This is a genomic window from Nonomuraea sp. NPDC054003, assembly GCF_055585125.1.
Map to the genome: position 1 here is coordinate 1 of NZ_JBVJKR010000003.1, position 113961 is coordinate 113961.

Sequence of the window (113961 nt, forward strand, 5' to 3'; positions counted from 1 at the left end):
TCCGAACCCGGAAGTTAAGCTTCTCTGCGCCGATGGTACTGCACTCGGGAGGGTGTGGGAGAGTAGGTCACCGCCGGACAATTTTCATATGGGAAAGGCCCCGACAGGTTCTGTCGGGGCCTTTCCTTTTTTTAGGAGGGTTTCGAGGCTTCGGTCTTGGGGGCTTTTCTTGTGGGTGAGCCCTGAGGCTACGGCCACGAGGCTCGCCCTGTTTCATTGAGGCTTGGGCTATCACGCCGGGGCCCGTGCAAAGACCGGCAACGCCTCTGTCAGCTGTTGTCGACGTACTCGTCGCGCAGCTTGCGGCGCTGGAGCTTGCCCGCCTCCGTCCGCGGGAAGTCCTCGCGGAACTCGAACCTGCGCGGGCGCTTGTACGAGGCGAGCCCTTCGGCACAGTAGGCCCGGAGTTTCTCGGCCAGTCCCTCTCCGGCCTCCACGCCCGGTGACGGCTGGACGATGGCGAGCACGCTCTGCCCCCAGTCGGGGTCGGGTACGCCGATCACGGCGATGTCCTGGACGGACGGATGGGTGATCAGGAACTGCTCGATCTCGGCCGGGTAGATGTTCACACCGCCGGAGATGATCAGGTCGGTCCTGCGGTCGAGGAGGAACAGGTAGCCGTCCTCGTCCAGGTAGCCGAAGTCGCCGACCGTGGACATGCCGTCGAGCCGGGCGGCCGCGGTCTTCCCTGGGTCGTTGTAGTACTCGAATGCCTGGCCGGCGTTGCTGAAATAGATCGTTCCAGGCTCGCCGTCCGGCACCTCTTCGCCGTTCTCGCCGACGATGCGGAGCGTGGTGCCAGGCTGTGGCCGGCCGACCGTGCCGGGCTTGGCCAGCCACTCCTCCGGGGTGACCTGGGACATGCCGCCTTCGGTGGCCGCCAGATACTCGTAGAGTTTGGGGCCGACCCACTCCATCATCTGCTTCTTGACCTCGACGGGGCAGGGCGCCGCGGCGTGGATCAGGCTGTCCAGGCTGGAGACGTCGTAGCGGAGGCGGACCTCCTCGGGCAGGCGGAGCATCCGGTGGAAGTGGGTGGGCACCATGTGGCTGGTGGTCACCTTGTAGCGCTCGATGGCGCGCAGCACCGCCTCGGCGTCGAACTTGAGGTGGCAGACCACGGTGTGGCCCAGGTGCAGCGCGTTGATGGCGAACGCGCCGGGGGCGGCGTGGTACAGCGGCGAGCAGACGAGGTGGACGCCCTGCTTCCGGAAGCCGAGCGTGTAGAAGTGCTTCGAGGCGAGCGGGGCTTCCTGTTCGGGGCTGAGGCCCGACAGCGGCCGGCGCACGCCCTTGGGGCGGCCGGTGGTGCCCGAGGTGTAGTTCATGATGGCGCCCATGACCCGGTCGCCGGGTTGTTCCTCGGGCCGGCCGCTCCACAGCTCGGGGTAGGGCTGCCAGCCCTCGACCTCGTCGCCGATGGCGTAGCGGTGCGCCGGCAGCCCGCCGACCTCGCTGTGCAGGTGTCCGGCCAGGTCGGAGTGGGCGACGAGCACCTTGGCGGTGCTGTCCTTGACGATGTAGGCGACCTCGGGCGGGGCGAGATGGGTGTTGATCGGCACGATGTAGGCGCCGAGTTGGATGGTGGCGAGTGCCAGCTCTATGTACTCCCGGCCGTTGTGCACCAGGATGGCGACCATGTCTTCCTTGCCCACGCCCAGCGCTCGGAGGCCGTGGGAGATGCGGTTGACCTGGGCTCCCAGCTCACCGAAGGTGGTCTCTTCGCCCTGCGGGGCGATGAAGGCAACCCGCTGGGGGTCCTGGAGCGCCAGCGCGTAGAAACCGGGATTCTCGGACGTCGTGTCAGGGTTGGTAGCCGGCATTCGTTCCTCCAGACCTTCCGCCTTGCGGCGATCGCCCAAGGACGCACGACCCTGATTTCAGACACCAATTGTCCGAAATTGGTCAGGGGATTGGTGTGCGACTCCGTACCGTGAAATTCAGACGAAATGCGTCCGCAACACAGAAGCTAAGACCGGGCCCCGTCGGTGTCAAGGGCGGCTTCGGCGGGGCGGTAGCCGATGGAGGAGAGCACGAAATCGACGACCCGCTCGGCGTACTGGGGGGCGTCCTCCAGGAGGGCGGGCATCCTGTCGATCGGCGTGGAGAGCACGTGGTTGACGATGATGCCGTTCACCGCGTCCAGCACCAGGGCCGGCGAGGTGCCCTGGGGGATCTCGCCCCGGTCGATGGCGAGCAGCACGAGTCGCCTGGACAGGGTCCGCCACTGCTTCCCGAGGTCCTCCATGGCCTGGCCGAACAGCTCGGGATAGAACTTGGCCTCGATCTGCGCCCGCAGCCCGACCAGGCCGTCGCGGCTCTGCTGCGCCTTCAGCGTGCGGACGCACATGGCCAGGAGGTCCTCGCGCAGCGAGCCGGTGGTCTCGGCCATGACGGGCATGGTGATCGAGGCCAGGGCCTCGACGATCAGCTTCTCCTTGCTCTCCCAGCGGCGGTAGAGGGCGGCCTTGCCCACGCGTGCCCGGCGCGCGACGGCGTCCATGGTGAACCCGGCCCAGCCGACCTCCGCGTAGATCTGCAGCGTCGCGTCGAGGACTCGGGGCTCGATGCCGGGGTCGGGCGGTCGTCCGGGGCGGGAGGTGGTCGAAGCGGTTTTCATATTTTCTCAGTCTGCCAGGTCTCGGGAGGTTCGCCACCGGTTCCGCGGTATTTACAGACGAACTTTGTCCGGATTATGGTGCTGGCAGGACCCTTACGGAAGGAGCGCTCCCTTGGCGCTGAATCTGGATCTGGTGGGCAAGGAGTGGGAGGGCGGGGGCCGGCGATGGACCTCGGCCGACGCCATCCTCTACGCGCTCGGCGTCGGGGCGGGGGCCGAGGATCCGCTGACGGAGCTGCCGTTCACGACGGAGAACTCGCACGACGTCGCCCAGCAGGTGCTGCCCACCTTCGCGGTCATGATCGGCGGCACGGGAGGGTCGATGCCCCCGCTGGGTGACTTCCACCTCGCCCAGGTGCTGCACGCCGAGCAGTCGATCACGCTGCACGGCGCGCTGCCTCCCGAGGGCTCCACCGTGACCAGGAGCCGCGTGGCCGCCTTCTACGACAAGGGGCCGAACGCCATCGCCGTCCTGGAGTCGACGGTCATGGACGCGGACTCGGGCAAGGTGCTCGCGGAGTCCAGCACCGGCACCTTCATCAGGGGCGAGGGCGGCTTCGGCGGCGAGCGAGGCTCCACCGCGCCGTGGGAACGGCCGGAGCGCGCGCCCGACCACGTGGTGACCTACCGGACGCGGCCCGACCAGGCCCTGCTCTACCGGCTGAGCGGCGACCGCAACCCGCTGCACTCCGACCCGTGGCTCGCCGGGAAGGCCGGGTTCGACCGCCCGATCCTGCACGGCCTGTGCACCTTCGGGTTCACCGGAAGGGCGCTGCTGCACACCGCGTGCGGCTCGGACCCGGAGCTGTTCGGCACCATGTCGGCGCGCTTCGCCTCCCCGGTCTTCCCGGGCCAGGAACTGGCGGTGGCCCTCTGGGACGACGGCGAGACCTGGCGCTTCCAGACCATGGTGGCCGGTCGAGTCGTGCTGGATCGCGGCACGTTCAGCCGGAGGACCGGGTGATCGAGGACTTCATGCCCAAGCCGACGCCCGAGACCGCACCGTACTGGGACGCCGCGAAGGCGGGTGAGCTGCGCGTCCAGCAGTGCGGCGCGTGCGGCCGGCACTACTTCTACCCGCGGCCGTTCTGCCGCTACTGCGCCTCGCCTGACGTCGCCTGGGTGAAGGTGTCCGGCCGCGCGCGGCTCGTCTCGTACGTGATCAACAGACGGCCGATGCCCGGCTTCGAGTCCGTCTCGCCGGTGATCGCGCTGGTGGAGCTCGACGAGGGCCCGCGGCTCATGACGAACGTGGTCGGCGTCGAGCCGGCGCCCGAGAACCTGCCCCTGGACCTGCGGCTCCGGGTGACGTTCGAGGAGCGCGGCGGGACCGTGCTGCCGGTCTTCCAGCCTGAAGAGGAGAGCGCGTGACCAGCATGCACGGCGGCCGGATCGCGATCGTCGGCGCGGCCGAGACCGACGAGATCGGGGTCCTGCCGGGCACCTCGATGCTGCAGTTGCACGCCGAGGCCGGGCTGAACGCCCTGCGGGACGCCGGGCTCACCCCCGCCGACGTGGACGGCGTGGCGACCGCCGGGCCGCTGGCCCTGGACGTGGCGCACCACCTGGGCATCAACCCGCGCTGGGCCGACGGCACCATGGTCGGCGGCTGCAGCTTCCTGCTGCACGTCCGGCACGCGGCGGCGGCCATCGCGGCCGGCGCGGCCGACGTCGTCCTCATCACCCACGGCGAGTCCGGGCGGTCGCGGGTGGGCGCGCCGCGGTGGGGCGGGGCCAACGTGACCCCCGCCGGACAGTTCGAGGCGCCGTACGGTGCCATCACCCCGTACGCCACGTTCACCGTCCCCGCCCTGCGCTTCCTTCACGAGCGCGGCATGGACCGGGAGGACCTGGCCCGGGTGGTCGTCGCCCAGCGGGAGTGGGCGAGCAAGAACCCGCGGGCCCTGCGGCGTGACATCGTCACGGTGGACGAGGTGCTCCAGGCTCCGGAGATCGCCTACCCGTTCACCAGGGACATGTGCTGTGTGGTCACCGACGGCGGCGGCGCCCTGGTGCTGACCAGCGCGGAACGCGCCGCCGACCTGCCCGGGGGGAGCCGGGCCGTCTACCTGCTGGGCTCGGGCGAGGCCACCGAGAGCGCGATGGTGTCCCAGATGGAGGATCCGGGGTCGTTCCAGGCGTTCCGCCGTTCCAGCGCCGAGGCGTTCCGCACGGCCGGGCTCGGGCACGGCGACGTCGGCCATCTGATGATCTACGACGCGTTCGCGCACCTGCCGCTCTACGGGCTGGAGGACCTCGGGTTCGTCGGCAGGGGAGAGTCGGGGGCGTTCATCGCGGACGGTCACACGATTCCGGGCGGCAGCCTGCCGGTGAACACCAACGGCGGCGGGCTCGCGTATACGCACACCGGCATGTACGGGATGTTCGCGATCCTGGAGTCCGTCCGGCAGTTGCGGGGCGAGGCAGCCGCGCAGGTGCCCGACGTGGAGGTCAGCTTCGTGCAGGGGGTGGGCATCTTCTTCGCGGCGTCTGGCAGCCTTGTCCTGTCCAACCGCGGATCTTGATCGAACGGAGCTCGGTGGCGATGCCTCGCACCCCCGGACAGTCGAGCGGCGTCGTCATCGCCGCCCTGGCCTTCAGCGGCATGGTCGTGTCGATGATGTTCACCCTGGTGGTGCCCATCATCCCCGACCTGCCGAGGCTGGTGTCGGCCTCCGCGGAGGACGCGTCCTGGGTGATCACCTCCACGCTGCTGTCGTCGGCGGTGTTCACGCCCGTGAGCGGGCGGCTCGGAGACATGTACGGCAAGCGCCGGATGATCGTGATCAGCCTCTCGCTGATGATCCTCGGATCGGCGATCTGCGTCTTCACCAGCGCGCTGCCCCTCGTGGTGATCGGCCGTACGCTGCAGGGCTGCGCGGTCGGCGTGATCCCGCTCGGCATCAGCATCATGCGCGACCTGCTGCCGCCCGGCCGGCTGGGCTCGGCCATGGCGCTGATGAGCGCCACGCTGGGCGCCGGCGGCGCCATCGGGCTGCCGCTGGGCGCGGTCGTCGCCCAGTACGCCAACTGGCACGTGCTCTTCCTGGTCGCCGCCGCGATGGGGGCGGCGGGCCTGGTCCTGACCATCACGCTCGTGCCGGTCTCGCCGCTGCGGACAGGCGGGCGCTTCGACTTCCTCGGCGTGGCCGGGCTGTCGGCCGGGCTGGTCTGCTTCCTGCTGCCCATCAGCAAGGGCGGCAGCTGGGGCTGGACGAGCCCGCTGACCCTGGGCCTGTTCGCCGCGGCGGTGGTGATCTTCGCGCTCTGGGGATGGGCGGAGCTGCGGATGCACAATCCGCTGGTCGACCTGCGGACCACCACCCGGCGCGAGGTGCTGCTCACCAACCTGGCGTCCATCGCCTTCGGGTTCGCCATGTTCGGCACCCAGCTGGTCTTCCCTCAGGTGTTGCAGGCGCCGGCCGCCTCGGGTTACGGGCTGGGGCTCACGTTGTTCGAGGCCGGGCTGTGCATGGCGGTGGGCGGCGGCATGATGATCGTGCTCTCGCCCGTCTCGGCCCGTGTCACCGGAGCCTACGGCCCCAAGGTGACGCTCATGCTCGGCGCCCTGCTCTCCATCGCGGGCTACGTCACCGCGCTGTTCCTGATGACGGAGGTCTGGCACGTCGCGCTGGCCGCGACGATCGTCTCGGCCGGGGCCGGTCTCGGGTACGCCGCCATGCCCGCCTCGATCATGGGAGCGGTGCCCACCTCGGAGACCGGCGCGGCCAACGGCTTCAACTCGCTGATGCGCTCCATCGGCACGTCGACGGCCAGCGCGGTGATCGGGGCGGTGCTGGCCGCGCAGACCGTCCAGCTGGGAGCCGTGACTCTGCCCTCGCGCGACGGCCTCCAGATCGCGCTGGTCATCTCGGCGGTCGCGGCGGCCGCCGGGATGGTCATCTCGGCTTTCCTGCCCCGGCGCGGGTCGGCCCGCAGGGGCGCCCGCCCCGAGCCGCCTCAGGGACGTCCCGGCACGCGGCTCCCCGGGAAGGCCGGGGAGCCGCTCGTCGACGACGTCGCGGGCGACGCGCGGTCGCGGAGCGCCGACTAGCCGCCGGATCTAGCGGGGGAGGACGAGCAGGGCGTCGCCGACGGCGCGCTCCCCGCCGTCGGACGGCTGGTTGACGACCTTGCCCTTCACGACCATCGCCGTCGACCCGCCGCCGTCCAGGTTGATCGCCTGGGTGGCGCCGAGCCAGCGCATGAACTGGGCCGCCTCGACGAAGTTGGCGCCCACGGTGATGCCCGGCTTGCGGCCGTCGATCGTGGCCACGATCAGGCTGCCGTTACGGGTGGTGCCGACCAGGGTGCGCGGGTGGCGGCGGAGGATCATGTTGACCGAGTCGTGGCCGTCGCGCCTGGCGGTGATAGCGGTGCGCCCGTTGCGGACCAGGCCCACGCCGCCCGACACGACGTGCAGGTCGGGGGTGAGCTGGAGGTTCCTCTTCTTGCGCAGGTCGCGCACCTTGGTGTCGACCTTGACGGTCCAGCCTTCCCAGAGGTGCTCGTTGAGCCACATGGCCGCCTCGCCGCCGCCGTGGAGCACCCGCTTGCCCTTCGGCACCGCGGCGCCGGGGGTGCGGACCGCCTCCACCCGGCCGTCGGCGTCGATGACCACGTCGGTGCCGTCGACGGCGGGGGTCTTGGCGCCGTACTCCTCGGTGTAGAGGACGAGCTCGTCGGCGGCCGCCGCGCGGTTGACGCCGGCGATCGGGTGCTTGGCGCCGTCCTGGGAGACGGCCGTGATCGTGGTCGTCAGCTCGGTGATGCGGGCGGTACGGCCGCGCAGCACGATCGCGGAGCGGCCCGGGACCGCCTCGCTGAGCAGCCTGCCCGCGACCACGGAGGCGCCCACCGGCTCGCCGCGCAACTGCTTGGCGGTGTGGATGTTGAAGAAGCCGCCGTTGACGGCCGCGACCGCGCCGCCCCGCTTGGCCATCGACGAGACTGTCTCGCGCTTGGCCACGCTGGTGCCGAGCGAGGCCGCGTACGAGCCGCGGAAGGTGCGGGCGTCGACCGTGAGCACCTTGACGTGCCACGGGCCGGTGGTCTTGAGTCCGTCGTCGCCCAGGTAGTCGACCTTGACCTTCAGGCCGGCCTTCTTGAGCTTGGCGGCCGCCTTGTCGGCCTTGGCGCGCTGCTTGAACGACCACAGGCCCACGCGCACCATGAAGAGCTCCTGCGCGGGGGCGTCGGCGACCTGCGGGCGCTCCAGTCGCTGGATGCCGGCGACCTCGCCGGCCGCCTCGACCGCGGCCAGCGTGGTCTCGGCGGCCTCGCGGGTGCCGGCGTCGCGGCCGTTCGGCAGGAGCACGGTCACCGTGTAGCCGTCGGTGGACGAGCCCGCCTTCACGTCGTACAGGTCGATGCCCGAGGTCACGCTGGTCATGGTCTTGGTCGGGGCGGACCGCGCGCCGAGCGGGAAGTTGGATGACGGGAACTTCACCGTCGCCTGCTCGGCTGCGGCGCCGGGCACGGTGAGGCCCGTGATCGTCGTGGCCATGGCCAGGCCGACGACGAGAGTGCGTCGAGACATGCGAACTCCAGGAGGGTGGAACGGGACCGCCCCATCCTGACGTGATCAAGCTGATCGGGTCTGGAGAACACGCCAAACGGTTGAAAGAGGTTACGCGATCGACATACGCCCGGACTGGTGAGTTCGACCTTCGCCTAGAATGGGTGCGTGAAGCGCATCGGCATGTGGTGGTGGCCGCGAGACGGCCTCTGACCTTCGCATGCGCAAGGGCCGTCCTCAGGGCGGCCCCGGGCGCAGGGCATCCCTCCGGACGGCGTCGACCGATCGAGGAGGGACCATGCGACACACCGTGCTCACCGGAGACCGCCCCACCGGGCCGCTCCATCTCGGCCATTACTTCGGCTCCCTGGCCAACCGCGTCCGCCTGCAGGACCGGTTCCCGATGTACGTGCTGGTGGCCGACTACCAGGTGATCACCGACCGGGATCTGCCGGGGGAGATCCAGCGCAACATCACCGAGTTGCTGCTCGACTATCTTGCGGTGGGGCTCGACCCGGCCAAGGTGACGATCTTCCAGCACAGCGCCGTGCCCGAGCTCAACCAGCTCATGCTGCCGTTCCTGAGCCTGGTGACGGTGTCGGAGCTGAGCCGCAACCCCACCGTCAAGGACGAGATCGCGCACAGCAGCCAGAAGGCGGTCAGCGGGCTCATGTTCACCTACCCGGTGCACCAGGCGGCCGACATCCTGTTCTGCAAGGGCACGCTGGTGCCGGTGGGCAAGGACCAACTGCCGCATCTCGAGGTGACCCGGACGATCGCGCGGCGCTTCAACGAGCGCTACGGCCGCGTCTTCCCCGTGCCCGAGGCCATGCTCGGCGAGCGGCCGCTGCTCCAGGGGCTCGACGGCGGCAAGATGAGCAAGAGCAGGGGCAACGCGATCGCGCTGTCGGCCACCGAGGACGAGACGGCCGCGCTCATCCGCAAGGCACGCACCGACTCCGAGCGGCTGATCACCTTCGACGAGGAGAACCGCCCCCAGGTGGCCAACCTGCTCATGATCGCGTCGCTCTGCCTCGGCCGGCCGCCCGCGGAGCTCGCCGCCGAGATCGGGTACGGGGGAGCGGCCGCGCTGAAGCGGTTGACCACGGACGCGGTCAACGACTTCCTGCGGCCGATCAGGAAGCGCAGGAACGAGCACGGCGAGGCCGAGGTGCGGGAGATCCTGGCCGAGGGCAACCGGCGGGCCCGCGAGCGGGCCGTGGTCACCCTCGACGAGGTGCGCGCGGCGATGGGTTTCTAGCGCGGGTGGTAGCTGAGCGTCCTGAAGGGCCAGTGCGCGGACAGCCAGGCCGTCACAGCTTCGTACAGGGGCACGTCCAGGTCGGCCCGGTCGGCCCGGACCCAGGAGGACACGTCGGCGTCGTGGGCGTCGCCCGTGGAAGGGTAGATGTAGACGCATCCGATCACGTCGCCGTCCGTGTCCAGGACGGTGTAGGTGAAGCCGCGGCGCCTGGCGAAGTCGTCCGCGTGGCGCCGCAGGTCGGCGAGGTTGGCCTCCAGGGACATGCCGTCCAGGGGAGGCCACTTCCCGTCCGGGAAGCCCGGGGTCGCGCGGATGTGCTCGATGCTGCTGGTCCAGGCGGCGTGGTCGGCGGCGTTGTGCTCGGGGCCCAGGGGTTCCAGACGGAACCGCGGGGTGACCGGGGGCGCGGGGACGACGAAGTCGTCGGGGACGAAGGCGCGGTCGTTCATGGGGCCGAGGCTACGAGGCCGGGCTCCTGGGGCGCATCCGGATTGATCGCGGGCTAGCGCTGGCGGTCGCGGCGGAACGACTCCAGCGCCAGCAGCGCGACGTGCAGCGACAGGCAGGACTCGACGTCGTCGAGATCGGTGTCGAGGATGCGCTCCAGGCGGCGCAGCCGGTCGTAGAAGGCGGGCCTCGACAGGTGGGCCTTCTGCGCGGCGACCGCCTTGTTGCGGCCCGCGTCGAGGTAGATGCGCAGGATGCGGGCCAGGTCGCCGCCCCGCTGGGCGTCGTGCGCGAGCAGCGCGCCCAGCTCGCGCTCGGCGAAGGTCTGCAGCCTGGCGTCGTCGCGCAGCAGGTGGAGCAGCCCGCGCAGGCGCAGGTCGGGCAGCCGGTAGAAGGGCCGGGCGTCGGGCTGCCGGACCGCCACGTCGGCCACCTGCTCGGCCTCCAGGAAGCTGCGCCGTACGTCGCGGATGGACTCGACCACCGAGCCGGCGGCGAGCACGAACGCGGATCCGTGCTTCCACAGCTCGCGCAGGCGCTCGGAGAGCGTCGTCAGCGCGGGCTCGGCCTGCGTGCGCGGCGGGAGCGGCAGCAGGACGCCCACCCGGTCCTGGTCGAGCGCGCCCACCAGGGCGGGCAGGCGGGCGTCGCGGCAGGCGGCGGCCGTCGCCTCGGCCAGCTCGCCCAGCTCGGCCTGCCCGTCGAGCGCCTGGTCGGCCGGGTCTGTCGGGCGGATGACCACGCTGACCAGCCTGCGGCCGGTGAGCGGCACGCCGACCGCGCGGGCGCGGGCCGCGGCCTCGTCGGGGTCGGAGTAGGCGTGGGTGAGGATGCCGGTGATGATCGTGCCGTGGGCCTGGCGCTCCAGCGACTCCTGGTGGCGCTCCAGCAGGCGGCCCAGGGCGAGCGTGGTGGCGGCGCGCTCGGCCAGCACCAGGTCGCGCGGCGACGGCTTGCGGTCGCACAGCAGGATCAGCCGTCCCCAGTCCTGCCCGCGCGCGCCGACGGTGGTGACGAGCCAGCCCGACGCGGAGTCGTACGCGGTGCGGTCGGCGGGGGCGACGGCCCTGGACCTGCTCTCCCAGCCGGCCAGCAGCGCGCCGGTGTCGCGACCGGCCGACTCGCAGGCCAGCACCTGGTGGGCGAGGTTCTCCAGCAGGACCGGGCGGCCCGACAGCCTGGCCACCTGGGCCAGCACCTCCGCGGGGGACGCGCCCTCGACCGACAGCTCGGTGAACACCTCGTGCAGCTGCTCGGAGGCGCGCAGCTCCTCCAGCTGGTTGTCGATGATGCGGGCGTGGACGGCCTCGGTGATCTGCACGAACGGGGTCTCGCGGGCGAGCACGATGACCGGCAGGCCGTGCTCCTCGGCGGACTTGATCACGGCCGGGGGCAGCTCGCGGACGAACCGGCGGCCAAGCTCGACGACCAGGCCGGAGGCGCCGACGGAGGACAGCCCGGCGATGTAGCCGGTGAGCTCGGCGGAGTCGTCGGGCAGCGCCACGCCCGTGGTGAGCACCAGCTCGCCGCCGCGCAGCAGCTGGGCGATGTCGGCGATCTCGCCGACGTGCACCCAGCGCACCTTGGTGTCGAGCCGGTCGGCGCCCGCCACGACCTGTGGGCTGCCGCGGCGGACCGTCTCCAGCTCCAGGATGTCGGCGATGGTGGGCAGCACGACGCCGAGCCTATCCGATCAGCCTGTAATCCTGGGCGGGCCATGGTTGACAGACTGCCAGGAAGATCAGCGGATCAGGTCCTCCTCGCGGAACTCCCGCGCCGGGCTCTGCTCGCGCAGTTCCACCCGGCGGATCTTGCCCGAGATCGTCTTGGGCAGCTCGGCGAACTCCAGCCTGCGCACCCGCTTGAACGGGGCCAGCTCGCGCCGGCAGTGCTCGAAGATCGACCGGGCCGTGTCCTCGTCGGGCTCGGCCCCGGGCGCGAGCGTCACGTACGCCTTGGGGACGGCCAGGCGCACCGGGTCGGGGGCGGGCACCACGGCGGCCTCCGCGACGGCGGGATGCTCCAGCAGCACGCTCTCCAGCTCGAACGGCGAGATGCGGTAGTCGGAGGCCTTGAACACGTCGTCGGTCCTGCCCACGTAGGTGATGTAGCCGTCGGCGTCCCGGGAGGCCATGTCACCCGTGTGATAGTGCCCATCGCGCATCGCTTCACTGGATCCGGCGACATATCCGGACATGAGGCCGAGGGGGCGGTTCTCCAGCGGGATGCAGATCTCCCCGTCGTCCCCCGGTTCCCCGGTCTCCGGATCGAGCAGCACGATCTCGTACCCCGGCAGCGGCCGCCCCATCGAGCCCGGTCTGACCGGCTCGCCCGGGACGTTGCCGATCTGCGCGGTCGTCTCCGTCTGTCCGTAGCCGTCCCTGATCGTGAGGCCCCACGCCTTGGCCACCTGGTCGATGATCTCCGGGTTGAGCGGCTCGCCGGCGGCCACGGCGGTGCGCAGCGGCAGCTGCCACGCCGCCAGGTCCTCCTGGATCAGCATCCGCCACACGGTCGGCGGCGCGCAGAAGGTGTCGACGCCCTCGTCGCGCAGCACCCGCAGCAGCTCGGCCGCCGAGAAGCGCTGGTAGTCGTGGACGAGCACGGTCGCGCCCGCGTTCCACGGCGCGAACACGTTGCTCCAGGCGTGCTTGGCCCAGCCGGGCGAGGACACGTTGAGATGCACGTCGCCGGGCCGGATGCCGATCCAGTACATGGTCGACAGGTGGCCGGCCGGATAGGAGGCGTGGGTGTGCTCGACCAGCTTGGGCTGCGAGGTCGTGCCGGAGGTGAAGTAGAGCAGCAGGGTGTCGCCCGCGTGCGTCGGCCCGTCGGGCGTGAACCTCTCGGCCGCCTGGGAGGACTCGTGGTAGGGCAGCCAGCCGTACGCGTCGCCGACCGCGATCCTGGTGTAGGGGCCGCCGCCGAACTTGCCCGCGTCCTCGGCGTTGGCGATCACGTGGGACACCCCGCCGCGCTCGATCCGCTCGGTCACGTCCTTGCGGGTCAGCAGCGTGGTGGCCGGGATGACGACCGCGCCCAGCTTCATCGCGGCCAGCAGCGACTCCCACAGCTCGGGCTGGTTGCCGAGCATGAGCAGGATCCGGTCGCCGCGCCGCACGCCCTGCTCGTGCAGCCAGTTGGCCACCCGGCTGGAGCGCACGGACAGCTCGGCGAAGGTGTACGAGACCCTGCCGGTGATCTTGAGGGCGATCCGGTCGGGGGTCTCGGCGGCCAGCACGCCGTCGAACCAGTCGAGCGCCCAGTTGAACTCGCCCAGCTCCGGCCACCGGAACTCCCGGCGGGCGGTGGGGTAGTCGGCCTGGAGCAGGAAGTCGCGCGCGGCTCGGAAATCGCTCATGCTCCGGATCCTGCTACGCCGTCAGCCTCGCCTCAAGGCCATCGAGCACCGCCGCGAGTCCGAAGGTGAACATCATCTCGCGCGACTCCCTCAGGTCGGCCGGCTTGCTCTCGCGCATCCGCTCCAGCAGGTCGGGGTGGGCGGCGGCGGCCCGCTCGACGGCCTCGCGCATGCTGTCCTCGTCGAGGGGGTCCCTGGCCATCGCCTCGTTGTAGGCCACTTCGGGGATCGTGGTGCCGAACACGAAGGCGGTCAGCGTGGACGCGGCGTAGTCGATCTCCAGACCCCGGAACCCGGCGCCCTTGAAGGCCCGGGTGAGCCGGCTGGTGACCTCCAGCGCGTTGGGCCCGAGCGCGGGCGTGCGCCCGATGAGCCCGGCGGACCAGGGATGGCGCAGCATCACCCGGCGCATGCTGTGGGCGAAGGCGCCGGCCGTCTGGCGCCACCACTTCGTCTCCTCCGGCGGCGGCACCGTCATCTCGCCCCAGATCTCGTCGTAGACCAGCTCCAGCAGCTCGCGCTTGTTGGCCACGTACCAGTAGAGGCTGGTCGCGCCCGCGTCGAGCTTCGCGCCGAGCTTGCGCATGCTCAGCCCGTCGAGCCCTTCGGCGTCGAGCAGCTCCACCGCGGCGCGCACGATCTCCTCGCGGCTGCGGCCCGGGCTCTTGGCGGGCCGGGGGTCGCGCGTCCACACCGAGGAGAACTGCTTGCCGGTCATGCTTCCAGATTAAATCCTCTCGCACACTGTACGGGTTTCCTCGTACAGTGTGCGAGTGGAATCGAACGCTGTGCGAGACCCCCGTCGCTGGTGGGTGCTCGCCGTCCTCTGTCTCTCGCTGATGGTGCTGTCGGTCGACGGCACGATCCTCAACCTGGCCATCCCCTCGCTGATCGAGGAGCTCGGGGCCACTCCCTCCGACATCCAGTGGATCCTGGACGTCTACGTGCTGGCGTTCGCGGGGCTGCTGCTGACGGCGGGCAGCCTGTCGGACCGGTTCGGCCGCCGCAGGTTCCTGATCATCGGGCTAGCCCTGTTCGGCGGGGCGTCGCTGGCGGCCGTCTTCGCGGCCGAGCCGTGGCAGCTCGTCGCCGCCCGCGCGCTCATGGGCGTCGGCGGGGCCATCCTGATGCCGTCGACGCTGTCCATCCTGATGACCGTCTTCGACGCCGAGGAGCGCCGCACCGCCATGGCCGTCTGGGGCGGGGTTGCCATGGTCAGCGTGATCATCGGCCCCACGCTCGGCGGCTTCCTGCTGCAGAGCTACTGGTGGGGCTCGGTCTTCCTGATGAACATCCCGATCGCCGCGCTGGCCATCGTGGCCGCGCTGGTCCTGATGCGGGAGACGCGGGGGCCGGCGCGCAAGCTCGACCCGGTCGGCGTGGTGCTGTCCAGCGTCGGGCTGACGGCCGCCGTGTACGTCATCATCGAGCGCGAGCTCAACTGGGGGATCATCGCGGTGGCGGTCGCCTCTCTGGTCGCCTTCGTGGTGTGGGAGCGGCGGCGCGAGGAGCCGATGCTGCCGCTGTTCCTGTTCGGCAACCGCAACTTCAGCGGCGCGTCGATGTCCATCCTGCTGATGTCCTTCGGGGCGGGCGCCGTGATGTTCATGCTCACCCAGTACCTGCAGTTCGTGCTCGGGTACGAGGAGGTGGTCGCGGGGCTGGCCATGCTGCCGTACGCGGTGGCGGCGGCCGTCTTCAACGGGATCGGCGCCGGGCTCGGGAAGAAGGTGAGCAACCGGGCGCTGGTGAGCGGCGGGCTCCTGATCATGGCAGGGGGGTTCGCCGTCATGGCGACCACCACCGGCTACCTGCCCCTGCTCGTCGCGCTGCTGGTCATGGGCGTGGGCGGCGGGCTGGCGGGCCCGTCCGCGTACACCTCGCTGATGAACGCGATCCCGCTGGAGCGGGCCGGGGTCGGCTCAGCCATGAACGACACCGTCCAGCAGGTCGGGCTGGCGCTGAGCATCGCCGTGCTGGGCAGCGTGCTGGCCGAGGTCTACACCGGTCAGATGCCCGTCTCCGCGCCCGAGGCGGCCAGGGAGTCCATCGGGGTGGCGATCCAGGCGCCCGCCCTGGTGGACCAGGCCGGTGCGGCCTTCACCACCGCCATGCACGTCGGGTCGTGGGTGGGCGCCGCGTTCTGCGTCGCCGCGGCGGTGGTCGCCGCCGTCCTGCTGCGCCCGCTCGCGCCCACCGAGAGCCCTGAGCCGGTGACCGTCTAGATCGCATCCCCCACAGGGCGGAACCCCGTGCCGGGCCGGCCGGCGCGGGGCTCCGTGAGTGCGCCTGACCTTACGGGCGCTGCGGGCGGTTGGTCATGTGCTCGGCGGTGCCGACATGCTGCTTCTGCTTGCGCATGCCGGCCAGGCCCAGCAGCCCCAGCAGGCCGAGCAGGCCCCACAGGCCGGCGTTGCCGCCGCCCTGGTCCTGCTGCTGAGGTGCGGGCGACGGGTTGACCTGGCTCTGCGCGACGGGAGCGGCGGGAGCCTCCGCCGTCGCGGCCGCGGCCGGGGCGAGCGTCAGAAAGAAGGCCAGCCCCAGGCCCGTGAGAGTCTTGCGCATTGGGTTCCCCCGATCCGGCGGTCCCTCGACCTTCGAAGACCGCCTGTCGCGTCTCCCGGCCTTGTTCCCGGAAGGCTTCCCCCTGATGGGGCGGATCTTCGTATTCCCTGCTAGACGTAGCCATACCATCTCGCTCCATGATGAAACCTCTGCTCCCGGCGGCCGACACCTTGTAAGAGGATTCCGGCGTACGGCGACACCTTGCATTTGGGGACCTGTGGGGATTGCGGCGATACTCAAGACATGTCCGAGCTTCTCGCGCGCCACAGGGCCGTCATCCCCAACTGGGTCGGCCTCTACTACAACGACCCCATCGAGATCGTCAGCGGCAAGGGCAACCGCGTCGTCGACGCCGACGGCAAGAGTTATCTCGACTTCTTCGCCGGAATCCTGACCAACATGATCGGGTACGACGTCCCCGAGGTGCGCGAAGCCGTCGAACGCCAACTCGCCACCGGCGTCGTCCACACCAGCACCGTCTACCTGCTGCGCGGGCAGATCGAGCTGGCCGAGAAGATCGCCCGCCTGTCCGGCATCCCGGACGCCAAGGTCTTCTTCACCAACTCGGGCACCGAGGCCAACGAGACCGCCCTGCTGCTCGCCACGTACGCGCGCAAGAGCGACCAGGTGCTGGCCATGCGGCAGAGCTACCACGGCCGCAGCTTCGGCGCCGTCAGCGTCACCTCCAACAGGTCCTGGAAGAACAACTCCCTGTCGCCGCTCAACGTGCACTTCCTGCACGGCGCCGACCAGCATCTCGCCCAGTTCAGGGGCATGTCCGACGCCGACTACATCGCGGCGTGCGTGGACGACCTGCGGCACGTGCTGTCGACCGCCGTCTCGAACGACGTGGCCGCCCTCATCGCCGAGCCCATCCAGGGCGTCGGCGGCTTCACCATGCCCCCGGACGGGCTGTTCGCCGCCTACAAGGAGGTGCTGGACGAGCAGGGCATCCTGTTCATCTCCGACGAGGTGCAGACCGGCTGGGGCCGCACCGGCAGCGCGTTCTTCGGCATCCAGAACCACGGCGTGACCCCCGACATGATGACCTTCGCCAAGGGCCTGGGCAACGGCTTCGCCGTCGGCGGCGTCGTCGCCCGGGGCGACCTGCTGGACGCGCTGCACGCCGCCGGCGTGGCCACGTTCGGCGGCAACCCCGTCTCCATGGCGGCCGCCAACGCGACCCTCGACTACGTGCTCGACCACGACCTGCAGGCCAACGCCGCGAGGACCGGCAAGATCATCATCGACGGCCTGCGCGCCGCCGCCCAGCGGCTCCCCGTCGTCAAGGACGTGCGCGGCAAGGGCCTGATGTTCGCCGTCGAGCTCGACACCCCGGCCCAGGCCGCGAGGTTCATGGAGGAGACCAAGAAGGCCGGCCTGCTCGCCGGCAAGGGCGGCCTGCGCGGCACCGCCATCCGCATGGCCCCGCCGCTCACGATCTCGGTCGACGAGGCCACCGAGGGGCTCGGCATCATCGTCAACGCACTCGAAGTCATCAACGCGGAGGCAGCGCAGCAGTGAAGGCAGTCAAGCACTGGATCGACGGAGCTCTCACCGACGGCGACCCCCGCACGTCGGAGATCTTCAACCCCGCCACCGGCGAGGTCAGCGGCACCGTCGCGCTGGCGTCCGTGGCGGACGTGGACGCGGCTGTCGCCGCCGCCGCGGCGGCCTTCCCCGGCTGGCGCGACACTTCCCTGGTCAAGCGGGCGCAGGTGCTGTTCAAGTTCCGCGAGCTGATGTACGCGCACCGCGACGAGATGGCGGCGCTGATCTCCGCCGAGCACGGCAAGGTGCACGGCGACGCGCTCGGCGAGGTGGCCCGCGGCCTGGAGGTCGTGGAGTTCGCCTGCGGCATCCCGCACCTGCTCAAGGGCGGCTTCTCCGAGGGCGTCTCGACCCGGGTCGACTCCTACTCGATCCGCCAGCCGCTCGGCGTCGTGGCCGGCATCACGCCGTTCAACTTCCCGGCCATGGTGCCGATGTGGATGTACCCGATCGCGATCGCCTGCGGCAACGCGTTCATCCTCAAGCCGTCGGAGAAGGACCCCTCGGCGTCGCTGCTCATGGCGCGGCTCTGGAAGGAGGCCGGGCTGCCCGACGGCGTGTTCAACGTCGTGCAGGGCGACAAGGTCGCCGTGGACCGGCTGCTGGAGCACCCCGACGTGCGCGGCGTCTCCTTCGTCGGCTCCACCCCGATCGCCAGGTACGTCTACGAGACCGGGACCGCCCACGGCAAGCGGGTGCAGGCGCTCGGCGGCGCCAAGAACCACATGCTCGTGCTCCCCGACGCCGACCTCGACCTGGTGGCCGACTCGGCCGTCTCGGCGGGCTTCGGCTCGGCCGGCGAGCGCTGCATGGCCATCTCGGTCGTGCTGGCCGTCGACCCGGTCGGCGACGAGCTGGTGCAGAAGATCGTCGAGCGGGTCGAGCGGCTCACCGTGGGCCCCGGCGACGACCCCGCCTCGGAGATGGGCCCACTGGTGACCGGGCCGCACCGCGACAAGGTCGCCTCCTACCTCGACCTGGCCGTCGAGGAGGGCGCCAAGGTGGTCGTGGACGGCCGCGAGACCGCGGTCAAGGGCGGCGGCAAGGCGTCCGAGACGCCCGGCTTCTGGCTCGGCCCGACCGTGCTCGACCAGGTGAAGCCCGGGACGCGGGTGCACACCGAGGAGATCTTCGGCCCCGTCCTGTCGATCGTCCGCGTCTCCTCGTACGAGGAAGGCCTGGAGATCATCAACGGCGGCGAGTTCGGCAACGGCACGGCCGTCTTCACCAACGACGGCGGCGCCGCCCGGCGCTTCCAGAACGAGGTGGAGGTCGGCATGATCGGCGTGAACGTGCCGATCCCCGTGCCGATGGCGTTCTACAGCTTCGGCGGCTGGAAGGCCTCGCTCTTCGGCGACACGCACGTGCACGGCACCGAGGGCGTCCACTTCTACACCCGCGGCAAGGTCATCACCTCCCGCTGGCTGGACCCGTCGCACGGCGGGGTGAACCTCGGATTCCCCACCAACAAGTAAGGCGCCGGGGCGGGCGGCGACGATCACCGCCCGCCCCCGGTAGGCTCCAGGGCGTGATCCGCAGCCGTCTGCCCGCGCTGGCCCTCGCCCTGACGGCGCTGGGCTGCACGGGCGCGGCCCAGCCCGCCCAGCTCACCCCCAGCCCGACGGCGAGCCCTGCAACGAGCCCCACGGCGAGCCCCACGCCCGAGGCGAGCCCCACGCAGAGCGACGGCACGCTGCAGATCCTCGCCTACCGCGGCTACGCCGAATACGGCGGCATCAGCCCGCAGGCCAACTGGACCGGCACGTTCGAGAAGGCCACCGGCTGCCGGCTGGCCCGCATCGACACCGTGCAGACTCCCGAGGAGATGTCCGCCAGGCTCCGCACGCGCGCCTACGACCTGGTCGCCGCCGGGCCCGTGGTGGCGGCCGAGATGATCGAGGCGGGGCAGGTCCAGGCCATCGACACCGACCGGGTCGAGGGCTACGACGACATCCCCGAACGGCTGCGCGACCTGCTCACCGTCGGTGACACGGTCTACGGGGTGCCGTTCCTGTGGGGCTACCACGAGTTCCTGTACGACACGCGCCGGACCACGGGCGGCGATCTGGCCGACGTGTTCGGCTCCGACCGGGTCATGCTGCGCGACAGCCCGCTCACGCTCGCCGACGCGGCGCTCGCGGGCGGTGCCGCAGATCCGTTCGAGCTCGACGCCGAGCAGTTGGAAGAGGCGGCCGGGCGCCTGGCGGCCCCGGAGGAGCGCACGCTCTGGGCCAACCAGCTCGACCTGGTCAAGGGCTTCGCCACCGGCTCCGTCGACTACGGCCAGGCCACCCCTCACCTGCGCGAGCTGCTGGTGAAGGCGCGCCTGCCGGTCAAGGCCGTGTCCGCGCGCAAGGTCACCGGCTGGGCCGACTCGTGGCTGCTCGGCGCCGGGGTCACCGCCACCGACTGCGCCTACCGCTGGCTCGGCCGGATGATCGAGCCCGGCACCCAGCGCGACGCCGCCGCGTGGAACGGACTGGCGCCCGCCAATACCAAGGCGTGCAAAGGCCGTGCCAGAAGCGTCTGCGAGGCGTACGGTGCCACCAGGTCCCATCGGCTGGACCGCGTGGTGTTCGCCACGCGCCCTCCGGGGGACTGCCTGCCGCCGAAGGGGGAGTGCACCGACTACGCCGCCTGGTCGCAGCGGTGGCGCGAGCTCATCGAGTAGCGGGGCCGGCTTCCGCCGCCCCGCGTGACCATGCCGCGGGCGCGCCCAACCCCCGCTGGGCGCGACCTGCTGAGACGCCCCGGGCCTTCCCCCCGTCCCGGGGCGTCTCGCCGTCCGCGGGCCTTCAGCGGGTGGGGAAGGCCACCACCGTGGCCAGAGGGGCGGGGACCAGCGCCTCGGCGCAGTCGGCGCACGCCATCGCCGTCGTGTCGTCGGGGAAGCGGCCCACGCGCACCCTCGGGCGCGGCCACCTCTTGTAGCAGACCACGCAGGCCTCGCCGTCGCGCTGGGCGCTCGTCATGCCCTCAGGGTCGAACGTCAGCATGTCCGGTGCCGTTCTGGTGGGACCCCAGTTCATCGCGCTCCCCGCAGAGGTCGCCCGTCCTCGTGTCGGATCCGTTATAACCCCGGCCGGATCCGTGATCGTCTAGTTCCGTGTCAAGTAAGGGTGAATTCTCTACCCAAGACGCCTGCTTTACACCACAAAATCGGGCATCCAGCTACAAGCCGGATGCCCGATTCATGGGTATATCAGAGGGCGGCGACCGCCTTTTCGAGGATCCCCAGGCCCTCCTCCAGCAGGTGCTCGGGGATGACCAGGGGCGGCAGGAAGCGCAGCACGTTGCCGTGCGTGCCCGCGGTCAGCACCAGCAGGCCCTCGGCGTGGCAGCGCTTGACGATCTCCTGGACCGCCGCCGGGTTCGGCTCCTTGGTGCCCGGCACCACCAGCTCGATCGCGATCATGGCGCCGCGCCCCCGCACGTCGCCGATCACGTCGAACCGCTCCTTCATGGCGTGCAGCCGGGGCAGCATGATCTCGCCGATCCTGCGGGCCCTGGCGACCAGGTCCTCCTCGGCGATCGTCTCCAGCACCGCCAGCGCGGCCTCGCACGCGAGCGGGTTGCCGCCGTACGTGCCGCCGAGGCCGCCCACGTGCACCTTGTCCATCAGCTCCGCCCGGCCCGTCACCGCGGCCAGCGGCAGGCCGCCCGCGATGCCCTTGGCGGTGGTGATGATGTCGGGCACGATGCCCTCGTCCTCGCAGGCGAACAGGGTGCCGGTGCGGGCGAAGCCCGTCTGCACCTCGTCGGCCACGAACACGATGCCGTTCTCGCGGCAGAACTCCGCGATCCGCGGCAGGAACCCCTTGGCCGGCTCGATGAAGCCGCCCTCGCCGGCGATCGGCTCGATCACCACGGCCGCCACGTTCTCCGCGCCGACCTGCTTGTTGATCATGTCGATCGCCTCGGCCGCGGCCTCCTCGGCGCAGTTCTCGGGCCCCGTCGGCCAGCGGAACGGGTAGGCCAGCGGCACCCGGTACACCTCGGGGGCGAACGGGCCGAACCGGTGCTTGTACGGCATGTTCTTGGCCGTGAGCGTCATCGTGAGCAGCGTGCGGCCGTGGTAGCCGTGGTCGAACACGACGACCGCCTGGCGGCCGGTCGCGTGCCTGGCGATCTTGACCGCGTTCTCCACCGCCTCGGCGCCGCTGTTCACGAGGAACGTGCGCTTGTCGTGGTCGCCCGGCGTGAGCTCGTTCAGCTTCTCGCAGACGGTCACGTACGACTCGTACGGGGTGACCATGAAACAGGTGTGGGTGAAGTCGGCGACCTGCTTGCTGACCCGCTCCACCACCTTCGGCGCGGCGTTGCCGACGTTCGTCACGGCGATGCCGGCGCCGAAGTCGATCAGCGAGTTCCCGTCGGCGTCCTGCAGCACGCCGCCGCCGGCGCGGGTGACGAAGACCGGCAGGGTGGTGCCGATGCCGGGCGGGACGGCGGCCTGCTTGCGGGCCAGCAGCTCCTGCGATTTCGGGCCGGGGATCGCGGTGACGACGCGCCGCTCCTGGGGAATGCTCATGCCTCCGACGGTACGGTGACCGCCGACCACTCCCGATACGTCGATATGTCACACTGAAGGTGCTTGTCTCGCCTGAATGGATAAAATTTCGGATGGCACCATCGTTGCAGGTCGTGGCCCGTCGGACCGGGCTCCGCCTGCTCGCCGGACCGCCCGACCGCGACGTGCGCTGGGTCGCCGTCAGCGAGTTGGAGGACCCCACGCCGTTCCTGGAGGGCGGCGAGCTGGTGCTCACCACCGGAATGCGGCTGACCCACGACTTCGCCCGATATGTCGGGCGGCTGATGGCGCGCGGGGTGGCCGGGCTGGGCGTCGCGGTCGGGCTCACCCACGACGAGGTGCCGCCGGCTCTGGTCGAGGCGGCCGGCGCGGCGGGGCTGCCGCTGCTGGAGGTGCCCAGGGAGACGCCGTTCATCGCGGTCACCAAGGTCGTCAGCGAACTGCTGGCGGCCGAGCAGTACGAGGAGGTCACCCGCGCCTTCGCCGCCCAGGGCCGGCTGACCCGCGCCGCCCTCCACCCCGACGGCACCCACGCGGTCATCGACCGGCTGGCCAAGGAGCTGGGCGGGTGGGCGGCGCTGTTCGACGACGCCGGCGAGCCGCTGCACGCCACGCGGGGCGCCAAGGTCCGCACGGTGGCGGCCGAGATCAGGCGGCTGCGCGGCGGCCGGGGGCCCGCGGCGGCCCGCAAGGACGGGGAGGCGGAGCGGGCGCCCGCCACGCTGGCGCTGGCGTGGCCCGGCGAGAACGTCGTGGTGCAGCCGGTGGGCGGCGGGCCGCGGCCCCGCGGGTTCTTCGCCGTCGGGACCGCGCGGGCCTTCACCCCTGTCTCCCACACCGTCGTCAACGCCGCCGGGTCGCTGCTCACGCTGGCCCTGGAGCAGGGGCGCGCCCACCTCGAAGGCGAGCGCCGGGTCCGGGACGCGGTGCTGCGGCTGCTGCTGTCCGAGCGGCCGTCGGCCTTGCCGGAAGCCCGCACGGTCCTCGGGCCCCTCGGTCCGGCTCTCCCCGGCGAGCCCTTCGTGGTCCTGGCCGTCGGCGAGGACTCCCTGGAAGCCCTGGAACCCCTCGCCTTCACCGCCCGCCTCCCCAACCCGGACGATCGGCGCGGCACCTCACGGCCGGTTCCGGGTGATGAAGGGCAGGATGCTGCTTCCGGGCCGGATGATCGGCGCGGCACCTCACAGGGTGAGCGGCCGGTTGTGGGGGAGAGCGGTGGACGGGACGTGGCCGCGTCCGGGCGGCGTGATGTGGCCGGGGTGCGGGCGTCCGTGGGGGAGAGGGCCGCAGGGGCCGGTCGGCACTCCGGCTCGGGTGAGGGGCGGCGTGATGTATCAGGGGCGCGTTCTCTCCCGACCGAAGAGAGGCGCGACGCCTCCGTGCGGGGTGGGGGTGAAAGGGCGGCGGTCTCCGGGCGGGGGAGTGGGGGAGGTGTCGTGGTGGTGCTTGTGGAAGAAGGGTCGGAGGGGGAGGTCGTCCGGGCGGCCGGTGGGGGTGTCGGGATCGGGGGGCCGTGTTCGTACCGGGAGGTGCGGGCGGGGGTGGAGCAGGCGCGGCGGGCCTACGAGCACGCCGGGGGGCAGGTGCTCAGGTTCGGCGAGCTGGCCGGGCAGGGGCTGATGGCGCTGGTCGAGCCGGAGGCGGCGGGGGCGTTCGCCGCCGCGCTGCTGGCGCCGCTCGCCGCGTACGGGTCGCGGGCCGATCTGGTGGAGTCGCTGCGCGCGTACCTGGAGAGCAACGGTCACTGGGACGCGGCCGCCCAGCGGCTGGGCGTGCACCGGCACACGCTGCGCTACCGGATGCGGCGCGTCGCCGAGCTGCTCGGGCGCGACCTGGACGACCCGGGGGTGCGGGCCGAGCTCTGGTTCGCGCTGCAGGCGGCCGGCGGCAGGTCCTCGAACGGCGCGGCGCACCCCTGAGGAGCTGTCAGTCCTTGTCGGCCGCGTAGTAGGCGATCGTCGCCTGGGTGACGGCTTCGTAGCTGGTCGCGTCGCGGAGGTGACCCGAGCGCTCCAGGCTGATCGCGCCCTGGGCGGCCGCCCACAGGGCGTCGGCGATCTTGCGTGGCTGGGTGGGGCCGAGGTAGCCGGCGGAGATGCAGTCGGAGATCACCCGGTCGAGGATGTTGAGCGCCGCCCTGGCGAGGGTCCTGGCGCGCTCGCTGGGCTCGAAGCCGGGGATCGCCCGTTCGAACATGAGGCTGTAGTAGCCGGGCTCCGCCAGGCACGCCTGGCGGTAGGCGGGGACGAGCGCGTTCAGGTACTCGAAGGGGTCGCGGCGCTGCGGCACCCGCTCCAGCAGGCGGCGGAAGCGCTCGAATCCTTCGAGGTAGAGCGCCTCGGCCAGGCCTTCACGGTTGCCGAACATCGTGTAGACGACGGTGGTCGTGCAGGCGGCCTCGGTGGCGATCCGGCGGATCGTCAGGCTGTCGGGCCCGTCGGCCACCAGGACGTTGACCGCGACGTCGAGCAGCCTGGAACGGAGCTCGTCATGGTTGGCCCGCTCGCCCTGCAAGTAGGCGCCCTGAAGCCCAAGCGGCGCCGAGGAGGTCATGGGCCCACGCCTTTCTGCCGAGGGCCCGCCGCTCTGGGAGACCCGCATCGATGACTTAGCCATGGCGGAGATCGTTCAAACCGCTTCGCATGCTAAACATCCCGAATTAGGCCTACTTCTGTTACAAGCCGGGTATACCACCAGGTTGTACATGACGGCAGAAGCCGCCCGGCGGTCTTGTGCACCCTGGTGCAATTCCCCCGCGCGGGGCTTGGCATAACGTCGGAGGCATGGACGTGCGTACCTTCTGGCTCGCAGGCCGCCCCGCCACAGGCGACGCCGAGCTCACCGTGACCAATCCCGACGACGGTCGCGAGGTCGGCCGGGTCTCCGTGCCGACAGATGCCCAGGTGGAGGAGGCCGTCGCCGCCGCCAAGGCGGTCGCGCGCGAAGCCGCCGCGCTGCCGATCCACGTGCGCGCGGAGGCGCTCGCCCACGTCTCCCGGCGACTGGCCGAAAGGTCCGACGAGATCGCCCACCTGATCACGGCCGAGAACGGCAAGCCTATTTTCTGGGCGCGCGGCGAGGTGAGCCGCGCCGTCTCCACCTTCCGCTTCGCCGCCGAGGAGACCCGGCGCTGGTCGGGCGAGGTGCAGCGGCTCGACACCGAGCCCGCCGCCGCCGGCCGGATGGCCTACGTGTCCCGCGTCCCGTACGGTCCGGTGCTGGCGATCACGCCGTTCAACTTCCCGCTCAACCTGGTCGCGCACAAGGTCGCCCCGGCCATCGCCGTCGGCGCCCCCGTGGTGGTCAAGCCCGCCCCGGCCACGCCGCTGTCGTCGCTGGTGCTGGGCGAGATCCTGGCCGAGACCGAGCTGCCCGCGGGTATGTTCTCGGTGCTGCCGGTCGCCAACGAGCGGGCCTCCGGCCTGGTGCTGGACCCGAGGCTGCCGGTGGTGTCGTTCACCGGCTCCGCCCCCGTCGGCTACGCCATCGCCGACCAGGTGCCGCGCAAGCACGTCACTCTGGAGCTGGGCGGCAACGCCGCCGCCGTGGTGCTGGCCGACGCCGACCTCGACTGGGCGGCCCGGCGCGTCGCGCTGTTCTCCAACTACCAGGCCGGTCAGAGCTGCATCGCCGTGCAGCGGGTGATCGTCGAGCGGCCGGTGTACGACGACTTCGTGGCGAGGCTGCTCCCCGCCGTCGCCGGGCTCGTCGTCGGCGACCCGGCCGACGAGAAGACCCAGGTGGGGCCGCTGGTCTCCGAGGCCGCCGCGGAGCGGGTCGAGGAGTGGGTGCGCGAGGCCGTCGAGGGCGGCGCCCGCGTGCTGGCGGGCGGCACCCGTGTGGGCGCCACGTTCGCGCCCACGGTGCTCGCCGACGTCCCCGCCGACGCCAAGGTCTGCCGCGAGGAGGTGTTCGGCCCCGTCATGGTGCTGCAGCCGGTCGACTCGGTGGACGAGGCCTTCGCCGCGGTCAACGACTCGGCGTACGGGCTGCAGGCCGGGGTGTTCACCAGGTCGCTCGACACGGCGTTCCGGGCCAACCGCGAGCTTGAGGTCGGCGGCGTGATCATCGGCGACGTGCCGTCCTACCGGGCCGACCAGATGCCGTACGGCGGGGTGAAGGACTCCGGCGTCGGGCGCGAGGGCCTGCGCGCGGCCATGGAGGATCTCACGTACGAGAAGGTCATGGTGCTGACGGGGCTCAGCCTCTGAGAGACGGGCGCGGGCCCGGCCTTCAGGCGCGCTCCGCGGTGTGGAAGAGCTTCCTGGCGGGCTCGCCCAGGATGGGGCCGTACATGGTGCGGCGGTCGTCGCTGTACTTGAAGCTGCTCACGGACGTGATCGTGCCCCTGCCGGTGGACGTGTCGAAGCGCGTCAGCCACGGGCCGCCGCTGGAGCCCGCCGTCATGTCGCAGCCGAGCCCCTGGTCGTGGGTGTCTCCGTAGGGGTCGTCACGCAGGCGGCCGGCGCAGTAGACCAGGTGCCGGCCGTCGTAGGGCGGGTCGGCCGGGTAGCCGAAGCCGATCGCGTGGCCGCCGCGCGGGGCGTTGAAGGCGATGTCCTGGACGCCCACCACGTCGGCCACGTGCCGGCCGCGTGAGGGGGCCAGCGCCACCATGCCCACGTCGTAGCTGTCGTCGGAGCCCCGCGACCAGGGCCCGGCCACGAACATGCGGCGCGCGGTCCACTGCCCGTACGGCTTGGCGCCGTTCGTGCCGTAACCGGGGACGAACGTCCAGTTCTTGGCCCAGGCGCCGGAGCCGTCCTTGACGCAGTGGCCGGCGGTGACCACGACGTCGCGGTTGCGGCTGCGCACGGTGCTGGCCGAGCAGACGAAGTCGACGCCGTTCATGGTGAGGAAGACGCGGCCGGTGGTCCTGGCCACCGCGCCCCCGACCGCCCAGCGGGAGCCGGAGGTCTGGGCCAGCGGGCGGGCCGACTGGTGGCGGGCCTCGGCCCGCGTGCCGCGCCGGGGCGGGACCAGGCGGACGTCGCCGCCGGTGACCCCGGGGGCGACGCCGAGGCCGGTGCCGCCGGTGAGGCCGCTCAGCAGGCCGCCCTCGGTAACCAGACCGGGCAGGTCGATGGGCAGGGCGTTGTCCATGCGGTCGGGGGTCCAGTAGGAGAGCACGCGCAGGTGGTCGGCCGCGCCGCGGGCCGCGATGTGCTCGACGACGTCGGCGGGCGCCGGGGCCTCGGGCAGGCGGGTGGCCGCCGCGGGCGGCGGCGGGACGACGCTCGAGTGTCGCTCGGGAGTCGCCCCGACGAGGGCGGGGCCCAGCAGGCCCGCGACGAGGGGCGCCGCCGCGAGCAAGGGGGTGCTCAGGGTCATGCCCACCGAGTGTGCACCACGAGATGTGTCCTTGCGGCTACTTTCCGTGAAATTCCTCATGGCGGGTCGCGGGTTCTGTGCGCGGGCACGTGCGGTGTCGGGGGACAATGGACGGGTGCGCGCACCGACCCTCCGCTCCGTCACCGTCCTCGGATCCACCGGCTCCGTCGGCACCCAGGCCCTCGACGTGATCGCCGCCAACCCCGACCGGTTCAGGGTCGCCGGCCTCGCCGCCGGGGGCGGCAGGGCCGACCTGCTCGCCCGCCAGGCGGCCGAGTCCGGGGCCGAGGTCGTCGCCGTCGCCGATCCCGCCGCGGTGCCCGCGCTGCGTGAGGCGCTGGCCGCGCTCGGGGCGAGCCCCGAGGTGCTCGCCGGCGCCGACGGGGTCGCCGAGGTGGCCGGCCGGCCGTGCGACACCGTGCTCAACGCCATCACCGGCGCGCTCGGCCTGACCTCCACGCTGGTGGCCCTGGAGGCCGGGCGGATGCTCGCGCTGGCCAACAAGGAGTCCCTGATCGTCGGCGGGCCGCTGGTCAAGCGGCTGGCCAGGCCCGGTCAGCTCGTGCCGGTCGACTCCGAGCACTCGGCGCTGCAGCAGTGCCTGTGGGCGTCGGGGCCGCGGGGCCACGATCCCGGCGCCGTCAAGCGGCTGGTCGTCACCGCCAGCGGCGGCCCGTTCCGCGGCCGCACCCGCGCCGAGATGACCGGCGTGACGCCCGAGATGGCGCTGGCCCACCCCACCTGGTCCATGGGCCCGGTGATCACCATCAACTCGGCCACCCTGGTCAACAAGGGCCTGGAGGTGATCGAGGCCCACCTGCTGTTCGACCTCGGCTTCGACCGGATCGAGGTCGTGGTCCACCCGCAGTCGATCATCCACTCGATGGTGGAGTACGTCGACGGCTCGACCATCGCCCAGGCGAGCCCGCCCGACATGCGGCTGCCCATCGCCCTGGCGCTCGGCCACCCCGAGCGCGTCCCCGCGGCCACCCCGCCGGTCGACTGGACCAGGGCCCACACCTGGACCTTCGAGCCGCTCGACGACGCCGCCTTCCCGGCGGTCGCGCTGGCCCGCCACGTCGGCTCGGCGGGCGGCACCGCCCCGGCCGTCTACAACGCGGCCAACGAGGTGTGCGTGGAGGCGTTCGTCAAGGGCGGGCTGCCGTTCCTCGGCATCGTCGACACGGTCGCCAAGGTCGTCGAAGAACATCAGGTCACCCCGGCCGGCTCCGTCGAGGAGGTGCTCGCCGCCGACGCGTGGGCCCGCGCCCGTGCGGCGGAGCTCACAGCCGGGCAGTCCCGCTAGCTCCCTAGACTGGGAAGCGTCGTCGACACACAAGGGTTGAAATGTCTCCTGTAGCACTCGGCATCCCCACGGTCCGTCCCAAGCCGCTCGCCGAACGCCGACACTCCCGCCAGATCATGGTCGGCGGCGTGCCCGTGGGCGGTGACGCGCCCGTCTCCGTGCAGTCGATGACCACCACCGTCACCGCCGACGTCAACGCCACCCTGCAGCAGATCGCCGAGCTCACCGCGTCCGGCTGCCAGATCGTCCGGGTGGCCGTGCCGTCCCAGGACGACGCGGAGGCGCTGCCGATCATCGCGAAGAAGTCGCAGATCCCGGTCATCGCCGACATCCACTTCCAGCCGAAGTACGTCTTCGCCGCCATCGAGGCGGGCTGCGCGGCGGTGCGCGTCAACCCGGGCAACATCAAGAAGTTCGACGACAAGGTGGGCGAGATCGCCAAGGCCGCCGCCGAGCACGGCGTGCCGATCCGCATCGGGGTCAACGCCGGGTCGCTCGATCCGCGGCTGCTGCAGAAGTACGGCAAGGCCACGCCCGAGGCGCTGGTCGAGTCGGCGCTGTGGGAGTGCTCGCTCTTCGAGGAGCACGGGTTCCGCGACATCAAGATCTCGGTCAAGCACAACGACCCGGTCGTCATGATCAACGCCTACCGGCTGCTCGCGGCCCAGTGCGACTACCCGCTCCACCTCGGCGTCACCGAGGCGGGCCCGGCCTTCCAGGGCACCGTCAAGTCGGCGGTGGCGTTCGGCGCGCTGCTGGCCGAGGGGATCGGCGACACCATCCGGGTGTCGCTGTCGGCGCCTCCGGTGGAGGAGGTCAAGGTCGGCACCGCCATCCTGGAGTCGCTCGGGCTGCGCGAGCGAGGGCTGGAGATCGTGTCCTGCCCGTCGTGCGGGCGCGCCCAGGTCGACGTCTACACGCTGGCCGACCAGGTCCAGGCCGGGCTCGAAGGGCTCAAGGTGCCGCTGCGGGTGGCCGTGATGGGCTGCGTCGTCAACGGCCCAGGCGAGGCGCGTGAGGCCGACCTGGGAGTGGCCTCGGGCAACGGCAAGGGCCAGATCTTCGTCAAGGGCGAGGTCATCAAGACCGTGCCGGAGTCGCAGATCGTCGAGACCCTCATCGAGGAGGCCCTCCGCCTGGCCGAGGAGATGGGCGTGGCGGTCGACCTCGACGACGACGCCTCCGGGCCCGAGGTCGTCGTGCGCTGACCCCGTGCCTCCCGCGACTCTCAGGGGTCCGGGAGGAGCTTGGTGAGGAGGACGCGGAGCTCGTGCTCGGCCTCGGGGCCCAGGAGAGACAGGATCTCCGCCTGCAGGTGTTCGGCGGCTTCGCGGACGGTGGTGAGGCGCTGCCTGCCGAGGGGGGTCAGTTCCAGCGCGTAGCGGCGGCGGTCGGCGGGGTCCTGACCGCGGGCGACCAGCCCGAGCCGCACCAGCTCGTCGACGATCTGCGCGGCGGCCGGCTCGGTGATGTCCAGGCGGCGGGCGAGCTGCTGCTGGGCGCACGGGGTCAGGGTCTCCAGGGCGGCCAGGCTGCCGAAGTGGCGGGTGCGCAGGCCCGAGCCGGCCAGGAGCGCGTCGCCCATGCGGCGCAGCCGGTAGTGCGCCTGCGCCACCAGGTAGGCGGTGGTCCGGAGCGGCTCGGGCTCGGGCAGCAGCAGGCTGAGCAGCTCGTTGAGCCGCTCGCGTTCGCCGGGGGTCAGTGACGCGGTGACGCGGGCGTCCCGCTCGGCGACCGCCTCGCGCATGGCGTCGCGTGCCTTGCGGCCCTCCTCGGTGATCGACAGCACGTAGGAGCGCCGGTTGGCGGGGTTGCGGGTACGGGTGACGTACCCGGCCTGCTGGAGCCTGTCGACCAGCCGTACCATGATCGTCCGGTTGATGCCGAGCCGCTCGGCCAGTTCGAGCTGGGAGTCGGCGTCCTGGTCGGCGAGGGTGTCGAGGACCACGAAGTCGCGCGAGCGCGGGTCGTCGCTCAGCGCCTCCGCGGTGAAGCGGGCGTAGACCCGGCGCAGCAGCCTCCCTGGAGACCTGCTCAGGGTTTCCGCGAGCGTCCTGTCCTGCATGAGGCACACCTCCGGCAAGGCAGCTTACCCATGGAGCTGATGGTTAAGCGCACAAATAGTTGGCATGTTGACGATTGGCCATAGTGACGGTTAGCGTGGTTGACACCTGAACGAGGAGGCAGCCATGACCTACCGGCTGGACATGTCGATGATGCTCGCGATGCACGACGCGCTCCGGCGCGAGCTGGAGCGCGTCGCCCGCGTCGCCGCCAAGACCGGCGACGACCCGCGGCGGATCCTGCGGGCCGCCGTCGGATGGGAGCTGTTCAAGAAGTTCCTGCGGGTGCACCACACGTCCGAGGACGTCGCGCTCTGGCCCGCGATGCGCGACGCCGTGAGCGCCGACGGTCTGGCGCTGCTCGACGCGATGGAGGACGAGCACGCCGCCATCGACCCGCTGCTGGACGGCGTGGACGCCGCTCTCGCCGACCGCGAGAGCGGCGCCGAGCGGCTCGGCGGCCTGGTCGACGCCCTGGTCACCGGTCTGGGCGGGCATCTGCGGCACGAGGAGTCCGAAGGGCTCGCGCTCATCGACGCCACACTCGGCGAGGAGCAGTGGAGCCGGTTCGGCCAGACCCACCGCGAGCGCATCGGGGGCGACGCCCCGACCTATCTGCCCTGGCTGCTCGACGACAAGGACCCCCGGGTGGTGGCGGCCATCCTCGACGGCATGCCCGCCGCCCTCCGGGAGGCGTACCGGGACGAGTGGCGCCCCGCCTATGACCGTCTGAACCTCTACTGACGAGGACCCCGCGCCGGAGACCAGGGCGGCATCACGGAATGGCAAGCAATTCTCCATACCGTCCGTCACCGAGTCGCTACGTACGGCAGTATTCCTCGCCTATGGAATGGGGGAGGAGCCGGATGAAGCGGTTCGTGACACTGGTGGGCGGCATGGTGGGCGGCATGGCCATGCTGGGCGTGTGCGTGGCGCCGGCGAGCGTGGGCGCCGAGGCGAAGCCGGAGACCCCGCCGGCGCGGGTCACGTGGGGCGCCTGCCCGAAGAAGGGCGAGAAGAAGCTCACCACGTTGGCGGAGAGCCTCGGCACCCAGTGCGGCACCGTACGGGTGCCGCTCGACTACCGGGAGCCGTTGGGGCACGCCATCAGGCTGTCCGTCAACCGGATCAAGGCCAAGGAGCCCCGTGACGGCAACCATCTCGGCACCCTGGTGGTCAACCCGGGCGGCCCCGGCGCGTCCGGCCGCGACCTGGCCGTGTACGTGGCCGCGGCGCTGCCGCGCGAGCTGCGCGACCGCTACGACGTCGTCGGCTTCGACCCCCGCGGGGTGGGCGCCAGCCAGCCGGCGATGCGGTGCGTCGACCCCGAGGTCTACCACCGGCCGCCCCGTCCCGACTCGGTGCCGGTCGATCGCGCCGACGAGAACACCTTGCTCAGCCGGGCCGCCGACTACGCCAACCGGTGCGGCAGCGCCTGGTCGTGGCTGCTGCCGCACATGAACACGGAGAACGTCGCCAGGGACCTCGACCGGATCCGCGCCGCGCTCGGCGAGCAGCGCATCAGCTACCTCGGCTACTCCTACGGCACCTACATCGGCGCCGTCTACGCCACCCTGTTCCCGCAGCGGGTCAAGCGGCTGGTGCTCGACAGCGTGGTGGAGCCCGACGGCGAGTGGTACCGGAGCAACCTGACGCAGAACCGCGCCTTCGAGAAGCGTCACCGCGCGCTCATGGCGTGGACGGCCCGCCACAACCGGACCTACCAGCTCGGCCGCACCGCCAGGCAGACCAGGTTCGCCTGGTACGCGATGCGCTCCCGGCTGGCGGAGCAGCCTGCGGGCGGCGTGGTCGGCCCGAGCGAGCTGGACGACACCTTCACGATCGCCGGCTACAGCGAGAGGGTCTGGCCCGAGCTGATCGCCGCCTGGTCCGCCTACGTCCGCGAGGGCGACCCGAAGCCGCTGGTCGCCGCCTGGGAGAAGCACGGCAAGAACGACGCGGACGACGAGAACGGCTACGCCGTCTACCTCGCCGTCCAGTGCCGCGACTCGCGTTGGCCGCGCGACTGGAACACCTGGCGCCGCGACATGACCAGGCTGCACCAGGAGGCGCCGTTCCTCACCTGGCCGAACGCCTGGTTCAACGCGCCGTGCGCGTTCTGGCCGGTGCGCGGCGGGGAGCCGGTCAAGGTGCGCGGCTCGTGGCGGCTCCCGCCGATCCTCATGCTCCAGTCGCGCGACGACGCCGCCACCCCGTACGCGGGAGCGGTCACGATGCGCGGCAGGTTCCCGACCGCGCGCATGGTGGTCGAGACGGGCGGCGACCACGGCATCTCGTTCGCCGGCAACCGGTGCGTGGATCGCCACCTGGTGGGCTACCTGCAGGACGGCACCGTACCCGCCCAGGGGGCGCGGTGCGCGGCCAAGCCGGAGCCGCGACCGAAGGCCCGCATGAAGTCCCGCTCCTCTCTAGGTCACGAAAGGCTCACCGACGTGCTAGCCAGATGAGCTATTCCGTGGTCGTTCGCGTAGTCTGACCATGTGATGCTGCGTACATCGGCGTCGCGCGTCCTCGACGACAGCGACCGGGACGAGGTGCTCGCTCTGCTCGACACCGACCCGGTCGCGAACGTCTTCGTCGCGTCCCGGGTGCGGAGCGTGGGGCTCAACCCGGCCCGGCTCGGCGGGCAGATGTGGGGCTTCGGGCCGCGCGGCGCGCTCGTCTCCCTCTGCTACGCGGGCGCCAACCTGGTGCCGATCAACGCGGGCCCCGAAGCGGTGCACGCCTTCGCCGACCGCGCGCGCAAGCAGGGCCGCCGCTGCTCCTCGATCGTGGGTCCCGCCGACGCGGTGGGGCAGCTGTGGGAGCGGCTGGAGCCGCACTGGGGCCGGGCCCGTGCGATCCGCTGGGCGCAGCCGGTCATGGCGACCTCACGCAGGCCGCCGGTGCCCGCCGACCCGCTGGTGCGGCGGGTGCGGCCGGAGGAGTTCGAGATCCTGCTGCCGGCCTGCGTGGCGATGTTCACCGAGGAGGTGGGCGTCTCGCCCAACCTCGGCGACGGCGGCGCGCTCTACCGCACCCGGGTGTCCGAGCTGATCCGCATCGGCCGGTCTTACGCGCGGATCGAGGGCGGCCGGGTGGTGTTCAAGGCCGAGATCGGCGCGGTGACCCCGCACGCCTGCCAGATCCAGGGCGTGTGGGTCCATCCCGACCTGCGCGGGCGGGGTTACGCGGTGTCGGGCATGGCCGCGATCGTGGAGGCCGCGCTCGACTGCTTCGCGCCCGTGGTGACGCTGTACGTGAACGACTTCAACCACTCGGCCAGGGCGGTCTATCGCCGGGTGGGCTTCCACGAGGTCGACACGTTCATGTCCGTGCTCTTCTGACCCGGTCGGCGGTCTCCTCGGCGAGCTGGGCGAGGATCGACAGTTCGCCCGGCCGCTCGTCGAGCAGCTCGTCCAGGCTGATCCGCCACGTGATGATCTCCAGGGGCGTCGCTCCCGGCTCCTCCGCCAGCCGCAGGCGGGTCTCGGCCAGCTTGAGCTCGTACATGACGCCGAGGTAGTGGCCGACCGCCTCGCTGAGCCACCAGTAGACTTCCGTGGCGGCCGCGGGCACGAAGATCCGGGCAGCCTCCCAGGCGACCCGCCGGGGTTGCCGCACCGCCATGACCGGATTTTACGTCATTTACGTACGTTCGTCCCCTGCAGGAAGGGCCGGGCGGGGGTCAGATCCGGACGAGCTTGTCGAACAGGCGCGTCAGCTCGGCTTCCGGGTCGGCGGTGAGGCCGGCGTGGACCGGGCCGGTCTGCACGATCGTGCTGCGGGGCGCGGTCAGCCAGCGGAACCTGCCGCCCAGCGACTCGGCCGACAGCGGGCCCGCCTCGTCGCCGCAGGCCAGCGCGTAAGCGCCCAGAGCCTCCTCGACCCGCGCCACGTCGGCCTCGGGGTCGAGGGCGCGCAGGCGGGACGCGTCCAGCTCGACCCGCGCGCACAGGTAGGCGCGCGGCTGGCAGTAGAGCAGCACGCCCGCGTTGATCAGCTCGCCGCGCTCCACCCGCGGCACCACCCTGATCGCGGCGTACTCGTAGACGTCCCTGCTCACCCGCGCCCACCTCGCCAGAACTCGCCGACCGACCCCGGGCCCGGCCGCTGCGCCTTCGGCGCCGCGCTGGTCAGCCACCCGCCAGGCCCGTGCGCGCGCCGCAGCAGGTGATCGACGTACGCCTCGCGCACGGCTCCTGGTGAGGCGAAGCCCGGCTCGCCGTCGAGCCACGCGTCGGGCACCAGCGCCGTCACCTCCTGGAGCAGCTCGCGGGTGATCGGCGCGGACAGGGCGGCGGCCGCCTCCTCGACGCTCTCGGCGCCCTCGACGAACGGGGCCAGCACGTGGTCGCCGGCGTCGAACGGGCGCTGCGGGTCGGCCGTCTTCCAGTTGTGGTGGAACCAGAGTGCCGCGCCGTGGTCGATCAGCCAGCTGTCGCCGTGCCAGAGCAACAGGTTGGGGTTGCGCCAGGTGCGATCGAGGTTGTGGATCAGGCCGTCGAACCAGACCAGCCGGGCCGCGAAGGCCGGGTCGGGGGCCCAGGCGAGCGGCTCGAAGCCGAGCGCGCCCGGCAGGAAGTCGACCGCCAGGTTGCGGCCCGCGCTCGCCTTGAGCAGGTCTTGCACCTCCTCGTCGGGCTCGCGGGCGCCGAGCTGCGGGTCGACGTCGATGATCTTCAGCTCGGGGGTGCGGAAACCGAGGCGGCGGGCCAGCTCGCCGGCGATGATCTCGGCGACCAGGACTCTGCGGCCCTGGCCGGCCTCCCGGAACTTGACCACGTAGGTGCCGAGGTCGTCGCCCTCGACCACCCCGGGCAACGACCCGCCCTCGCGCAGCGGCGTCACGTAACGCGTCGCCACAACCTGTTCCAGCACCCGCAAAACCTATCGCGCCGAGCAGCGCGGGCAAAATAGCTGTTGCGACAGTAACTGTTCGAACAGCTATCATCGGCGCATGACCGAAGCCTCGATCGCTCTCGTGCTGGGTGGCGGCTCCCTGCTGGCCCTCGTCGGGCGGGAGCTCAACACCGAGACCGAACGCCTGCTCGCGCCGTACGGCCTGACCGTGCAGCAGGCCGCCCTGCTGGGGAACGCCGCCGCCGGCAACGCCACCCCCAGTGAGCTCAAGCACCACCTGGGCACCGACACCGCGGGCATGACCAGGCTGCTGGACCGGCTGCAAGCCAAAGGGCTGGTGCGGCGGGCCCCGCACCCCGGCGACCGCAGGTCCGTCGTCATCGAGCTCACCCCCGAGGGCCAGGCGCTGGTGCCGGAGCTGACGCCGATATTCGGCACGATCAGCCGGCGGGTGTTCGCCGGGTTCTCGGGGGAGGAGATGGCTCAGATGGCCGGCCTGCTCCGGCGGATGCTGGACAACCTCAAGACCGCAGAGCCCGGGAGCGCACCGCCGAGAGGATGAGGCGGCGGATGAGCCCGCTGCCCGGCCGGATGACGATCCAGTACGGGCGGAAGGCGCGCAGCGCGTCGGGGCTGGTGGCGACCACCCGCGTCTCCGTCGTCAGCCGGATGCGGCCGCCTTCCTCCGCCAAGGCGAAGGCGAACGTGCCCTTGGCGAACCCGGGCCGGTCGAACGCCTCGAATGTCTCTAGCGAGCCGACCGGCACGTCCTGTGACCTGCCCAGCCGCCACCACTGGCCGATCAGGCCGAGCACCACCTCCCGGCCCGGGTCCACGACCAGCGGGGTGAAGCCGGGGCCTGGCTCCGGCGTGCGGCCGTGGACCAGGCGGGAGACCAGCGACCTGGCGGCGAAGAGGGGCTTGGCCAGGGGGACGTCGTCCGCGCTCATGCCGGTGAGCGCCTCCCACACGCGCTCCCGGGAGGCGTCGATCAGGATCGCGTGCCGTTCGGACATGTCGGGCCGGGGGATGAGCCGGGCGGCGCTGGTGACCACTGGAGCCTCCGTACGGTTGCGTATGGTTCGGACTATACGCCACCGTATGGAAGGCTGGCCGGGTGGGACGACTGAGTGCGGACGACTGGGCGGAGGCGGCCCTGGCCGCGCTGGCGGAAGGCGGCGTCGCCGCCGTCGCCGTGGAGCCGGTGGCCGCCCGGCTGGGCGTGTCCAAGGGCAGCTTCTACTGGCACTTCGCCAACCGGCGGGCGCTGCTGGAGGCCGCGCTGCGGCGCTGGGAGGCGCAGACCGAGCGGGTCATCGCCCGGTTGGAGGACGTCGCCGGCCCGCTGGAGCGCATGCGCGTGCTGCTGGAGCGGGCGTTCGGCGAGGGGCGGGACGCCGCGATCGCGTTCCGGCTGATCAGCGAGGCCGACGACCCGCTGGTCGGTGAGGTGGCGCGCCGGGTGAGCGAGCGGCGCCTCGCCTACATGGAGGGCGTGCTGCGCGAGCTCGGGCTGCCCCGGCAGGAGGCGCGCCGGCGGGTGCTCGCCGCCTACGGCGGTTACCTCGGCGTCGCCGCCCTCGTGCGCATCGGGACGATCCGGGAGATGCCCGACGACCTGGCCGGTCTCGCCATGGCGGAGCTCGGGCTGACCGGGAACGACCCGTCCGGGCCTCCATGATCCTGCAATAATGACGCCTTATGTCCGAGCTCCGAGCCGATGACCCGCGCCTGCTGGGCGCGTACCGGCTCTCGGCGCGGCTCGGCCAGGGCGGGCAGGGCGTCGTCTACCTCGGCCACACCGGCCAGGGCGCGCAGGTCGCGGTCAAGCTGCTGCACGCCAGCCTGTCGGCCGACCCGGCGGTGCGGCGGCGGTTCCTGGCCGAGGTCGAGGCGGTGCGCAGGGTGGCGCCCTTCTGCACCGCCCAGCTCCTCGACGCCGACCTCGAAGGCGACCGGCCCTACCTGGTGAGCGAGTACGTCGACGGCGTCTCGCTCCGCGAGCACATCGCCGAGCAGGGGCCGCGCACCGGAGGCTCGCTCCACCGGCTGGCCATCGGCACCGCCACCGCCCTGGGCGCCATCCACCGGGCCGGGGTCGTGCACCGCGACTTCAAGCCCGGCAACGTGCTGCTCAGCCTCGACGGGCCGCGGGTGATCGACTTCGGCGTCTCCCGGCTGATGGACGGCACCGCGACCACCGGCAAGATTCCCGTCGGCACGCCCTCGTACCTCGCCCCCGAGCGCATCAAGGGCGAGCCCGCGGGGCCGCCCGCCGACCTCTACGCGTGGGCGCTGACCGTCGCCTTCACCGCCACGGGCCGCCACGCGTTCACGGCGGCGACGGTCCAGGAGGTCATGGCGCGCATCCTGTACGGGAAGCCGGCCCTGGGCACGCTGTCCGGGCCGCTCAGGGCGATCGTCGACGCCTGCCTGGCGCCCGAGCCCGGCGACCGGCCGGACGCGGAGGAGGTGCTGCGGCGCCTGCTCGGCCAGGACGCCACCGGCGACGTGCTGACCTCGGGCGCCATGGCCGCGCTCGGGTCCGCCTCCGGTCCCGTGCCGCCCGGTGGCACGCGGCCCGTTCCATCAGATGACGCGGGCACCGACGGGCCGGCCACCGTGGCGTGGCGGGTGCCTCTGACCGGTCGGCACGAGCTCACCGGGAGCCGGGCGCTCGCGCGGCTCGTCGACACCGCCGCGCCCGTTCGGCAGGCTCCGCCGGTCAAGCGGCGATTAGCGAAGTGGCCCGTCGTCGCCGCGGCCCTGCTGGCGGCGTGCGCGGTGGCCGCGTTCGTGCTCTGGCCGCAGGGTGAGGGCCGGGCGGGGCGCTGGACCGGTTCGGCGACGCATCCCAGCGCCGGGCGGGTGTTCCCCGTCGACATCCGGCTCGATGACGGCGGGGAGTCCAGCATGCGGTGGGGCGCCGATCTGCACTGCTCCGGCATCCTGCGGCCCGTGGGCGACCTCGTGTACGAGCTGCTGCACGTCGCCGGCACCGCGTGCCATCCGGGAACGCTCCGGATGCGGCCGATCGGCGACAGTGGCCAGATGGTCATCACGGTCACCCGGCAGGGTGAGGAAGAAGTGACGTATTCGGGCAAGGTCGCCCGGTCGTCCTGACCTCGAACGGTCACGGTCAGGTGGCGATGGCCCGGCCGCCGTTGACTCTCCGCCACCGGCTGCTTCAGTGGGAAGGGTAGGTGGGGTGGCGGCGAGGGGAGGCGCCCCGTGCCAACGGCGCAGCCGCTCAGGACGGGGGATCCACGGACACTCGGGCCCTACGAGCTGTCCGGGCGTCTGGGGGAGGGCGGCCAGGGTGTGGTGTTCCTCGGCACCCTCGCCGGAGAGAGCTACGCGGTCAAGCTGCTCCACGGGCCGGTGGGCGACGGGCGCGGGGCGTTCCTGCGGGAGGTGGAGCTGGCCAAGCACGTGGCCAGGTTCTGCACCGCGCAGGTGGTGGACGCCGGGTTCGACGAGGGCAGGCCGTACATCGTCAGCGAGTATGTCGACGGGCCCTCGCTGGCCCGCGAGGTCATGCTCACCGGGCCGCGGCGCGGCGGCGGGCTGGAGCGGCTCGCCGTCGGCACCGTCACGGCCATCGCGGCGATCCACCGCGCGGGCATCGTGCACCGCGACTTCAAGCCGCAGAACGTGCTCCTCGGGCCCGACGGGCCGCGGGTCATCGACTTCGGCCTGGCCAGGGCGCTCGACGCGGCCGCCACGCTGTCCAACAGGAGCGTCGGCACTCCCGCGTACATGGCTCCCGAGCAGATCACCGCGAGCGCGGTCACCGGGGCGGTGGACGTGTTCTCGTGGGGCGCCACCATCTGCTTCGCCGCCAACGGGACGGCGCCGTTCGGGCAGGACTCGGTGGCGCCGGTGCTGCACCGCATCCTCACCGCGCCGCCCGACCTGGGGAGCCTGGAAGGGCCGCTCAGGGCACTGGTGGAGGCGTGCCTCGACAAGGACGCCAGGAACCGGCCGACCAGCCGGGACTTGTTGCTGGAACTGCTGGGTACGTCGGAAGGCGTGCCGGCGGAGGTGCTGCGCTCGCCTCCGCCGCACATCCTCCGTGCCGTCCCCCCGCCCCGCCCGCCGGTCGCCGACTCCCGCCCGGTCCCTCTCGCGGAACCGGAGACCACGGGCACCCCGGACGACTACCACCTGCCGGAACCCCCCGCTCCCTCGTCCAGCCGACCAGGTGACGGCGGGTCGGAGGAGGACCGCAGCGATCACGGCGGGCCTTCGTCCGGAGGGGACCGAGACGACGCATCGCCTCCGGCGGCAGGCGGCACCGGGCAGTCTGGGGCAGGTGACTCTGGGCGGGAGGCGAGGCCGAGGCTGGGCGGCGCAGCCTATCGCGGGTCACCCGCCGGGTATCCCGTCGAGCGAGTGCCACGCGAGCCCGCCCCGCCCGAGCGGGAAGGGACGGCTCCGCCTGGCCTCCCCTACTCGGCCGACTCGTCGGGGCGCGAGGCTGCGCCGCGCGTGGGGACGGGCGGGCCTTACACGGCCGGGCCGCCGGGGCGTGAGGGTGGTTCGCGGGTGGGGACGGGCGGGTCCGGGTCGCCGCGGCGGGCGCTGGGGAAGGCGGGGCTGGCGGTGGTCGGGGCGCTGCTGGTGACCGCGGCTGTGCTGGTGAGCCTGTTCGTGCCGCTGTTCAGGGAGGACGGCATGCGGGTACGGGCCGGTACGCCGACCTCCGGACCCACCGCCGAGCCGTCCGGACAGGCGGCCGACGACCAGCCCGCCAAGGAGCGGCCGCCGACGGAGGAACGTTCGCAGGACGACCGGACCCTGGCGTCGAAGGAGCCGCCCGTCCGGAAACCGGTGGAGATCGCCGTGCCCGCCCTGGCCGGGCTCTCCCGGGCCGCCGCCGTCAGGGCGCTCGAACGCGCCGGGCTCGCCGCCGGCGACATCACCAAGGCCGACTCACCGCGGAAGATCGGCCAGGTGCTCGCCTCCCGACCGGCCGCCGGCACCCACGTCGCCAAGGGCTCGGCCGTCGCGCTGGAGGTGTCGGCGGGGGTGAAGGTGCCCGCGGTCACCGGCGAGCGGCGCGAGGCGGCCGAGGCGGCGGTCACCGGCGCCGGCCTGAAGGTGGGCAAGGTCTCCACCTCCTGCGCGGCGAAGCCGGACGGTCAGGTCCTGTCCACGGCCCCGGAGGCGGGCGCCAGGGTCTCGGGCGGCACCCCGGTCGCGCTGGTCGTGGCCCGCCGCGGCGCCCCCGTGCCCCCGGTGGCCGGTCAGTCGCGCGACGGCGCGCTCGCGGCCCTCCGCGCCGCCGGCCTCGTCCCGGTGGTACGCACGCAGGTGGTCGAGGACGAGTCCCAGTGGAACGTCGCCATCGCCCAGGACCCCGCCCCTGGCACCTGCGCCGAACCCGGCGCCCGCGTCTCGATCACGGTCGGCGCCCGGCCTCCCGACGGCCCCGACCCCACCGAGCCCACTCCCACCCCCACCCCGGAACCTTCGACCGAGCCCTGACAGGGCCTCTCCTCACCGGGGCCGGGTCAGCGGGGGTCGGCGAGCATGGCGTCGACCATGGCCAGCAGTTTGTCGCGGTTGCCGTCGCCGAGACTGCCTCCCACCATCGCCACCGCCTCCGCCAGCGGGTCCCGCCGGGGAAGCGCCGCCATGGCCTCGCCGAGTTCGGCGACCGTCCAGGGCGCGCCGTCCTTGGTCACGCTCTCGCCGGCGCTCCACCCGTTCAGGACTGTCACGGACGTCCCCCGTACCGCCAGCACCTGCCCGTTGACCGGGCACCCCGGCGTGGCCAGGTAGGCCGCGACGTGAGCTGTCAGCGCGGGGTCGAGCGGGTCGAACGCGCCGTCCGGCGGGCCGGACATCCCGGGTACGTCCGGCGGGCCGGACATCCCGGGGACGCCCTCGGTGAGCCGGGTACGGGCCATGGACGGGGACACGGCGTTGACCCGCACCCCGTACCGGGCGAGCTCCACGGCGTGGGCGGTGGTCAGCGCCGCGATACCGGCCTTGGCCGCGGCGTAGTTGCCCTGCGTGATGCCGGGCAGCAGCAGCCCCGACGCGGACACGGTGTTGACCACCGCGCGGTCGCGGGTGTCCCCCTGGTCGCGCCAGTGACGGGCGGCCCACCTGGTGACCGCGAACGTCCCCTTGAGGTGCACCGCCAGCACGGCGTCGAACTCGTCCTCCGTCATGTTCACGAGCGCCCGCCTGCGGTGGATGGCGGCGTTGTTGACCACCACGTCCAGATCGCCGAACGTCTCCACCGCGGTCTGGACCATCCGCCTGGCCCCGTCCCAGTCGGTGACGTCGTCGGTGCTGGCCACGGCCTGGCCTCCGGCGGCCCTGATCTCGTCGGCCACGGCCCCGGCCACGCCCGCGTCGCCGCCGGTGCCCTCCGGCGTGACGCCCGGGTCGTTGACCACGACCTTCGCTCCCTCGGAGGCGAAGAAGAGCGCCTCCTGCCTGCCGATCCCGCGTCCCGCGCCGGTGATGAGCGCGACCCGTCCGTCCAGGGTGCCCATGACAGCTCCTTTCGCTGCACTCGTGCATTAATACACTCAATGTAGCAATACATGCGATGTAGTAAAGTCGCGGGCATGGGGTTGCGTGAAGCGAAGAAGGAACGAACCCGGGAGGCGCTGGTCGAGGCCGCCGTCCGGCTGTTCGAGGAGAAGGGGTACGAGCGGACGACGGTCGCGCAGATCGCCGCCGCGGCCCAGCTCTCGACGCGCACGTTCTTCCTGCACTTCGCGGCCAAGGAGGACGTGCTGCTGGCCAACAGCGTCCCCAGGGTGGAGCTGGGCGTCGCGGCGCTCGGCGACCGGCGGCCCGGCGAGACTCCGGGTGACGCGCTGCTCCGGGCGATCGGCGCGATGGTCGCCGACGCCTCCGCGAAGGACCTCCCGACCGGCCTGGCCGCCGCCCGCGCCCGGCTCGTGGCCACCGAGCCGGCGGTCCAGGCGCGGCTGCTGCAGCGCATGGCCACCGCCCAGACCGCCCTGGCCGACGCGCTCCACCACGCCTATCCGGACGAACTGGACCCCGTGGACGCGGCAGCCGTCGCCGGCGCGGCGATCGGCGCGGTCAGCGCCGCCGCGGTCGTCGCCCTGCGCCACGGCCTCCCCCCGGCACAGGTCCGCGAAGCCATGCTGAAAGCCCCGGCCACCGCCGCCACCCACCTGCCGAAGTGACGTCGGCTCGCGTGACTCCCGGGGTGCCGCCTTGTTCAACCCACAGTAATCAAATGGTAACGTAGAGCACATGCCATCGGCGCCGCACGAGGCCCTCCACCGCATCTTCCAGGAGGAACCCTCGCTCTTCTCCCGCACCCTCAAGGCGCTGGACATCCCGTTCCCCGAAGTCAGCTCGTTGTCGGTGGTCAACACCGACCTCACGGAGATCCTGCCGATCGAGCGACGCGTCGACACGTTGCTCCAGGTGAAGTCCGAGCTCGGCGAACACCTGGTCATCATCGAGTCACAGGGGAAGCGGGACCACGAGAAGCCTCCCGCCTGGGCCTACTACATCAGCTACCTGCATGCGAAGTTCCGGCGCGAGGTCGTGCTGATCGTCATCTGTCAGCACGCGTCCACCGCGCGATGGGCCCGGGGCCCGAAGTCGATCGGCCTTCCCGGCATGCCGACCATGACCATGTGGCCGATCGCCCTGGGCCCCGACAACGTCCCCGCCGTCGTCGATCCCGCCGTGGCGGCGGAGGACGTGGTCCTCGCCGTGTTCTCCGCGCTCGCGCACGCCCTCTCACGTAGCGTGAATGCCATACTGGAGGCGCTGGCACCAGCGCTGGACACCCTCGACGTCGATGATGCGGGTTTCCTCGCCGAGTTCATCGAAGTCGGCCTCGGCGACACCACAGCCCGGCAGCTCTGGAGGAAGATGATGTCCACCGGGACGTACCGTTACCAGTCCGAGTTCGCCCAGCAGTTGCGGGAGGAAGGGCGGGAGGAAGGGCGGGCGAAAGGGCGGGAGGAAGGGCAGGTCCGGGGGGAGACGAGGTCGATTCTGCTGCTGCTGGAGCGCAGGGGGGTGGCCGTGGACGAGGCGGCGCGGGCGCGGATCGAGGGGTGCGCCGAGGTGGCGCGGCTCGACACGTGGCTCGTCCGCGCGATGAGCGTCGCCACCGTCGACGAGCTCTTCGACTGACTAGAGGTCTTCGATGGCGAGGGCGGCCCGCAGGAGGGTGGCGTGGACCTCGTCCTGGGGGAGGTCCATGGTGTGCACGACGGCAGACTGCAGGGCGCCGAGCACGGCCCAGCCGCGCACGGTGGCGGCCTCGTCCGGGCGGGGGCCGACGAGCTTGAGGTAGATCTCGTCGCGGAAGGTCCTGACCGCCTCGCCCGTCGAGCCCGGAGGGGCGGCGTCGGCGGTGCCGAGGTCCTCCATGAAGAGCCGCATCACCGCCCGGTGCCGCACCATGAAGCCGGCCAGCGCCGTCACGAAAGCGCGGCGGTCGCCCGCGAAGTCGGCGCCCAGCAGGGCGATCATGTCCTCCGCCGCCGGGGCGATGAGCTCGGCGGCGAGCCTGTCCTTGGGGTGGAAGTGGTACGCGATCGCGGTCTTGGTCAGGCCCACGGCGGCGGCGATGTCGGCCAGGGAAGTGTTGGCGTAGCCGCGCTCGGCGAAGAGCTCGCGGGCGGCGGCCAGGATGCGGCTGCGGGTGTCGTCGGCTGTGGTCATCATCTCATTTCCGGGTTCGCGCAACCTTCCCCCTTTTATCGCCCTTTATCGTAGTGCTGTACGACCGTACAGGACGGGCGTTCGAGGCTGGGGGTCGCGATGGCGCGCTTTCTGGGCTGGCTCGGTGGCTGGTGCGCCCGGCACGGGAGGGCCGTTCTGGCCTTATGGGTGACGCTGGCCGTGGCCGCGATGGGCGGCAGCCTGGTGCTGGGCAGTCCCGTCAGCACCGAGGTGAGCATCCCCGGCACGGACGCCCAGCGCGCTCATGACCTGATGCGTGACGGTTTCGGGCCGGGGTTCCAGCCCGGCGGCACCGTACAGCTCATCGTCTACTCCCCGGACGGGCCGCTCATCGAGGAGCCGCGCAAGGGGGCCGTCGAGGACGCGGTCGCGAACATCCGCGAGCAGGAGCACGTCAAGGAGGCCGACTCGCCGTTCCGGCAGGGCGGCATCGCCTCGAACCTGCAGATCGGCGTCATCACCGTGCGGCTGGAGGGCCACGACAGCAGCAAGGTGGCCGAGAACACGCAGCGGATCTCCGCGGCCGCCGAGCCGGCCCGCGACGCGGGGCTGGAGGTCGTCGCGAACGACAGCTCGACGCCCGCCGACAAGGAGATCAAGACCGGGCCGAGCGAGATCATCGGCGTGATCTGCGCCCTGCTGGTGCTGATCTTCGCGTTCGGCACGCTCACGGCCGCGCTCGTGCCGATCTTCACCGCGCTGGTCAGCGTGGCCACGGGACTGGGCGTGATCGGGCTGCTCGGGCATGTCATGGACGTGCCGAAGCAGGCCGGGATCATGGCCACGATGATCGGCCTCGGCGTGGGCATCGACTACGCGCTGTTCCTGCTGTCGCGCTACCGCCGGCTGCTCGCCTCCGGACTGCCCGTCCAGCAGGCGGTGCGCGGGGCGGTGTCCAGCTCGGGCGGGGCGGTGGTGTTCGCGGGCGGCACGGTCGTCATCGCGCTCACCGCGCTCATGTTCGCCGGGTTCCCGCTGCTGGCCACGCTCGGCTGGATCACCGGCATCTCCGTCGTGATGGCCGTGCTCACCGCGATCACGCTCGTGCCGGCCCAGCTCGGCCTGCTGGGCCACGGGGTGAACGCGCTGAAGGTGCCGTTCCTCGGCCGCCGGCCGGAGTCGTCGGGGTGGACCGCGCTCGGCATGTGGGTGGCGCGGCGGCCGTGGCGGGTGCTCGTCGGCAGCGTGCTCGTGCTGGCCGCGCTCGCCGCGCCCGCTCTCTCGCTCAAGCTCGGGACGCTCGACGACGGGTACGGCGCGCACGGGTCGGAGCCGCGGCGGGCGTACGAGCTGATGTCGGTCGGGTTCGGGCCCGGCAGCACCGGGCCGTTGACCGTGGTGGCGAGCGGGCGGGGCGAGGTCACCGAGGCCGCCGCCGAACGCCTCGCCGACCGGATCGGGGACCTCGGCGGCGTCGCCCACGTGGCCGAGCCCAAGCTGAACGATGCCGGGCGGGCGGCCATGATCCAGGTCATCCCCGACTACCCGCCCAGCGACCCGCGCGCCGCCGACCTCGTACGCGAGATCAGGACGTTCGACGGCGACGGGCTGGAGGTGCACGTGGGAGGCGAGGTCGCCGCGCTCACCGACGCCGCCGACCGGCTGACCGAGCGCACCCCGCTCGTCATCGGCGTCGTCGTGCTGCTCAGCGCCCTGCTGTTGCTGCTGGCGTTCCGGGCGCCGGTGGTGGCGATCAAGGCGGCGCTGATGAACCTCATCTCGCTCGGGGCCGCGTTCGGCGCGCTGGCGGCGGTGTTCTCCTTCGGCGTGGGCAGCGGGCTGGTGGGCATGGACCCGCCCGTGAACGCCTCGTACGTGCAGGCGCTGTTCTTCTCGGTGCCGATCGAGAGTTACGTGCCGCTGATGCTGTTCGCGGTGCTGTTCGGGCTGTCGATGGACTACGAGGTCTTCCTGCTGACGGCGGTGCGGCAGGCGTACCTGAAGCACGGCGACAACGCCAGGGCGGTGGCCGAGGGGCTGGGGTCGACCGGGCGGGTCATCACGTCGGCGGCGCTGATCATGGTGGCGGTGTTCACCGCGTTCATCGCCTACCCCGACTCGATGGTGAAGACGTTCGGCGTCGGCCTGGCGGTGGCGATCGCCGTGGACGCCACGCTGATCAGAGGATTCCTGGTGCCGGCGACCATGGTGCTGCTGGGGCGGGCCAACTGGTGGTGCCCGCGCTGGCTGGACCGGCTGCTGCCCAACCTTTCGGTGGAGGGGCACGAGGAGGAGCCCGCGCCGCCGGTGCGGGCCGACCGGCCCAGGGTAGGCGCGGGGGCCTGACCTGGATTCTTACCGGTCGTGCCGGGTAGTCGCAGGTCACTGCGGGGGGCGCGTACGACTCACAGGAGGCTTCCTCGTAAGGTGAGGACGCGTATCGCACATAAGCTGGGAGAGTCCGTGTTGCACGAGAAACTGTCGTCGATCTATGACAACGTCCTGCGCCGTAACCCGGGGGAGATCGAGTTCCACCAGGCGGTGCGGGAGGTGCTGGAGAGCGTCGGCCCGGTTCTCGGCAAGCACCCCGAGTACGCCGAGTCGAAGATCATCGAGCGCATCTGCGAGCCCGAGCGGCAGATCATCTTCCGTGTGCCATGGGAGGACGACCGCGGCGAGGTCCACATCAACCGCGGCTTCCGGGTCGAGTTCAACAGCGCGCTCGGCCCGTACAAGGGTGGTCTGCGTTTCCACCCGTCGGTCTACCTCGGCATCGTGAAGTTCCTCGGGTTCGAGCAGATCTTCAAGAACAGCCTCACCGGTCTGCCCATCGGCGGCGGCAAGGGCGGCTCCGACTTCGACCCGAAGGGGCGCTCGGACCGTGAGGTGATGCGGTTCTGCCAGAGCTTCATGACCGAGCTCTACCGGCACATCGGCGAGTACACCGACGTGCCCGCGGGCGACATCGGCGTCGGCGGACGCGAGATCGGCTTCCTGTTCGGCCAGTACAAGCGCATCACCAACCGCTACGAGTCCGGCGTGATCACGGGCAAGGGCCTGGTGTACGGGGGAGCACAGGTACGCACCGAGGCCACCGGCTACGGGTGCGCGTTCTTCGTGGAGGAGATGCTCAAGTCGCGCGGCACGTCCTTCGACGGCAAGCGGGTCGTGGTGTCCGGCGCCGGCAACGTCGCCGTCTACACGATCGAGAAGGTCGAGCAGCTCGGCGGTGTGGTGGTGGCCTGCTCCGACTCCTCCGGTTACGTCGTCGACGAGAAGGGCATCGACCTCGACCTGCTCAAGCAGGTCAAGCAGGTGGAGCGCGGCCGGCTGGAGGCGTACGCGGCGCGCCGCGGCGACCACGTGACGTTCGTGCCGGGCGGCAGCGTGTGGGACGTGCCGTGCGAGGTGGCGATGCCGTCCGCCACCCAGAACGAGATCACCGGCCGTGACGCCGCCGTCATGGTCGAGAACGGTTGCGTCGCGGTGGGCGAGGGCGCCAACATGCCGACCACGCCCGAGGGCATCAAGGTGTTCCTGGAGGCGGGCGTCGCCTTCGGGCCGGGCAAGGCCGCCAACGCCGGCGGCGTCGCCACCAGCGCCCTGGAGATGCAGCAGAACGCCAGCCGCGACTCGTGGAGCTTCGAGTCCACCGAGCACCGGCTGCAGGAGATCATGAGCGACATCCACGACCGCTGCCTCGAGACCGCCGACGAGTACGGGATGCCCGGCAACTACGTGGCCGGTGCCAACATCGACGGGTTCCGCCGGGTGGCGGACGCGATGCTCGCGCTGGGGCTGATCTGAGGGTCTAGGTCGCGGGCAGGGCGGTGGCCAGCAGGATCACGCCGACGGACCCGACCAGCGACGTCACCGCCATGGCGCGGGCGAAACCGCGCCGTCCGGCGCCGGTGGCCCAGCCGTGCAGGGCCGCCGCCGCCATGACCGCGGCGAACAACGCCAGCTTGGCGGCCAGGATCCGGCCGTAGCCGGGCTCGGCGAGCGACTCCCAGGTGACGCCCTTGTGCCACGCGATGGCCACGCCGGTGCCGATCTGCAGGGGCAGGAACACCGCGCCGGTGAACATGCCGAACCGCCGCCCGACCGCGTTCATCACTTGGCCGCGCCGCTCCTCGTCCAGGATGCGGCGGGCCAGCGGCAGCACCACCAGCGAGACCGTGAGCTGCCCGCCGACCCACAGCGCGGCCGACAGCACGTGCAGGAAGCGCACCACCGCCCACCAGGTCACTCCACCACCACCTCCGCCGCCTCACGGTACTGTCCCCGGCGGGAAAGGGGACGGGCCCAAAGGCCGTGGCGGGCAGGACTAAAGTCCCCGCACGGCCCGTCCCGACCGCCGCCACGCGGTGAGCCCGCCCTCCAGCGGCCGGGCCCGGAAGCCGTGCCCGCGCAGCAGCTCGACCGCGCGCGGGGACACCACGCAGTAGGGGCCGCCGCAGTAGGCGATGATCTCCTTGCCGCCGGGCAGCTCGCCCAGGCGCTCCTCCAGCTCGCGCAGCGGCACCGACACCGCGCCCGGCACGTGTCCGGCGGCGAAGGCGCCGGGCGAGCGCACGTCGAGCACGAGAGTCTCCGGGTCCGCCAGCCTGGCGGCCAGCTCGTCCGCCGTCACCGTCTCGTACGAGCCCAGCAGGTCGGCCACCGCGTCCCGCAGGTCGGCCAGGCGGTCCTGGGCGAACCCCTGGAACGCGCCCAGGAACCGCGACACCCGCTCGTCGGCCAGCCGGTAGTAGACCCGGGTGCCCTCCTTCCTGGCGGTCACCAGCTGGGCGGCGCGCAACTGCTGGAGCTGGGCGGAGGTGTTCTTCAGCGGGACGCCCGCCTCCCGCGCCAGCTCCTCGACGGTGCGCTCCTGCTGGTCCAGCACGTCGAGCAGGCGCAGCCGCACCGGGCTGGCCAGCGCCTTGCCGATGCGGGCGAGCTGCTGGTAAACGGGCTCCTCGGGGAACATCAGACCATGTACTGGTCGTGGCGGCGGTACAGCTCGGTCCACTCCTCGGGGCTGAGCTGCCGCTCCTCGGCGGCGATGGCGGCCAGCGCCTCGAAGTACGCCTCGCGCGGGGCGCCGGGGGTGAAGAGGATCAGCATCGACGCGGGCTCGCCCGACTCGTTCCTGAAGCCGTGGATGCCGCCCTCGGGGACGAACAGGAAGTCGCCGGCGTTTCCGTCGGCCCATTCCTTGCCGTTGTAGAGCCGCACCGATCCGGACAGGACGTAGAACGACTCGGTGATGCTGCGGTGGAAGTGCGGCTGCGCGCCGCCGGGGCGCGGGCCCATCTCCCACCGGTACAGGCCGAACGCGCCGTTGGTGGACTCGCCGGTGCCCAGGTAGTGCACCTGCGTTCCGGGGTCCTTGCCGATCACCAGGTCCGGGCCCTGGGTGGTGCGTCGCAGCCGTCCGCTGGCCTCGCCGTTCTCGTCGAGGTAGCGCGCGTCTGGGTAGGACATGAGGGCTCCTCTCGTTTTCTAACGTTCTTTAGATTAACGGCTGACAGGTCGGTGCGGAAGGGGGGAACGGTGATCGACCGCCGTACGCGCGGCCGCAGGGGCCGCCGTCGCCGCGTACGGCGCGTCCGGACGAGGGCGCCGAGGGTCAGGCGCGGTGGCGGCCTCTGCGGGGTCCTCTGCGGCCCTCGGCGTTGCCGCGGATGTCCCGGGCGGCGGGCGCGCGGTCGGCTGAGCGTGGGGTGCCGGTCAGGGCGGGCTCGTACGTCCGTGTGGAGATCGGGCCTGCGGGCTCGTACGGGGCATTCTGGGACGCTGCGTGGGTGCGGGGGTGCTGGGTGCCGTGAGCCGGGTCGTGCGGGCGGTGGCGGCGGCCGCGGAGCGGGGCGTCCGGGACGAACGGCTCCAGGCGCTGGATGTCGACGGACTGCCGGTGGCGGCGGCCGCGCAGGGGTGTGTCCGCCGTGGGACGCTCCTCCGGGCGGACGCGGGACGGTGCGGCCGGGTGGTCGCGGCGGCGGCCGGGGTGGGCGTCGGCGGAGGCGAGAGGGAGGACCGGCTCCCCGCGGTCGGGGGCAGCGAGGGGGAGGACCGGCTCCTCGCGGATCGGGAACGGTCCGGACGCGCCGCCCAGGAGGTGGAAGGCGCTGTAGGGGTCGGGCAGCTCGTACAGCCCCGGCTCGCGCGGGATCTCGATCGGCCCCGTGTCGGTGATGAGCCGGCGGGTCGAGCCGTCGTCCTCCCAGACGAGCGTGATCGGCCGCTCGGGCGCGGGGACGGGCCGGCGCGGGCGGGAGAAGGCGTCGAACTCGCTGGTCGCCTCCGGGATGACGATCGGTTCGTGGGGGAACAGCGCCCGCAGGGACCTGAGCGCGGTGACCGGCTCCGCGACGTCGACCAGCGGCCGTGGCGCCTCCAGCTCCATCGGCTCCTGCAGCGGGCGTGAGGACGCGGTACGGGCCTGCTTGCGTGACTTGCGGCGGCGGTGGGAGCGGGACGCGGAGTCCTGCGCGACCGCCGCTCCGGCCGTGGCGGGCCGCAGCCGCAGCGTCTTGGCCTTGGCCACCGCCAGCACGGCGAGGGCGGCCACCAGCGCGGAGGTGAGCAGCGCGGGGGAGTCGACCGTGACGGACGGGGAGGTGGCGGAGGCGTCCGTGATGACGGGCAGCGGGCCGGTGGTGACGGCGCTGGTGTCGGCCGTGGTGGGCTTGGCGTGCTTGCCGGACTTCGGCGCGGGAGAGTCGGCGGCGCCGGGGACGGCCTTGGGGGCGGGCTCGGCCTTCTTCCCGGTGTCGGACTTCCCGGCCTTCGGCGGGGTCGCGTCCTTCTTCTTCTGTTCCTTTTCGGGGCGGGCGGCCGACGGGACCTTCTGCTGGCCGTCCAGCTCGACGTGCGGGACCACGATGGCGAGCCCGCTGCCGTCCTGCGTGCCGACCCCGGCCTTGGCCTCCATGGCCGCGGCCTCGTCCGCCGCCTTCTGGGCCGCCTCGGCGTCCAGCCGCTCCTTGATCTTCCACGGGTACCCGTAGCCGACGACCTTGCCGGTGTCACGCACCTTGCGCTTGGCGACCCCGCCGTCGATGTTGCCCTCGATGGTGTGGATGCGGCCGCCCGCGACCTTGGTCACCACACCGACGTGGTCGATCCGGGCGATGCTGTCGGAGCCGCCCCAGTCGAAGAAGACGAACGCGCCCGGCTCCGGCTTGGTGCCCCAGGCGTCCTGCTTCCTGAACCACTTGGCGTGCGCCACGGTCCAGGCGAACTGGCCCATCCACTCCTCGTACCCGAGCTTGGTCGCAGCCCAGCCCAGGAACATGTCGCACCACGGGGCGGAGCTGTAGTCGGCGTCGAACTCGATGTTCTCGCCGTACCAGTTGCCGAACTTGGTGTACGCACCGGACTTCTCCGAGTAGCCGAGCTGGCTCTCGAGAAGCTCGATGAACTTCCGCATCTCTGGGGTCATGGAAGTGCGGGGGCCAATCCTTCCAGGAGACCGGTTACGTACGAGCGACCAGGGGTACAGCGGGGAACCCCGGGACACTTGTGTCGAAACCGGATACCAGTAGTCATCCGTGATGAAGGAGGCTACCGTCACGGATGGCCAGGTCAAGCCTGCGTCAAGAAATCGTCACGAGATCCTCTGCTTCAACCGGCAGGTCAGCAGTCTTCCGGATGGAACGCCCCAAAGAGGATTTAATCCCAAAAGATCTATGTGACTACTTCGTTACGCCGTCGTGACCGTGCGGAGCGTGACGGATCTCATGGACCGTTCCCCGGCTCTAGAATGGAATTCGGTAGAATTCGTTCTAAGATGATGTCCCATGTCGATCGACGTGACGTCCGAAGCCACCCACGCGGCGCTCCTCGCCCTGGCCGCGCAGACCCGTGAGTTGATGGACGCGGTGCTCGCGACCGGCGCCGACGACGACGAACTGGCCGCCGTCACCGAGGAACTGCGCGCCATCACCGCCCGCCTCGACGCCGCCCGGCGGCCCCCGGTGGAGTTCGGCGAGCCCCGGTGGCTCCTGGGCAACGCCGCCGTCGGAGCCGCCAACCCGTTCGCGCCCCCGGTCGAGGTCGAGTACCCGCCCGGCGGCGGGGTCCGCGCCGAGCAGGTCTTCCGGCCGCTGCACGAGGGCCCGCCGGGGCTGGTGCACGGCGGGGTCAGCGCGATGGTCCTCGACCACCTGCTGGGCACGGCGGTCGGCGTGGCCGGGCGCGTCGGACTGACCGCCTCGCTCACCATGAGCTACCGCGCTCCCGTCCCGCTGGGGGTCCTCGTCGTGGCGACGGCGGAGTACACCCGGTCGGAGGGCCGCAAGTCCTGGGCGGAGGGCCGCATCGCCCTCCCCGACGGAACCGTCCTGGTGGAGGCCACCGGTCTCTTCATCACCCCGGGCTGGCTCCCGCAGGAGGCCTGACGGGGCGCAGGGCCGCCTGGCCGTCCGGTGTGGGAGTGGGCTGGGAGGGCGAGGCGCAGGCGGGGCCGTCCACGGCCACCTCGCTGATCTGCGGCCCGTTCGCCGCCGCGGGTTCCGTCATCGCCACCAGGGTCAGGTGGGCGCGGTGGCCGCACGCCACCTGGCCGAGGTCGCGGCGGGCCCGGCTGGTGTAGTCGGTGCCGCCGGACAGGGTGCGGCTCTCGCCGGCGACCTCGCGCGACACGCCGCCGTCGTCGCGCCGCAGGTATGACAGCCGCAGCCGGACGCTGCCGGGGCCGTCGGCGGTGACCCGGACCGAGCCCGTGGAACCGTCCCAGGACAGGATGCCGATCCCCGTCACAGCGGTGCTCCCGCGGGGCGGTGGGGAGGCGGGGGCTCTGGAGGTCGTGGGGGCGACGCTGGGCCGCGTGGTCGGATCGGGGCGCGGCCGGCCCGGGCTGTCCGAGGGAGGAGGGCCGGTGGGGCGCTGGTCGGAGGCACTCCGATCCGGGCCGGAGGCGGACGGGCCGGGGGACGCCGTGCCGGAAGGGTCCGCCGACGGCGGGCCGGGTGACGTCGTGCCGGATGAGTCCGGCGGCGGGTCCGTGGCGGGCGGGGGGACGTCCGCGGTGGTCTCCGGGGGCATCAGCGCCGTGGCCGGCCCCGGGGGTAACGTCCCGCCGGACGCCAGCAGCGAGATCGCCACCGCCACCACGGTGGCCACCGCCAGCCACAGATAGGGCGGCAGCGCGGGCAGCGGACGCGGGGCGGCGGCCCTGGGCGCGGGTTCGCGCTCGGTCCTGGCCAGCGGGAAGCGCAGCGCGAGCGCGGTCGCCGGCTCGGCCAGATGGCGGCGGCCCCGCTGCTCCCACTCCCTCCCGTAGCCGGCGACCGCGTCGCGTTCCAGCTCGGCCAGGAACTCCACGGCGGACGCGTACCGGAGAGCGGGGGCCTTGGCCAGCCCGTGCCGCAGCAGCCCGCGCAGCGCGTCCGGCACCACCTCCAGCGGCGGCGGCTCCACCAGGTGCTTGTCGCGCAGGGCCGCCAGGTCCTCGCCGCGGTACGGCGCGCGCCCCCTGACGGCCTCGAACAGCACGCACGCCGCCGCGTACAGGTCGGCGAGCGGGCCCGCCTCGCCCCGCGTCCACAACTCGGGAGCCATGTACGGCGGGCTGCCGGCGGGTATGCCGGGCTCCTCGGCGTGCGTCACGATGCCGAAGCCGGAGAGCTTGGCCGTCCCGTCGGCCTGCACGAGCAGGTTCTCCGGCCGCACGTCGCGGTGGGCCACGCCGCGCCCGTGCGCGGCCGCCAGCGCCTCCAGCGTGCTCTTGACCACGACGAGCGCCGCCTCCGGGCTGACCCGGACGTTCTCCCTGAGGATCTCCCGCAGCGACACCCCGTCGACGAGCTCCATCACGACCGCGGCCCGCCTGGGCGTCTCGACGTACTCGTACACCCTGACCACGTGAGGGTGGTCGATCTCCACCAGCTCGGCCGCGTCCCGCCGGTAGCGGGTCATGAAGTCGTCGTCCCTGCGCAGGGTCGCGTTGAGGTACTTGATCGCGACGTACGCGCCGGTCTCCTGGTACGTGGCCAGGAAGACCCGGCCGGTGCGCCCGCTGTCAAGCTGGCGTACATCGCGGTAACCAGGGACCACGTCCAACCCCTCCGGAACGGCAGCCGATCTGTTTCCGACCGTCTCACCGGAGGTCGCGATTGTCACGTGCGTGGACGGGTGGGGGGCCATCCCTCAATATCACAATATGTGCTGATAGAGTCACAGATTGTGACTAGACGAGTAGAAATCGGCTGGCCCACGCTGGGCACCGCCGTGATCGCCGAACTGGACGAACGGAACGCCGTCCTGGCCCAGAGCGTGTGGGACGCGTTGCCGTACCGGAGCCTGCAGGGGCATGCCCTGGTGGCAGGCCATCACCTCTACCACGTCGCCCCGGTCCACGGCCTGCTGCACGTGCAGGGCACGCACAAGGTGGACCGTCGCGAGGCGCCCGACGGCACGCTGTTCGCCTCCCGGCTGCAGCACCTCGGCATCAAGTACGGCGAGCTGACCGAACCGATGCCCGCCGTGCCCATCGGCCAGGTGCTCCCGGAGCACCTCGACACGCTGGTCGAGTCGGGACACGAGATCTGGGAGTCGGTCTACCGGACCAAGAAGGTCGTCATCGCCGAGGTCCGGCGGGCCGGCGAGCCGGGCGGCCACCGCCTGACCCGGCTGAGCGTCACCGACCCGCAGATCGACGCCCTCATCGGCGACGTGCACGCCGAGACCGAGCGCATCTGGCTGAGCCCGCCCGACGACCTGGCCGACATGCACGAGGGCCGCATCCCGTCCTGCGCGGGCAGCTTCGAGACGGTGCTCACCACGCTGGTGTTCGTCAACGGCGAGACCCGGCCGCTCGGCTACTCCTGCTTCACCGGGCTGGTCCGGGCCGCGTACGAGGAGATGCCTCTGGAGTCGCTGCGCCACATGGCGCAGCTGCTGGCCGCCACCCCCGCCGAGTTCCTCGGCTACTGCGGGCTCGGCAAGCTCCACGACTTCACCACGAGGGCGCTCGCCGGGCTGGACCGGATCGACAACCGCGACGACTTCGCCGCGCTCATGGCGCACCTGGCCCTGTACGTCAACTGCCTGGGCAGCTGGAACCTGCAGCTGTTCCCGTGGCAGCTCGGCGACCACCTGCGCCGCAAGGGATCACTCGAATGAGCGGCCGGGTCGTGGTCGTCGGCGGCGGCGTGATCGGCCTGTCCGTCGCCTACCACCTGGCCGAGGCCGGCGTCGGCACCGTGCTGCTGGAGCGCGGCACGCTCGGCTCAGGCGCGTCACGCGCCACGGCCGACGTGCTGCGGGCCTACTTCGCCGGCGACCCGGTCAGCTCCGCGCTGGCCGTGCGGAGCCTGGACGCCTACCGCGACTTCGCCACGCGGCCCGGCGCCCGGCTGCCGATGCGCCAGGTCGGCTACCTCGTGCTGTTCACCGACGCGGACCAGGTGGCGGCGTTCGAGGCAGACCTGCCCGCACAGCGGGCCGTCGGGGTGGACGTCGAGCTGATCGACGCCCGCCGGGCCAGGCGGCTCAACCCGCTGATCGGCGGCGACCTGCCGCTGCTGGCCGCCGCCTGGTCGCCGCAGGCGTACGTGTCCGACACCGCGGCCATCGTCGACGGCTACGCGCAGGGCGCCAGGATGGCCGGGGTGCGCATCCGCACCGGCTGCCCGGCGCTCGCGGTCCACGACGGCCGGGTCGAGACGCCCGGCGGCACGATCACGGCCGACGCCGTGGTGTGCGCCGCCGGCGCCTGGTCGGCGCCGCTGGCCAGGTCGGCCGGGGTCGATCTGCCGCTGCCCGAGCCGGTCACCCAGGAGCTGCTGGTCACCGACCCGCTGGAAGCGCTGCCCGAGCTCCCGATCACCCTGGACGCCGCCAGCCGGCTGCTGGTGCGGCTGCGCGGCGACCGGCTGCTGATCGGCATGGGCTACCCGGACAACGACAGGGCCGCCTGGCGCGCCGGGGTCGCCGCCCAGCTCGCGGTCACGTACCCGAGCCTGAGCGGGGTCCGGCTGCACACGGCGGTCACCGGCGCGCGCGACGCCAGCCCGGACAGGACCGCGTTCATCGGCCACCGGCCGGGGCCGCCCGCGTTCCTGTACGCGGCCGGGTTCTCCGGGCACGGGCTGTGCAACGCGCCCGCCGCCGGCGAACTGGTCCGCGACCTCTACCTGGGGCGCGAGCCGTGGCTCGACACGGCCACGCTCGCCGTCACGCGGGAAGGGGTGGGCTGAGCCGTGGACGCCACGACAGACGCCGATACGGGCGCCGATACGGGCGCGGGGGTCGAGTTCGTGCTCGACCCGGCCACCCTCGACGTGCACGCGGACTGCGAGCGGCTGCGGGAGCTGGGGCCGCTGGTCCGGGTGGAGATGGAGGGCGTGCGCGCCTGGGCCGCCACCCGGCACGCGACCCTGGCCGCGGTCCTCGCCCACCCGGACCTGTCCAGGGACATCGCCTACTGGGACCCGGCAGGCCGGGCCGCCGTCCGCGACGGCACCGCGGTGCGCCGGATCACCTTCGACACGTCCATGCTGAACGCCGAGGGGGAGGAGCACCGGCGGCTGCGCGGCCCGATGGCCCGCGTCTTTAACGCCCGCCGGGTCGAGGAGCTGCGGCCGTGGGTGGCCAGGCTGGCCGCGGAGCGGGTGGACCACCTGGCCACGCTGCCGCCGGGGCCGGTGGACCTGCGCGAGCAGTTCGCCTACCCGATACCCAGGGACGTCATCACCGAGCTGATGGGCATCCCGCCGGCCATGCGGGCCCGGGTGCACGAGCTGACCGACGTGGCCGCCGGCGTCGGCGACACGCCGGTGGACGTCACCGAGGCGAGGAAGGTCCTGTACGGGATGGTCGCCGAGATCATCGAGGGCCTGCGCCGCACGCCGGGGCCGGGCCTGATCAGCGCGCTCGTCCAGGAGGGCGAGCTGACCGGGAAGGAGCTGCTGGACACGGTCGAGCTGGTGTTCATCGCCGGGCACGTGACGACCGTCAACCTGCTCACCAACGGCGCCCGCGCCCTGCTGCGCGAGCCCGCCCAGCTCGCCCTCGCGCTCGGGGGCGAGCTGGCGTGGAGCGCCGTGGTGGAGGAGACCATGCGGTGGGACTCGCCGATCGCGCACTTCCCGATGCGGTACGCGGTCCGCGACCTGGAGATCGAGGGGGTACGGGTGCGCAAGGGGGAGGCGGTGGTCGCCTGCTTCGCCTCGGCCGGCCGCGACCCGGAGCGGTACGGGGCGCGGGCCTGCCGGTTCGACGCGGTGGCGGAGCAGCCCGGTCACCTGTCGTTCGGGCACGGCCGGCACTTCTGCCTGGGGGCGCCGCTGGCCAGGCTGGAGGGCGAGGTGGCGCTGGCCGCCCTGTTCGAGGCCTTCCCGGACATGCGGCTCGCCGGCCCCGACGCGGGCACCCGCCCGCTCGGATCCGTGCTGGGCAACAGCACGCGCAGCCTGCCGGTCCTGCTCGGCGAGCGCCACAACTGAGGAGAGCGGCCCGCTCAGCCCGCAACCGAGGACCGCCACCGGAAGAAGGGCGCCCGCTCCGCCACGGCGGAGCGGGCCGCCTCAGGCCAGGGCGGTGAGGAGTCCGATCGTCAGGGCGGTGCGTTCCGGGATGTGGCCGACGAGGACGTGCTCGTGCCGGGCGTGCGCGCCGTCGCCGACCGCGCCGATGCCGTCGAGCACCGGCCGGCCCAGCCCGGAGACGAAGTTGCCGTCGCTGGCGCCGCCCACCGCGGCCTCCTCCAGCGTCCAGCCCTGCCCGGCGGCCACCGCCTGGGCCTCCTTGAACAGGCGCTGCGACGGCGGGTTCGGCGTCATCGGCGGCCGGTTCCAGCCGCCGGTCACCGATACCGTCACCCGCGGGTCCGCGGCGTCGAGGCCGGCGAACAGCTCGTCGATCCTGGCCATCTCCGCGAAGTCGCTCACCCGTACGTCCACCCCGCACGTCGCCAGGCCGGCGGCCACGTTGCGGCCGGAGCCGCCGCTGATCAGGCCGACGTTCACGGTCGTGCCACGCTCAGGCGCGGCCCCGGCGGCGATGCGGGTGACCAGCTCGGCCAGCGCGTGGATGGCGCTCGCGCCCGCCGCCGGGTCGAGCCCCGCGTGCGCCTCCACACCGGTCACCGTCACGTCGAACAGGCCCACCCCCTTGCGCGACGTCTTCAGCGCGCCCCGCAGCGACGCCTCGAACACGAGGGTGGCCAGCATCCCCTCGCTCGCGGCCTCGATGCGCGGCCGTGACGCCAGGCTGCCGATCTCCTCGTCACCGTTGAACAGGAACCGCACGCCCGGATGCGGCAACCCCAGCGCACGCAGCCCGCGCACCGCCCAGATCGCCTGCACCAGCCCTGTCTTCATGTCGAACACGCCGGGCCCGGTCATCCGCCCGTCCTCGATCGAGAACGGCCAGGCCGCCAGCGTGCCCCCGGGCCATACCGTGTCGTAGTGGCCGAGCAGCAGCACCTCACCCGGCGCGGTGCCCGCGTACCGCAGCTCCAGCACGTCCCCGTACTGTCCGCCGTCGTGCAGGGTCTCGCCCGCGGGCGGGCCGAGCCGCTCGGCGGTCAGCTCGCGGACGGCGCGCAGCCCGCGGACGAGCGCGGGCTTGTCGTGGCTGGGGGTCTCCAGCTCGACCAGCGCCCTGATGTCGTCCAGCATCGCGGGCAGCGCCTGCCGGGACCACTCCTCGATCGACATGGGGTTCCTTCCTTCAGAGGTGAGACCATCCAAGCGTGAAAGTCACCATGCCCGGCATCACGGTCGCCGACCACGTGTTCACCGTCCCCCTCGACCACGCCGACCCCGGCGGCCGGACCATCCAGGTGTTCGCCCGGGAGATCCGCGACCCGGCCGTCACCGGCGACCTGCCGTGGGCGCTGTTCCTCCAGGGCGGCCCCGGCGGCAGCTCGCCCAGGCCCACCGGCCCCGGCCACTGGCGGCCGCTGCTGCGCACCCACCGCGTGCTCCTGCTCGACCAGCGCGGCACCGGCCGCAGCACCCCGGTCTCGCCCGTCGGCACGGACGAGGAACTGGCGGGTTACCTGCGGCACTTCCGCGCCGACGCGATCGTGGACGACTGCGAGCACATCAGGAAGGCGCTCGGCGTCGAGAAGTGGGAGACGTGGGGGCAGAGCTACGGCGGCTTCATCACCCTCACCTACCTGTCCAGGGCGCCGGAGGGGCTCAGGGCGTGCCACGTCACCGGCGGGCTGCCCGGCCTCGACGCCACCGCCGACGACGTCTACGCCCGCACCTACGAGCGGGTCCGCGCCAAGGTCCGCCGCCACCACCTCCGCTACCCCGGGGACGAGGCCGCGGCCCGCCGCGTCGCCGAGCACCTGGCCGGGGAGGAGGTGCTGCTGCCCGACGGCGACCGGCTGACCGTGGAGCGCTTCCGTACCCTCGGCATGAAGCTCGGCATGGGCGACGGCTCGGAGCGCCTCCACTGGCAGCTCGTGGAGGCCTGGGACGGCGACCGGCTCGCCGACCCGTTCCTGTACGAGGTCATGACGGAGACCGGGTTCGTCGGCAACCCGCTCTACGCCGTGCTGCAGGAGATCATCTACGCCCAGGGCGCCGCCACCCGCTGGGCGGCCGAGCGGTTGTTCCCCGCCGACTTCGGCACGTTCGGCATGTTCACCGGCGAGATGGTCTATCCCTGGATGTTCGACGCGATCCGGTCCCTGCGGCCGTTCAAGGGCGCCGCCGAGCTGCTCGCCGCCGCCGGCGACTGGCCGCCGCTCTACGACCTGGACCGGCTGGCCGCCAACGAGGTGCCGGTCGCCGCCGTCGTCTACCACGACGACATGTTCGTGGACGCCGGGCTGTCGCTGGAGACCGCCGGGAGGGTCGGCAACCTGCGCGTGTGGGTGACCAACGAGTTCGAGCACGACGGGTTCCGCGTCGCCGCGGATCAGATCGTGCCCCGGCTCATGCGGATGGTGATCGACCCCCGTTAGCCTCACGCAGCGGCAGCCGCACCTCGAACCAGGTCTCGCCCGGCACCGAACGCACCTTGATCTCGCCGCCGTGCCGCCCAGCCACGATCCGGTACGAGATGTCGAGCCCCAGCCCGGTGCCCTGGCCGACGGACTTGGTGGTGAAGAACGGCTCGAAGATCCGGTCCTTGATCTCCTCCGGCACGCCATGGCCGGTGTCGCCGATCTCCACGATCGCCTCGTCCTCGTCGTACGCGGTGCGGATGGTCAGCGTGCCCTCGTCGTCCATGGCGTCGAGGGCGTTGTGGATCAGGTTGGTCCACACCTGGTTGAGCTCGCCGCCGTAGCAGGGCACCGGCGGCAGCGTCCGGTCGTAGTCGGTGACCACGGTGATGCCCGGCGGCAGCTTGCCGCGGAAGATCGCGATCGTGCTGTCGAGCAGGCCGTGCAGGTCGAGCACCTGGAACGGGGCCCGGTCCATCTGGGAGTACTCCTTGGCCGAGCGGATCAGCGTGGTGATCCGCTCGGTGGCCTCGGTGACCTCGTTGAGCATCTGCGAGATCTCCACCGCCTCCGACAGCCAGCGCAGCGCCGCCGGCGCGTGCTCCGCGCCGGCCTCGCGCCGCACCTTGTCGAGGTGTTCGGTGCCGAACCCGGCGCTGACCAGGGCGGGAGCCAGGTCCCACGCGTCCTCGACGCCGAGCTCGTCCAGCGCGTCGCCCAGCTCGTCCTCGGCGTCGGAGATCTCCAGCGGGCTGCGGGAGGGCAGCTTGCCGACCGCCTCCATGCACGCCTCCTGCATCTCGATGAGCGCGCGCAGCCGCTCGGGCGGGATGCCGTTCTCGGCGAGCTGGGCCAGCTCCACCCGCGACGACCTGACCAGTGACCGCAGCTCGCTCACCGCGCGGACCGCGGCCGCCGCAGGGTTGTTCAGCTCGTGGGTGAGCCCGGCCGTGATGGTGCCGAGCGCGGTGAGCCGCTGCCGCCTGTCGATCATCTCGCGCTGCATGCGCCCGCCGGACTGCAGCCCGTCGAGCAGGTGCATCGCCATCGGGAACCACTCGGTCACGATGTAGGCGAACTTCTTGGCCGGGAGCACGAACAGCCGCGACGGCGCGGTGGCCCGCAGCGTGTGCTGGTAGGTCTGCGGCGCCCGGTCGCCCAGGTAGGCGGAGGTGGCGCCGCCGTAGACGCCGGGCTGCGAGGTGCGGGGCATGGCGACGGTGCCGGCGCTGACGGTCTCGGAGATCATCTGCACCTCGCCCTCCATCAGCACCACGAAGCAGTCGGCCGGCTCGCCCTGGCACACGACGTCCTCGTCCTGCTCGGCGGTCGTCATCCGGCCGCTGGTGGCGAGCTTGGTGAGCTGCTCGTCGGTCAGCCGCTCGAACAGGAAGAGCTTGCGCAGTTCGTCGATGTCGACTGTGTCTGTCACTGCTTCTCCAAATAGCGGTGTACGAGCGCGACGGCCATCGCGCCCTCCCCGACGGCGGAGGCCACCCTCTTGATCGACTCGGCGCGCACGTCACCGGCCGCGAGCACCCCCGGCACGTTCGTCTCCAGGAAGTAGGGCTGGCGGCGCAGCGTCCAGTTGCGCGGCCGCTGCCCGCCCTGCACCAGGTCGGGCCCGGTGAGCACGAACCCCTTCTCGTCACGCTCGACCGTGTCGTCCAGCCACGAGGTGTACGGCTGCGCGCCGATGAACACGAACAGCCACTGCGCGTCGACGACGCGCTCCTGGCCCCCGCTCGACAGGGTCAGGTGCTGCAGGTGCCCGTCGCCCTTGCCGCCGGTCACCCGCGTCTCCAGGTGGACCTCGATGTTGGGGACCGCCTGGATCTGCTCGATGAGGTAGTGGGACATGGACTTCTCCAGACCGTCACCTCTCACCAACAGATGCACGGTCCTGGCGAATCCCGACAGGTAGACGGCCGCCTGGCCGGCCGAGTTGGCGGCGCCCACGATGTAGACGTCCTGACCGCGGCACGACGGCGCCTCCGTCAGCGCCGCCCCGTAGAAGACGCCCCGGCCCACGAAGTCGTCCAGGCCGGGCGCGTCGAGGCGGCGGTAGGCGACGCCGGTGGCCAGGATGACCGCGTGCGCGGCGATCTCGCCGCCGTCCTCGAAGCCGACCACCCGCGCCTGCCCGCGCGGCTCCAGGCGGGTCACCCTGCGCGTGGTCAGCAGTTCGGCGCCGAACCGCAGCGCCTGCCTGCGGGCCCGGTCGGCGAGCTGCTGCCCGGACACCCCGTCGGGGAAGCCCAGGTAGTTCTCGATGCGCGAGCTCTGGCCCGCCTGCCCGCCCGAGGCGTGCGCCTCCACCAGCACCGTGCGCAGCCCTTCGGAGGCGCCGTAGACGGCCGCGCCCAGCCCGGCCGGGCCGCCGCCTACCACGATCAGGTCGTAGAAGTCGGTGGCCGGCGTGGTCGACAGGCCGACCGTCGAGGCCAGTGTGGACTGGTCGGGCGCCTGCAGCATCGACCCGTCGGCGGTGACCACCAGCGGCAGGTGGCAGTCGTCGCCGGCCGCCGCGACGAGCTGCGCGCCCTCCGGGTCCTCGGCCAGCATCCACTGGTAGGGCACGTGGTTGCGGGCGAGGAACTCACGCACCTTGTAGGACGGCCGGGACCAGCGGTCGCCCACCACCCGCAGCTCCGCCACCTCCACCCGGTCGGTGCGCTGCCAGGCGTCGAGCTGGCCGTCGATCACCGGGTAGAACTTCTCCTCGGGCGGGTCCCACGGCTTGAGCAGGTAGTGATCGAGGTCGACCACGTTGATCGCCTGGATCGCCGCGTCGGTGTCGGCGTAGGCCGTCAGCAGCACCCGCCGGGCGTACGGGTACATGTCCATCGCCGCTTCGAGGAACTCCACCCCGTTCATCTGCGGCATGCGGTAGTCGGCGAGGATGGCGCAGACCTCGTCACCCCGCAGCCGCATCTCACGGACCGCTTCCAGCCCCTGCACGGCCGTCTCGGCGCGGACGATCCTGTAGTGCTGCCCGTAACGGCGCCGGAGGTCGCGAGCGACGGCCCTCGACACCCCCGGGTCGTCGTCGACCGTCACGATGACCGGCTTGTCCATGCCCCTGCCTTCCATTTGTCCCCTATGTGCAGGATGCCTTCTTTCCCGCCCGTCGGGTCAAGCGATGACGCGGCTTTCGCCGCCGTCCACCAGCAGCGAGATCCCGTTGACGAACGAGGCGCGCTCGCTGGCGAGGAACGCCACCACGTCGCCGACCTCCTCGGCCCGGCCGACGCGCCCCAGCGGCACGTTCGCCCCCCGCTCCGCCAGCCCTTCCACGCCGCCGGACAGGTCACGCAGCCGGTCGGTGTCGATGGGCCCCGGCATCACGTTGTTGACCAGCACGCCGTCGCCGCCCACCTCGCGGGCGAGGGTGCGCACCATGCCGGCCACGGCCGAGCGGGTGGCGTTCGACAGGGCCAGCCCGTCGATGGCCTCCCTGGCCGACCTGCTGGTCACGGTGACGATCCGGCCCCAGCCGCGGGCGCGCATCTCCGGCAGCGCGGCCCGCATCAGCCGTACGGTGCCGAGCAGGTTGCGCTGCACCGCCACGTCCCATTCGGCCGCGGTCACGTCCACGAACCGGCCCGGGGGCGGCCCGCCCGCGTTGGCGACCAGGATGTCGATCGGCCCGAGGACGTCGCGCGTCTCGCGTACCAGCCGCTCGGCCGACTGCGGGTCCTCCACGTCGGCGAGCACGGCGTGCACCACCTTGCCGTACTCCTGCAGCTCCACCACCGCGTCGGCGAGGCGTTCCGGGTTGCGCGCGGCGACGCACACGTCACAGCCCTCCCGCGCGAGGCTCTTGGCGGCGGCGAGCCCGATGCCCGCGCTGCCGCCCGTGACGAGTGCGACCTTGCCTGAGATACCGAGATCCATGACTGGACTATAGAGCCGGACGGACTCTCACATCGGCGGGCGCACGCGGGTGAGTTTGTCCGGATTGAGCACTCCGTACATCGTGCGGACCCGGCCGTCGCGCACGTCCACCGCGAGCAGCTGCATGTGGTCGCCCAGCAGGCTCCAGAGCACGGGCTGGCCGTTGGCCGAGCCGATCGCGGCCCTGCCGTACGGGTAGCGCGTCCACAGCCCGGCCAGGAAGCGCACCACCTTGTCGCGGCCGACCACCGGGCGCAGCGCGGAGCGGACCTTGCCGCCGCCGTCGCCGTAGAACACCACGTCGTCGTGGAGCAGCTCCGCGAGCGCTTCCAGCTCGCCTTCCGCTGCCGCCGCGATGAACCGGTTGAACAGCTCGGCGTGCTCCTCCGGCGACGGCCGGAACCGGTCGCGCCCCTCGGCCAGCCGGCGGGTGGCGCGGTGGTGCAGCTGGCGCGCGTTCGCGACGGACACGCCGATGATCTCGCGGATCTGGTCGTACGGCAGCTCGAACGCCTCCCGCAGCACGAACACCGCGCGCTCCGGCGGCGACAGGCGCTCCATCATGTGCAGGGTCGCGAATGACACCGTGTCGCGCAGCTCGGCCGTGTCCATCGGCCCGGCGTCGCCGTCCGCGACCGGCTCGGGCAGCCACGGGCCGGCGTAGGCCTCCCGCTTCACCCGGGCCGAGCGCAACTGGTCGAGCGCCAGCCGCGACACCACGGTGATCAGGAACGCCCGCGGCTCCCGCACGTCCTCCCGGTCCGTCGCCGACCAGCGCAACCACGCGTCCTGGACCACGTCCTCGGCGTCCCACATGCTGCCCAGCAGGCGGTAGGCCAGCCCGATCAGCATGGGACGGTAGGCCTCGAAGTCGTCCACCGTCATGCCGCGCAGCGTACCCGTCAGGGACCGCCGCTCCTCCGCCGGGCGCATCCGCTTCGCCGGCGAGCGGAGCCGGATGTGGCGGGGCACCGGGTGGAAAACCCGCGGCGGGCGTGATGAGCTTGGCGGGTGGCACGCAATCTGATCCTGTCAGGAGGCCCGTTCCACGACTTCGACGCGACCTCGGCGGCGCTCGCCGAGGTGCTCGCGGAGGTGGGGGTCGAGTCGGAGGTCACCGAAGACATCGCCGGCGCGCTGAGCGAGCCGCCGGAGGTCCAGCTCATCACCGTCAACGCGCTGCGCTGGCAGATGGACCTCGACCGGTTCGCCGACCTGCGCGACCGGTGGCGCTTCACGCTCCCCGCCCAGGCCCGCACCACTCTGCTCGACCACCTGGAGCAGGGCGGCGGCCTGCTGTGCATGCACGCCGCGGCCATCTGCTTCGACGACTGGCAGGGCTGGCCGCGTGTCCTGGGAGGCTGCTGGGCCTGGCCCAAGTCCCACCACCCGCCGCTCGGCTGGACCGGCGTGCGCGTCCACGGCGGCCACCCGGTCGTGGAGGGCCTGCGCGACTTCGACGTCGTGGACGAGGTCTACAGCGACCTCGACCTGCTGCCCGACGTGCGGCCGCTGGCCTCGTCCAACGGCCAGCCGCTCATGTGGGCCCGCCCGGTCCGGCGCGGCCGGGTCTTCTACGACGCGCTCGGCCACGACACCCGCGCCTACGACAACGAGGTCCATCGGACACTGCTGCAACGTGCCGCGCTCTGGCTGCTGAAACGGCCGGTCACGGTCCGAGAGTCATGAACCCCATGGCTGAGCCAGGGGCTTGCAGCTCCTCGCCTCCGCTGGGTGCGGAAGATCAGGCCGCGTCCGGCTGCATGACGGCAGCCCAGCCAACGACGCCGCGCGAGGCGATGTTGCGGGCCGCGTTGACGTCGGCGTGCTCAGCGAAGCCGCACGACGTACAGGCGAAGGTTTCCTGGCTGGGCCGGTTGCGCCTGTCCACGCGCCCGCACGCCGAGCACCCTTGAGAGGTGTAGGCAGGGTTCACGTGAAGCAGGGCGACCCCGGCACGGGCCGCCTTGTAGGCGATGAAGCTCCCGAGTTGGTGGAAGCTCCACGAGTGCAGCGTGACCCGCTGGGGCTTGCGGAGCCGTACCCGGCCGCGGATCCCACTCAGGTCTTCGAGTGCGATTCCTCGCCCGGTGCGTGCAGCCTCGGTCACGATGCTTTTGGAGATGACGTGGTTGATGTCCCGCGCGAAGCGGGCTTCCGTGCGGAGGCGGCGCTTGAGCAGCCGCTTGGCGGATTTCGTTTGTTTGGCTTGGAGGCGACGGCGCAGGTCCCGGTTGCGGCGTCGGACTGCGTTCAGTGCCTTGCCGGAGTGGCGGACCGCGTCGGATGTGGTGGCGATGTTGGCGATCCCGAGGTCCACGCCGATGAACCCGTCCGGTTCGGTCAGGTCGGTGTCGGGGATGTCGCAGGTGGCGACGAGCAGCCATATGCCGTCCCGGCGGACCAGGTCGGACTCGCCCTTCCGGTAGGCGGCGAGCAGTCGCGCCTGTTCGTCGGAGCAGCCGAACCGGATGCCCTTCATCCGGCCATGGCTGGTCCAGATGGACACCGTCCGGCCCGCGATCTGCCACGACAGGCAGCGGTCGTCGAACGGCTGTGCCGCGTCCGGCCGAAATCCGATCGGCTTGGTGAGTGACTTACGCAGCTTCGCCTTCACCTGGGCGCACATCGTGGTGTAGGCGTCGGCGACCTTCTTGATGACGTGCTGGGCTGGTTGTGCCGACAGGCCCATGTCCTTCAGGTCGCCGTAGGTGTGCTTACGCAAATCGTAGTTCCGGAACATCTTGGTGTCCCACGCGAGGCGGGACACCTGGTTCGCGGCCTGGTTGCACAGGGCGAGCGTGCCCGCCAGCGCCGCCTCCTGGGCGGGTGTGGGGAATAGGCGCACCTGCACAACGAACTTCACGTCGTGAACTTTACCTTCGGAGATCGATGATCACTGCCCGAACGCCATTCCTCCCCAGAGCTGAAGCCCGGGGCTCCTGGCGAGAGTCTGCTGAAAACGTCACACCCGCCTGCGATCGTGGGCGGGTGAACCAACTCGTGGAACGCGTCGACGAACAGGACGATGTGCTCGGCGTGGCCGACCGCGCGGAGGCCGCCAGGCGGGGCTGGCTGCACCGCGTCGCCACCTCGATCTGCCGTGACGAGGAGGGCCGGATCCTCGTCTTCCGGCGCTCCGACCGTGCCGACCGCTTCCCCGGCTACTACGACGTGACGGTGGGCGGGGCCGTCACCCCAGGGGAGTCCTACGAGCAGGCGGCGGCCCGCGGGCTGGCCGAGCAGCTGGGCGCGCGGGTGCCGGTGCGGCCCGTGGTCAGGTTCCTGTGCCGGGGGGTGTCCGGCTCCTACTGGCTGGGGGTGCACGAGGCCGTCCTGGCGGGGGAGCCGCGGCCCGACCCCGAGCGGGTGCCGTGGCACGGGTGGATGAGCGAGGGCGAGCTGCGGCTGGCCGTCTGGCGCTGGCCGTTCACCCCCGACGGCCAGGACGCCTTCACCCGCTATCTCGCCCTAGCCCGCCGCTGACTCCTTCAGGAAGCCCGCGAGGGCCGCCGCCAGCTCGGCTGGCGCGTCCTCGGCCAGGTGGTGCCCGCCCTCCACGGCGTGGCCCCGCACGTCGTCCGCCCACGAGCGCCACACCCCGACCGGGTCGCCGTACAACTCCTCCATGTCGTCGCGGGTCGCCCAGAGCACCAGCACCGGGCAGCCGATCCTGCGGCCCGCCGCCCGGTCGGCGTCGTCGGCGGCGCGGTCCGGGCCGAGCCCGGCCCGGTAGTCCTCACACATCGCGTGCACGGTCGCGGGGTCGTGGATGGCGCGGCGATAGTCCTCGGACGCCTCCGCGCCCATCTGCTCGGGACCGGAGCCGTACCACGCGTCCGGGTCGGCGTTGATCACCCGCTCGGCGGGCTTGGCCGTCTGACCGAGGAAGAACCAGTGCCACCAGCGCGCCGCGAACTCCGCGTCGCAGCGGGCCAGCGCCTCGCCGATGGGGACCGCGTCCATGATCACCAGGTGCGTCACCGCGTCCGGGTGGTCGGCGGCCAGCCGGTGCGCCACGTAGGCGCCCCGGTCGTGGCCGGCCACGGCGAACCGGTCGTGGCCCAGCGCGCGCATGAGGGCGACCAGGTCCCGTGCCATGGCGCGCTTGGAGTAGGGCTCGTGGCCCGGAGTGGTCTGCGGCTTGGACGAGCGCCCGTACCCCCGCAGATCAGGACAGACCACCGTGTGGCGGGCGGCGAGCAGGGGAGCCGTCCGGTGCCAGGTGGCGTGCGTCCTGGGGTGGCCGTGCAGGAGCAGCAGCGGCGGCCCGTCGCCGCCGTGCCTGACGTACAGCTCCGCCTCGCCGGTGTCCACGCGGCTCTCCGCGAATCCGTCGAACATCCGGCCCGCTCTACCCGGCGGCGGGCCCGGGATGCGTCAGGGACAGCCCTGCCCGCCCGGCACGTGGCCGGACGCGTCCTCCAGCCGGGTCAGCACGATGCGCTGGAGCGCGTCGACGAACCGCTCGCGCTCGCCGGGTTCGAGGTCGGAGAGCAGGTCGTCCTCGACCGCCCTGATCTCGTCGGAGGCGGCCTCGCAGGCCTCGCGGCCGGCGTCGGTCGGGTCGACCAGCCGAGCCCGCCGGTCGCGCGGGTCGGGGCGGCGGCGCACCAGGGCCGACGACTCCAGTTCGTCCAGGATGGCCACCAGCTTCGTCTTGTCCACCGGCACGGCGGCGGCCAGCGCGAGCTGGGTGCGCGCCGGGCCGCTCACGACCTCGACCAGGACCGTGTAGCCCCACAGGCTCATGCCGTGGCGGGCGGCGATCCGCTCCTCGATGCCGTGCAGGCCGATCTTGAGCCGGGCGGCCAGCCAGTGCAGGTCTCGCCGGAGCGGGCTGCCCATCTGACCACACATACCGCAAAGCGTATCAGCGGCAAATAATTTGCCTTTGAGACGATTTATGATTGCATCTATCTCGTACGCCAACGAATCGGTCCGAACGAGAGGAGCAGGCATGGACACCGGCCTGCGAGAGCGCGTCGTCCTGGTGACCGGAGGGTCGTCCGGCATCGGCGCCGCCACCGCCGTGGCCTTCGCCCGTGAAGGCGCGAAGGTCGCGATCACGTACCGGAAGCGGGAAGAGGCGGCCCGCGCGGTCGCGGCGGCGATCACCGAGGCGGGCGGCGAGCCGTTCGTCACCCCGATGGACCTGGAGGACCTGCCGTCGGCGCGGCGCGCCGTGGACGCGGTGCTGGCGCGCTGGGGGCGGGTGGACGTGCTCGTGGCCAACGCCGTCCGCTGGGGCGGCGACGCGCCCGACCCGACGGTCCGGTTCGAGGACGTGCCGGTCGAGGAGTGGCTGGCCATGGTCGGCGCCAACCTGGTGGGCGCCGCGGCCGCCGTGCGGGGCGTGCTGCCCGGCATGCGCGCCCGCGGCTGGGGACGGATCGTGCTGATCTCCTCGGGTGTCGCGGAGGAGGGCCTGCCCGGTCCCGGTCCGTACGGGACCGCCAAGGCGGGGCTGCACGGGATGGCCCGCGCGCTGGCGTGGGAGGGCGGGCGCGACGGCATCCTGGTCAACGTGGTCGCGCCCGGCTTCACGCTGACCGAGAAGGCCTCCGGATTCCCCCGGAAGATCATCGACGAGCTGGCGGCCGGCGTGCCGACGCGGCGGCTGTCGGATCCGGAGGACGTGGCCAGGCTCGTGGTCTTCCTCGGCTCGGCGGCCAACGGCAACCTGACGGGCGAGCTGGTCCGCGAGGGGTCGTCGGCCGCCCGCGCGCCTCACGTGGCCTGATCGGGCCCTTCTGGCGTGAAGCGGCGGGCCGACTCCGACTCCTGGGCGAGGCGGCGCAGCGCCTCCAGCGCCCGCCCGTACAGGACCGTGCCGAGCACCAGCGCCTCGACGGCGGTGTCACGGTCGTCGCTCGCCGGGATGGCGTCGAGCTCCACCTCCCGCACCAGCCGCTCCGCCATCTCGGCATATTTGCGGATGTCGTCGCCCATGCCGAGCCGGCGCATCCTGGCCATGGTCTGGGTCAGTTCGTTCCTGCCCGGGGCCTCGGGGTTCACCTGCCAGCCGAGGTCGGCGATGAGCGCGTCCACCTCGGCCTTCGCGGCCTCCCACTCGGGCGTCGGCTCCGGGTCGACCTGGGGGCTCAGGGCGTAGTGTGCGGTGCCCAGCATGTGGTGGAAGGGCAGCGACTCGTCCTCGATCGCGGCCACCACCTTCTTGACGGCCGCGATCGGCAGCCTGCCGACCTCCACCATGGCCCTGATCAGGCGGAGCCTGCGCAGGTGGGACTCGTCGTATTCGGCGCGGGTGGCGGCCACCTGCTCGCCCTGGTGGAGCAGCCCCTCGCGCAGGTAGTACTTGATCGTGGGTATGGCGACGCCGGACCTGGCGCTCAGCTCGGACATCCGCATCTGTTGGATAGTAGCACTATCCATGCCGTGCCAGATGCCGGGCCGCTCCCAGTAGATCGTGCACCTCGGCCTGCCGGTTCCACAACAGCACGATCTCGATCGGCGGCACGTCCTCCGCGATCGGCACGAACGCCAGCGACTCCGGCACCGGCGTCCCTTCCCGCACACACAACGTGTATCCGGCGCCGTCGGCCACCATGGCGATCACCAGCTCGTGCGTCGAACCCGAAGCTCCCAGCCGGGGATGCAGCCGGCGCCGCACGAACGCCTCCAGGAACCGCCGCGCCCCCGCCACCGCCTCCGACTCCGGCATCACCAGCGGCTCCGCCGCCAGCGCGGCCAGCGGCAGCCGCCCCCGCGACGCGAGCCGATGGTCGCGGGGAAGCAGGGCGCGCACGGGGGAGCGATGCACGAGCATGCGCGCCACCCCACGCGGCAGCGAGCCCGGCGCGTACCCGAGCCCCGCCTGAAGCGTTCCATCCATCAGCGAGACGAGCTGCTCCGCCGTGCCCATCGGCGCGACCCGCAGCGGCGCGTCCGGCAGCGGCGACAGCAGCCGCGCCACCACGTCGCCCAGCCCGTCCGCCACCCCCAGCCGGGTGCACTGATCCGTGCGCCGCGCGGCCGCCACCGCCCGCTCGAACGCCGCCACCGCCACCGTCGCCTGCGCCAGGAACGCCTCCCCGGCCGCGGTGAGCCGGACCCCGCTGGAGGACCGGGTGAACAGCTCCACCCCGATCTCCTTCTCCAGCGTCCTGAGCTGCTCCGACAGCGTGGGCTGGGCGATGTGCAGGACGGCCGCGGCCCGGCGCAGACTCCCGGCGCGGGCGATCGTGATCGCGTACCTGATGTGCCGCAGATCCATCAGATCTTCCCGAGGGGACCGGCGCCTTCAGGCGACGGGGGAATCGGGAGCGGGAGGGCCGCCAAGGCCCGAGCGTGCCCTGACCTGCCAGGCCCGTGCATCACCGTTCTCCTTCCCGGGCTTTGTCGGCGCCAGCCGCTATCGTGGTGCTGTCGTTACCGAACGTGACGAGGGGTGGGGTGTGCGCAGGTCGTTCAAATTCCTGCTCCGCCCCACCACCAAGCAGACGGCAGCGCTGGCGGCGTGCCTGGAAGACCGCCGGCAGCTCTACAACGCCGCCCTGGAGCACCGCCGCACCGCCTACGCCAAAGCAGGAGTGAGCGTCCGCTACGGCGACCAGTCCGCCGAGCTGAAGCACATCCGGGGTGACGACATCGGCGGGCAGGGCCGCTGGTCGTTCTCCTCCCAGCAGGCCACGCTGCGACGCCTCGACAAGGCGTTCCGCGCATTCTTCGACCGCGTCAAGACGGGACGGACGCCGGGCTTCCCCCGGTTCAAGGGGCGCGGACGGTTCGACACGGCGCAGTGGCCGAAGGACGGCGACGGCTGCCGCTGGGACTCCCAGCCCGGGCACTCCACCGCGACCTACGTCCGGCTGCAGGGCATCGGACACGTCCGGGTGCATCAGCACCGCCCGGTCAAGGGCCGGGTGAAGACGATCGCGGTGAAGCGGGAAGGCAACCGCTGGTACGTGGTGCTGTCGTGTGACGACGTGCCCGCCGGACCGCTGCCCGCCACGGGCGCGGCGGCCGGGATCGACATGGGCGTGACCTCGCTCGTGACCACATCCGACGGGGAGCACGTCGCCAACCCGCGTCACCTGGCCGTCACCGCCGGACGCCTCGCGACGGCGCAGCGGGACCTCGCCCGCAAGAAGCGGGGCTCCCGGCGGCGGCATAAGGCCGTGGCCCGCGTCGCGGCGCTGCACGGCAAGGTCCGCCGTCAGCGCCTCGATCACGCGCACAAGGCCGCGCTCGTCCTGGTCCGCGCCTACGACGTGATCGTGCACGAGGACCTGCGGATCGCGAACATGACCCGGTCGGCGTCCGGCACGATCGAGGCTCCCGGCCGGAACGTCGCTCAGAAGGCCGGTCTCAACCGTTCGATTCTGGATGCGGGTTGGGGGGTGTTCCTGACGATCCTGTCGCATAAGGCTGAGAGCGCCGGTCGAGAGCTGATCGCGGTGAACCCCGCCGGCACCTCCCGCACGTGCTCGCGTTGCGGGCACGTGGCGAAGGAGAACCGCGTCACCCAGGCCGCGTTCGCTTGTACGGCGTGCGGGCATGCCGCGCACGCCGACATGAACGCGGCGGTCAACATCGTGAGGGCAGGGCTTGCCCTTCGCCAGGCTGCGGAAGCGGCTTAGCGAGAAGCCGCTCCCTTCAGGGGACGGAGGAGTCACCGGACACCTCGCCAGTCAGATGATCGCACCTCTGTCTTACAGAACCCGGCAGCGGGTGTGAAGACCCGGAGTCGATTGCGGAAGGGTGAAATGGTGCCTCGCTCGCCGACATGTAGGGGATGTCCTGACAATTCCTGGAGATGAGGGGGCCGACCATGGGGACCGCCCGTGGATGACGACCGGAGGCGCCGGTTCGAGGCCGTGTACCAGCAGACCTACGAGCAGATACTCGGCTACGCCGTACGGCGCTGCGCCACTCCCGAGGACGCCGCCGACGTGGTGGCCGAGACGTTCGCCACCGCCTGGCGGCGCGTCGACTCCCTGCCGCGCGGCGACGAGGCCAGGTTGTGGCTGTACGGGGTCGCCAGGAACGTGCTCGCCAACCACCGCCGGGGCCAGGCGCACCGGCAGTCGAGACTGGCGACGCTGACCGCCGACATCGCCGACGTCTACACCCGCTCACCGGAGGGCGCCGCCGAACGGGACGTGATCGCCCGGGCGTTCGCCGGCCTGCCCGACGCCGACCGTGAACTGCTGGCGCTGGTCGCCTGGGAAGGGCTGGACCACGGCCAGATCGCCACCGTCCTGGACATCTCCCGCAACGCCGTCCGGATCCGCCTGCACCGGGCACGCAAGCGCCTTTCCCAAGCGCTGGAAGACGACGGAATCACCGCCAACCGATTCGCCGTGGAGCCGACATGAACGAACTGCAAGGGCTCGCCCGCGTCCGTGACGAGGACCTGGCGGGCCGATCCACCGGGCCGGCGGCCCGAGCCCTCTTCGACGCGATCCTCACCGCCGAGCCTCCGTCCCCGGCGAGGACGCGCCGGCCGAGGCGCCGCCTGGTCCTCGGGCTCGCGGTCGCCGCCGCGTTCACGTCGGCCCTCGTCGTCGGCCCCACCCTGGTGGCCGGCCCGCACGGCGCGACCTCGTACGCCAACGCGGCGATGCACATCGAGCTGCGGGACGGCCTCTGGGTGGCCAGGGTGAAGGACCCGCACGCCGACTGGGCCCTGTACGAGGAGGCGTTCCGCGCGGTGGGGGTCGACGTGACGCTGGAGATCGTGCCGGCCGCACCCGACCGCGTGGGCGATCACCTCGGTGGGGGAAGGTCCGGAATGACGTCGGGAGGCCCCAACACCCTGGTCACCGGCATCGAGCCGGACGGCTGCCTGATCGGGGAGGAAGGCTGCCATCTGGTCATCAAGGTGGACGAGAACCTGAGCGGCCGCGCCTACATCAGGCTCGGCCGGGCGGCCAAGCCCGGTGAGGTGTACAAGTCGCACGGCACCGCCACCAAGGCGGGCGGGATGCTGAGCGGCTTCCGGGTGGACGAGCGGCCCGTGAGCGTGGTGCGGAAGGAAGCGGAGCGGCGCGGTCTCCAGGTGGTCTACCAGATCATCGAGCCGAACCCGGACGGCCAGGGATTCGGCCTCGATCCTGACGACCAGTCGCTTCCCGTCGGCGACGACTGGATCGTCTGGGACGCCGAACCGCACGCCGACGGCGTGGTCCGGCTCATCGTGTCCGAGGAACGCGTGCCCCTCAACCCCCTCTACGGCGGCCCCAAGCCCCGCGAACTGACGAGCGGCCGGTAACGCGCACAGCTATGCCCCTGGCTCTCAAGGCACTCGGAGTCGGGGGCTTTCCGCTGCGGCCGTAAGCATCTATTGTCCCGGCTCAGGACGGTGGCCGGACGGGACGAACTGCTCGGCCTGATGGAAATCCCCGTCATCCGCACCGCCTACCTTTCTTGGAAGGTGCCGGAAATCCAGGAACGGCCGTTCAGGAGCGTGATGTTCACAAGATGGAGCCGGCCGGTACTGGCCGGATTATGCTGCGCGACCCTGATGTCGTGCGGCTTCCTCGACCAGGACCGAGGTGAACCTCGGCACCGCTACTCCGACATCACGGAGTTCGGCCACGTCGTCGCCAACGCCTTCCGGATCACCCACCCCGAATATTCGCTGACGCGCGCCGACTGGGCATGGGAACGCGAGGAGGGCGAGATGGCCGTCGAACTGGGCATCGAGCCGCTCCTCGGCCCCGAAGTCGGCGCCTCCGCGAATTTCCTCATCCGCCAGGACAGCGACTCAGGACGCCTCTACTACACGGAACCCTATGGCCGCGCGCATCTGCAGGTCGAGAACGTTCTTCATGAACTCGACACGCTGCCTGACACCACCGCGTTGACCATGACGCTTCGCCGCCTCGGAAGGTCCGGAGCCGAGACCGTACCGGCGAAGAAGGAAGTCGACGAGGTGCTGAAAGAGATCGGCCGGACAAAGGATGTGACCGCGGTCGTCGAATGGAAGAAACCCATGACCGCTGAGGACGTCCGGAGCAGGAAACATCTGCATTTCGACAACGCGATTCTCGCGCCTCCCACTCGGCGCGACCCGATCGTCTACTGGGACTACAGCCCGAGGCCGTACTGCCAGAGCTGTCAGGGTAGCTCCGACAGGATGACGCAGAGCTTCGAGGCCTGGGTGAACCGCCTGGAGCCGTCTGACGAGCCGGCGCTGCGTCACTTCGGCTTGAGCCTCGACCGGCTCAGAAAGGCGGCCAGTGGAAAGTCGTACGGCTACATCGAGCAGGACGCGAACCCGGTTCTTCTGCGTAAGCTGCTGAAGCTGAACCATGTCAAGACCATGTACATCGTGCGGACCCGGGATCACTGCGAAGACGATGAACACGGCGAATGCGTTCCCGCCGCCTGGCCCAAGGACGACGACCAGCTTTACGGCTGAAGAAGGACTCGGGTGGCCTGTGAAACTTTCACCGTAATGTCGCAAATTTCGACCGGAAGCCCTGCCTCTCTTCCCAGGTGACCATGAACAGCGTTCCCAAGGACGCCCTTGAAGTGGCATTTAGCGGCTGACCGGATCGGCAGCATCGACGCGCCGTGCTGGACCGGCCTGCGACGCCCTCCTAATCTCCGGGCACCTGGCACTTCCGAAACGGAGAGGTGTGAATTGACCGTACGCTCGAAAGGACGTCGTCTGGCGGCGTCGATCGCCGCCGCCCTCGCGGCCCTGGCCGTCGCACTCCTGCCGATCAGCCCCGCACACGCGGCATACGGCCCGGACCAGCCAGTCTACGTGCAGCTCAACGCGACCGGCGGCTACGGGGCGCTGGCCCTGCTGGACGGCACGGTGGCGTTCGACGACGGGAACACGAAGTACCGCTACGCGCTGCGCCTGTGCTGGCAGAGCGCCTACCCCGCGCCCTACTTCCAGATCATCGTCAACGGCGCGAACTCGACATGGCCCGTGGAGTCCGGCACCACGACCGCTCCCGGGTGCCAGCGGGTCTTCCTGTACAACGCCGAGGTGCAGTTCGGCGGCACCGTGAGCAACGTCCGCTTCGACGTGACCGGAGGCTGGTTCAGCAGCAGCGGATACATGATGCGCACCAGGAGCAGCATCACGTACGACAACCCCTTCAACTGACCACCGCGTCCCCGGGCGCGCTATGACGCCGACAAGGGCGTCCCTGCTCATCGCCGGGACGCCCTTGATCTTGACGGACGCCTTTTCCAGGGTCTATTCATGAACGGCCTGATCCGGAAACCACTTTTGGTCCGGAGGTCGGAGCTTATGGCAAGGACCGGCTACAAGTCGTACGGCTGACAGGGATTGACGTGGAGATTGGAATTTCGCTGATTCTTCTGGCGATCGTGTTCGTGGTCATGCCTTTGGCAGTGCTGCTATGGCTCCTGTATCGGGCAGTTCGTCCCTCCGGCGGTCCTGGTGGGTGCCGTTCCGGAACGAGCCATGATCTCCCCACTCAGAGCAAGGAGAGATGACACTATGTGACTATGCGCCCATCCCGAGCGAGATCCTTCAACACCGCGGGCCCATGCGACCCCCAGCTCCACTACATGCTGCCGCCCACTCCGCGGCTTCCCGAGGCGCGAGCGCTGATCGAGATGGACCGGTACTTCGTGGTCCACGCGCCCCGGCAGACCGGTAAGACGACCGCGCTGGAAGCCCTGGCGTCCGAACTGACCGCCGAGGGCGACATCGCCGCCCTGATGTTCTCCTGCGAGCGTGCCAAGTCGGCCGGTGACGACTACGCGGCTGCGGAGGAGATCCTGCTGAAGTCCCTTCGCCAGGCCGCCGAGTGGTCGGGATGGCCGGAGGAGCTGCTGCCGCCGGATTCTTGCCCGCAGGCTCCGGCGGGCACCAGGTTCGATTCGGCGCTGACCGAGTGGTGCCGCCGCAGCCCGCGCCGGGTGGTGCTGCTCATGGACGAGATCGACGGCCTGCAGGGCAACAGCATGGTCAGCATTCTCAGTCAGCTCCGTGACGGCCACAACTCGCGGCCGAAAGGGCGTCCGTTCCCCGCGTCCGTGGTGCTGTGCGGGCTGCGCGACGTGCGTGACTACAAGGTCGCCTGCGGCGGCGACGCCGACCGGTCGAACCCGATCAGCCCGTTCAACATCGTCACCAAGTCCCTGCGCCTGGGCGACTTCACCGCCGGCCAGATCGGCGAGCTGTACGGTCAGCACACGGAGGCGACCGGGCAGGAGTTCACCGAGGACGCCGTGGGCAGGGTCTTCGAGCTGACGCAAGGACAGCCATGGCTGGTCAACGCCCTCGCCCACGAGATCATCATCGAGATGGGGGTGACCGGCGCCGTCACCGCCGGGCAGGTGGACGAGGCCAAGGAGCGGTTGATAAGGGCGCGCGCCACCCATCTCGACGCGCTGGTGGCCCGGCTGCACGAGCCCTGGGTCAAGCGGGTGATGGAGCCCGTGGTGGCCGGATCGTTCCCCGAGGTCGACCCCTCCTTCTCCGACGCGCTGTCGTACGTCCGCGACCTGGGCCTGGTCAAGCAGAAGCCCCCTCTGGAGGTGGCGAACCCGATCTACCGGGAGGTCGTCCTGCGGGTGCTGGGCGACCCGGCGGAACAGTACGTGATGGCCGATCCGCGCAGTTTCGTCATGCGAGACGGCCGTTTCGACCTGGAGCGCCTCCTGCGAGAGTTCGTCGTGTTCTGGCGCGAGCACGGCGAGGTGCTCATCCAGCAGGAGAACTACCACGAAGCCGCCTGTCAGATCATCCTCATGGCGTATCTGCACCGGCTGGTCAACGGCGGCGGCCAGCTCGACCGGGAGTACGCCGCAGGCACCAAACGTCTGGACGTGCTGGTCCGCTGGCCTTACGCCGGGCCGGATGGGGAGCGGCTGGTTCAGCGGGAGGCCCTGGAGCTGAAGGTCTGGAGGGCCGGCAAGGAAGACCCGCTGGCCGAGGGGCTCGCCCAGCTCGACGGCTACCTGGACCGCCTCAGCCTCACCACCGGCGTACTGGTGATCTTCGACCGGCGGCCCGAGGCCCCGCCGTGGAACCAACGAGGCGCGTTCGACCTCGCGACCACGCCATCCGGCCGCCAGGTCACGGTTCTCCGCGCATAGCGAAGTACGTGGCTCAGGCGGGCCCGGCTCTCTCCACAGACAACCGATGCGGTGTCTGGGTGGATTTATTCACCACTGATCGCGGCTGTATGACTACACGCTGAGGGCAATCTGGATAAGGAAATCCGAATTACCGATTACTCAGAAAATCTTGCCCGTTGGGTTTCGTTCGAGACCCCAAGAGGGTTACAGGTTTTATATCAATATTATTTGTGATCCATGTCATATTGATCATGGTGATCTTCCGTCTGATGATCAAGGTCGACAAGCCAAACTCACTCTCGATTGAGGTTGTTTGTGAACGAGTTAGGCAACAGACCCCGCATCATCAGCAAACCCAAACGGAGGCTCGCGGCCGCAACGGTGCTCACGGTGGCAGCATCGTTGCTGGTCGCAGGCCCGATCAGGCAGGCCGTGGCCGACCCCGAGCCACAGAGCGCGAAGGCAACAGGCCCCGCGGTCACCACGTTCCCGCGTCCAGAGGACCCGGACGCGGCCCTCCGCGCCGCGGTGGAGCAGGCACGGAAGGACAACAAGCCCGTCGCCGTCGAAAATGCCTTCACGGAGGCCTCCCGGACGTGGGCGTACCCGGACGGTCACCTGACCACCGAGTCCTACTCCGGCCCCACCCAGCTCAGGCAGGGCGACGGCTCGTGGGCGTGGATCGACCCGTCCCTGGTCGAGCAGAACGGCGTGCTCAGGCCCAAGCTGGCCAAGGCCAGAGTGCGCCTGTCCACGGGCGGGTCCGGCCCGTTCGCGACCATGATCCTCAGCAGGGACCGCTCGTTCGGTCTCTCCTGGCCCACGTCACTGCCCAAGCCGACCATCAAGGGCAACGTCGCGACCTATCCGGGCGTCGCAGGCCCGTCGGGGGACCTGGTCGTCACAGCGCTCGGAACCGGATTCCGGCACGACATCGTGCTGCGCGAGCGCCCCACCGGCCCGGTGGAGTTCCGCATCCCGGTGCAGACCAAGGGACTCGACCTCTCGGTGACCAAGGCCGGCGGGCTCAAGCTGAAAGGCGACAACGGCAAGAAGGTCGCCTCCGCCCCGGCACCGCTGATGTGGGACGCCGCCGCTGACGAGCCCACCGCGGCCAAGCCGGGCCGCCAGAAGAAGATCGAGACCAGCGTGGAGTCCAAGGACGGAGCCACCACGCTGGTGCTGAAGCCGGACGCGGCCTGGCTGGCCGACCCCACGACGCGGTACCCGGTCACCGTCGACCCCACCACCACACTGGGGATCACCCAGGAGACCGGCATCGTCTCCCCGAACGGCCAGCGTGTGGCGGGCACGGTGGGCAGGATGCAGTACTCCACCACCGAGCAGGCCACCCGCACCCTGATGGCCTTCGACACCGCCCCGATCACCGGGAAGCAGGTCACCAACGCCACCATGCAGCTGCAGCTGCGCGAGGACGTGTACAACTGCAGCGAGTTCCAAGGCATCGCGGCCCAGCGGATCACCGAGTCCTGGGTGGCCGACGACACCTACTGGAGCAACCAGCCCACCAGCACCGAAGAAGGCCGCGCCTCGATCGACCCGTGCGCGCTGCCCGGCACCAGCGGCGCGATCTGGAGCTGGAACCTGACCGCGATGACGCGGCTGTGGGCCACCGGCACGCCCAATCACGGCCTGCTGCTCAAGCTGACCCAGGAGACCTCGACCCCGCGTAACTACAGCGAGGACTTCTCGTTCTGGCCGCAGTTCTTCAACCAGGGCGTCCTGCCGAAGCTCAGCGTGGACTGGGTGCTGCCGCCGGCGATCCCCACCGTGACCGCCGAGTCCATCGACTCGATGGACGGCAACGACGCGATCGCCCGCAGCACCAACGTCAAGGTGACTTACAAGTCCAGCGTGCCCGAGGCGACGCCGCTGAACTACACGGTGACGGTCAACGACTCCACCATGGCCCCGCCGGCCGCCGAACTGCCCGCGGGTGAGGCCGCGTACTGGAAACTCGACGAGGCTTCCGGCACGGCCTTGACCGACTCCTCCGGCAACAACCGCAACGCCACCCTCAGCGGCGCGCACACGCGCACGCCGGGGCAGCTCGGACAGGCGGTGACGTTCACCGGAGGCCACGCCGCGACCAGCGGCCCGGTCATCAACACCAACCAGAGCTTCACGGCGAGCGCCTGGGTGCGCCTGGACAACAGCACGCAAGAGCAGAACGTGCTGTCCCAGATGGGCACCCATTTGCCCGGGTTCACGCTTTCCTACCAGACGTCCACGGCTCCGGAGTACGATCAGCGCTGGGTGCTGTCCATGATCAACCAGGACATCCCGGACAGTATCCACGAGACCGTCATCCAGTCGGAGCACCTTGCCAAGATCGGCGAGTGGACGCACGTGGCCGCCCAGTACGACAAGGACGCAGGCAAGATCCGCCTGTACGTGGACGGCGTGCTGGCCGGCGAGCGGGACCACACCGTCAGCTGGAACGCCCGGGGCGCCTTCGAGATCGGCCGCTCACGTCTTCTCGGCGGAAGCCTCAAGGGGTCGCTGGACGACATCCACGTCTACCAGCGGGCGCTCAGCGCGAACGAGCTCCGCGCCCTGGTCGGCGTGCCCGGCACCACCTCGCACAACAACATCCCGTCCGGGCAGGCGCTGGACAAGGTCTTCACGCTGGACAACCCGGCCAGCTTCAAGTTCGTGGTCAAGGCCTGCCGGGCCGGCATCAACCCGCCGTCGTGCAACGAGAGCCCTGCGTACCGCATCACCAGTGACGCTCCCGTGCTCCCGTCGGACACCGAGACCGGCATGGCCGACCCGACCCAGCCGATCCTGTCGGGCATGGTCAACAGGCCAGGGGGAGGCCCGGTCACGGCCAAGTACTACCTGTACGACAGCGCCGGCGCTCCCGTCGGCTCCGCGCCATTGGGCAGCCGTACCGTAAGCGGCGGCGAACGCGCCTCCTTCCAGATCCCAGCCAACACAGTGCAGCCCGGCAGCACCTACAAGTGGCAGATGACCGCCTGCGTAACCGCCCCGCAAAGCGAGGAACCGCCGCCCGATCCTGACCCCGACCCGACACCTACTCCCGACCCGACGCCCACTCCCGATCCCACGCCGACACCGACTCCGACGCCCACACCGTCAGGTCTGGTCGCCGCCTACGGAATGAACGAAGGCAGCGGCACCACCGTCAACGACGTGACGGGCACCAACCACGGCACTGCCACTGACACCTCGTGGGTCACCGGCAAGTACGGCAAGGGTCTGTCCTTCGATGGTCTCTTCGGCCTCGTCACCGTCGACCACAACGCCTCGCTCCGACTCGGCTCCAACATGACGCTCTCGGCCTGGGTCAAGCCGTCCAGCGTTGACGACTGGTACGCCGTCATGGGCAAGGATTACGAGACACTCGACGACCTCTCCTACGCCCTGTACGCCTCCGACGGCTTCACTCCTCTCGGCTGGTTGACAACCCAGGGCCAGTCCAAGGAGGTGGCCGGCACCAGCCCGCTCCAGGTGAACACCTGGAGCCACCTCGCCGTCACCTACAACGGCACCAGGGCACGCCTCTACCTCAACGGCAATCAAATCGGTGACGAGCCCGTCTCCGGAGCCATTCAGGACGACGGCGGCGACTTCCACATCGGCGGGAACACCATCTACGGCGAGTTCTTCGACGGCGTCATCGACGAAGTCCGCGTCTACAACCGCGCCCAGACGGCCGCCGAAATCACGGCCGATATGAACACCCCGCTTGCCGGAACAGCTAGCGCGGGCAGTACACAAAAGGCGACGGCCGGCGCGCCAACAGTCAACGAGTCTGGATCGGGCAGCGAGGTCTGTACGTCCAAGACCGCTCTGGTCACCTTCACCACGCCTGGTACACCGCCACCACCCCCAGTTGAGGACGTCCGCAGCCTGACGTTGAGTAAGGACAACTTCGTCATCAAGAGCGCTAAAACCGATCCTGCTGCATGTGGTGGGTCACCTTGCATGGTGGCGGACTCGACCATCATGCGGATTGGTGGCACAGGAGTAGAGAAGACCGCAGTATTCATTGGGTTTAAGTTAGATGAGCTCCCCAATGGTGCAGGCGTGTCGGATGGCGTCCTTCGCCTTGGTGCACCAACTTGCCCATCTGGTACTTGCCCGTCGGATGGCGTAATCACTGCGACGCCCCTGAAGACTCCGGTGACTAGCGAGAGCAAGGGATCTGAGTTAGTGGCCGACGTTGACACTAGCGTTGTGCCGTACATGCTGCCCGTGAGTGACCCGCAATCTGATATCGCTGGTAGCGAGTATCAATGGCTTATGCTCACCTCTAACAAGGATGAGTTCATCACGTTTGCAGATGAGGCGGCTAGTAGCCAGCCGGAGCTGGCCCTCACGTATATCCCGGCGAGGCCGCCTGGGAAGGTGCTCAACCTGACCGTCCAGGCAGGTGATGCAAGCGTCATCGCGAGCTGGGGACTTCCCGAGAACAATGGGAGTCTCGCGCTATCGGATGGCTATGATATCGAGGTCAGCGATAGTAGCGGCCAACTCGTGAAGAATATCCAAGCAAAGGATCCCTTTGTCTCTGTCGATGGCTTGTCCAACGGGGAAGCATATACAGTCAGAGTGCGCGCAAAGTCAGTATTCGGAGCGAGCGACTGGGAGACTATTTCGGTCACTCCCGAGGCGGTTCCCCGCCCACCAGCGGTAAGGTGTACCCTCGAAGATTTTTCGTCAATTCAGAAAGATTCCGCAACAGCGGAATCGGGTGCACAGGACTACGTTGAACGGGTCAAACGGTATTATCAGGCGCAGGACGTTGTCCTAGAGAATCGGGCAGAAACGATTTGGGACGCGCCGGGGGTAACCTTCGATGCCCCGAGTACAGCCAAGCTCTCGCTCTTGAATGAGCAACTCATCAATGAACGTAAGAGTCTGGCGCAAACCCATCATGTCAGAACGAATTCAAATGTCACGCTGAAGAACGTGTCCGTCCATATCGACGACGCGACAGGTGCAGTGCGCGTTCTCGCTGAGGTGGAACGGACGTGGACACCTCAAGCTACCTCAACCGAGGACGCTGCCGCTTTGGCTGCGGCTAACGCAGATACTCCGGGCCAAGTCGAACCCGACCCATCCACTATTTCAATTCATGTCTTCGACCGCTGCGGAAACATGTCAGAAATTCAGGCACCAAACCCCGCATATGAGGACGCGTCCGACGCGAGCGACAGTTGCTCGCCGGAAGATCCTTGCGCTGCTGGTGGTGCGGCTGTACCGAAGTCAACTGCATGCATCTCCTATGTATTCATGGAGTACTGCGAGAAGACGGACAGACTCGTTAAGGGGTGGGAGCTTCACACCGTGATGAGGTCGTACTGGGACGAGAAACCGGTAGCAGGGGGCGGCCTTCCCTACAACCAGAGATGGAACATCACCGCCTATCAGGACTATGTGCGAATCTATCCGATACGTCCTACGAGTAAGACGGACGGCAAGGATAGTCCGTTCGGGCGAGCTCTCTACAAGCATGCGAGAATCTCTAAACTCGGTTCCGCATGTTTCGTTAACCGCGAGACCACGAATGAAGCAAATATCGGTGCGAGTATGTCCATTCAGCCTCTTCAAGCAGGCGTTAGTGTAGGACTTAAGCTCGACCAAGCCGTCGGCGAGAAATGCTCCAAATTCAGCGCAAAGCATGATAAGCGACCCGCCGAGGCGAAAATCGATGATCGCTTCACTGATATAGAAGTTGAATGTCAGGCCGGCTGGCTTGATAGATGTGATATCACCCGCTACAGGCACACGCTGCAGTCGGAGGCGTATCTGAACTTCAAGTATAAAGTGAGGGAAGACCCGAAAACCAAAGAGCCTATATATGAGGAGTATTATGAGAAGATTCGACACACGTTGCGTTGTAAGATAGGTAGAGGGCAGGAGGCGCCACTTAAACCGCCGAGGCATATTCCTTATGCCTGTACAAGGAGTAGCACCAAGGGGCTGTGAGTTTCCGATTGATGCGAATCGGGCTCGTAGTTGCGAGGGTGAAGTGAAGGGGTCTTTGTGACCCGAAGCTTGCACTTGGGGTCACCATTAAAGTGGCCTCAAGTGCTGGTTTTTCTCATGCAAAGCTTTCCTCTATGAGTTAAAGTGAAAAGTGGTGCCGGCCGCTTCATATTGGCTTGCGGTCTGGGTCGCGTTCATGTCGTCTTGCCGAGGGACAGTGACGTGCTCGGGCGGTCTGGACAGGCGACTGCTGCGGTTGGGTCAGGTGGGAGGTGTGGCCTTTATGCTCCAGGCGCTACTGATACATCGGTAAGCCGACGGTCTCAGCAGGGCTGATGCTGTCCTTCGGTCGAGTGTCTTGCCTCGCTCATCTGGGGATGGAGGCACTCTTTCGCCTCCTGTTGATACTGTGAGATGATCTAGCTGTGAAAATTCCAACTGAAGATCAAAATGCTTCCGGAGAGAAGGCCCGAGAGGCTGTTGGGATGCTTCGTATGGTCGGCACAGCCTTACTGCTCACGAACGGTGGTTTGGCCATAGCCGCACTCGTCTTCGCTGATTGGGAGCCGCCGTTCCAAGTCTTGCTTCTTTTCATCTGCGCAGCGGCTATCGGGATCGGTCTACGGATCGAAGCCGCCATGCGTGATCGTCGCTGACTACAAATGAGGAGGCCATCGCCGCCTGGCGGCAGGAAGGTGTGGCCGGCTGTAAAGCCAGCGGCGGACCTGGGCGCCCACATCTGCGTCGAGGACGAAGCGGGCCAGGGACTAAGGCCGCCGAAAGGACGCACCTGGGCACAGCGCGGCGCCCCGGCGGACGGTCATGATGCGGCAGGGGCAGCGGCCGGATCAACATCGGCGGCGTGGACTGCTACTGGCCTGGGCACCACCCGCACCTGATGTACAAGCCGCTCATCTATCACGGGCGCAAGGACTAGCCCAAGAGCTCAGCCTGGAGCAACTGCCGCGACCTGATCACGGTGGGTCCACCAGCAGTTCCGCACGCCGCTGGTGCGGTGCTGGGACAACCTGAATGCGCACCCGTTCGCCGGCTGGTCGGCTGCGCCGAGGCCAACGCTGACTGGTTGCGCGTCTACCGGCTCCGGGCCTACGCCTCCGAGCTGAAGACTGCGGAAGGCGGGTGGTCGCTGATGCACTGCGCCATGGCCGACTTCGTGTCACCGGCCTGACCACACTCGTCCGGATCATCAAGCGAAAGCTCAAGAAGATCCAAAACCGGCCCCATCTGATCGATGGCTGCCTCGCTCAGGCCGGACTCATCATCGAGGAGACCACCGTGACCACATGGCCGTCTCCATAAATTCAACCTGTGTAGCCTGAGTGTGCGGTGGCCACCGCCGCGCACTCCCATAGAGGGAGACGTCATGACCGGTGCCGGCATTCTGCGGAGAAGCGCGGCCCGTCGCGCTGACGCTCTTGTTCCTGACCGGCTGTGAGTCCGACGGGCGCGACGTCCAGGTGGGCGAGGGGCGCGAGCACTTCTATGTCGTCGCCAGGAACGGGATCTCCGTCGCGAATCCCGAGTTTCGCTTCGCCAATGTGTCGTGGCCGGGACGACCTGCCGACGAGCATTCCGTCCGGGTGGCGGCGGAGCCGCAGTGGGCCCCGCGCCAGGGGGGAGAGTTATTCCGTTCAATCGTTCGACATCTACCGCAACGTTCGTGGCAGCACCCTGATCTCTCCCGCCGGGACGTCCGATATCCACAAGCCGGTGTTCCCCGATACCCGCATGCGCCGGGTACTGCGCCGCCTCGGCGCGGAGAAGCAGCCGGACGACAGCGCCGGCCTGCTCGACCACCTGGGCAACGGTGTCGCCGTGACAGCCGTCGTCGAACTGCGCACCCCGATGACCTCCGAACAGTACGAGAGCGCTTACGGACTCCGTGGGGACAACATTCTCATCTCTTCCGGGCCGACTGGCGACGTCCCTCTGTACTGGGACAGGACCCCGGCATGCGAGCAGCGGCGGGTGGCGCGCAACTGTGAGGACCTGGCCCTTTTCGAGGAGTTCCGCGCGTGGGTCGCCCTGCTCCGCTCGGCCGACCAGAGCGTCCTGTCCGCTGTGGGGCTTCAACTGCCGAACCTGCAGGAGGCCGCCGCACGTGGCCGCATCGTCGGGTACGTCGACGACAACACCGCTCCGAGCGAGCTGGGCCTGCTCCTCGACGACAAGCGGGTCCGCGCCGTCCACATCATCGACGCCCGGCTCAACTGCGAGTCCTCCGCCAGCATGGTGTGCGAGCCGGCTGTGTGGTGACCGGGGTCCCTGGACGTATGCCATCTCGCCCGGTCCGGAGCCGGACCGGGCGTCATGTCAGTTGCGGGACAAGCAGGCGGTGAGCGGGTGCTCCGGCCGGTCCAGCCAGATCCGCTGCCCGTCCGGCCCGACCGTCATGCCGAACCGGTCGTAGCCGGGCTCACCCCAGCTCACCCACCGGAAGTAGGCGTCGGTGACCTCCTCCCAGACGGGCCGGTCGCCGACCTGGAACACCTGGTACTCCTCCGAGTCCGGACGCCAGATCGCCACCGCCCAGGACTCGGGGTCGCGCGGGTCACTGACCCAGATGCGGTGGCACTCGCCGTCCTCGTCAGGATTGTCGCTGTCGTGGGCGGTGAGCCCGGTCATGGCGCCGATGGCGAGGTCGGCGCCGGCGGGGGCGCAGACGATCGTGCGGGGGTCGACGCGGGTGGTGAGATGGTGCTTGTTCTCGGTCTCGTGGAGTTGCCGGGCGGGCACGGATCGCTGGGAGCGCATCATCATGTACGAGGCGAAGTCGGGGAAGCGGCCGTGTGCCACGCCGGATGGGGTGACGACGAGGCGGAGCTGGAAGTCGGTCTGGAAACGCGGCGAGTATGGAGCGACCAGCACGGCTCCCGGCCGGGCCTGCGTGATCCAGGTGTACGGGACCGTACGGATGCCGCAGGTGACGTGGACGCGGTCGAACGGTCCCCGTGCGGCGCAGCCTTCCGCGCCGTCGCCGACGATCAGGTGGGGCTGGAACGCGGCCGCGCTCAGGTTCTTGGCGGCCTGTTCGGCGACGACGGGGTCCACCTCGATGGAGGTCACATTGGTCTCGCCGACCATGTGGCAGAGGAGGGCGGCGGTCCAGCCGGTGCCCGTCCCGATCTCCAGCACCCGGGTTCCCGGTTCGGGGTCGAGCAGTTCCAGGAACATGGCGACGATGCCGGGAGCGGAGCACGACGACGTGTAGTCGCCGGAGCCGGTTCTGATGTCTGTCGCGCCGTCGTCCAGCTGCGTGACGATGGAGTTGTCGGAATAGACCGCGTCCCACCAGTCTTCGGGATCGGCTTCACGGTCGATGATCCGTACGGGCTCGTCAGGCGGGCACGTCAGAGCAACGGACGGGATGAACAGATGCCGCGGCACCGCCCGCATCGCGTCAGCGATCCGCTTGTCAAGCGGGCCGATCTCTTGGAGCAGCGCCTCGGCCGGGTCGACTGCACTGATCACTTTTTCTTCCCGTCCTGCTCGTCGCGCCTGGCGTGTCTGCCGGTGGCGGCTTTGTGGGAATCCGGGTTGGGCTTCTCCGAGTTGTTTGAGTCGTCCTTCTTTGGCTTGCCTGCGTGCTTCCCGCCCATGGCGTGATCTCCTCCCGTGGTCTTGGTGACTCCAGGTGATCGCAAGGTTACGACAGGGTGCAGAAACGCGCATTGGTCAAGAATTTTTATTTGCACCGCTTGACTGGGGGCATCGGTGGGCATAATTATCACCGCATGGAGCTCCTTGGCCGGATCAGGACCGAGCGGCATGAGATGCCCGACGCGCTGCGCAAGGTGGCCGACGCCATCCTGGAGAACCCCGCCGCGGCCGCCCGCCTGACCATCGTCGATCTCGCCGAGCGCAGCGGCACCTCGACCGCCACCATCACCCGGTTCTGCCGGGCCCTCGGCTTCGGCGGGTACGCGGAGCTGCGGGTCGCCGTGGCCACCGAGACGGGACGGGTCAACCAGCAGACCTGGCAGACCGACATCGGCCAGGAGATCCTGCCCGGCGACACCCTGGAGAAGGTGCTGGGCGTGGTGTCGGGCAACGACATCCGGCTCATCCAGGAGACGGGCGACCAGCTCGACCTGGCCGTGGTGGAGAAGGTGGCGCAGGCCGTCGCGCGGGCCGGGCGGGTGCTGCTGTTCGGCGTGTCGAGCAGCGCGGCCGTGGCCAGCGAGATGGAGTACCGGCTGCAGCGCATCCGCATCCCCACCTGGAGCAGGTCCGACGCGCACAGCGCGCTCACCGACGCGGCGCTGCTCGGGCAGGGCGACGTGGCGATCGGCATCTCCCACAGCGGCCGGACGCGCGAGGCGATCGAGGTGCTGGCCGAGGCCGGCAGCCACGGCGCGATCACCGTGGCCGTGACGTCGAACCCGCGCTCGCCGCTGGCCGAGGTGGCCGAGCTGGTGCTGACCACCGCCAGCAGGGAGACGACGTTCCGGTCCGACGGGTTCGCCGCGATCCACTCACAGCTGCTCGTGCTGGACGTGGTCTACGTGTCGGTCGCGCAGCGTACGTACGAGCGGACCAAGCAGGCCTTCGACGTGACGGTCAGGGCCGTGGCGGGGCACCGCCTCTCGGAAGGTGATTCATGACGATAAATCCGGAAAAATTCGCCGACCATATCGCCGACCTCGTTGAACGGATCCCCGACGACCCCGCCATCCAGAAAGCCGCCGACCTCTTCGTCAAGGCGTTGACCAGCGGCGGCGTCATCCACGCCTTCGGCTCAGGCCACTCCGAGGCCGTCGCCATGGAGATCGCCGGCCGGGCCGGCGGCCTCGTCCCCACCAACCGCCTCGCGCTCAGGGACATCGTCCTGTACGGGAACGCCCCCCGGGAGACGCTCGACCGCTACGACCTCGAACGCGACCCGGCCGTCGCCCGCACCATCCTCGACCTGGCCCCGGTCGAACGAGAGGACCTCTTCGTCGTCATCTCCAACTCCGGCGTCAACGGCGTCGTGGTCGAGCTGGCGACGCTGGTCAAGGAGCGCGGCCACGACCTGGTCGCCATCACCTCGCAGGCCCACAGCGGCGCGGTCGCCTCCCGTCACCCCTCGGGCCGCAAGCTCACCGACCTCGCCGACGTCGTGCTCGACAACCGGGCGCCGTACGGGGACGCGGTGCTGCCGCTGCCCGGCGGCGGCGCCACCGGCGCGGTCTCCACCATCACCTCCGCGCTCATCGCCCAGCTCGTCGTGGCGCGGACCGTGCGCGACCTGCTGGAGGCGGGGCAGGCGCCGCCCGTCTACCTGTCCGCCAACGTGCCCGGGGGCGACGAGCACAACCTCAAGCTCGAAGCGCTGTACGAGGGCCGCCTGCGCCGCGGCACCTGACGCGCTGCCGAAACCCGCACGATCTCGGGGGACCGTTCGACATCGGGGGACCGCACACCAAGGAGAACCCCACCCATGTCACGAAATGTCGGAAAAATCCTGCTGTCCTTAACCCTCCCCCTCGCCCTCCTCATCACCACCCTCGTGGCCTCCCCGGCGGGCGCCGCCCAGTCGGTACGCCTCCAGTACCGCACCAGCGCCCCCGGCGCGACCACCGCCCAGGCCGAGCCCTGGCTCCAGCTGATCAACGACGGCACCACCACGATCCCGCTGAACCAGGTCAAGATCCGCTACTACCTCACCGGCACCGAGACCTACCGCTTCGCCTGCTCCTGGGCCGTGGTCGGATGCTCGACCGTGACGGGACACTTCGTCGACCAGGAGGGCCCGGCCCAGTACCTGGAGGTGGGCTTCACCTCGGGCACCCTGGCCCCCGGCGCGAGCACCCGCGACCTGCAGCTCCGCTTCTACCGCGCAGACTGGCAGACGTTCACCCAGAGCGACGACTACTCCTACGGCCCCCAGACCTCCTACACCGACTGGGACAAGGTCACCGTGTACGTCGGCGGCACCCTGGCCTGGGGCACCCCCTCGGGCAGCGACCCCGGCCCGACGCCCACGCCGACGGACCCGCCGCCCGGCCCCGGCGGCGTGCTGTTCGACGACTTCTCGTACACGAACTCGTCCGACCCGCGACTGGCCCAGCGCGGCTGGACCGTGCGCTCCAGCTCCGGCGGGCCGGGCGTGCCCGGGGCCACCTGGTCGCCGTCGGCGATCACGTTCCCCGGCGGGCTGCTGACGCTCGACTCGCGCACCGACGGCACCGCCGGCGGGACCGTGCACACCGAGCTGTCGACGGCCGGCCGGAAGTTCTTCGAGGGCACGTACGCGGCCAGGGTGCGCTTCAGCGACGCCCCGACCAGCGGCCCGGACGGCGAGCACGTCGTGCAGACGTTCTTCACCATCACCCCGCTCCGCTTCAACCTCGACCCCGACTACGGCGAGCTGGACTTCGAGTATCTGCCGAACGGCGGCTGGGGCGAGCCCTCGAACATCCTCTACGCCACGAGCTGGGAGACCTACCAGGGTGAGCCGTGGCAGGCGGTGAACACCCACACCGAGGAGCGCGCGAGCTTCGCCGGCTGGCACGACCTGGTGATCCAGGTGTCGGGCGGGCGGATCAAGTACTACGTGGACGGCCGCCTGTTCGCCGACCACGGCGGGATCCACTACCCCGAGACACCCATGTGGATCATGTTCAACCAGTGGTTCATCGACCTCCAGGCCGCCACCGGCACCCGCACCTACCGCCAGCAGGTCGACTGGGTCTACCACGCCAGGAACGAGGTCGTCTCGCCCGCCGGCGTGCTGAGCCGGGTCGGCGACCTGCGCGCCGAGGGCACCTCGTTCCGCGACACCGTCCCCAACTCCTGAGAGAGCGCGATGAAGCACCGACTCACCGCCGCGGTGGCGGCCCTGGCCCTGGCCGCGGCGGCGTGCGGCTCGGACGCCGGGACCGGCGCGGCGCCCGAGAGCAGCGGCCCCGCCAAGCTGACCGTCTGGATCATGGACGGCAGCGTCACGCAGGACCTGCTCAAGACGTTCGAGACCGGCTACGAGGCCGACCGTCCTGAGGTGGACCTGGACATCCAGATCCAGGCCTGGGACGGCATCGGCGAGCGGGTGACGGCCGCGCTGGCCAGCACCGACGCGCCGGACGTGATCGAGGTCGGCAACACCCAGGTCGCCCAGTACGCGGCCAGCGGCGGCGTCACCGACCTCACCGGCAAGGTCGCCGACCTCAGGGGCGAGGACTGGCTGCCCGGCCTGGCCCAGCCGGGGAACATCGACGGCAAGCAGTACGGGATCCCCTGGTACGCGGCGAACCGGGTGGTGGTCTACCACAAGGACCTGTTCGCGAAGGCCGACGTGCAGCCGCCGAAAACCCGTGATGAATGGCTGGAAATCACGAAAAAGCTGAATCAAGGGGGTGATCAGGGCATCTACCTGACCGGGCAGACCTGGTACGCGCTGGCCGGCTTCATCTGGGACGAGGGCGGCGACCTCGCCGTCCAGGAGGGCGGCCGGTGGAAGGGCGCGCTCGACACCCCGCAGGCCCTCGCCGGCATGGAGTTCTACCAGCGCCTCCAGGCCCTCGGCAAGGGCCCCAAGGACGCCGACGAGGCCAACCCGCCGCAGCACGAGGTGTTCGCCCAGGGCAAGGTCGCGCAGATCATCGCGGTGCCCGGCATCGTCGCCCGCGTCCTGGAGGTCGAGCCGGACCTCAAGGACAAGATCGGATATTTCCCGATCCCGGGGAAGACGCCCGACAAGCCCGGCTCGGTGTTCACCGGCGGCTCCGACCTGATCGTCCCGGTCGCCTCCCAGCACCAGGAGGAGGCGTACGAGGTCGTCAAGGCGCTGGCCGGGGAGGAGTTCCAGACCGACCTGGCCAAGGCCATGAGCTTCGTGCCGAACCGCACCTCGCTCGCCGGCGTGCTCTCCGGCGACGAGGGCACCGCCGCCATGGCCACCGGCGCCGCCCACGGCCGGGCCACCCCCAACACCCCCAACTGGGCCGCCGTCGAGGCCACCTCGGTCATCAAGCAGTACATGACCGCGGTGCTCACCGGCGCAGACCCCGCGACGGAGGCGAGGAAGACGTCGGAGTCCGTCACGGCCACCCTCAACAGCGGGTCCTGAGTGCGCGGCCGTCCCTTCTGGCCCTACCTGCTCATCGCGCCCACGGTGGCCGGTGGGGCCTTCCTCCTGCTCTACCCGGTCGCCAAGGCGGCGGTGATCTCCCTCCAGCACTTCCGCATGGGCGAGCTGATCAAGGGCGGGGCCGCCTTCATCGGCTTCGGCAACTACGCGGAGCTGCTGTCCGGGGACGAGTTCTGGGCGGTGCTGCTGCGCACCGTCTGGTGGACCGCGGTGAACGTGGTGCTCATCGTGGTCCTGTCGACCGCCGTCGCGCTGCTGCTCGTACGGCTGCGGCGCGGCATGCGGCTGGCCCTGATGAGCGCGCTGGCGCTGGCCTGGGCCACCCCGATCATCGCGGCCACCACCGTCTTCCAGTGGCTGTTCCAGTCGGAGCTGGGCGTGGTCAACTGGCTGCTGGTCACGCTCGGCCTCGACTCCTTCCGCGGCTACACCTGGTTCGCCGACGGCGACGCCACCTTCGCGGTGCTCGTCGTGCTGGTGGTCTGGCAGTCGGTGCCGTTCGCGGCGCTCACCCTCTACGCCGGGCTGACCACCATTCCCGCCGAGCTGTACGAGTCCGCGCGGATCGACGGCGGCACCGGGTGGCAGATCTTCTGGCAGGTCACGCTGCCGATGCTGCGCACGCTCTTCGCCCTGATCGTCTCGCTGGAGGTGATCTGGGTGGCCAAGTGCTTCCCGCAGATCTGGGTGCTCACCCAGGCGGGCCGGGCGACGCCACGACCACCCTGCCGGTGTACGCGTTCAAGATCGCCAGGGTGCTGCACCGGTACGACCTCGGCTCGGCGGTCGCCATGCTCACCGTGCTGATCCTGGTCGTGGCCCTGATCAGCAACCTGCGACGGATGGTCAGATCATGAGAAGGCTCGCCCTGAACGCCGTCGCGCTGGCCGTGCTGGTGGTGACGATCTTCCCGGTCTACTGGATGTACCTGACGGCGTTCAAGCCGACCCGGGACATCCAGGCGGCCACCCCCACCTTCTGGCCCTCCTCGCCGACGCTCGACCACTTCGTCACGGCCGTGAACGCGCCGGGGTTCTGGACCTTCTGGCGCAACAGCCTGCTGGTGACGGTGGCGGCCGTGCTGCTGGCGCTGGTGGTGGCGATGGCGGCGGCGTTCGCGGCGACGCGGATGCGGTGGCGGGGCCGCGGCGCGTTCGTGGTCATGGTGTTCGCCGCGCAGATGGCGCCGTGGGAGGCGCTGCTGGTGCCGGTGTTCATCATCGCCAGGGACACCGACCTGCTGGACTCGCTGGCCATGCTGACGGGGGTGTACTTCATGATCACCCTGCCGTTCACCATCGTCACGCTCCGCGGCTTCCTCGCCGCGATCCCGCCGGAGCTGGAGGAGGCGGCGCAGGTGGACGGGTGCTCGCGGCTGGTGGCGTTCCGGCGGGTGACGTTCCCGCTGCTGGCGCCGGGGCTGATGGCGACGTCGCTGTTCGGGTTCATCACGGCGTGGAACGAGTTCGCGTTCGTGAACGTGCTCATCATCAAGGACCAGGACAAACGCACGCTGCCGGTCTGGCTGTCGTCCTTCCGCGACGTCTTCGGCACGGACTGGGGAGCGACGATGGCGGCGGCGGGCCTCTTCGCCCTGCCGGTCCTGCTGCTCTTCCTCTTCCTGCAACGCCGCGTCGGCACGGGCATGACCGCGGGCGCCGTCAAAGGCTGACGCGCCGCGGGCTCAGGCGGGGGAGGTGAACGCGGCGTGGGCCTCCTTCGCGCGGTCCTCCGGCAGGTGGTCGCGGGCCGCCAGCCAGGCCGCCGCGCCCGCCGCGTCGCCCGCCGTGCGGACCTGCTCGCCGGCCAGCAGGTCGAGGACGTGCTCGCGTACGGGGCCGTCGTTGGTGAGGACGCTCCCGGCGAGCACCACGGGGCCCGAGACGTGGATTCTCCGTACGGTGGAGGCCAGGTGTTCGGCGGCCCGCCGGGTGATCGCCAGCGCGGCCGGGTCGCCGTCGGCGGCGGCGCGGCTCACGAGCGGGGCGAGCTCGGCCAGGCGCATGTGGTCGCCCTGGATCAGGCGGACGAACCGGTCGTCGGTCTCGCGCGCCGTGGCGCCTCGCCAGTCGCCGAGGAAGTGGGTCACCACCAGGTCGGCCAGCCCGCCCGGCCCGTCCGCGGCCGGGGCGTCGAAGGCGGCGGCGGTGTGCTGGGCGGCGGCGCGGCCGATCCAGAAGCCGGAGCCCTTGTCGCCCAGCAGCCAGCCGAGCCCGTCGGCGATCCGGTGCAGGCGGTAGGACCTGATGGCCGACGCCACCGCTCCGGTGCCCGAGAGCAGGAGCGAGCCGTCGGGGGCGGGGGTGCCCGCGGTGTAGGCGATCTCGACGTCGCCCGTCAGCCGGGGCCCGGACGGGATGCCCAGGTCGGCCCAGGCCTTGGCCAGGCCGGGCGCCATCTGCTCGACGTGCCCGGCCACCCCGGCGAGCGAGGCCACCACCCGGGAGCCGTCGTGGCCGGAGAGGGCCTCGCGCAGCGCGCCGGTGATGGCGGCCACCGCCTTGCCCAGCCCGTGCGCGGTCGGGTTGCCCGCGCCCGCTCGCGCGTACCCGACCCGGGCGCCGTCGAGGGTGTGGACCGCCACCCGGGTGGCGGTGGCACCGGCGTCGATCCCGACCACGAGCGAAATAGTCACGATCAGATTGTGGGTCTTGACGTGACCGGTAAGCAAGAATAATTTTCGCCGAAAGGCCGGATGTTCGGAAGGAATGTTCGTGACTCCAGGTGCCCTGGGCCGCATCGAGACCGAGCTCCCCGCTCTGCCCGAGGCGTTGCGCAGGGTCGGCGAGGCGATTCTCGAGGACCCGGCCGAGGCCGCGCGCTCGACCATCATCGCGCTGGCCGAGCGGGCCGGCAGCTCGCCCGCGACCGTGACGCGCTTCTGCCGGGCGTTCGGCTTCTCCGGCTATGCCGAGCTGCGGGTGGCGCTGGCCACCGAGACCGGCAGGGCCGCGCAGGCCGGCTGGGGCGCGGGCGTGGGCCACGAGATCGGCCCCGACGACCCGATCGACGCCGCCATCGAGGTCATGGCCGCCGCCGACACCCGGCTCATCCAGGACACCGCCGCCCAGCTCGATCCCGAGGTGGTCTCGAAGGTCGCCGACGCCGTGGTGGCCGCCCGCCGGGTGCTCCTGGTCGGGGTCTCCACCAGCGGCAACGTGGCGACCATGCTGGAGGGCCGGCTGCGCCGCATCGGCATCCCGTGCTGGAGCGCGTACGACGCGCACGTCGCCCTGTCCGAGGCGGCGCTGCTGCGTGGCGGCGACGTGGCCATCGGCATCAGCCACCGAGGCCGCACCCGCGAGGTGATGGAGTCGCTGGCCGAGGCCGGGAGCCACGGCGCGCTGACCGTGGCCGTCACCTCGTTCGCCCGCTCGCCGCTCGCGGAGCTGGCCGACCTGGTGCTGACCACCGCCAGCAGGGAGACGACGTTCCGGCTCGGCGGGCTGGCCGCCGTGCACTCCCAGCTCTTCGTGCTGGACGCGGTGTACGTGGCGGTCGCGCAGCGGACGTACGAGCGCACCAACGAGGCGTTCGAGCTGACGATCACTGCTGTCGAGAGTCACCGGGTGGAGAGAGGCTGAATGACGTACGCAACCGTGGCACTGGAGCTGGCCCGTCAGGTCGCGGAGAGCCAGGCGGAGCCGGTCGGGCGGGCCGCCGAGGCGCTGGTCGCCGGGCTTCGCGCGGGCGGTGTGGTAAACGCTTTCGGTTCCGGCCACTCCGAGGCCATCGCCATGGAGATCGCCGGGCGCGCGGGCGGGCTGGTGCCGAGCAACGGGCTCTCGCCCAGGGACCTCGTCCTGTACGGGGGAGAGCCGCCCGGCGTGCTCACCTCCGAGCTGGAGCGCGACCCGGCGATCGCGCACCGGATCTACGAGCTGGCGCCCGTGGACCCGCGCGACGTGTTCGTGCTGATCTCCAGCTCCGGCGTGAACGGCGCGGTGGTCGAGCTCGCCACGATCGTCAAGGAGCGCGGACACCCGCTCATCGCGATCACCTCGGTCAGGCACAGCGTCCAGATGACCTCACGGCACCCGTCGGGCGGCAAGCTGCTCGACCTGGCCGACGTGGTCCTCGACAACGGCGCCCCGTACGGTGACGCGGTGCTGGAGCTGCCGGGCGGGGGAACCTACGGCGCGGTCTCCACGATCACCTCGGCGCTGCTCGCGCAGCTGATGGTCACCCAGACGGTCGAGCGGCTGGTGGCGCTCGGCGAGACGCCGCCCGTCTACCTGTCGGCCAACGTGGCCGGCGGCGACGAGCACAACAGAGCCCTGGAGAGCCGGTACGCAGGGCGCATCCGACGTTGAGCCAGACAAGTCAGGAGTAGTACCTATGGCGAACACCCCCCACATCACCCGGCGCGGCCTTCTCCGCGCCGCGGCGCTGGTCCCCGTGGCCGGCGCGCTCGCCGCCTGCGCCACCCCGCAGACCCAGGCGCCGGCCTCGTCGGCGGCCCCGGCGGCCACCAGCGCGGCCAACCCTCTCGGCGTCGACGCCAAGAAGCCGCTGGAGGTGTGGATCTTCGACGGCGGCTTCGGCAACGCCTACGCCACCGACATCCACCAGCCGCTGTTCAAGACCAAGTACCCCGACGCCGAGATCAAGCACAACGTCACCAAGGAGATCACCAAGGTCCTGCAGCCGCGGTTCGCCGGCGGCAACCCGCCCGACGTGATCGACAACTCCGGCGCGAACGCCATGGACATGGGCGCGCTCGCCCAGGACGGCCAGCTCCAGGACCTCGCCCCGCTGCTGGACGCGCCGAGCTGGGACGACCCGAACGTCAAGGTCAAGGACACCTTGGACCCGGCCGTCGTCGAGTTCGGCACCTACGACGGCAAGTTCCACGTGCTCGGCTACGTCAACTACATCCACGGCATCTGGTACTCGCAGAAGACCTTCAGGGACAACGGCTGGACCGTGCCGAAGACCTGGGACGAGTTCATCGCCCTCTGCGAGACGATCAAGAAGGCCGGCAAGATGGCGCCGTTCACGTACGCGGGCAAGCACCCGCAGTACCTGTACGAGCCGCTCCTCACCATGGCCGCGAAGATCGGCGGCAACGAGGTGCTGGTCAACATCGACAACCTGGAGGACGGCGCCTGGTCCGCCGAGCCGGTGCGGCAGGCGGCCGAAGCCTGGGCCGAGGTCGGCGCCAAGTACCTGATGCAGGGCACGGCCGGCCTCGACCACGTGCAGACCCAGACGGCGCAGAACAAGAACGAGGTCGCCATGCTGCCGTGCGGCTCGTGGCTGGAGAACGAGCAGAAGACCACCACGCCCGAGGGCTTCGAGTACGGCATGTTCCCCATCCCCGACTTCACCGCCTCCGACAAGATGCCGTACGGCACCCTGCACACCCAGCCGGGCGAGTCGTTCATCGTGCCGTCGCGGGGCGCCAACCCGCAGGGCGGCATGGAGTACCTGCGGGCGATGCTGTCGAAGAAGGCGGCCGGCGACTTCAGCGAGCTCGTCAGCACCGTCTCCGTGGTGAAGGGCGCGGGCGAGGGCCGCGACCTGTCGCCGGGCGCCAAGAGCGCGACCGAGGCGCTCGCCGCCGCCGGCGCCAACACCGTCTACTACCGCTGGCGCAGCTGGTACGGCCAGCTGCACGACGAGGCCGTGGCCGCCACCGGCCAGCTCATGACCGGCGGCGTCACGCCCGAGAAGTACGTGGAGCGGCTGCAGAAGAAGGCGGACGAGCTGAAGGCCGACTCCTCGATCAAGAAGTACAAGCGCTGATGTTCAACACGTACCGCCGGGGCCTGTTCATCCTGTCCTTCCTGGCGGCGCCCGTCACGCTCTACCTGGTCTACGTGATCTCGCCGTACATGCAGGCGTTCTACATCGCGATGACCGACTGGCGGGGGGTGACCGCCACACCGAACTTCATCGGGTTCGACAACTTCATCCGGTTGTTCTCCGACGGCATCTTCTGGAAGGCGGTCACCCACAACGCGGCGCTGCTCGTGCTGCTGCCGCTGCTGACGATCGTCATCGCCCTGTTCTTCGCGTTCCTGCTCAACGTGGGACGCGAGGGGCAGGGCGTGGCGGGCGTGGCCGGGTCCAGGTTCTACCGGGTGGTGTTCTTCTTCCCGCAGGTGCTCGCCGTGACGGTGGTCGCGGTGCTGTTCCAGCAGGTGTTCAGGCCCGACGACAGCGGCATGCTGAACGCGCCGCTGATGGCGATCGGGATGGACCCCGTCGGCTTCCTGTCGGATCCGGACATCGCGTTCTGGTCCGTCCTGGGCGTCATGGTGTGGCAGGCGGTCGGCTTCTACGTGGTGCTGTTCTCGGCCGGGCTGGCGTCGATCCCGCGCGACATGTTCGAGGCGGCCCAGATCGACGGGGCCGGCCGGTTCAGCCTGTTCTTCCGCGTCACGCTGCCGCTGCTCTGGGACACCGTGCAGGTCGCCTGGGTCTACCTGGGCATCCTGGCGCTGGACGTGTTCGCGATCGTGTGGGTGATGACCGACCAGCACGGCGGGCCCGACTTCTCCACCACCGTGATGGCCACCGAGATCTACCGCAACGCGTTCCAGTACTTCCGCTTCGGCTACGCCTCGGCGCTGGGCGTCGTGATGTTCTTCTTCACCATCGGCTTCGCGATCCTGTCGCTGCGCCTGTCCCGCCGCGAACGAATCGAGTACTGACGACAATGACCACGACATCATGGACGGTCGCGAACTCGCGCCGTCTCGCCCGCCGCGAACGCCGCAGGCGGCTCGGGCCGCTGTCGATCCTCACCCACATCGCCCTCCTGGTGTGGACGGTGCTGACCGTGGTGCCGATCCTGTGGACGTTCCTCGCCTCGGTGAAGAGCGAGGAGGAGATCTTCGGCGACGCCTGGTCGCTCCCCGCCGCCCTGCAGTGGGACAACTTCGCCCGCGCCTGGGAACAGGCACAGATCGGGCAGTACATGCTCAACAGCGTCGTCGTCGTGTCGTTCAGCACGTTCGGCACCATGCTGGTCGGGTCGATGGCCGCCTACGTGCTGGCCCGCTACCCGTTCCGCGGCAACCGGGCCGTCTACCTGCTGTTCGTGTCGGGGCTGGCCTTCCCGGTCTACCTGGCGCTGACGCCGCTGTTCTTCGTGGTGCAGAACATGGGGAACGTCCCGCTGGTCGGCCCGTTCATCGGGCTGAACACGCACGCCGGGCTGGTGCTGGTGTACATCGCGTACTCGATGCCCTTCACCGTGTTCTTCCTGTCGGCGTTCTTCCGTACGCTGCCCACCGCGGTCGCGGAGGCGGCCAGGGTCGACGGGGCCTCGCACACCCGCGTGTTCTTCCAGATCATGCTGCCGATGGCCAAGCCGGGGCTGGTGAGCATCACCATCTTCAACGTGCTCGGCCAGTGGAACCAGTACCAGCTCCCGCTGGTGCTGCTGCAGGAGCGCGACAAGTGGGTGCTCACCCAGGGCATCGCCGACATCTCGACCGCGGCGGGCTACGACCAGGACTGGGCGGCCCTGTTCGCCGCGCTGACTCTGGCCATCCTGCCGATGCTGGTGGTCTACACGGTCTTCCAGCGCCAGATCCAGGCCGGGCTCACGGCGGGGGCACTCAAATAACCAATCATGAATATGGCTCGCGTGCACGAGGTGGTGGCCCTACGCTTCAGGATGTGATCGGCGACATCCGCGCGTTGCTGGCCCGCCACCTCCCCGGCTACGAGGTGCACACCGCTGTGCCCAGCGGTGACGGCCTGGACAACACCGTGCATCTGGTCAACGGCGAGCTCATCGTCCGCGCCCGCGTCTCGGACCCGGGCTCCGTCCGGCGCGAGGTCGCCCTCCTGGCCGTGGTCAAGGACCTGGTCGCGGTGCGGGTGCCGGAGGTGCTGTTCGCCGACGAGCGGGCGGGCGTCATCGCCTACCACGCGCTGCCGGGGCTGCCCCTCGACCAGCACCCCGTGCCCGACCCGAAGCGGCTGGCCGAGCCGCTCGGCGGCCTGCTCAGCGCGCTGCACGCCGCCCCGGTCGAGCGGATGCGCGAGCTGGCGCCGCCCGACCTCTACCCGGCGCCGACCCTGCTGCACGACGCCCAGCTCGACTACCGCGACGTCGAGCGGCACGTCCCGGCCGAGCAGCGGCCCCTGGTGGAGCGGTTCCTCGCCGCCGAGCCGCCGCCGGAGCCGAGCACGCTCCGCTTCTGCCACAACGACCTCGGCGCCGAGCACCTCCTGGCCGACGCCGCGACCAGCACGCTGACCGGCGTCATCGACTGGACCGACGCCGCCGTCACCGACCCGGCCCACGACTTCGCCAAGATCTTGCGTGACCTCGGGCCGGAGGTGCTCGACCTGGTCCTGGCCTCGTACGACGGGCCCTTCGACGGCGAGGACCGGCGGCGGGCGCTGTTCTACGCCCGCTGCGCCCTCATCGAGGACCTCGCCTACGGCCTCAGCACCGGCCCGGCCCGCTACGCCGAGGCCGCCCTGGCCCACCTGGAGTGGACCTTCACCGGCTGAGCTCGGCGCGCAGCCCCGCCGCCGCCGCGACCACGTTCGCCAGCGACGCCTCCACCTCCTCGTAGGTACGGGTCTTCAGCCCGCAGTCCGGGTTCACCCAGACCCGCCCGGCCGGCAGCACCGCCAGCGTCCGCCGCAGCAGGCCCTCGACCTCGGCCGCGTCCGGCACCCGCGGCGAGTGGATGTCGTACACGCCCGGCCCCAGCCCGCGCCCGAACGACCCGACCGCGTCCAGGATCCGCGCCCCCGACCGGGCCGACTCGATCGTGGTCACGTCCGCGTCCAGCCCGTCGATCGCGGCCAGGATCTGGTCGGCGTTCGAGTAGCACAGGTGGGTGTGGATCTGCGTGCGGTCGCCCGCGCCGGAGGTCGCCCTGCGGTACGCGGCCACCGCCCACTCCAGGTAGCCGGCCTGCGCCGACCGGCGCAGCGGCAGCAGCTCGCGCAGCGCCGGCTCGTCCACCTGGATGATCGGCACGCCGGCCGCCTCCAGGTCGCGCACCTCCTCCCGCACCGCGTCCGCCACCTGGCGCACCACCTCACGCAGCGGCAGGTCGTCCCGGACGAACGACCAGGCCACGATCGTCACCGGGCCGGTGAGCATCCCCTTGACCGGCCGGTCCGTGAGCGACCCCGCGTACGCGGCCCACCGCACGGTGATCGGCTCCGGCCGCGACACGTCGCCGTGCAGGATGGGCGGCCTGGTGCAGCGCGACCCGTACGACTGGACCCAGCCGTTCGCGGTGACCGCGAAGCCTTCGAGGTGCTCGGCGAAGTACTGCACCATGTCGTTGCGCTCGGGCTCGCCGTGCACCAGCACGTCCAGGCCGAGGCGCTCCTGCAGCCGGATCACCCGCTCGACCTCGGCCCGCACCCGGCCCTCGTACTCCTCCGCGTCGAGCGTCCCCGCCGCCACGCCCGCCCGCGCCGCCCGCAGCTCACCCGTCTGCGGGAACGACCCGATGGTGGTCACCGGCAGCAGCGGCAGCTTGAGCCGCTCCGCCTGCGCCCGCGCCCGCACCTCGTACGCACTCCGCCCCGCGCCCACGCTCACATCCGCCGCGCCCGCCCGGTGTGCCCGCGCGTCGTCACCGTCGCCCTCCACCGGCGGGGTCGTACGGGAGAGGGCCACGACCTCGGAGACCTTCTGTTCGGCGAAGGCGAGGCGGCCCCGGAGCGCCGGGTCGAGGCCGGGCTCGGCGGTGACATCGTACGGGACGTGCAGCAGCGAGCACGACGTGCTGACGGTCACCTGGTCCGCGTGCTCGCGCACCGCCGCCAGGGCGCGCGCCGCCCGCGACGGCGACGTCCGCCACACGTCCCGCCCCGACACCACGCCGGCCACCACCGTCTTGCCCGCCAGCGCGGCCAGCCCGTCGGCGCCGCCGCGGACCAGGTCCACCCCGACGGCCTCCACCGGGGTCGCCGCCAGCACCGGCAGCGCCTCCCCGAGATGCCCGAAGTACGAGGCCACGAACAGCCCTGGCCGGGCCGCCACGTTCCCCAGCCGCTCGTAGGCGGTCCGCACCGCCGCCAGCTCGGCCCGCGACCGGTCCGCCACCAGCGCCGGCTCGTCGAGCTGCACCCATGCCACGCCCTCGGCCGCCAGCGCCCCGAGCAGCTCCTCGTAGCAGGCGAGCACGTCGTCCAGCCGCGCCAGCGCCGCCTCGGGATCCGCCGACAGCAGCAGGAACGTCACCGGCCCGACCACCACCGGCCGCGTCTCGTACCCCAGCGCCCGCGCCTCCCGCACCTCGCCCAGCGGCTTGGCCGCGTCCAGCTTGAAGGCCGTCTCCGGGCCGATCTCCGGCACGATGTAGTGGTAGTTCGTGTCGAACCACTTCGTCATCCGCAGCGGCGCCAGCCCGTCGGCGCCGCGCGCCATCGCGAAGTACGGGTCCGCCGCCTCCCGGTAGCGCTCCGGCACCGCGCCCAGCAGCACGGCCGTGTCGAGCACCTGGTCGTAGAGGGAGAACGTGTTCGACGGCAGCCCTTCCAGGCCCAGCTCGGCCAGCCTGCGCCAGGTCGACGCCCGGATCGCGGCGCCGGCCGCCTCCAGCTCGTCACGGGTGGCGCGGCCGTCCCAGTACGACTCCAGGGCGCGCTTCAACTCCCTGCGCGGGCCGATCCGCGGGTATCCGAGCACGGTGGACTGGGGGAAAGCGGGCATCGAGGCTCCTCAAGACGATCGTGGACGTCCGGGCATCGTGCACGGCTCCGGCCGCCTCGTGCATCATCTATTCGTGACGCTTATGGCCAGGGAGATCCAGTGCTTCGCCCGGGTGGCGGCGCGGCTGAGCTTCTCCCGTGCCGCCGCCGACCTGGGCATGTCCCAGCCGGCCGTCAGCCAGGCCGTGGCCCGGCTCGAACGCGCCACCGGCGTCCGCCTCTTCGAGCGCAGCGCCCGTACGGTGCGGCTCACGGCGGCCGGGGCGGCGCTGCTGCCGTACGCCGAGCAGGTCCTGGAGTCGGCGGCGGCCTTCACGGCGGAGGCGTCCCGGCTGGCCCGGCCGGTCATTCACCTGGCTTATCCACCGCTCGCCGGCCCGCTGGCCGCCCGCATCGCCCGGCGCATGGCCGGCCGCACTCCACCGGTGGCGGTCGAACTGCACGCGGCGGGCCGCGCCGCCGCCGCGGCCGCCCTGGACGCGGGCGAGGTGTCGGCCGCCATCCTGGCCACCCCGGCCCCGGCCCGCTTCACCACCGCCGCCCGCTTCCACGTGACCGTCGACCACCTCGCCGTCCCGCCCACCCACCCCCTGGCGGCCCGCGCCCCCGAGCCCCACCTCACAAGACCGTCCCGCACACCCCGTACGACGACGCCGGACACCCTCCGTCCAGCGGAGGCCCGCCCGACGGTTTCCGGAGGGGGAGAGGTACCTCCGGCGTCGCCCGGACCGGGGAATGTGCGACCGGTCGCGCGCCCGGAGTCCGGAAGGGGCGAGGTGCGGCCGGCGGAGCTTGCCGGGCTGGTGGTGCTGACGCCCGGTGGACGGCGGTGGGCGGGGTTGCCGGGGCATCCGCGCATGGTGCGCGACGACGACTTCGGGGCCGCGCTCGACCTGGTGGCCGCCGGGGCGGGGGTGCTGCCGATCCCGCACCTGCTGGTGCGGAGCGTGCGGCGCGACGACGTCGTGTTCGTGCCGCTGGAGGGCGCCGACCTCCAGATCACGTACGCGCTGGCCTGGTCCAGGGAGCGGGTCACGAACGAGCTGCTGGCGCTCGTCCAGGCGATGCAGGACGCGCTGTGGACCAGATGAGCTACGTGATGTTCTTCAGTGCCTCCCGGCGGCTCAGCCCCGAGATGCCCTTGGCCCGTACGTAACGCACCACCTCGTCCGGGTTCGTCTTGGCGTACTCGCGCAGCGCCCACCCGATCGCCTTGCGTGCGAAGAAGTCGTTGTCGGACAGGCTCGGCTCGATGCACGCGTACAGCAGGGCGGTGTCCGTGCGGGCCTTGAACCGGTTCTGGCACAGGATCGCCGTGCGCCGCTTCCACAGGTCGCCGGCGTGCGCCCACTCCAGCATGAGCGGCCGCATCGTCTCGGGGAAGGCGGTCAGCAACCCGCCGACGCGGTGCGTGGCCAGCTCGTCCACCAGATCCCACCAGGCGCCGGTGACGATCATCTCCTCGTACATCGGGACCGTGTAGAGGGTCTGGAAGTCGCGGTAGAGGCGGAAGCCGGTCAGCTCGATCGCGGCGTAGCGCTCCTCGCGGAACTCGGCCTCGCGCCACAGCCGCAGCACCGCCCGCCGCCACTCTGGCGCCGTCTCCAGGGGGTGGTCGGCGAACACCTGTCTGAGCGCGGCCCGCCGCGGCCCGGCCTGGACGCCGAGGAACGGCATCGCCGACTTCATGTAGGCCCGCATGGCGGCAGCCTTGCCGGGCTCCGCCGCCTTGCGCAAGGCCAGCCGCACCTCGTCGGTCAGGCTCATGCCCGCTGCGAGGTCCGCTCGCCGGTGGCCAGGCCGTCGAACAGGACGGTGACGAAGTGTTCGGCCAGCGCGGCCGTGTCGAGCCTGCCGTCGGGGCGGAACCAGCGCACCGCCACCCAGATCGTGTCGCGGATCATCCGGTAGGTCAGCTTCGGGTCGACGTCGTCGCGGAGCTGCCCGGCCGCCTGGCCGGCCCTGATCTGCGTCACCCAGATCTGCTCGACCTCCTCCTCAGCCTTGACCAGGTAGTTGAAGCGCTCGAACTGACGCAGGTAGTTCCAGTCGTTCTGCATCACGGTGATCGCGGCGCGGTGCGGCTCCAGCGTGCCGAACCCGATGCGGACCATCTCCGTCAGCACCGCGAGCGGGTCGTCGCCGCCCGCGACGGCGGCGCGGTAGCGGGCGGTGACGTCGTCGAGGAAGGTGGACAGCACCTCGTCGACGATCGCCTCTTTCGAGTCGAAGTGGTGGTAGAGGCTGCCCGAGAGGATGCCCGCCTCCTGGGCGATCTGCCGGACGGTCGTGGCCTGGAATCCCTTGGCGGCGAAGAGCTCCGCGGCGAGTCTGACGAGATGTTCGCGGCGCTCGGACGCCGCCCCGGAGGAGGCGGCGCCGGCACGCTTCGCCTGGGTGGCGGTGTCGCCGGAGTTCTTTCGCGTTGTCACGGACACCATTATGCGCCCTCGACCAAGCGCTTGGTGAACAGTTGATTCCACCGCTCCCAGCCATTATCCAGCGCTTCCGGGCCACCATGAACACACGGCAAACCCGTTCACTATCGGCGTCGCGTCGGGGTTCGCTGCCCGACGGCGTGATCCTCCGGACCGGACCACCCCACCAGCGCGGCCCCTCCGGCGGCGGGCGCGGTTCGTTTCCGGCCCTGGCGGCGACCAAGAGATGCGGGGCGGCGGCGGGACTTCTAGGTGGAAGGGCGCTCGCGGGGTGACGGTGGCCAACTTCGTCATCACGGGGGACGGGGTGACGTTCGGGAACGCCTCTAGCAAATAAGAAACTTTCCTATTAGATTGCGGTTCATGCCTCCGAGCCGCGATCTCCTCCGCATGACCGACGCCGTCCTCCTGCCGGGTTTCGCGGGGCACACGCCGCCCGAGTGGCTGCGCCGCAGACTCGCCGACGGGCTGGCCGGGGTGGTGCTGTTCTCCCGCAACATCGCCGATCCCGAGCAGGTGGCCCGCCTCACGGAGGCCCTGCGCGCCGAGAACCCGCACGTGCTGGTCGGCACCGACGAGGAGACCGGCGAGGTGACCAGGCTGGAGGTCGCCACGGGCAGCAGCCGCCCCGGCGGTTACGCGCTCGGCGTCGTGGACGACCCCGCCCTGACCGAGGAGCTCGCCCGCGACCTGGGGCTGGATCTCGCGGCCGTCGGGATCGGCATCGACTTCGCGCCCTCCGCCGACGTGAACTCCAACCCCCGCAACCCCGTCATCGGGCTGCGTGCCTTCGGCGCCGACCCCGAGCTGGTCGCCCGGCACACCCGGGCGTTCATCCGCGGCCTGCAGTCCGCCGGCGTCGCGGCCTGCGCCAAGCACTTCCCCGGGCACGGGGACGCCTCGGTCGACTCCCACCACGGCGTGCCGGTCGTCGCGGACGGCGGCATTGAGCAGGCCTTGCGGCCGTTCCGCGCGGCCATCGCCGAGGGCGTGCGGGCCGTCATGACCGGGCACCTGCTCGTGCCCTCGTACGACCCGCACCTGCCCGCCACGCTCAGCCCCAAGGTCCTCACCGGCCTGCTGCGCGAGGAGCTCGGCTTCGACGGGGTGATCGTCACCGACGGGATCGAGATGACCTCCGTCTCCGGTCCGTACGGCATCGGCGGTGCCGCCGCCCGCGCCCTCGCCGCCGGCGCGGACGCCATCTGCGTCGGCGGCGAAAGCTACGACGAGGCCACCATCGACGCGATGCGCGACGCCATCCTCACCGCGGTGACCGAAGGGCTGCTGCCCGAGGAGAGACTGGCCGACGCCGCCCGCAGGGTCCGCGAGCTGGCCCTCTGGACCACCTCCCCGGGCAGCACAGACGGCGGGAGCAGCGCAGGTGGCGCGGAGGGCTTGAGGCGCGCGGAGGACGCGGAGCTCCCTAGCCGCACGGGCGGCGCTGGCGGTATGGGCGGCACCGGGTGGGGCGGGGGTGGGATCGGGTTGGTGGCCGCGCGGCGGGCGCTGCGCGTCACGCGCCGGGCCAGCCCGCCGGTGCTGCCGCTGACCGACGCCCCGCACGTCGTGGAGCTCGCCCCCGAGACGCACATGGCCATCGACAAGGCCACTCCATGGGGCGTGGCCGCGCCGCTCGCCGAGCTGCTGCCGGGCACCACCGCGACCCGGTTCGCCGCCGGCGAGGCAACCGGGGTCGCGATCGAGGACCTGCTCGCCCGAATCACCGGCCGCGGGCTCGTGCTCGTGGTCCGCGACGCACACCGGCACCCGTGGCAGGCCGAGGCGCTGCGTCACCTGCTCAGCGCCCGCCCGGACGCGGTGGTGGTGGAGATGGGCCTGCCGCACCGCGCCGACCTCGGCGCCGTCCACATCGCCACCTACGGCGCCGCCCGCGCCTGCGGCCAGGCCGCCGCAGAGGTAATCGCCGGCACGCCCATCACCTGAGGGCCACGCGGAGAGGCGGCGGCGGCGCGGGTCACCTTGAGGGCTGAGCGGGCCGGGGAGAGGTGAAGGCACGCCCATCACCTGAGGGCTGAGCGGGCGGCGGGGGAGAGGCGGAGGCGCTGCGGGGGTGCTGTCAGGTAAGCGTCGAGGGTGGGGAGGGGGAGTTCGTCGGCCGCCCGCTCGAAACGGGTCAGCCAGATGAACACGTTCTCGCCCTCCCGTACGGGAAGCGCCGGGAAGGTGTTGGCCGCGGGCTCGGTCTCGAAGCAGGCGAGAGGCGGCGCCCCGGCTGACACCAGGGCGGGCGCCACCTGGGAGGCGAAGTACGCCGCGAACCCGTCCTCGACGTGGCAGATCGTGGCCACGTACAGGGAAGAGGGGAGAGCGGTGGCGCCCACCGGCGGGCGCGGGCCGGTGGGGGCGAGGGGGCGCGGCCAGGACCAGGCGGGGGTGTCGGGCGCGCAGACGGGGCGGAGCAGGAGGACGTCGTCGGAGTCCAGCATGGTGGCGTTGGCCGCGTCGCGGTTCGCCTTCCAGGCGGGCCCCGAGTAAAAGGCGGTCAGCGCTGCCTTGCGTGCCTCCATGTCAGGAAATGAGCGGATCCAGGGGTACTGGTCGGGGTCGTCGGGATTGCGGAAGTGGCCGACGATCCGCATCCCCGCCTCTTCCTGCGTCTCGACGAACTCCCGCTCGAACAGGTCGATGAGCACGTCACGGGCGCCGGGCACCATGGTGTAGCGGCGAAGCTCGTAGATCATGCGGTGACGCTAGGCCCGGGACACTGACGTCTTCCGTCAGGGATAGCGCAGAACAATCTTCTGATCACCATATGCTGTTGATTGGCTACCCAGGGTTATACGATCGCTTTGGCTTTGACCCCCCCGGGTCAAGGCAGGTCAATGAGGGCGTTCGCCTGCCCTCACACGACGAAGGAGCTGAAGTGATCAAGAAGCTGTGCGCCACGGGCTTCGTGGTGGCGACAGCGGTCGGCGTCACGGTGCTGGCCGCACCGGCGCACGCCGACAGCTGGACCGACAACTGGAGCACCAACACCTCGTCGTCACAGTCGGGCAACACGTTCTCCCGCGTCGGCTCGGCCAACCACGGCTGGGGCCGGTCGGTCAACGTCAACAACCTCAACGGCTACGCCATCACGGCGGCCAACGGCAGCACCGCCATCACCTACATCTTCTTCTGATCCGAAGGGACCACCAAGAAATGATCAAGAAGCTCGCGCTCATCGGGTTCACCGCCGCCGGCCTCGCCCTCATGGCCGTCCCCGCTCACGCCGACACCCGGATCGACAACGACAGCCGCAACAGCGAGTCGTCGCAGACGGGCAACAACTTCAGCAACATCGGCACGAGCAACCGCGGCGGTTCGGCCGCGACCAACGTGACCAACATCAACGGCAACGCGGTCGTGGCGACCAACCGCAGCTGGGCCCGCGTGGCCGTCGACGTCGACTAGCAGGTGGAGGCGCCCGCGCTGCCCGGGGGCGCGGGCGCTACCATCTCCGGATGGTTCTGTGTGCTTACGTCACCTTCGACGACCCGGATGGCCACGATGACGAGCGCGACCTCGTCCTGGCCGCCTGGCGCGATGCCGGCCTCGAAGGCCGGACCGAGCGCTGGGACGACCCGGAGGCCGACTGGAGCGCCTACGACGCCGTCGTCGTCCGATCCGTCTGGGACTACTGCGACCGCAGGGCCGAGTTCCTGGCCTGGACCCGGCGCGTGGAGCGCGTCGCCCGGCTGCTCAACCCGGCCGCCGTCCTGGAGTCCAACACCGACAAGACCTACCTGCGCGACCTCGGCCTGCCGATCGTGCCCACCCACTGGTCCTCCCGCGACCTGCCGGACCACCGGGAGTACGTCGTCAAGCCCACGGTCTCGGCGAGCGCCCGCGACACGATCAGGACCTCCGACCGCGCCGAGGCGACGGCCTTCGCCGCCGCGCTCGAGGCCGCCGGCCGCACCCCCATGGTCCAGCCCTACCTCGACATGGTCGAGGCGGAGGGCGAGACCTCGCTGCTCTACTTCAACCGTCGCTTCAGCCACGCCGTCCGCCGCTCGCCCATGCTGGCCCCCGGCATGACGGGCGTCGACAACATCCGGGCGCAGCCGCGCACACCGGCCCCGGACCAGGTCGAACTCGCCGAGAAGGTGCTCGCCGCCATCCCACAGCCCCTTCTGTACGCCAGGATCGACCTGGTCCGGCTACCCGGCGGCGCCCCTGCCCTGATCGAGCTGGAGCTGACCGAGCCGTACCTCTACCTGCGCCAGGTCCCCGGCTCCGCCGCCGCGTTCGCCACGGCGCTGCGCGAGCTGCTCTAGGCCGTGATTCCGCCGTCCACCGGGATGACGGTCCCGGTCAGGTAGGCGCCGGCGCGCGAGGCCAGGAAGATCGCCGCCCCGGCCATGTCGTCGGGCCGCCCGATGCGGCCGAGCGGCACGTTCGAGGCGATGGAGGCCCGGGTCGACGGGTCGTCCAGCGCGAAGGCCATCATCTTGGAGTCGAACGGGCCGGGGGCGATCGCGTTCACGGTGATGTGCTCCGGGGCCAGCTGCCGGGCCAGGTGCCGGGTCAGCATGTGCACGGCCGCCTTGGTGGAGGAGTAGGCGTACGTCTCCATCACCGGCACCCTGATGCCGTCGACCGAACCGACGTTGATCACCCGTGCCGGGTCGTCCTCGCCCGCCGCCTCGCGCAACCGCGGCAGCAGGCGCTGGACGAGCGTGAAGGCGCCCTTGACGTTGATGTTCCAGAGCTTGTCGAAGGCGTGCCCGGGATACTCCTCCAGCGGCGCGCCCCAGGTCGCGCCCGCGTTGTTGATGAGCACGTGCAGCGGCCCCGAGACCGCCGACACCAGCGCGTCCACCCCCTCGGGCGTGGACAGGTCGGCGACCACGGCCGTGCAGCCGAGGTCGGCGGCGGTCCGCTCCACCTCGGCGGCCTTGCGCGCGGAGATGACGACCTTCGCGCCGGCCGCCGTGAACCCGGCCGCGATCATGCGTCCGATACCCCGGGAGCCGCCGGTGACGACGACTGTCTTGCCTTCCACCGAGAACAGAGTCATGTTCCGGAAGCATGCCATACCGACCGGTTGGTCGCCATCCCCCGTCAGACGCCCGGGAGGCGGCCGTTCCTGAACAGGTCCACGAACCGCTGGTGATCCTCCCTGGCCTGGGCCCCGTACCGGTGCGCGAACTCCACCAGCATCCCGATGAATCCGGCGCGATCGTCCCCGACCACGCCCACGATCGCCTCCTCCGTGGAGAAGGTGACCAGGTCGTGGGCGGACTCGTCGTCGGCCACCGCGTGCATGCGCGCCACCGCCCGGCCCAGGTCGAGCATGATCGCGTGCAGCTCCTCCGGCTCGTTCACGTCGTCCCAGTCCAGATCGGCCGAGTACGGTGACACCTCGGCGACGAGCTGTCCGGCGCCGCCCAGGGTGGTGTAGCCGAGCCACGGGTCCGCGTACGCCTGCAGCGCGCGCTGCGACTCCGCCGTCCGGTGCCCCTGGTGGCGGAAGTAGCGGGTCACCTTCTCGTCGGTGATGTGGCGCGCCACCGCCGGCACCTGGGCCTGCTTCATGTAGAGGATCACGTCGTTCTCCAGTGCCTGCGAGCGCCCCTCCAGCAGCAGGTTGTACGAGGGCAGCCCGGCCGAGCCGATGCCCACGCCGGTACGCAGCGCGATGTCCTTGATCACGTGCTCCACCGGGTTCGACGGGGTGGGCAGCGTGGTCAGGTAGTCCTCGAACGCCGACCGGACCGCCTGCCGGGTCGTGTCGGCGACCGGCTCGCGGCCTTCCATGAACGCGAAGCGCCGCTCGTAGTCGTCGATGACCGTCTCGATCTCCAGCATCGCCACCCGGGTGCGCAGCCGGGCCGTCTGCAGCACCCGGTGCAGCACTCCCGAGGTGGTGTCCAGGGTGAGCGAGCCGACGGCGTCGTCGCCGCCCCGCGCGATCGCGGCCAGCTCGGTGAGGTAGGCGCCGCCGAAGTCGCCGACGAGCCGCCCGATGGCCTCGTCCGACAGCGCCTTGGCGTACCCCAGGAGCGCCACGCTGGCCGCGAACCGCTTGAGGTCCCAGGTGTACGGGCCGACGTACGCCTCGTCGAAGTCGTTGACGTTGAACACCAGGACGCCCGAGGCGTTCATGTACGTGCCGAAGTTCTCCGCGTGCAGATCGCCGTGGATCCACACGCGGCTGGTCGCCGGGTCGAGGTACGCCTCGTCCGCGTACCCGGAGGTGAGGTCCGCGTAGAACAGGCAGGCGCTGCCCCGGTAGAACGCGAACGGGGAGGCCGCCATCTTCCGGAACTTGCGCCGGAACGCGGCCGGGTCGCGCTTGATCGATTCGCCGAACTCCGCCATCAGGACATCGAGCAGGAAGGTGGAGCGTGAACTCATACCCCGGACGGTAGATCGCCCGGCCCTTCCCGCCTAGACAGGCTCGGGTAGCGCGCGCCTTCCCGTGATGGTGAGACCGGTCGCGAGGACGGCCAGGAGCACCACCTGGACGCTGCCCGTGACCAGAAGATCGCCGTACATATCCGCCATGTCCAGGAGCCGGACCGCCATCAGCAGCGCCGCGACCATGCCCAGGGCGAGCCGCCAGTGCGCCGCCGGCCGGCGGATCGCGCCGGCCGCCACGCCCGCCACCAGGGCGAGCACGCCCAGCCCGATCGGATCCGTCCAGGGGTACGACCACGACCACGTGGGATCCCGGGGCAGCAGGGCGAGGGAGGCCGCGAACACCGCCACGGTGAGCGGCAGCACCGCCTGCCACCACGGCCGCGTCACCGGAAGGACGTCGCGGTGGTAGGCGAGCAGCAGCGCGATCACCGGGACCACGGTGAGGACGAGCCACGAGGCTGTCTGCGACGCGGGCTGCGCGGAGTCCGAGGCCTGGAAGGCGACGGTTCCGGTGACCGGCAGCAGGGCGAGGACCGCGGCGCCCTTGGCCGTCGGCAGGTGCCCGCGTACGAGCGCGAGGAACGCCACGACCCAGCAGCAGGCCTCCGCCGCGGCCAGGAAGAAGAGAGGCTCCGCCACCCCGCCGGCCGCGGTGACGACGGACAGCGCGGCCTGGAACCCCAGGCCGAGCAGTGCCACCAGCCGTACGGCCTCGCCCCGGGCGAACGCCCGCGGCGCCGAGTCCTGGCCTCCGAGCCGCAGCCGCAGGGCGAGCGCGAGCACGCTGCCCACCTCGCCCCACCCGGGGCGCGGGTTGTCCGCGCTGGAGACATCGCCGGCCGCCTCCAGGAACGCGGCCACCATCTCGCTCTCACGCTCGCGCCGGTAGTCCTCGGGCAGCAGGCGCAGCACGGATCGGTAGCGCCGTTCCAACAACTCGCTCACCCGGCACCTCCCAGGTGAGGCGTGCCGGCGATCCGGATGGCGAGGCCGCCGGCCGGGCGGGCGCGCAGGCGGGAGTTCGCGGCCTCGGCGTTGGCGGCCAGGCGGGCGGCCTCCTCACGGAGGACGGTGGCGCCCTCGTCGGTCAGCCGGTAGTAGCGCCGCAGCCGGCCCTGCCGGACCTCCTCGCGGTCGAGCGCGATCAGGCCCTGCGCCGCGAGCCGGTCGAGCACCCCGTACAGGCTCCCGATCTTGAGCTGGACGCGGCCGCCGGAGATGCGCTCGACCTCCTGGACGATGCCGTAGCCGTGCAGCGGCCCGTCCACCAGCGCCGTGAGCGCGAGGAACATGGGCTCCGTGACGTTCATGCCCCCAACATATCTTGGCCGTCAAGATATGGGGTTGAAGCCGCCATAGGAGCGGTTGTAGAACACCAGCGGGCCGCCGTCGGCGTGGGTGTCGAGCTGCAGCACACGGGCCACCACGATGACGTGGTCCCCTGCGGGATGCTCGGCGTCTATCCGGCAGTCGATCCAGGCCAGCGCGCCATCGAGCACCGGGTTCCCGCCGGGCGACTCCCTCCAGGTCAGGCCCGCGAACTTGTCTCCGCCGCGGGTGGCCATCTGGGCACAGACGGCCCGCTGGTGTTCGGCCAGGATGTTCAGGGTGATCACCTTGGCCGCCCGTAACCGGGGCCAGCTCGTGCTGCTGTACGCCACGCAGAACGCGACGAGCGGCGGGTCGAGCGACACCGAGGTGAACGAGTTGGCCGCGAGGCCGTGGGGCCGACCCTCGCGGTCGAGCGCCGTGATGGCGACCACGCCGGTGGCGAACCGGCCGAGGACCCCGCGGAACGTCTCGGGGTCCACGGGGTCGCTCGCGGCCGGGCGCGGCCTGCACAGCAGGGAGGCGAGCCGCCGCTCCTGGGTGAGTAGCTCACGGGTCTGCGCCATGGCCGCCTCCCTGACTCTTACCAAGCGCTTGCTTGGTAAGCTAGGCGTCCCGCTCCCGCTCGTCAAGGGGGTGTCGAGGTCCTTATTACGGTCAGCGCCGAATCCCCCGGACGGTCAGTCCTCGGATAGGGAAACCTGGCCGCGTGGGCAGGCGAGAAAAGCGTCACCCGCCCCGCGCCGAACCGTCACCGTGCCGCGGGGACACAAAGCCGGGACGCGGCGCCTGCGGGCTGGACGGCGGGAAGGGGAAGGCCTCCGAAGGAGGAACGCGCGCCCTGGCGGGCGTGGGGGACCCGCCAGGACGCGCTTCCTGCCCCGTGAGCGGCGGCGCCAGGACTCCGGCGAGGGATGGAGTCCTGAACCGCGTGGTCGCACACGGAGTTGGTGGGGGAGTGACCCTCTCGCGAGGACTCCGGGTGTTGGTCTAGCTGCGGCGATGCCACTTTCCCTGTCGGGCCGCACTGCTCCGGGACGCAGGCGGGGGCGCTTCCCTCGCGTGGGCGAGGGGCCCGTCTTCGCACCGGACGTTCGGCTCGGCTGACAGGGAAGGCGCGGAACTGCCGGGCTGGACGCACTGGCTGATGTGGAGGAACCCGTGGCGAGGCAACTCGTAACGCAGTAAACGTGTTGCTTCGCAAGG

The 113961-nt window shown here is 71.0% G+C and carries 103 protein-coding genes and 1 rRNA gene; 59 read left to right on the forward strand and 45 right to left on the reverse strand.

Annotation, left to right across the window (positions count from 1 at the left end):
- Positions 1–79: ribosomal RNA gene (gene rrf, locus ACZ6YG_RS07605) — 5S ribosomal RNA — on the forward strand; the annotation flags it as partial.
- Between the two features lie 190 nt (positions 80–269).
- Here the strand turns inward: rrf and ACZ6YG_RS07610 are convergent.
- Entirely contained in the window at positions 270–1823 is a 1554-nt protein-coding gene (locus tag ACZ6YG_RS07610; protein WP_466017476.1) for an AMP-binding protein, read from the reverse strand.
- A gap of 146 nt (positions 1824–1969) precedes the next feature.
- Positions 1970–2620 carry a TetR/AcrR family transcriptional regulator gene (locus tag ACZ6YG_RS07615; protein WP_148033719.1) on the reverse strand — a complete coding sequence of 217 codons (651 nt, stop codon included), beginning with the start codon at positions 2618–2620 and terminating at the stop codon, positions 1970–1972.
- 112 nt (positions 2621–2732) lie between these two features.
- Here ACZ6YG_RS07615 and ACZ6YG_RS07620 point away from each other — a divergent pair, with 112 nt between their 5' ends.
- From ACZ6YG_RS07620 to ACZ6YG_RS07635, 4 genes are read left to right on the forward strand one after another with little or no spacing between them, the layout of a single operon-like run.
- A complete protein-coding gene (locus ACZ6YG_RS07620) occupies positions 2733–3584 on the forward strand; it encodes a MaoC/PaaZ C-terminal domain-containing protein (protein WP_466017477.1) in 852 nt (283 codons plus the stop codon).
- Positions 3581–3991: a Zn-ribbon domain-containing OB-fold protein gene (locus ACZ6YG_RS07625; protein ID WP_466017478.1), complete on the forward strand. Its 411-nt coding sequence runs from the start codon at positions 3581–3583 to the stop codon at positions 3989–3991. The genes ACZ6YG_RS07620 and ACZ6YG_RS07625 overlap by 4 nt, the downstream gene beginning before the upstream one ends.
- Positions 3992–3996: 5 nt before the next feature.
- Positions 3997–5145, forward strand: coding sequence for a thiolase C-terminal domain-containing protein (locus tag ACZ6YG_RS07630; RefSeq protein WP_466017806.1), 1149 nt, complete (start codon positions 3997–3999; stop codon positions 5143–5145).
- A 20-nt stretch (positions 5146–5165) separates the two neighbouring features.
- On the forward strand, positions 5166–6674 hold the full coding sequence (locus ACZ6YG_RS07635; protein ID WP_466017479.1) for an MFS transporter: 1509 nt from the start codon (positions 5166–5168) through the stop codon (positions 6672–6674).
- A gap of 9 nt (positions 6675–6683) precedes the next feature.
- Here the strand turns inward: ACZ6YG_RS07635 and ACZ6YG_RS07640 are convergent, their stop codons facing one another.
- Positions 6684–8159: a phosphodiester glycosidase family protein gene (locus ACZ6YG_RS07640; protein ID WP_148033716.1), complete on the reverse strand. Its 1476-nt coding sequence runs from the start codon at positions 8157–8159 to the stop codon at positions 6684–6686.
- Between the two features lie 277 nt (positions 8160–8436).
- Here ACZ6YG_RS07640 and trpS point away from each other — a divergent pair, with 277 nt between their 5' ends.
- Entirely contained in the window at positions 8437–9399 is a 963-nt protein-coding gene (trpS, locus tag ACZ6YG_RS07645; RefSeq protein WP_148033715.1) for a tryptophan--tRNA ligase, read from the forward strand.
- Here trpS and ACZ6YG_RS07650 read toward each other — a convergent pair.
- The 4 genes from ACZ6YG_RS07650 to ACZ6YG_RS07665 all read right to left on the reverse strand — a co-directional run bounded on the left by ACZ6YG_RS07650 (position 9396) and on the right by ACZ6YG_RS07665 (position 13928).
- Positions 9396–9851: a GNAT family N-acetyltransferase gene (locus ACZ6YG_RS07650; RefSeq protein WP_466017480.1), complete on the reverse strand. Its 456-nt coding sequence runs from the start codon at positions 9849–9851 to the stop codon at positions 9396–9398. The two genes, trpS and ACZ6YG_RS07650, sit on opposite strands and share 4 nt — an antisense overlap.
- Positions 9852–9904: 53 nt before the next feature.
- Positions 9905–11524: a PucR family transcriptional regulator gene (locus tag ACZ6YG_RS07655; protein WP_148033713.1), complete on the reverse strand. Its 1620-nt coding sequence runs from the start codon at positions 11522–11524 to the stop codon at positions 9905–9907.
- Between the two features lie 66 nt (positions 11525–11590).
- Complete coding sequence (locus tag ACZ6YG_RS07660) at positions 11591–13210, reverse strand: AMP-binding protein (RefSeq protein WP_466017481.1); 1620 nt, start codon at positions 13208–13210, stop codon at positions 11591–11593.
- Between the two features lie 13 nt (positions 13211–13223).
- On the reverse strand, positions 13224–13928 hold the full coding sequence (locus ACZ6YG_RS07665) for a TetR/AcrR family transcriptional regulator C-terminal domain-containing protein (protein ID WP_219552417.1): 705 nt from the start codon (positions 13926–13928) through the stop codon (positions 13224–13226).
- A gap of 55 nt (positions 13929–13983) precedes the next feature.
- Between ACZ6YG_RS07665 and ACZ6YG_RS07670 the strand changes: the two genes are divergently transcribed.
- Positions 13984–15435, forward strand: a complete 1452-nt coding sequence (locus tag ACZ6YG_RS07670; protein ID WP_466017482.1) for an MFS transporter — start codon at positions 13984–13986, stop codon at positions 15433–15435.
- Between the two features lie 70 nt (positions 15436–15505).
- Here ACZ6YG_RS07670 and ACZ6YG_RS07675 read toward each other — a convergent pair whose 3' ends face one another.
- Positions 15506–15775 carry a WGxxGxxG family protein gene (locus ACZ6YG_RS07675; protein WP_148033709.1) on the reverse strand — a complete coding sequence of 90 codons (270 nt, stop codon included), beginning with the start codon at positions 15773–15775 and terminating at the stop codon, positions 15506–15508.
- A gap of 243 nt (positions 15776–16018) precedes the next feature.
- Between ACZ6YG_RS07675 and ACZ6YG_RS07680 the strand changes: the two genes are divergently transcribed.
- From ACZ6YG_RS07680 to ACZ6YG_RS07690, 3 genes are read left to right on the forward strand one after another with little or no spacing between them, the layout of a single operon-like run.
- The gene (locus ACZ6YG_RS07680) at positions 16019–17299 is read left to right on the forward strand and encodes an aspartate aminotransferase family protein (RefSeq protein WP_271276048.1); all 1281 of its coding nucleotides are present in this window, start codon (positions 16019–16021) and stop codon (positions 17297–17299) included.
- Positions 17296–18801: a CoA-acylating methylmalonate-semialdehyde dehydrogenase gene (locus tag ACZ6YG_RS07685; protein ID WP_148033707.1), complete on the forward strand. Its 1506-nt coding sequence runs from the start codon at positions 17296–17298 to the stop codon at positions 18799–18801. Before ACZ6YG_RS07680 ends, ACZ6YG_RS07685 begins: the two co-directional genes overlap by 4 nt.
- A gap of 53 nt (positions 18802–18854) precedes the next feature.
- Positions 18855–19997, forward strand: coding sequence for an extracellular solute-binding protein (locus ACZ6YG_RS07690; RefSeq protein WP_466017483.1), 1143 nt, complete (start codon positions 18855–18857; stop codon positions 19995–19997).
- A 124-nt stretch (positions 19998–20121) separates the two neighbouring features.
- Here the strand turns inward: ACZ6YG_RS07690 and ACZ6YG_RS07695 are convergent, their stop codons facing one another.
- Both ACZ6YG_RS07695 and gabT read right to left on the reverse strand, forming a co-directional pair.
- Complete coding sequence (locus tag ACZ6YG_RS07695) at positions 20122–20355, reverse strand: hypothetical protein (RefSeq protein ID WP_261808779.1); 234 nt, start codon at positions 20353–20355, stop codon at positions 20122–20124.
- A gap of 173 nt (positions 20356–20528) precedes the next feature.
- A complete protein-coding gene (gene gabT / locus ACZ6YG_RS07700; RefSeq protein ID WP_397198250.1) occupies positions 20529–21857 on the reverse strand; it encodes a 4-aminobutyrate--2-oxoglutarate transaminase in 1329 nt (442 codons plus the stop codon).
- A gap of 113 nt (positions 21858–21970) precedes the next feature.
- Between gabT and ACZ6YG_RS07705 the strand changes: the two genes are divergently transcribed.
- Complete coding sequence (locus ACZ6YG_RS07705) at positions 21971–23776, forward strand: PucR family transcriptional regulator (protein WP_466017484.1); 1806 nt, start codon at positions 21971–21973, stop codon at positions 23774–23776.
- A gap of 7 nt (positions 23777–23783) precedes the next feature.
- Here the strand turns inward: ACZ6YG_RS07705 and ACZ6YG_RS07710 are convergent, their stop codons facing one another.
- The gene (locus tag ACZ6YG_RS07710; protein ID WP_148033704.1) at positions 23784–24410 is read right to left on the reverse strand and encodes a TetR/AcrR family transcriptional regulator; all 627 of its coding nucleotides are present in this window, start codon (positions 24408–24410) and stop codon (positions 23784–23786) included.
- Between the two features lie 230 nt (positions 24411–24640).
- Here ACZ6YG_RS07710 and ACZ6YG_RS07715 point away from each other — a divergent pair, with 230 nt between their 5' ends.
- The gene (locus tag ACZ6YG_RS07715) at positions 24641–26068 is read left to right on the forward strand and encodes an aldehyde dehydrogenase family protein (RefSeq protein WP_148033703.1); all 1428 of its coding nucleotides are present in this window, start codon (positions 24641–24643) and stop codon (positions 26066–26068) included.
- Positions 26069–26090: 22 nt separating this feature from the next.
- Here ACZ6YG_RS07715 and ACZ6YG_RS07720 read toward each other — a convergent pair whose 3' ends face one another.
- A complete protein-coding gene (locus tag ACZ6YG_RS07720) occupies positions 26091–27188 on the reverse strand; it encodes a trypsin-like serine peptidase (protein WP_148033702.1) in 1098 nt (365 codons plus the stop codon).
- A 115-nt stretch (positions 27189–27303) separates the two neighbouring features.
- On the opposite strand from ACZ6YG_RS07720, the gene dxr reads away from it, so the two are divergent.
- Together dxr and ispG are read left to right on the forward strand one after the other, a co-directional pair.
- Positions 27304–28494: a 1-deoxy-D-xylulose-5-phosphate reductoisomerase gene (dxr, locus tag ACZ6YG_RS07725; RefSeq protein ID WP_397198247.1), complete on the forward strand. Its 1191-nt coding sequence runs from the start codon at positions 27304–27306 to the stop codon at positions 28492–28494.
- Positions 28495–28535: 41 nt separating this feature from the next.
- Positions 28536–29702: a flavodoxin-dependent (E)-4-hydroxy-3-methylbut-2-enyl-diphosphate synthase gene (gene ispG, locus ACZ6YG_RS07730; RefSeq protein WP_219550183.1), complete on the forward strand. Its 1167-nt coding sequence runs from the start codon at positions 28536–28538 to the stop codon at positions 29700–29702.
- A 20-nt stretch (positions 29703–29722) separates the two neighbouring features.
- Here ispG and ACZ6YG_RS07735 read toward each other — a convergent pair whose 3' ends face one another.
- On the reverse strand, positions 29723–30559 hold the full coding sequence (locus ACZ6YG_RS07735) for a MarR family winged helix-turn-helix transcriptional regulator (RefSeq protein ID WP_148033699.1): 837 nt from the start codon (positions 30557–30559) through the stop codon (positions 29723–29725).
- A gap of 124 nt (positions 30560–30683) precedes the next feature.
- Between ACZ6YG_RS07735 and ACZ6YG_RS07740 the strand changes: the two genes are divergently transcribed.
- The 3 genes from ACZ6YG_RS07740 to ACZ6YG_RS07750 all read left to right on the forward strand — a co-directional run bounded on the left by ACZ6YG_RS07740 (position 30684) and on the right by ACZ6YG_RS07750 (position 33904).
- Positions 30684–31301 (forward strand): hemerythrin domain-containing protein, encoded by a 618-nt coding sequence (locus ACZ6YG_RS07740; protein WP_271276040.1) that lies wholly within the window; start codon positions 30684–30686, stop codon positions 31299–31301.
- Between the two features lie 122 nt (positions 31302–31423).
- Positions 31424–33025, forward strand: coding sequence for an alpha/beta hydrolase (locus ACZ6YG_RS07745; protein WP_466017485.1), 1602 nt, complete (start codon positions 31424–31426; stop codon positions 33023–33025).
- 36 nt (positions 33026–33061) lie between these two features.
- A complete protein-coding gene (locus ACZ6YG_RS07750; protein WP_148034860.1) occupies positions 33062–33904 on the forward strand; it encodes a GNAT family N-acetyltransferase in 843 nt (280 codons plus the stop codon).
- On the opposite strand, the gene ACZ6YG_RS07755 is transcribed toward ACZ6YG_RS07750, so the two are convergent.
- From ACZ6YG_RS07755 to ACZ6YG_RS07765, 3 genes are read right to left on the reverse strand one after another with little or no spacing between them, the layout of a single operon-like run.
- Entirely contained in the window at positions 33885–34187 is a 303-nt protein-coding gene (locus ACZ6YG_RS07755; RefSeq protein WP_148033697.1) for a hypothetical protein, read from the reverse strand. The two genes, ACZ6YG_RS07750 and ACZ6YG_RS07755, sit on opposite strands and share 20 nt — an antisense overlap.
- A gap of 58 nt (positions 34188–34245) precedes the next feature.
- A complete protein-coding gene (locus ACZ6YG_RS07760; RefSeq protein WP_148033696.1) occupies positions 34246–34623 on the reverse strand; it encodes a DUF3037 domain-containing protein in 378 nt (125 codons plus the stop codon).
- Positions 34620–35438, reverse strand: coding sequence for a HipA family kinase (locus tag ACZ6YG_RS07765; RefSeq protein WP_466017486.1), 819 nt, complete (start codon positions 35436–35438; stop codon positions 34620–34622). Before ACZ6YG_RS07765 ends, ACZ6YG_RS07760 begins: the two co-directional genes overlap by 4 nt.
- Positions 35439–35517: 79 nt before the next feature.
- Between ACZ6YG_RS07765 and ACZ6YG_RS07770 the strand changes: the two genes are divergently transcribed.
- On the forward strand, positions 35518–35982 hold the full coding sequence (locus ACZ6YG_RS07770; protein ID WP_397198242.1) for a MarR family winged helix-turn-helix transcriptional regulator: 465 nt from the start codon (positions 35518–35520) through the stop codon (positions 35980–35982).
- On the opposite strand, the gene ACZ6YG_RS07775 is transcribed toward ACZ6YG_RS07770, so the two are convergent.
- The gene (locus ACZ6YG_RS07775) at positions 35942–36475 is read right to left on the reverse strand and encodes a hypothetical protein (protein ID WP_466017487.1); all 534 of its coding nucleotides are present in this window, start codon (positions 36473–36475) and stop codon (positions 35942–35944) included. The two genes, ACZ6YG_RS07770 and ACZ6YG_RS07775, sit on opposite strands and share 41 nt — an antisense overlap.
- Before the next feature lie 62 nt (positions 36476–36537).
- On the opposite strand from ACZ6YG_RS07775, the gene ACZ6YG_RS07780 reads away from it, so the two are divergent.
- The 3 genes from ACZ6YG_RS07780 (at position 36538) to ACZ6YG_RS07790 (ending at position 40910) form a co-directional block, all read left to right on the forward strand.
- A complete protein-coding gene (locus ACZ6YG_RS07780; protein WP_397198240.1) occupies positions 36538–37101 on the forward strand; it encodes a TetR/AcrR family transcriptional regulator in 564 nt (187 codons plus the stop codon).
- A 20-nt stretch (positions 37102–37121) separates the two neighbouring features.
- A complete protein-coding gene (locus tag ACZ6YG_RS07785; RefSeq protein ID WP_466017488.1) occupies positions 37122–38543 on the forward strand; it encodes a serine/threonine-protein kinase in 1422 nt (473 codons plus the stop codon).
- A gap of 108 nt (positions 38544–38651) precedes the next feature.
- Positions 38652–40910 carry a serine/threonine-protein kinase gene (locus tag ACZ6YG_RS07790; protein ID WP_466017489.1) on the forward strand — a complete coding sequence of 753 codons (2259 nt, stop codon included), beginning with the start codon at positions 38652–38654 and terminating at the stop codon, positions 40908–40910.
- A 26-nt stretch (positions 40911–40936) separates the two neighbouring features.
- Here ACZ6YG_RS07790 and ACZ6YG_RS07795 read toward each other — a convergent pair whose 3' ends face one another.
- A complete protein-coding gene (locus tag ACZ6YG_RS07795) occupies positions 40937–41932 on the reverse strand; it encodes an SDR family NAD(P)-dependent oxidoreductase (RefSeq protein WP_466017490.1) in 996 nt (331 codons plus the stop codon).
- Positions 41933–42007: 75 nt separating this feature from the next.
- Between ACZ6YG_RS07795 and ACZ6YG_RS07800 the strand changes: the two genes are divergently transcribed.
- Together ACZ6YG_RS07800 and ACZ6YG_RS07805 are read left to right on the forward strand one after the other, a co-directional pair.
- A complete protein-coding gene (locus tag ACZ6YG_RS07800; RefSeq protein WP_466017491.1) occupies positions 42008–42601 on the forward strand; it encodes a TetR/AcrR family transcriptional regulator in 594 nt (197 codons plus the stop codon).
- Between the two features lie 70 nt (positions 42602–42671).
- Positions 42672–43571: an RpnC/YadD family protein gene (locus ACZ6YG_RS07805; RefSeq protein WP_466017492.1), complete on the forward strand. Its 900-nt coding sequence runs from the start codon at positions 42672–42674 to the stop codon at positions 43569–43571.
- Here ACZ6YG_RS07805 and ACZ6YG_RS07810 read toward each other — a convergent pair whose 3' ends face one another.
- Positions 43572–44108 carry a TetR/AcrR family transcriptional regulator gene (locus ACZ6YG_RS07810; RefSeq protein WP_246641089.1) on the reverse strand — a complete coding sequence of 179 codons (537 nt, stop codon included), beginning with the start codon at positions 44106–44108 and terminating at the stop codon, positions 43572–43574.
- 96 nt (positions 44109–44204) lie between these two features.
- On the opposite strand from ACZ6YG_RS07810, the gene ACZ6YG_RS07815 reads away from it, so the two are divergent.
- On the forward strand, positions 44205–46412 hold the full coding sequence (locus tag ACZ6YG_RS07815; protein ID WP_271276026.1) for an MMPL family transporter: 2208 nt from the start codon (positions 44205–44207) through the stop codon (positions 46410–46412).
- Between the two features lie 117 nt (positions 46413–46529).
- Positions 46530–47873, forward strand: coding sequence for an NADP-specific glutamate dehydrogenase (gene gdhA / locus ACZ6YG_RS07820; RefSeq protein ID WP_148033685.1), 1344 nt, complete (start codon positions 46530–46532; stop codon positions 47871–47873).
- A gap of 4 nt (positions 47874–47877) precedes the next feature.
- Here the strand turns inward: gdhA and ACZ6YG_RS07825 are convergent, their stop codons facing one another.
- The 4 genes from ACZ6YG_RS07825 to ACZ6YG_RS07840 form a co-directional block, all read right to left on the reverse strand.
- Positions 47878–48315 carry a DUF4149 domain-containing protein gene (locus tag ACZ6YG_RS07825; RefSeq protein ID WP_219550207.1) on the reverse strand — a complete coding sequence of 146 codons (438 nt, stop codon included), beginning with the start codon at positions 48313–48315 and terminating at the stop codon, positions 47878–47880.
- 78 nt (positions 48316–48393) lie between these two features.
- The gene (locus ACZ6YG_RS07830; protein WP_466017493.1) at positions 48394–49038 is read right to left on the reverse strand and encodes an ArsR/SmtB family transcription factor; all 645 of its coding nucleotides are present in this window, start codon (positions 49036–49038) and stop codon (positions 48394–48396) included.
- Positions 49038–49535, reverse strand: coding sequence for a cupin domain-containing protein (locus ACZ6YG_RS07835; protein ID WP_148033682.1), 498 nt, complete (start codon positions 49533–49535; stop codon positions 49038–49040). The genes ACZ6YG_RS07830 and ACZ6YG_RS07835 overlap by 1 nt, the downstream gene beginning before the upstream one ends.
- 145 nt (positions 49536–49680) lie before the next feature.
- Entirely contained in the window at positions 49681–51483 is a 1803-nt protein-coding gene (locus ACZ6YG_RS07840; RefSeq protein ID WP_466017494.1) for a CHAP domain-containing protein, read from the reverse strand.
- 370 nt (positions 51484–51853) lie between these two features.
- Between ACZ6YG_RS07840 and ACZ6YG_RS07845 the strand changes: the two genes are divergently transcribed.
- Positions 51854–52453 (forward strand): PaaI family thioesterase, encoded by a 600-nt coding sequence (locus ACZ6YG_RS07845; protein ID WP_397198230.1) that lies wholly within the window; start codon positions 51854–51856, stop codon positions 52451–52453.
- Here the strand turns inward: ACZ6YG_RS07845 and ACZ6YG_RS07850 are convergent.
- Positions 52422–54110, reverse strand: coding sequence for a protein kinase domain-containing protein (locus ACZ6YG_RS07850; protein WP_466017495.1), 1689 nt, complete (start codon positions 54108–54110; stop codon positions 52422–52424). The genes ACZ6YG_RS07845 and ACZ6YG_RS07850 overlap by 32 nt on opposite strands.
- A gap of 129 nt (positions 54111–54239) precedes the next feature.
- Between ACZ6YG_RS07850 and ACZ6YG_RS07855 the strand changes: the two genes are divergently transcribed.
- Genes ACZ6YG_RS07855 through ACZ6YG_RS07865 form a run of 3 tightly spaced genes read left to right on the forward strand, consistent with a single transcriptional unit; the run spans position 54240 to position 57502 of the window.
- Entirely contained in the window at positions 54240–55178 is a 939-nt protein-coding gene (locus tag ACZ6YG_RS07855) for a cucumopine synthase-related protein (protein ID WP_261808774.1), read from the forward strand.
- Positions 55175–56254, forward strand: a complete 1080-nt coding sequence (locus tag ACZ6YG_RS07860) for an NAD(P)/FAD-dependent oxidoreductase (protein WP_148033678.1) — start codon at positions 55175–55177, stop codon at positions 56252–56254. The genes ACZ6YG_RS07855 and ACZ6YG_RS07860 overlap by 4 nt, the downstream gene beginning before the upstream one ends.
- Positions 56255–56257: 3 nt before the next feature.
- Positions 56258–57502 carry a cytochrome P450 family protein gene (locus ACZ6YG_RS07865; RefSeq protein ID WP_466017496.1) on the forward strand — a complete coding sequence of 415 codons (1245 nt, stop codon included), beginning with the start codon at positions 56258–56260 and terminating at the stop codon, positions 57500–57502.
- 81 nt (positions 57503–57583) lie between these two features.
- On the opposite strand, the gene ACZ6YG_RS07870 is transcribed toward ACZ6YG_RS07865, so the two are convergent.
- Positions 57584–58717, reverse strand: coding sequence for a M20 family metallopeptidase (locus tag ACZ6YG_RS07870; protein ID WP_466017497.1), 1134 nt, complete (start codon positions 58715–58717; stop codon positions 57584–57586).
- 35 nt (positions 58718–58752) lie between these two features.
- Between ACZ6YG_RS07870 and ACZ6YG_RS07875 the strand changes: the two genes are divergently transcribed.
- Positions 58753–59979, forward strand: coding sequence for an alpha/beta fold hydrolase (locus ACZ6YG_RS07875; RefSeq protein WP_466017498.1), 1227 nt, complete (start codon positions 58753–58755; stop codon positions 59977–59979).
- Here the strand turns inward: ACZ6YG_RS07875 and ACZ6YG_RS07880 are convergent.
- From ACZ6YG_RS07880 to ACZ6YG_RS07895, 4 genes are read right to left on the reverse strand one after another with little or no spacing between them, the layout of a single operon-like run.
- Positions 59951–61393: an ATP-binding protein gene (locus tag ACZ6YG_RS07880; RefSeq protein ID WP_271276019.1), complete on the reverse strand. Its 1443-nt coding sequence runs from the start codon at positions 61391–61393 to the stop codon at positions 59951–59953. The genes ACZ6YG_RS07875 and ACZ6YG_RS07880 overlap by 29 nt on opposite strands.
- A complete protein-coding gene (locus ACZ6YG_RS07885; protein ID WP_148033674.1) occupies positions 61390–63039 on the reverse strand; it encodes an NAD(P)/FAD-dependent oxidoreductase in 1650 nt (549 codons plus the stop codon). The genes ACZ6YG_RS07880 and ACZ6YG_RS07885 overlap by 4 nt, the downstream gene beginning before the upstream one ends.
- Positions 63040–63096: 57 nt before the next feature.
- Positions 63097–63858: an SDR family NAD(P)-dependent oxidoreductase gene (locus ACZ6YG_RS07890; protein WP_148033673.1), complete on the reverse strand. Its 762-nt coding sequence runs from the start codon at positions 63856–63858 to the stop codon at positions 63097–63099.
- 27 nt (positions 63859–63885) lie between these two features.
- Positions 63886–64743 carry an RNA polymerase sigma-70 factor gene (locus ACZ6YG_RS07895; protein ID WP_466017499.1) on the reverse strand — a complete coding sequence of 286 codons (858 nt, stop codon included), beginning with the start codon at positions 64741–64743 and terminating at the stop codon, positions 63886–63888.
- A 126-nt stretch (positions 64744–64869) separates the two neighbouring features.
- Here ACZ6YG_RS07895 and ACZ6YG_RS07900 point away from each other — a divergent pair, with 126 nt between their 5' ends.
- Positions 64870–65547: a ThuA domain-containing protein gene (locus ACZ6YG_RS07900; protein ID WP_148033672.1), complete on the forward strand. Its 678-nt coding sequence runs from the start codon at positions 64870–64872 to the stop codon at positions 65545–65547.
- A gap of 55 nt (positions 65548–65602) precedes the next feature.
- Here ACZ6YG_RS07900 and ACZ6YG_RS07905 read toward each other — a convergent pair whose 3' ends face one another.
- Entirely contained in the window at positions 65603–66724 is a 1122-nt protein-coding gene (locus ACZ6YG_RS07905) for an RNA-guided endonuclease InsQ/TnpB family protein (RefSeq protein WP_148033671.1), read from the reverse strand.
- A 125-nt stretch (positions 66725–66849) separates the two neighbouring features.
- Between ACZ6YG_RS07905 and ACZ6YG_RS07910 the strand changes: the two genes are divergently transcribed.
- Positions 66850–67344, forward strand: a complete 495-nt coding sequence (locus ACZ6YG_RS07910) for an NUDIX hydrolase (RefSeq protein WP_148033670.1) — start codon at positions 66850–66852, stop codon at positions 67342–67344.
- Here ACZ6YG_RS07910 and ACZ6YG_RS07915 read toward each other — a convergent pair.
- Both ACZ6YG_RS07915 and ACZ6YG_RS07920 read right to left on the reverse strand, forming a co-directional pair.
- Positions 67330–68202, reverse strand: coding sequence for an alpha/beta hydrolase (locus ACZ6YG_RS07915; protein ID WP_466017500.1), 873 nt, complete (start codon positions 68200–68202; stop codon positions 67330–67332). The two genes, ACZ6YG_RS07910 and ACZ6YG_RS07915, sit on opposite strands and share 15 nt — an antisense overlap.
- 36 nt (positions 68203–68238) lie before the next feature.
- Entirely contained in the window at positions 68239–68718 is a 480-nt protein-coding gene (locus ACZ6YG_RS07920) for a MarR family winged helix-turn-helix transcriptional regulator (RefSeq protein WP_466017501.1), read from the reverse strand.
- A gap of 100 nt (positions 68719–68818) precedes the next feature.
- Between ACZ6YG_RS07920 and ACZ6YG_RS07925 the strand changes: the two genes are divergently transcribed.
- Positions 68819–69601: an SDR family NAD(P)-dependent oxidoreductase gene (locus tag ACZ6YG_RS07925; RefSeq protein WP_466017502.1), complete on the forward strand. Its 783-nt coding sequence runs from the start codon at positions 68819–68821 to the stop codon at positions 69599–69601.
- Here the strand turns inward: ACZ6YG_RS07925 and ACZ6YG_RS07930 are convergent.
- Positions 69589–70230 (reverse strand): MerR family transcriptional regulator, encoded by a 642-nt coding sequence (locus tag ACZ6YG_RS07930; protein ID WP_466017503.1) that lies wholly within the window; start codon positions 70228–70230, stop codon positions 69589–69591. The two genes, ACZ6YG_RS07925 and ACZ6YG_RS07930, sit on opposite strands and share 13 nt — an antisense overlap.
- Before the next feature lie 16 nt (positions 70231–70246).
- Positions 70247–71095 (reverse strand): LysR family transcriptional regulator, encoded by an 849-nt coding sequence (locus ACZ6YG_RS07935; protein ID WP_466017504.1) that lies wholly within the window; start codon positions 71093–71095, stop codon positions 70247–70249.
- 181 nt (positions 71096–71276) lie between these two features.
- Between ACZ6YG_RS07935 and ACZ6YG_RS07940 the strand changes: the two genes are divergently transcribed.
- The 9 genes from ACZ6YG_RS07940 to ACZ6YG_RS07980 all read left to right on the forward strand — a co-directional run bounded on the left by ACZ6YG_RS07940 (position 71277) and on the right by ACZ6YG_RS07980 (position 86154).
- Positions 71277–72461, forward strand: coding sequence for an RNA-guided endonuclease InsQ/TnpB family protein (locus ACZ6YG_RS07940; protein ID WP_466017505.1), 1185 nt, complete (start codon positions 71277–71279; stop codon positions 72459–72461).
- A 204-nt stretch (positions 72462–72665) separates the two neighbouring features.
- Positions 72666–73199: an RNA polymerase sigma factor gene (locus ACZ6YG_RS07945; protein WP_148033664.1), complete on the forward strand. Its 534-nt coding sequence runs from the start codon at positions 72666–72668 to the stop codon at positions 73197–73199.
- Entirely contained in the window at positions 73196–74095 is a 900-nt protein-coding gene (locus ACZ6YG_RS07950) for a hypothetical protein (protein ID WP_466017506.1), read from the forward strand. Before ACZ6YG_RS07945 ends, ACZ6YG_RS07950 begins: the two co-directional genes overlap by 4 nt.
- Before the next feature lie 90 nt (positions 74096–74185).
- Positions 74186–75247, forward strand: coding sequence for a hypothetical protein (locus ACZ6YG_RS07955; protein WP_466017507.1), 1062 nt, complete (start codon positions 74186–74188; stop codon positions 75245–75247).
- Between the two features lie 225 nt (positions 75248–75472).
- A complete protein-coding gene (locus ACZ6YG_RS07960) occupies positions 75473–75949 on the forward strand; it encodes a hypothetical protein (RefSeq protein ID WP_148033661.1) in 477 nt (158 codons plus the stop codon).
- A gap of 368 nt (positions 75950–76317) precedes the next feature.
- Positions 76318–77916 (forward strand): AAA family ATPase, encoded by a 1599-nt coding sequence (locus ACZ6YG_RS07965; protein ID WP_466017508.1) that lies wholly within the window; start codon positions 76318–76320, stop codon positions 77914–77916.
- A gap of 297 nt (positions 77917–78213) precedes the next feature.
- Positions 78214–83877, forward strand: coding sequence for a LamG-like jellyroll fold domain-containing protein (locus tag ACZ6YG_RS07970; protein ID WP_466017509.1), 5664 nt, complete (start codon positions 78214–78216; stop codon positions 83875–83877).
- 425 nt (positions 83878–84302) lie between these two features.
- Positions 84303–84533 (forward strand): hypothetical protein, encoded by a 231-nt coding sequence (locus ACZ6YG_RS07975; protein WP_378524881.1) that lies wholly within the window; start codon positions 84303–84305, stop codon positions 84531–84533.
- Between the two features lie 1075 nt (positions 84534–85608).
- Positions 85609–86154, forward strand: coding sequence for a hypothetical protein (locus tag ACZ6YG_RS07980; RefSeq protein ID WP_466017510.1), 546 nt, complete (start codon positions 85609–85611; stop codon positions 86152–86154).
- A 57-nt stretch (positions 86155–86211) separates the two neighbouring features.
- Here ACZ6YG_RS07980 and ACZ6YG_RS07985 read toward each other — a convergent pair whose 3' ends face one another.
- Positions 86212–87369 (reverse strand): methyltransferase domain-containing protein, encoded by a 1158-nt coding sequence (locus ACZ6YG_RS07985; protein ID WP_397198218.1) that lies wholly within the window; start codon positions 87367–87369, stop codon positions 86212–86214.
- Between the two features lie 263 nt (positions 87370–87632).
- On the opposite strand from ACZ6YG_RS07985, the gene ACZ6YG_RS07990 reads away from it, so the two are divergent.
- From ACZ6YG_RS07990 to ACZ6YG_RS08015, 6 genes are all read left to right on the forward strand, one after another.
- A complete protein-coding gene (locus tag ACZ6YG_RS07990; protein WP_466017511.1) occupies positions 87633–88502 on the forward strand; it encodes a MurR/RpiR family transcriptional regulator in 870 nt (289 codons plus the stop codon).
- Entirely contained in the window at positions 88499–89245 is a 747-nt protein-coding gene (locus tag ACZ6YG_RS07995) for a sugar isomerase domain-containing protein (protein WP_466017512.1), read from the forward strand. Before ACZ6YG_RS07990 ends, ACZ6YG_RS07995 begins: the two co-directional genes overlap by 4 nt.
- Positions 89246–89320: 75 nt before the next feature.
- Positions 89321–90679 (forward strand): cellulose binding domain-containing protein, encoded by a 1359-nt coding sequence (locus ACZ6YG_RS08000; RefSeq protein WP_466017513.1) that lies wholly within the window; start codon positions 89321–89323, stop codon positions 90677–90679.
- Between the two features lie 9 nt (positions 90680–90688).
- Positions 90689–91948 (forward strand): extracellular solute-binding protein, encoded by a 1260-nt coding sequence (locus ACZ6YG_RS08005; protein ID WP_466017514.1) that lies wholly within the window; start codon positions 90689–90691, stop codon positions 91946–91948.
- Positions 91949–92776, forward strand: coding sequence for a carbohydrate ABC transporter permease (locus ACZ6YG_RS08010; protein ID WP_466017515.1), 828 nt, complete (start codon positions 91949–91951; stop codon positions 92774–92776).
- A 46-nt stretch (positions 92777–92822) separates the two neighbouring features.
- Positions 92823–93641, forward strand: a complete 819-nt coding sequence (locus ACZ6YG_RS08015; protein WP_271275997.1) for a carbohydrate ABC transporter permease — start codon at positions 92823–92825, stop codon at positions 93639–93641.
- 12 nt (positions 93642–93653) lie between these two features.
- On the opposite strand, the gene ACZ6YG_RS08020 is transcribed toward ACZ6YG_RS08015, so the two are convergent.
- On the reverse strand, positions 93654–94604 hold the full coding sequence (locus tag ACZ6YG_RS08020) for an N-acetylglucosamine kinase (protein ID WP_466017516.1): 951 nt from the start codon (positions 94602–94604) through the stop codon (positions 93654–93656).
- 73 nt (positions 94605–94677) lie between these two features.
- On the opposite strand from ACZ6YG_RS08020, the gene ACZ6YG_RS08025 reads away from it, so the two are divergent.
- Genes ACZ6YG_RS08025 through ACZ6YG_RS08050 form a run of 6 tightly spaced genes read left to right on the forward strand, consistent with a single transcriptional unit; the run spans position 94678 to position 100447 of the window.
- Entirely contained in the window at positions 94678–95553 is an 876-nt protein-coding gene (locus ACZ6YG_RS08025; protein ID WP_219544253.1) for a MurR/RpiR family transcriptional regulator, read from the forward strand.
- Positions 95554–96282: a sugar isomerase domain-containing protein gene (locus ACZ6YG_RS08030; RefSeq protein WP_466017517.1), complete on the forward strand. Its 729-nt coding sequence runs from the start codon at positions 95554–95556 to the stop codon at positions 96280–96282.
- 25 nt (positions 96283–96307) lie between these two features.
- Positions 96308–97717, forward strand: a complete 1410-nt coding sequence (gene ngcE, locus ACZ6YG_RS08035) for an N-acetylglucosamine/diacetylchitobiose ABC transporter substrate-binding protein (RefSeq protein WP_219544251.1) — start codon at positions 96308–96310, stop codon at positions 97715–97717.
- Positions 97717–98628 (forward strand): carbohydrate ABC transporter permease, encoded by a 912-nt coding sequence (locus ACZ6YG_RS08040; protein ID WP_219544250.1) that lies wholly within the window; start codon positions 97717–97719, stop codon positions 98626–98628. Before ngcE ends, ACZ6YG_RS08040 begins: the two co-directional genes overlap by 1 nt.
- Before the next feature lie 5 nt (positions 98629–98633).
- Positions 98634–99548, forward strand: coding sequence for a carbohydrate ABC transporter permease (locus ACZ6YG_RS08045; protein WP_466017518.1), 915 nt, complete (start codon positions 98634–98636; stop codon positions 99546–99548).
- Positions 99549–99601: 53 nt separating this feature from the next.
- Positions 99602–100447, forward strand: a complete 846-nt coding sequence (locus tag ACZ6YG_RS08050) for a phosphotransferase family protein (RefSeq protein WP_466017519.1) — start codon at positions 99602–99604, stop codon at positions 100445–100447.
- On the opposite strand, the gene metE is transcribed toward ACZ6YG_RS08050, so the two are convergent.
- Positions 100437–102617, reverse strand: coding sequence for a 5-methyltetrahydropteroyltriglutamate--homocysteine S-methyltransferase (gene metE / locus ACZ6YG_RS08055; protein WP_466017520.1), 2181 nt, complete (start codon positions 102615–102617; stop codon positions 100437–100439). The two genes, ACZ6YG_RS08050 and metE, sit on opposite strands and share 11 nt — an antisense overlap.
- An 82-nt stretch (positions 102618–102699) precedes the next feature.
- Here metE and ACZ6YG_RS08060 point away from each other — a divergent pair, with 82 nt between their 5' ends.
- Positions 102700–103707 (forward strand): LysR family transcriptional regulator, encoded by a 1008-nt coding sequence (locus tag ACZ6YG_RS08060; RefSeq protein ID WP_261808887.1) that lies wholly within the window; start codon positions 102700–102702, stop codon positions 103705–103707.
- 1 nt (position 103708) lies between these two features.
- Here ACZ6YG_RS08060 and ACZ6YG_RS08065 read toward each other — a convergent pair whose 3' ends face one another.
- The gene (locus ACZ6YG_RS08065; RefSeq protein WP_148033639.1) at positions 103709–104383 is read right to left on the reverse strand and encodes a DNA alkylation repair protein; all 675 of its coding nucleotides are present in this window, start codon (positions 104381–104383) and stop codon (positions 103709–103711) included.
- On the reverse strand, positions 104380–105057 hold the full coding sequence (locus ACZ6YG_RS08070) for a TetR/AcrR family transcriptional regulator (protein WP_148033638.1): 678 nt from the start codon (positions 105055–105057) through the stop codon (positions 104380–104382). The genes ACZ6YG_RS08065 and ACZ6YG_RS08070 overlap by 4 nt, the downstream gene beginning before the upstream one ends.
- 360 nt (positions 105058–105417) lie before the next feature.
- Between ACZ6YG_RS08070 and ACZ6YG_RS08075 the strand changes: the two genes are divergently transcribed.
- Positions 105418–107001: a glycoside hydrolase family 3 protein gene (locus tag ACZ6YG_RS08075; RefSeq protein ID WP_466017521.1), complete on the forward strand. Its 1584-nt coding sequence runs from the start codon at positions 105418–105420 to the stop codon at positions 106999–107001.
- 77 nt (positions 107002–107078) lie between these two features.
- On the opposite strand, the gene ACZ6YG_RS08080 is transcribed toward ACZ6YG_RS08075, so the two are convergent.
- Positions 107079–107759 carry an NIPSNAP family protein gene (locus ACZ6YG_RS08080; RefSeq protein ID WP_466017522.1) on the reverse strand — a complete coding sequence of 227 codons (681 nt, stop codon included), beginning with the start codon at positions 107757–107759 and terminating at the stop codon, positions 107079–107081.
- A 182-nt stretch (positions 107760–107941) separates the two neighbouring features.
- Here ACZ6YG_RS08080 and ACZ6YG_RS08085 point away from each other — a divergent pair, with 182 nt between their 5' ends.
- The 3 genes from ACZ6YG_RS08085 to ACZ6YG_RS08095 are packed head-to-tail and all read left to right on the forward strand — an operon-like array spanning position 107942 to position 109337.
- Positions 107942–108199, forward strand: coding sequence for a hypothetical protein (locus ACZ6YG_RS08085; RefSeq protein ID WP_148033635.1), 258 nt, complete (start codon positions 107942–107944; stop codon positions 108197–108199).
- 20 nt (positions 108200–108219) lie between these two features.
- Positions 108220–108471 (forward strand): hypothetical protein, encoded by a 252-nt coding sequence (locus ACZ6YG_RS08090; protein ID WP_148033634.1) that lies wholly within the window; start codon positions 108220–108222, stop codon positions 108469–108471.
- Between the two features lie 50 nt (positions 108472–108521).
- On the forward strand, positions 108522–109337 hold the full coding sequence (locus ACZ6YG_RS08095; RefSeq protein ID WP_466017523.1) for an ATP-grasp domain-containing protein: 816 nt from the start codon (positions 108522–108524) through the stop codon (positions 109335–109337).
- On the opposite strand, the gene ACZ6YG_RS08100 is transcribed toward ACZ6YG_RS08095, so the two are convergent.
- Genes ACZ6YG_RS08100 through ACZ6YG_RS08120 form a run of 5 tightly spaced genes read right to left on the reverse strand, consistent with a single transcriptional unit; the run spans position 109334 to position 113321 of the window.
- Positions 109334–110080: an SDR family oxidoreductase gene (locus tag ACZ6YG_RS08100; RefSeq protein ID WP_397198206.1), complete on the reverse strand. Its 747-nt coding sequence runs from the start codon at positions 110078–110080 to the stop codon at positions 109334–109336. The genes ACZ6YG_RS08095 and ACZ6YG_RS08100 overlap by 4 nt on opposite strands.
- 44 nt (positions 110081–110124) lie before the next feature.
- Positions 110125–111420, reverse strand: a complete 1296-nt coding sequence (locus tag ACZ6YG_RS08105; RefSeq protein ID WP_466017524.1) for a DUF2252 domain-containing protein — start codon at positions 111418–111420, stop codon at positions 110125–110127.
- A 33-nt stretch (positions 111421–111453) separates the two neighbouring features.
- A complete protein-coding gene (locus ACZ6YG_RS08110; RefSeq protein ID WP_466017525.1) occupies positions 111454–112371 on the reverse strand; it encodes a hypothetical protein in 918 nt (305 codons plus the stop codon).
- The gene (locus ACZ6YG_RS08115) at positions 112368–112736 is read right to left on the reverse strand and encodes a PadR family transcriptional regulator (protein ID WP_148033629.1); all 369 of its coding nucleotides are present in this window, start codon (positions 112734–112736) and stop codon (positions 112368–112370) included. Before ACZ6YG_RS08115 ends, ACZ6YG_RS08110 begins: the two co-directional genes overlap by 4 nt.
- Positions 112737–112757: 21 nt before the next feature.
- Complete coding sequence (locus tag ACZ6YG_RS08120) at positions 112758–113321, reverse strand: flavin reductase family protein (protein WP_466017526.1); 564 nt, start codon at positions 113319–113321, stop codon at positions 112758–112760.
- Positions 113322–113961: the final 640 nt, after the last annotated feature.

Coding starts and splice junctions, on each gene's coding strand:
- ACZ6YG_RS08095 (WP_466017523.1), top strand. CDS start 108,522: ATGGTTCTGTGTGCTTACGTCACCTTCGACGACCCGGATGGCCACGAT.
- ispG (WP_219550183.1), top strand. CDS start 28,536: ATGTCTCCTGTAGCACTCGGCATCCCCACGGTCCGTCCCAAGCCGCTC.
- ACZ6YG_RS07965 (WP_466017508.1), top strand. CDS start 76,318: ATGCGCCCATCCCGAGCGAGATCCTTCAACACCGCGGGCCCATGCGAC.
- ACZ6YG_RS07720 (WP_148033702.1), bottom strand. CDS start 27,188: ATGACCCTGAGCACCCCCTTGCTCGCGGCGGCGCCCCTCGTCGCGGGC.
- ACZ6YG_RS08000 (WP_466017513.1), top strand. CDS start 89,321: ATGTCACGAAATGTCGGAAAAATCCTGCTGTCCTTAACCCTCCCCCTC.
- ACZ6YG_RS08045 (WP_466017518.1), top strand. CDS start 98,634: ATGACCACGACATCATGGACGGTCGCGAACTCGCGCCGTCTCGCCCGC.
- ACZ6YG_RS07740 (WP_271276040.1), top strand. CDS start 30,684: ATGACCTACCGGCTGGACATGTCGATGATGCTCGCGATGCACGACGCG.
- ACZ6YG_RS07810 (WP_246641089.1), bottom strand. CDS start 44,108: ATGATGACCACAGCCGACGACACCCGCAGCCGCATCCTGGCCGCCGCC.
- ACZ6YG_RS08100 (WP_397198206.1), bottom strand. CDS start 110,080: ATGACTCTGTTCTCGGTGGAAGGCAAGACAGTCGTCGTCACCGGCGGC.
- ACZ6YG_RS07925 (WP_466017502.1), top strand. CDS start 68,819: ATGGACACCGGCCTGCGAGAGCGCGTCGTCCTGGTGACCGGAGGGTCG.
- ACZ6YG_RS07845 (WP_397198230.1), top strand. CDS start 51,854: ATGTCGATCGACGTGACGTCCGAAGCCACCCACGCGGCGCTCCTCGCC.
- trpS (WP_148033715.1), top strand. CDS start 8,437: ATGCGACACACCGTGCTCACCGGAGACCGCCCCACCGGGCCGCTCCAT.
- ACZ6YG_RS08030 (WP_466017517.1), top strand. CDS start 95,554: ATGACGTACGCAACCGTGGCACTGGAGCTGGCCCGTCAGGTCGCGGAG.
- ACZ6YG_RS07660 (WP_466017481.1), bottom strand. CDS start 13,210: ATGAGCGATTTCCGAGCCGCGCGCGACTTCCTGCTCCAGGCCGACTAC.
- ACZ6YG_RS07995 (WP_466017512.1), top strand. CDS start 88,499: ATGACGATAAATCCGGAAAAATTCGCCGACCATATCGCCGACCTCGTT.
- ACZ6YG_RS07750 (WP_148034860.1), top strand. CDS start 33,062: ATGCTGCGTACATCGGCGTCGCGCGTCCTCGACGACAGCGACCGGGAC.
- ACZ6YG_RS08105 (WP_466017524.1), bottom strand. CDS start 111,420: ATGAGTTCACGCTCCACCTTCCTGCTCGATGTCCTGATGGCGGAGTTC.
- ACZ6YG_RS08015 (WP_271275997.1), top strand. CDS start 92,823: ATGAGAAGGCTCGCCCTGAACGCCGTCGCGCTGGCCGTGCTGGTGGTG.
- ACZ6YG_RS07635 (WP_466017479.1), top strand. CDS start 5,166: ATGCCTCGCACCCCCGGACAGTCGAGCGGCGTCGTCATCGCCGCCCTG.
- gabT (WP_397198250.1), bottom strand. CDS start 21,857: ATGAGCATTCCCCAGGAGCGGCGCGTCGTCACCGCGATCCCCGGCCCG.
- ACZ6YG_RS07675 (WP_148033709.1), bottom strand. CDS start 15,775: ATGCGCAAGACTCTCACGGGCCTGGGGCTGGCCTTCTTTCTGACGCTC.
- ACZ6YG_RS08070 (WP_148033638.1), bottom strand. CDS start 105,057: ATGGTGTCCGTGACAACGCGAAAGAACTCCGGCGACACCGCCACCCAG.
- ACZ6YG_RS08115 (WP_148033629.1), bottom strand. CDS start 112,736: ATGAACGTCACGGAGCCCATGTTCCTCGCGCTCACGGCGCTGGTGGAC.
- ACZ6YG_RS07785 (WP_466017488.1), top strand. CDS start 37,122: ATGTCCGAGCTCCGAGCCGATGACCCGCGCCTGCTGGGCGCGTACCGG.
- ACZ6YG_RS07650 (WP_466017480.1), bottom strand. CDS start 9,851: ATGAACGACCGCGCCTTCGTCCCCGACGACTTCGTCGTCCCCGCGCCC.
- ACZ6YG_RS07745 (WP_466017485.1), top strand. CDS start 31,424: ATGAAGCGGTTCGTGACACTGGTGGGCGGCATGGTGGGCGGCATGGCC.
- ACZ6YG_RS07930 (WP_466017503.1), bottom strand. CDS start 70,230: ATGCGGATGTCCGAGCTGAGCGCCAGGTCCGGCGTCGCCATACCCACG.
- ACZ6YG_RS08090 (WP_148033634.1), top strand. CDS start 108,220: ATGATCAAGAAGCTCGCGCTCATCGGGTTCACCGCCGCCGGCCTCGCC.
- ACZ6YG_RS07895 (WP_466017499.1), bottom strand. CDS start 64,743: ATGACGGTGGACGACTTCGAGGCCTACCGTCCCATGCTGATCGGGCTG.
- ACZ6YG_RS08065 (WP_148033639.1), bottom strand. CDS start 104,383: ATGAGCCTGACCGACGAGGTGCGGCTGGCCTTGCGCAAGGCGGCGGAG.
- ACZ6YG_RS07640 (WP_148033716.1), bottom strand. CDS start 8,159: ATGTCTCGACGCACTCTCGTCGTCGGCCTGGCCATGGCCACGACGATC.
- ACZ6YG_RS07695 (WP_261808779.1), bottom strand. CDS start 20,355: ATGAACTGGGGTCCCACCAGAACGGCACCGGACATGCTGACGTTCGAC.
- ACZ6YG_RS07715 (WP_148033703.1), top strand. CDS start 24,641: ATGGACGTGCGTACCTTCTGGCTCGCAGGCCGCCCCGCCACAGGCGAC.
- ACZ6YG_RS07795 (WP_466017490.1), bottom strand. CDS start 41,932: ATGGGCACCCTGGACGGACGGGTCGCGCTCATCACCGGCGCGGGACGC.
- metE (WP_466017520.1), bottom strand. CDS start 102,617: ATGCCCGCTTTCCCCCAGTCCACCGTGCTCGGATACCCGCGGATCGGC.
- ACZ6YG_RS07815 (WP_271276026.1), top strand. CDS start 44,205: ATGGCGCGCTTTCTGGGCTGGCTCGGTGGCTGGTGCGCCCGGCACGGG.
- ACZ6YG_RS08060 (WP_261808887.1), top strand. CDS start 102,700: ATGGCCAGGGAGATCCAGTGCTTCGCCCGGGTGGCGGCGCGGCTGAGC.
- ACZ6YG_RS07680 (WP_271276048.1), top strand. CDS start 16,019: ATGTCCGAGCTTCTCGCGCGCCACAGGGCCGTCATCCCCAACTGGGTC.
- ACZ6YG_RS07755 (WP_148033697.1), bottom strand. CDS start 34,187: ATGGCGGTGCGGCAACCCCGGCGGGTCGCCTGGGAGGCTGCCCGGATC.
- ACZ6YG_RS07735 (WP_148033699.1), bottom strand. CDS start 30,559: ATGCAGGACAGGACGCTCGCGGAAACCCTGAGCAGGTCTCCAGGGAGG.
- ACZ6YG_RS07860 (WP_148033678.1), top strand. CDS start 55,175: ATGAGCGGCCGGGTCGTGGTCGTCGGCGGCGGCGTGATCGGCCTGTCC.
- ACZ6YG_RS07805 (WP_466017492.1), top strand. CDS start 42,672: ATGCCATCGGCGCCGCACGAGGCCCTCCACCGCATCTTCCAGGAGGAA.
- ACZ6YG_RS07885 (WP_148033674.1), bottom strand. CDS start 63,039: ATGGACAAGCCGGTCATCGTGACGGTCGACGACGACCCGGGGGTGTCG.
- ACZ6YG_RS07665 (WP_219552417.1), bottom strand. CDS start 13,928: ATGACCGGCAAGCAGTTCTCCTCGGTGTGGACGCGCGACCCCCGGCCC.
- ACZ6YG_RS07870 (WP_466017497.1), bottom strand. CDS start 58,717: ATGTCGATCGAGGAGTGGTCCCGGCAGGCGCTGCCCGCGATGCTGGAC.
- ACZ6YG_RS07770 (WP_397198242.1), top strand. CDS start 35,518: ATGACCGAAGCCTCGATCGCTCTCGTGCTGGGTGGCGGCTCCCTGCTG.
- ACZ6YG_RS07835 (WP_148033682.1), bottom strand. CDS start 49,535: ATGTCCTACCCAGACGCGCGCTACCTCGACGAGAACGGCGAGGCCAGC.
- ACZ6YG_RS08040 (WP_219544250.1), top strand. CDS start 97,717: ATGTTCAACACGTACCGCCGGGGCCTGTTCATCCTGTCCTTCCTGGCG.
- ACZ6YG_RS08005 (WP_466017514.1), top strand. CDS start 90,689: ATGAAGCACCGACTCACCGCCGCGGTGGCGGCCCTGGCCCTGGCCGCG.
- ACZ6YG_RS07615 (WP_148033719.1), bottom strand. CDS start 2,620: ATGAAAACCGCTTCGACCACCTCCCGCCCCGGACGACCGCCCGACCCC.
- ACZ6YG_RS07890 (WP_148033673.1), bottom strand. CDS start 63,858: ATGGATCTCGGTATCTCAGGCAAGGTCGCACTCGTCACGGGCGGCAGC.
- ACZ6YG_RS08080 (WP_466017522.1), bottom strand. CDS start 107,759: ATGATCTACGAGCTTCGCCGCTACACCATGGTGCCCGGCGCCCGTGAC.
- ACZ6YG_RS07915 (WP_466017500.1), bottom strand. CDS start 68,202: ATGTTCGACGGATTCGCGGAGAGCCGCGTGGACACCGGCGAGGCGGAG.
- ACZ6YG_RS07990 (WP_466017511.1), top strand. CDS start 87,633: ATGGAGCTCCTTGGCCGGATCAGGACCGAGCGGCATGAGATGCCCGAC.
- ACZ6YG_RS07630 (WP_466017806.1), top strand. CDS start 3,997: ATGCACGGCGGCCGGATCGCGATCGTCGGCGCGGCCGAGACCGACGAG.
- ngcE (WP_219544251.1), top strand. CDS start 96,308: ATGGCGAACACCCCCCACATCACCCGGCGCGGCCTTCTCCGCGCCGCG.
- ACZ6YG_RS08120 (WP_466017526.1), bottom strand. CDS start 113,321: ATGGCGCAGACCCGTGAGCTACTCACCCAGGAGCGGCGGCTCGCCTCC.
- ACZ6YG_RS08075 (WP_466017521.1), top strand. CDS start 105,418: ATGCCTCCGAGCCGCGATCTCCTCCGCATGACCGACGCCGTCCTCCTG.
- ACZ6YG_RS07950 (WP_466017506.1), top strand. CDS start 73,196: ATGAACGAACTGCAAGGGCTCGCCCGCGTCCGTGACGAGGACCTGGCG.
- ACZ6YG_RS07920 (WP_466017501.1), bottom strand. CDS start 68,718: ATGTGTGGTCAGATGGGCAGCCCGCTCCGGCGAGACCTGCACTGGCTG.
- ACZ6YG_RS07610 (WP_466017476.1), bottom strand. CDS start 1,823: ATGCCGGCTACCAACCCTGACACGACGTCCGAGAATCCCGGTTTCTAC.
- ACZ6YG_RS07800 (WP_466017491.1), top strand. CDS start 42,008: ATGGGGTTGCGTGAAGCGAAGAAGGAACGAACCCGGGAGGCGCTGGTC.
- ACZ6YG_RS08025 (WP_219544253.1), top strand. CDS start 94,678: ATGTTCGTGACTCCAGGTGCCCTGGGCCGCATCGAGACCGAGCTCCCC.
- ACZ6YG_RS07710 (WP_148033704.1), bottom strand. CDS start 24,410: ATGACCTCCTCGGCGCCGCTTGGGCTTCAGGGCGCCTACTTGCAGGGC.
- ACZ6YG_RS07830 (WP_466017493.1), bottom strand. CDS start 49,038: ATGTTCCCCGAGGAGCCCGTTTACCAGCAGCTCGCCCGCATCGGCAAG.
- ACZ6YG_RS07840 (WP_466017494.1), bottom strand. CDS start 51,483: ATGCGGAAGTTCATCGAGCTTCTCGAGAGCCAGCTCGGCTACTCGGAG.
- ACZ6YG_RS07935 (WP_466017504.1), bottom strand. CDS start 71,095: ATGGATCTGCGGCACATCAGGTACGCGATCACGATCGCCCGCGCCGGG.